The organism is Roseateles toxinivorans, assembly GCF_004362525.1.
Lineage (GTDB): Bacteria > Pseudomonadota > Gammaproteobacteria > Burkholderiales > Burkholderiaceae_C > Paucibacter > Paucibacter toxinivorans.
Window position 1 is genome coordinate 451,605 of record NZ_SNXS01000004.1, and the last position, 112,403, is coordinate 564,007.

The 112,403-nt window shown below is 67.6% G+C and carries 106 protein-coding genes, 1 tRNA gene and 2 pseudogenes (2 of these 109 cut by a window edge); 66 read left to right on the forward strand and 43 right to left on the reverse strand.

Translation table 11 applies throughout. The annotated features are described in order from the left end of the window. A protein-coding gene (gene ilvD / locus DES47_RS17155; RefSeq protein ID WP_133701946.1) for a dihydroxy-acid dehydratase crosses the window boundary here: on the reverse strand, window positions 1-297 show its start. 1,383 nt of this gene lie to the left of the window's left edge; only the first 297 of its 1,680 coding nucleotides appear in the window; it begins with the start codon at window positions 295-297; the stop codon falls past the left edge of the window. A 99-nt stretch (window positions 298-396) separates the two neighbouring features. On the opposite strand from ilvD, the gene DES47_RS17160 reads away from it, so the two are divergent. The 5 genes from DES47_RS17160 to DES47_RS17180 all read left to right on the forward strand — a co-directional run bounded on the left by DES47_RS17160 (window position 397) and on the right by DES47_RS17180 (window position 4,088). Beyond that, window positions 397-1,287, forward strand: a complete 891-nt coding sequence (locus tag DES47_RS17160) for a LysR family transcriptional regulator (RefSeq protein ID WP_133701947.1) — start codon at window positions 397-399, stop codon at window positions 1,285-1,287. A 66-nt stretch (window positions 1,288-1,353) separates the two neighbouring features. Further along, window positions 1,354-2,340 carry a tetratricopeptide repeat protein gene (locus tag DES47_RS17165; protein ID WP_133701948.1) on the forward strand — a complete coding sequence of 329 codons (987 nt, stop codon included), beginning with the start codon at window positions 1,354-1,356 and terminating at the stop codon, window positions 2,338-2,340. Between the two features lie 72 nt (window positions 2,341-2,412). Beyond that, window positions 2,413-3,216, forward strand: coding sequence for a prolipoprotein diacylglyceryl transferase (lgt, locus tag DES47_RS17170; protein WP_133701949.1), 804 nt, complete (start codon window positions 2,413-2,415; stop codon window positions 3,214-3,216). A 12-nt stretch (window positions 3,217-3,228) separates the two neighbouring features. Further along, window positions 3,229-3,942 carry a DNA polymerase III subunit epsilon gene (gene dnaQ / locus DES47_RS17175; RefSeq protein WP_133701950.1) on the forward strand — a complete coding sequence of 238 codons (714 nt, stop codon included), beginning with the start codon at window positions 3,229-3,231 and terminating at the stop codon, window positions 3,940-3,942. Between the two features lie 71 nt (window positions 3,943-4,013). Beyond that, window positions 4,014-4,088, forward strand: a tRNA-Val gene (locus tag DES47_RS17180). Window positions 4,089-4,626: 538 nt separating this feature from the next. Here DES47_RS17180 and DES47_RS29380 read toward each other — a convergent pair. Then, window positions 4,627-4,956, reverse strand: a complete 330-nt coding sequence (locus tag DES47_RS29380; RefSeq protein ID WP_243748373.1) for a HipA domain-containing protein — start codon at window positions 4,954-4,956, stop codon at window positions 4,627-4,629. Here DES47_RS29380 and DES47_RS29385 point away from each other — a divergent pair. The 3 genes from DES47_RS29385 to DES47_RS17195 all read left to right on the forward strand — a co-directional run bounded on the left by DES47_RS29385 (window position 4,846) and on the right by DES47_RS17195 (window position 5,873). Next, the gene (locus DES47_RS29385; RefSeq protein ID WP_243748377.1) at window positions 4,846-5,169 is read left to right on the forward strand and encodes a hypothetical protein; all 324 of its coding nucleotides are present in this window, start codon (window positions 4,846-4,848) and stop codon (window positions 5,167-5,169) included. The genes DES47_RS29380 and DES47_RS29385 overlap by 111 nt on opposite strands. Before the next feature lie 232 nt (window positions 5,170-5,401). After that, complete coding sequence (locus DES47_RS17190; RefSeq protein WP_133701952.1) at window positions 5,402-5,560, forward strand: universal stress protein; 159 nt, start codon at window positions 5,402-5,404, stop codon at window positions 5,558-5,560. 4 nt (window positions 5,561-5,564) lie between these two features. After that, complete coding sequence (locus tag DES47_RS17195) at window positions 5,565-5,873, forward strand: hypothetical protein (protein WP_133701953.1); 309 nt, start codon at window positions 5,565-5,567, stop codon at window positions 5,871-5,873. Window positions 5,874-5,888: 15 nt separating this feature from the next. Here the strand turns inward: DES47_RS17195 and DES47_RS17200 are convergent, their stop codons facing one another. The 6 genes from DES47_RS17200 to DES47_RS17220 all read right to left on the reverse strand — a co-directional run bounded on the left by DES47_RS17200 (window position 5,889) and on the right by DES47_RS17220 (window position 17,353). Further along, complete coding sequence (locus tag DES47_RS17200; protein ID WP_166652045.1) at window positions 5,889-6,419, reverse strand: CBS domain-containing protein; 531 nt, start codon at window positions 6,417-6,419, stop codon at window positions 5,889-5,891. A gap of 161 nt (window positions 6,420-6,580) precedes the next feature. Next, a complete protein-coding gene (locus DES47_RS17205; RefSeq protein WP_243748374.1) occupies window positions 6,581-11,182 on the reverse strand; it encodes a GH36-type glycosyl hydrolase domain-containing protein in 4,602 nt (1,533 codons plus the stop codon). Beyond that, window positions 11,068-14,781, reverse strand: a complete 3,714-nt coding sequence (locus DES47_RS29390) for a hypothetical protein (protein WP_243748347.1) — start codon at window positions 14,779-14,781, stop codon at window positions 11,068-11,070. Before DES47_RS29390 ends, DES47_RS17205 begins: the two co-directional genes overlap by 115 nt. A gap of 43 nt (window positions 14,782-14,824) precedes the next feature. After that, window positions 14,825-15,055 carry a hypothetical protein gene (locus DES47_RS17210; protein ID WP_133701956.1) on the reverse strand — a complete coding sequence of 77 codons (231 nt, stop codon included), beginning with the start codon at window positions 15,053-15,055 and terminating at the stop codon, window positions 14,825-14,827. A gap of 91 nt (window positions 15,056-15,146) precedes the next feature. Next, entirely contained in the window at window positions 15,147-15,848 is a 702-nt protein-coding gene (locus DES47_RS17215) for a response regulator (RefSeq protein WP_133701957.1), read from the reverse strand. Continuing rightward, complete coding sequence (locus DES47_RS17220) at window positions 15,845-17,353, reverse strand: PAS domain-containing sensor histidine kinase (RefSeq protein ID WP_133701958.1); 1,509 nt, start codon at window positions 17,351-17,353, stop codon at window positions 15,845-15,847. The genes DES47_RS17215 and DES47_RS17220 overlap by 4 nt, the downstream gene beginning before the upstream one ends. 275 nt (window positions 17,354-17,628) lie before the next feature. Between DES47_RS17220 and DES47_RS17225 the strand changes: the two genes are divergently transcribed. Both DES47_RS17225 and DES47_RS17230 read left to right on the forward strand, forming a co-directional pair. Further along, the gene (locus DES47_RS17225; protein WP_133701959.1) at window positions 17,629-18,540 is read left to right on the forward strand and encodes a Crp/Fnr family transcriptional regulator; all 912 of its coding nucleotides are present in this window, start codon (window positions 17,629-17,631) and stop codon (window positions 18,538-18,540) included. Window positions 18,541-18,564: 24 nt separating this feature from the next. Continuing rightward, window positions 18,565-19,058: pseudogene (locus DES47_RS17230) on the forward strand (class I SAM-dependent methyltransferase); the annotation flags it as partial. A 1-nt stretch (window position 19,059) separates the two neighbouring features. Here the strand turns inward: DES47_RS17230 and DES47_RS29615 are convergent. The 7 genes and pseudogenes from DES47_RS29615 to DES47_RS17265 all read right to left on the reverse strand — a co-directional run. Further along, window positions 19,060-19,383 (reverse strand): annotated as a pseudogene (locus DES47_RS29615) (hypothetical protein); the annotation flags it as partial. A 340-nt stretch (window positions 19,384-19,723) separates the two neighbouring features. Beyond that, the gene (locus DES47_RS17240) at window positions 19,724-19,960 is read right to left on the reverse strand and encodes an acyl carrier protein (RefSeq protein ID WP_133701961.1); all 237 of its coding nucleotides are present in this window, start codon (window positions 19,958-19,960) and stop codon (window positions 19,724-19,726) included. Window positions 19,961-20,005: 45 nt separating this feature from the next. Next, the gene (locus tag DES47_RS17245; protein ID WP_133701962.1) at window positions 20,006-21,172 is read right to left on the reverse strand and encodes a dihydrolipoamide acetyltransferase family protein; all 1,167 of its coding nucleotides are present in this window, start codon (window positions 21,170-21,172) and stop codon (window positions 20,006-20,008) included. A 7-nt stretch (window positions 21,173-21,179) separates the two neighbouring features. Next, a complete protein-coding gene (locus DES47_RS17250; RefSeq protein ID WP_243748348.1) occupies window positions 21,180-22,172 on the reverse strand; it encodes an alpha-ketoacid dehydrogenase subunit beta in 993 nt (330 codons plus the stop codon). Beyond that, a complete protein-coding gene (gene pdhA, locus DES47_RS17255; RefSeq protein ID WP_133701963.1) occupies window positions 22,169-23,167 on the reverse strand; it encodes a pyruvate dehydrogenase (acetyl-transferring) E1 component subunit alpha in 999 nt (332 codons plus the stop codon). The genes DES47_RS17250 and pdhA overlap by 4 nt, the downstream gene beginning before the upstream one ends. Before the next feature lie 10 nt (window positions 23,168-23,177). Continuing rightward, on the reverse strand, window positions 23,178-24,950 hold the full coding sequence (acsA, locus tag DES47_RS17260) for an acetate--CoA ligase (RefSeq protein ID WP_133702183.1): 1,773 nt from the start codon (window positions 24,948-24,950) through the stop codon (window positions 23,178-23,180). Window positions 24,951-25,120: 170 nt separating this feature from the next. Then, window positions 25,121-26,725 (reverse strand): sensor domain-containing diguanylate cyclase, encoded by a 1,605-nt coding sequence (locus tag DES47_RS17265; RefSeq protein ID WP_133701964.1) that lies wholly within the window; start codon window positions 26,723-26,725, stop codon window positions 25,121-25,123. 554 nt (window positions 26,726-27,279) lie between these two features. Between DES47_RS17265 and DES47_RS17270 the strand changes: the two genes are divergently transcribed. Next, window positions 27,280-27,636, forward strand: a complete 357-nt coding sequence (locus DES47_RS17270; RefSeq protein WP_133701965.1) for an ankyrin repeat domain-containing protein — start codon at window positions 27,280-27,282, stop codon at window positions 27,634-27,636. A gap of 17 nt (window positions 27,637-27,653) precedes the next feature. Here DES47_RS17270 and DES47_RS17275 read toward each other — a convergent pair whose 3' ends face one another. Beyond that, window positions 27,654-28,556: a LysR substrate-binding domain-containing protein gene (locus DES47_RS17275; RefSeq protein WP_133701966.1), complete on the reverse strand. Its 903-nt coding sequence runs from the start codon at window positions 28,554-28,556 to the stop codon at window positions 27,654-27,656. Between the two features lie 127 nt (window positions 28,557-28,683). Here DES47_RS17275 and gcvPA point away from each other — a divergent pair, with 127 nt between their 5' ends. The 29 genes from gcvPA (at window position 28,684) to DES47_RS17420 (ending at window position 61,135) form a co-directional block, all read left to right on the forward strand. Further along, window positions 28,684-30,087 carry an aminomethyl-transferring glycine dehydrogenase subunit GcvPA gene (gcvPA, locus tag DES47_RS17280; protein WP_133701967.1) on the forward strand — a complete coding sequence of 468 codons (1,404 nt, stop codon included), beginning with the start codon at window positions 28,684-28,686 and terminating at the stop codon, window positions 30,085-30,087. A gap of 5 nt (window positions 30,088-30,092) precedes the next feature. After that, window positions 30,093-31,685 carry an aminomethyl-transferring glycine dehydrogenase subunit GcvPB gene (gcvPB, locus tag DES47_RS17285; RefSeq protein WP_243748349.1) on the forward strand — a complete coding sequence of 531 codons (1,593 nt, stop codon included), beginning with the start codon at window positions 30,093-30,095 and terminating at the stop codon, window positions 31,683-31,685. Between the two features lie 11 nt (window positions 31,686-31,696). Continuing rightward, complete coding sequence (locus DES47_RS17290; RefSeq protein ID WP_133701969.1) at window positions 31,697-32,785, forward strand: ATP-NAD kinase family protein; 1,089 nt, start codon at window positions 31,697-31,699, stop codon at window positions 32,783-32,785. A gap of 25 nt (window positions 32,786-32,810) precedes the next feature. Next, window positions 32,811-33,596 (forward strand): SDR family NAD(P)-dependent oxidoreductase, encoded by a 786-nt coding sequence (locus tag DES47_RS17295; RefSeq protein ID WP_133701970.1) that lies wholly within the window; start codon window positions 32,811-32,813, stop codon window positions 33,594-33,596. Window positions 33,597-33,714: 118 nt separating this feature from the next. After that, window positions 33,715-35,757, forward strand: coding sequence for an aldo/keto reductase (locus tag DES47_RS17300; RefSeq protein ID WP_133701971.1), 2,043 nt, complete (start codon window positions 33,715-33,717; stop codon window positions 35,755-35,757). Next, entirely contained in the window at window positions 35,754-36,869 is a 1,116-nt protein-coding gene (locus tag DES47_RS17305; RefSeq protein ID WP_133701972.1) for a Gfo/Idh/MocA family protein, read from the forward strand. The genes DES47_RS17300 and DES47_RS17305 overlap by 4 nt, the downstream gene beginning before the upstream one ends. Further along, a complete protein-coding gene (locus DES47_RS17310; protein ID WP_133701973.1) occupies window positions 36,866-37,618 on the forward strand; it encodes a sugar phosphate isomerase/epimerase family protein in 753 nt (250 codons plus the stop codon). Before DES47_RS17305 ends, DES47_RS17310 begins: the two co-directional genes overlap by 4 nt. 5 nt (window positions 37,619-37,623) lie before the next feature. Continuing rightward, on the forward strand, window positions 37,624-38,676 hold the full coding sequence (locus DES47_RS17315) for an ABC transporter ATP-binding protein (RefSeq protein ID WP_133701974.1): 1,053 nt from the start codon (window positions 37,624-37,626) through the stop codon (window positions 38,674-38,676). Window positions 38,677-39,028: 352 nt separating this feature from the next. Further along, window positions 39,029-40,234, forward strand: a complete 1,206-nt coding sequence (locus tag DES47_RS17320; protein WP_133701975.1) for an ABC transporter substrate-binding protein — start codon at window positions 39,029-39,031, stop codon at window positions 40,232-40,234. Next, on the forward strand, window positions 40,231-41,196 hold the full coding sequence (locus DES47_RS17325) for a carbohydrate ABC transporter permease (RefSeq protein ID WP_208115036.1): 966 nt from the start codon (window positions 40,231-40,233) through the stop codon (window positions 41,194-41,196). Before DES47_RS17320 ends, DES47_RS17325 begins: the two co-directional genes overlap by 4 nt. Continuing rightward, a complete protein-coding gene (locus tag DES47_RS17330; protein WP_133701976.1) occupies window positions 41,193-42,032 on the forward strand; it encodes a carbohydrate ABC transporter permease in 840 nt (279 codons plus the stop codon). The genes DES47_RS17325 and DES47_RS17330 overlap by 4 nt, the downstream gene beginning before the upstream one ends. Next, window positions 42,029-43,732, forward strand: a complete 1,704-nt coding sequence (locus DES47_RS17335) for an amylo-alpha-1,6-glucosidase (RefSeq protein ID WP_133701977.1) — start codon at window positions 42,029-42,031, stop codon at window positions 43,730-43,732. Before DES47_RS17330 ends, DES47_RS17335 begins: the two co-directional genes overlap by 4 nt. After that, entirely contained in the window at window positions 43,729-44,766 is a 1,038-nt protein-coding gene (locus tag DES47_RS17340; protein ID WP_133701978.1) for a LacI family transcriptional regulator, read from the forward strand. Before DES47_RS17335 ends, DES47_RS17340 begins: the two co-directional genes overlap by 4 nt. Continuing rightward, complete coding sequence (locus DES47_RS17345; RefSeq protein WP_133701979.1) at window positions 44,763-45,827, forward strand: sugar phosphate isomerase/epimerase family protein; 1,065 nt, start codon at window positions 44,763-44,765, stop codon at window positions 45,825-45,827. The genes DES47_RS17340 and DES47_RS17345 overlap by 4 nt, the downstream gene beginning before the upstream one ends. Next, window positions 45,824-46,999, forward strand: coding sequence for a Gfo/Idh/MocA family protein (locus DES47_RS17350; RefSeq protein WP_243748350.1), 1,176 nt, complete (start codon window positions 45,824-45,826; stop codon window positions 46,997-46,999). The genes DES47_RS17345 and DES47_RS17350 overlap by 4 nt, the downstream gene beginning before the upstream one ends. Beyond that, on the forward strand, window positions 46,996-47,982 hold the full coding sequence (gene glk, locus DES47_RS17355; RefSeq protein WP_243748351.1) for a glucokinase: 987 nt from the start codon (window positions 46,996-46,998) through the stop codon (window positions 47,980-47,982). The genes DES47_RS17350 and glk overlap by 4 nt, the downstream gene beginning before the upstream one ends. Window positions 47,983-48,129: 147 nt before the next feature. Further along, the gene (locus DES47_RS17360; protein ID WP_166652046.1) at window positions 48,130-50,757 is read left to right on the forward strand and encodes a TonB-dependent siderophore receptor; all 2,628 of its coding nucleotides are present in this window, start codon (window positions 48,130-48,132) and stop codon (window positions 50,755-50,757) included. Between the two features lie 12 nt (window positions 50,758-50,769). Beyond that, a complete protein-coding gene (locus tag DES47_RS17365; RefSeq protein WP_133701981.1) occupies window positions 50,770-51,147 on the forward strand; it encodes a cupin domain-containing protein in 378 nt (125 codons plus the stop codon). A gap of 237 nt (window positions 51,148-51,384) precedes the next feature. Next, window positions 51,385-51,702 (forward strand): ArsR/SmtB family transcription factor, encoded by a 318-nt coding sequence (locus tag DES47_RS17370; RefSeq protein ID WP_166652047.1) that lies wholly within the window; start codon window positions 51,385-51,387, stop codon window positions 51,700-51,702. 37 nt (window positions 51,703-51,739) lie between these two features. Further along, window positions 51,740-53,116 (forward strand): sulfite dehydrogenase, encoded by a 1,377-nt coding sequence (soxC, locus tag DES47_RS17375; RefSeq protein WP_133701983.1) that lies wholly within the window; start codon window positions 51,740-51,742, stop codon window positions 53,114-53,116. Window positions 53,117-53,204: 88 nt separating this feature from the next. Further along, a complete protein-coding gene (locus DES47_RS17380; RefSeq protein ID WP_243748352.1) occupies window positions 53,205-54,272 on the forward strand; it encodes a c-type cytochrome in 1,068 nt (355 codons plus the stop codon). A gap of 78 nt (window positions 54,273-54,350) precedes the next feature. Then, complete coding sequence (gene soxY / locus DES47_RS17385) at window positions 54,351-54,821, forward strand: thiosulfate oxidation carrier protein SoxY (RefSeq protein ID WP_208115037.1); 471 nt, start codon at window positions 54,351-54,353, stop codon at window positions 54,819-54,821. A 73-nt stretch (window positions 54,822-54,894) separates the two neighbouring features. After that, the gene (soxZ, locus tag DES47_RS17390) at window positions 54,895-55,206 is read left to right on the forward strand and encodes a thiosulfate oxidation carrier complex protein SoxZ (RefSeq protein WP_208115038.1); all 312 of its coding nucleotides are present in this window, start codon (window positions 54,895-54,897) and stop codon (window positions 55,204-55,206) included. A 99-nt stretch (window positions 55,207-55,305) separates the two neighbouring features. Beyond that, window positions 55,306-56,106 (forward strand): sulfur oxidation c-type cytochrome SoxA, encoded by an 801-nt coding sequence (soxA, locus tag DES47_RS17395; protein ID WP_133701985.1) that lies wholly within the window; start codon window positions 55,306-55,308, stop codon window positions 56,104-56,106. 10 nt (window positions 56,107-56,116) lie between these two features. Beyond that, entirely contained in the window at window positions 56,117-56,761 is a 645-nt protein-coding gene (gene soxX, locus DES47_RS17400) for a sulfur oxidation c-type cytochrome SoxX (protein WP_133701986.1), read from the forward strand. 69 nt (window positions 56,762-56,830) lie between these two features. After that, window positions 56,831-58,564, forward strand: a complete 1,734-nt coding sequence (gene soxB / locus DES47_RS17405; protein ID WP_133701987.1) for a thiosulfohydrolase SoxB — start codon at window positions 56,831-56,833, stop codon at window positions 58,562-58,564. A gap of 223 nt (window positions 58,565-58,787) precedes the next feature. Beyond that, window positions 58,788-59,123: an ArsR/SmtB family transcription factor gene (locus tag DES47_RS17410; protein WP_133702189.1), complete on the forward strand. Its 336-nt coding sequence runs from the start codon at window positions 58,788-58,790 to the stop codon at window positions 59,121-59,123. A gap of 87 nt (window positions 59,124-59,210) precedes the next feature. Then, on the forward strand, window positions 59,211-60,518 hold the full coding sequence (locus DES47_RS17415; RefSeq protein ID WP_166652048.1) for an OmpP1/FadL family transporter: 1,308 nt from the start codon (window positions 59,211-59,213) through the stop codon (window positions 60,516-60,518). Between the two features lie 56 nt (window positions 60,519-60,574). Continuing rightward, window positions 60,575-61,135 (forward strand): DUF302 domain-containing protein, encoded by a 561-nt coding sequence (locus DES47_RS17420; RefSeq protein WP_243748353.1) that lies wholly within the window; start codon window positions 60,575-60,577, stop codon window positions 61,133-61,135. Between the two features lie 44 nt (window positions 61,136-61,179). On the opposite strand, the gene DES47_RS17425 is transcribed toward DES47_RS17420, so the two are convergent. Beyond that, entirely contained in the window at window positions 61,180-61,632 is a 453-nt protein-coding gene (locus DES47_RS17425; protein WP_133701989.1) for a DsrE family protein, read from the reverse strand. A 112-nt stretch (window positions 61,633-61,744) separates the two neighbouring features. Between DES47_RS17425 and DES47_RS17430 the strand changes: the two genes are divergently transcribed. From DES47_RS17430 to DES47_RS17465, 7 genes are read left to right on the forward strand one after another with little or no spacing between them, the layout of a single operon-like run. Beyond that, on the forward strand, window positions 61,745-62,866 hold the full coding sequence (locus DES47_RS17430; RefSeq protein WP_133701990.1) for a YeeE/YedE family protein: 1,122 nt from the start codon (window positions 61,745-61,747) through the stop codon (window positions 62,864-62,866). A gap of 8 nt (window positions 62,867-62,874) precedes the next feature. After that, entirely contained in the window at window positions 62,875-63,399 is a 525-nt protein-coding gene (locus DES47_RS17435; RefSeq protein WP_133701991.1) for a YeeE/YedE thiosulfate transporter family protein, read from the forward strand. 2 nt (window positions 63,400-63,401) lie between these two features. After that, entirely contained in the window at window positions 63,402-64,013 is a 612-nt protein-coding gene (locus DES47_RS17440; protein ID WP_133701992.1) for a DUF6691 family protein, read from the forward strand. A gap of 33 nt (window positions 64,014-64,046) precedes the next feature. After that, on the forward strand, window positions 64,047-64,313 hold the full coding sequence (locus DES47_RS17445; RefSeq protein ID WP_133701993.1) for a hypothetical protein: 267 nt from the start codon (window positions 64,047-64,049) through the stop codon (window positions 64,311-64,313). A gap of 8 nt (window positions 64,314-64,321) precedes the next feature. Further along, window positions 64,322-65,110 (forward strand): DUF6969 family protein, encoded by a 789-nt coding sequence (locus DES47_RS29400; protein ID WP_243748354.1) that lies wholly within the window; start codon window positions 64,322-64,324, stop codon window positions 65,108-65,110. 1 nt (window position 65,111) lies between these two features. Beyond that, on the forward strand, window positions 65,112-65,963 hold the full coding sequence (locus tag DES47_RS17460; RefSeq protein ID WP_243748375.1) for a sulfurtransferase: 852 nt from the start codon (window positions 65,112-65,114) through the stop codon (window positions 65,961-65,963). A gap of 6 nt (window positions 65,964-65,969) precedes the next feature. Continuing rightward, window positions 65,970-66,590, forward strand: coding sequence for a c-type cytochrome (locus DES47_RS17465; RefSeq protein WP_133701997.1), 621 nt, complete (start codon window positions 65,970-65,972; stop codon window positions 66,588-66,590). Window positions 66,591-66,669: 79 nt separating this feature from the next. Here the strand turns inward: DES47_RS17465 and DES47_RS17470 are convergent, their stop codons facing one another. Both DES47_RS17470 and DES47_RS17475 read right to left on the reverse strand, forming a co-directional pair. Then, complete coding sequence (locus DES47_RS17470) at window positions 66,670-67,962, reverse strand: NAD(P)/FAD-dependent oxidoreductase (protein ID WP_133701998.1); 1,293 nt, start codon at window positions 67,960-67,962, stop codon at window positions 66,670-66,672. Between the two features lie 10 nt (window positions 67,963-67,972). Further along, window positions 67,973-68,281, reverse strand: a complete 309-nt coding sequence (locus tag DES47_RS17475; RefSeq protein WP_208115040.1) for a c-type cytochrome — start codon at window positions 68,279-68,281, stop codon at window positions 67,973-67,975. 118 nt (window positions 68,282-68,399) lie between these two features. Here DES47_RS17475 and DES47_RS17480 point away from each other — a divergent pair, with 118 nt between their 5' ends. Further along, window positions 68,400-69,347 carry an MBL fold metallo-hydrolase gene (locus DES47_RS17480; protein WP_243748355.1) on the forward strand — a complete coding sequence of 316 codons (948 nt, stop codon included), beginning with the start codon at window positions 68,400-68,402 and terminating at the stop codon, window positions 69,345-69,347. A 7-nt stretch (window positions 69,348-69,354) separates the two neighbouring features. Here the strand turns inward: DES47_RS17480 and DES47_RS17485 are convergent, their stop codons facing one another. Then, entirely contained in the window at window positions 69,355-69,708 is a 354-nt protein-coding gene (locus DES47_RS17485; RefSeq protein WP_133702000.1) for a carboxymuconolactone decarboxylase family protein, read from the reverse strand. A gap of 308 nt (window positions 69,709-70,016) precedes the next feature. Between DES47_RS17485 and DES47_RS17490 the strand changes: the two genes are divergently transcribed. Then, the gene (locus DES47_RS17490) at window positions 70,017-70,928 is read left to right on the forward strand and encodes a diguanylate cyclase (protein ID WP_166652050.1); all 912 of its coding nucleotides are present in this window, start codon (window positions 70,017-70,019) and stop codon (window positions 70,926-70,928) included. 25 nt (window positions 70,929-70,953) lie between these two features. Here DES47_RS17490 and DES47_RS17495 read toward each other — a convergent pair whose 3' ends face one another. The 3 genes from DES47_RS17495 to DES47_RS17505 form a co-directional block, all read right to left on the reverse strand. Further along, complete coding sequence (locus tag DES47_RS17495) at window positions 70,954-71,889, reverse strand: MBL fold metallo-hydrolase (RefSeq protein WP_133702002.1); 936 nt, start codon at window positions 71,887-71,889, stop codon at window positions 70,954-70,956. 180 nt (window positions 71,890-72,069) lie between these two features. Next, window positions 72,070-72,882 (reverse strand): substrate-binding periplasmic protein, encoded by an 813-nt coding sequence (locus tag DES47_RS17500; protein ID WP_243748356.1) that lies wholly within the window; start codon window positions 72,880-72,882, stop codon window positions 72,070-72,072. 38 nt (window positions 72,883-72,920) lie between these two features. Further along, window positions 72,921-73,865 carry a LysR family transcriptional regulator gene (locus DES47_RS17505; RefSeq protein WP_133702003.1) on the reverse strand — a complete coding sequence of 315 codons (945 nt, stop codon included), beginning with the start codon at window positions 73,863-73,865 and terminating at the stop codon, window positions 72,921-72,923. Window positions 73,866-73,972: 107 nt separating this feature from the next. Between DES47_RS17505 and DES47_RS17510 the strand changes: the two genes are divergently transcribed. The 11 genes from DES47_RS17510 to DES47_RS17560 all read left to right on the forward strand — a co-directional run bounded on the left by DES47_RS17510 (window position 73,973) and on the right by DES47_RS17560 (window position 84,206). Next, window positions 73,973-75,439: a ribulose-bisphosphate carboxylase large subunit gene (locus DES47_RS17510; protein ID WP_133702004.1), complete on the forward strand. Its 1,467-nt coding sequence runs from the start codon at window positions 73,973-73,975 to the stop codon at window positions 75,437-75,439. A gap of 17 nt (window positions 75,440-75,456) precedes the next feature. Then, window positions 75,457-75,891: a ribulose bisphosphate carboxylase small subunit gene (locus DES47_RS17515; RefSeq protein ID WP_133702005.1), complete on the forward strand. Its 435-nt coding sequence runs from the start codon at window positions 75,457-75,459 to the stop codon at window positions 75,889-75,891. 10 nt (window positions 75,892-75,901) lie between these two features. Continuing rightward, the gene (gene cbbX, locus DES47_RS17520) at window positions 75,902-76,849 is read left to right on the forward strand and encodes a CbbX protein (RefSeq protein WP_133702006.1); all 948 of its coding nucleotides are present in this window, start codon (window positions 75,902-75,904) and stop codon (window positions 76,847-76,849) included. Then, window positions 76,846-77,580, forward strand: coding sequence for an HAD-IA family hydrolase (locus DES47_RS17525; protein WP_133702007.1), 735 nt, complete (start codon window positions 76,846-76,848; stop codon window positions 77,578-77,580). Before cbbX ends, DES47_RS17525 begins: the two co-directional genes overlap by 4 nt. After that, complete coding sequence (locus DES47_RS17530; RefSeq protein WP_133702008.1) at window positions 77,577-78,668, forward strand: class 1 fructose-bisphosphatase; 1,092 nt, start codon at window positions 77,577-77,579, stop codon at window positions 78,666-78,668. Before DES47_RS17525 ends, DES47_RS17530 begins: the two co-directional genes overlap by 4 nt. Before the next feature lie 10 nt (window positions 78,669-78,678). Beyond that, a complete protein-coding gene (locus tag DES47_RS17535) occupies window positions 78,679-79,560 on the forward strand; it encodes a phosphoribulokinase (RefSeq protein ID WP_133702009.1) in 882 nt (293 codons plus the stop codon). 15 nt (window positions 79,561-79,575) lie between these two features. Then, complete coding sequence (tkt, locus tag DES47_RS17540; RefSeq protein WP_133702010.1) at window positions 79,576-81,606, forward strand: transketolase; 2,031 nt, start codon at window positions 79,576-79,578, stop codon at window positions 81,604-81,606. Continuing rightward, window positions 81,588-82,280: an HAD-IA family hydrolase gene (locus DES47_RS17545; protein WP_133702011.1), complete on the forward strand. Its 693-nt coding sequence runs from the start codon at window positions 81,588-81,590 to the stop codon at window positions 82,278-82,280. Before tkt ends, DES47_RS17545 begins: the two co-directional genes overlap by 19 nt. A 12-nt stretch (window positions 82,281-82,292) precedes the next feature. Further along, entirely contained in the window at window positions 82,293-83,330 is a 1,038-nt protein-coding gene (gene fba, locus DES47_RS17550) for a class II fructose-bisphosphate aldolase (RefSeq protein ID WP_133702012.1), read from the forward strand. A 122-nt stretch (window positions 83,331-83,452) separates the two neighbouring features. Further along, the gene (locus DES47_RS17555) at window positions 83,453-83,773 is read left to right on the forward strand and encodes a hypothetical protein (RefSeq protein WP_133702013.1); all 321 of its coding nucleotides are present in this window, start codon (window positions 83,453-83,455) and stop codon (window positions 83,771-83,773) included. Window positions 83,774-83,849: 76 nt separating this feature from the next. After that, complete coding sequence (locus tag DES47_RS17560; protein WP_133702014.1) at window positions 83,850-84,206, forward strand: ArsR/SmtB family transcription factor; 357 nt, start codon at window positions 83,850-83,852, stop codon at window positions 84,204-84,206. A 6-nt stretch (window positions 84,207-84,212) separates the two neighbouring features. Here the strand turns inward: DES47_RS17560 and DES47_RS17565 are convergent, their stop codons facing one another. Genes DES47_RS17565 through DES47_RS17580 form a run of 4 tightly spaced genes read right to left on the reverse strand, consistent with a single transcriptional unit; the run spans window position 84,213 to window position 89,201 of the window. Next, the gene (locus DES47_RS17565) at window positions 84,213-84,662 is read right to left on the reverse strand and encodes an OsmC family protein (protein ID WP_133702015.1); all 450 of its coding nucleotides are present in this window, start codon (window positions 84,660-84,662) and stop codon (window positions 84,213-84,215) included. Window positions 84,663-84,673: 11 nt separating this feature from the next. After that, window positions 84,674-84,883 carry a YgaP family membrane protein gene (locus tag DES47_RS17570; RefSeq protein ID WP_133702016.1) on the reverse strand — a complete coding sequence of 70 codons (210 nt, stop codon included), beginning with the start codon at window positions 84,881-84,883 and terminating at the stop codon, window positions 84,674-84,676. Beyond that, on the reverse strand, window positions 84,880-88,125 hold the full coding sequence (locus DES47_RS17575; protein WP_243748357.1) for an efflux RND transporter permease subunit: 3,246 nt from the start codon (window positions 88,123-88,125) through the stop codon (window positions 84,880-84,882). Before DES47_RS17575 ends, DES47_RS17570 begins: the two co-directional genes overlap by 4 nt. 8 nt (window positions 88,126-88,133) lie before the next feature. Beyond that, the gene (locus DES47_RS17580) at window positions 88,134-89,201 is read right to left on the reverse strand and encodes an efflux RND transporter periplasmic adaptor subunit (protein WP_133702017.1); all 1,068 of its coding nucleotides are present in this window, start codon (window positions 89,199-89,201) and stop codon (window positions 88,134-88,136) included. 149 nt (window positions 89,202-89,350) lie between these two features. Here DES47_RS17580 and DES47_RS17585 point away from each other — a divergent pair, with 149 nt between their 5' ends. Both DES47_RS17585 and DES47_RS17590 read left to right on the forward strand, forming a co-directional pair. After that, on the forward strand, window positions 89,351-89,695 hold the full coding sequence (locus DES47_RS17585; RefSeq protein ID WP_133702194.1) for an ArsR/SmtB family transcription factor: 345 nt from the start codon (window positions 89,351-89,353) through the stop codon (window positions 89,693-89,695). Window positions 89,696-89,724: 29 nt separating this feature from the next. Then, the gene (locus DES47_RS17590; protein ID WP_133702018.1) at window positions 89,725-90,054 is read left to right on the forward strand and encodes a rhodanese-like domain-containing protein; all 330 of its coding nucleotides are present in this window, start codon (window positions 89,725-89,727) and stop codon (window positions 90,052-90,054) included. 20 nt (window positions 90,055-90,074) lie between these two features. On the opposite strand, the gene DES47_RS17595 is transcribed toward DES47_RS17590, so the two are convergent. Then, window positions 90,075-91,409 (reverse strand): DUF3422 family protein, encoded by a 1,335-nt coding sequence (locus DES47_RS17595; protein ID WP_133702019.1) that lies wholly within the window; start codon window positions 91,407-91,409, stop codon window positions 90,075-90,077. A 113-nt stretch (window positions 91,410-91,522) separates the two neighbouring features. Here DES47_RS17595 and DES47_RS17600 point away from each other — a divergent pair, with 113 nt between their 5' ends. Both DES47_RS17600 and petA read left to right on the forward strand, forming a co-directional pair. Then, window positions 91,523-92,836, forward strand: a complete 1,314-nt coding sequence (locus DES47_RS17600) for a sigma-54 interaction domain-containing protein (protein WP_133702020.1) — start codon at window positions 91,523-91,525, stop codon at window positions 92,834-92,836. Between the two features lie 199 nt (window positions 92,837-93,035). Further along, window positions 93,036-93,641 (forward strand): ubiquinol-cytochrome c reductase iron-sulfur subunit, encoded by a 606-nt coding sequence (gene petA / locus DES47_RS17605; RefSeq protein ID WP_133702021.1) that lies wholly within the window; start codon window positions 93,036-93,038, stop codon window positions 93,639-93,641. On the opposite strand, the gene DES47_RS17610 is transcribed toward petA, so the two are convergent. The 3 genes from DES47_RS17610 to DES47_RS17620 all read right to left on the reverse strand — a co-directional run bounded on the left by DES47_RS17610 (window position 93,638) and on the right by DES47_RS17620 (window position 95,366). After that, window positions 93,638-94,285, reverse strand: coding sequence for a hypothetical protein (locus tag DES47_RS17610; protein ID WP_133702022.1), 648 nt, complete (start codon window positions 94,283-94,285; stop codon window positions 93,638-93,640). The genes petA and DES47_RS17610 overlap by 4 nt on opposite strands. 14 nt (window positions 94,286-94,299) lie before the next feature. Then, window positions 94,300-94,452, reverse strand: coding sequence for a DUF3149 domain-containing protein (locus DES47_RS17615; protein ID WP_133702023.1), 153 nt, complete (start codon window positions 94,450-94,452; stop codon window positions 94,300-94,302). 107 nt (window positions 94,453-94,559) lie between these two features. Beyond that, window positions 94,560-95,366 (reverse strand): isocitrate lyase/PEP mutase family protein, encoded by an 807-nt coding sequence (locus DES47_RS17620; protein ID WP_133702024.1) that lies wholly within the window; start codon window positions 95,364-95,366, stop codon window positions 94,560-94,562. 152 nt (window positions 95,367-95,518) lie between these two features. Here DES47_RS17620 and DES47_RS17625 point away from each other — a divergent pair, with 152 nt between their 5' ends. Next, window positions 95,519-101,515, forward strand: coding sequence for a CHAT domain-containing protein (locus DES47_RS17625; protein WP_133702025.1), 5,997 nt, complete (start codon window positions 95,519-95,521; stop codon window positions 101,513-101,515). Window positions 101,516-101,780: 265 nt separating this feature from the next. After that, window positions 101,781-102,299 carry an FxDxF family PEP-CTERM protein gene (locus tag DES47_RS17630; RefSeq protein ID WP_166652051.1) on the forward strand — a complete coding sequence of 173 codons (519 nt, stop codon included), beginning with the start codon at window positions 101,781-101,783 and terminating at the stop codon, window positions 102,297-102,299. Window positions 102,300-102,339: 40 nt separating this feature from the next. Here DES47_RS17630 and DES47_RS17635 read toward each other — a convergent pair whose 3' ends face one another. The 12 genes from DES47_RS17635 to DES47_RS17690 all read right to left on the reverse strand — a co-directional run. Beyond that, entirely contained in the window at window positions 102,340-103,443 is a 1,104-nt protein-coding gene (locus DES47_RS17635) for a DsbA family protein (protein ID WP_133702027.1), read from the reverse strand. 26 nt (window positions 103,444-103,469) lie between these two features. Continuing rightward, window positions 103,470-103,844, reverse strand: coding sequence for a nuclear transport factor 2 family protein (locus tag DES47_RS17640; RefSeq protein WP_133702028.1), 375 nt, complete (start codon window positions 103,842-103,844; stop codon window positions 103,470-103,472). Between the two features lie 67 nt (window positions 103,845-103,911). Further along, window positions 103,912-104,559 carry a hypothetical protein gene (locus DES47_RS17645; protein WP_133702029.1) on the reverse strand — a complete coding sequence of 216 codons (648 nt, stop codon included), beginning with the start codon at window positions 104,557-104,559 and terminating at the stop codon, window positions 103,912-103,914. Further along, a complete protein-coding gene (locus DES47_RS17650) occupies window positions 104,556-105,542 on the reverse strand; it encodes an MlaD family protein (protein ID WP_133702030.1) in 987 nt (328 codons plus the stop codon). Before DES47_RS17650 ends, DES47_RS17645 begins: the two co-directional genes overlap by 4 nt. Before the next feature lie 3 nt (window positions 105,543-105,545). After that, a complete protein-coding gene (locus DES47_RS17655) occupies window positions 105,546-106,328 on the reverse strand; it encodes an ABC transporter permease (protein WP_133702031.1) in 783 nt (260 codons plus the stop codon). 39 nt (window positions 106,329-106,367) lie between these two features. Beyond that, entirely contained in the window at window positions 106,368-106,922 is a 555-nt protein-coding gene (locus tag DES47_RS17660; protein WP_133702032.1) for a YdeI/OmpD-associated family protein, read from the reverse strand. Between the two features lie 14 nt (window positions 106,923-106,936). Continuing rightward, a complete protein-coding gene (locus DES47_RS17665; RefSeq protein WP_133702033.1) occupies window positions 106,937-107,491 on the reverse strand; it encodes a GNAT family N-acetyltransferase in 555 nt (184 codons plus the stop codon). After that, window positions 107,470-108,846 carry an aldehyde dehydrogenase family protein gene (locus tag DES47_RS17670; RefSeq protein ID WP_133702034.1) on the reverse strand — a complete coding sequence of 459 codons (1,377 nt, stop codon included), beginning with the start codon at window positions 108,844-108,846 and terminating at the stop codon, window positions 107,470-107,472. Before DES47_RS17670 ends, DES47_RS17665 begins: the two co-directional genes overlap by 22 nt. Then, a complete protein-coding gene (locus DES47_RS17675) occupies window positions 108,843-109,655 on the reverse strand; it encodes a gamma-glutamyl-gamma-aminobutyrate hydrolase family protein (RefSeq protein WP_133702035.1) in 813 nt (270 codons plus the stop codon). The genes DES47_RS17670 and DES47_RS17675 overlap by 4 nt, the downstream gene beginning before the upstream one ends. Next, window positions 109,656-110,789 carry an iron-containing alcohol dehydrogenase gene (locus DES47_RS17680; RefSeq protein WP_133702036.1) on the reverse strand — a complete coding sequence of 378 codons (1,134 nt, stop codon included), beginning with the start codon at window positions 110,787-110,789 and terminating at the stop codon, window positions 109,656-109,658. A 29-nt stretch (window positions 110,790-110,818) separates the two neighbouring features. Then, window positions 110,819-111,925 (reverse strand): DUF2235 domain-containing protein, encoded by a 1,107-nt coding sequence (locus DES47_RS17685; protein ID WP_133702037.1) that lies wholly within the window; start codon window positions 111,923-111,925, stop codon window positions 110,819-110,821. A 13-nt stretch (window positions 111,926-111,938) separates the two neighbouring features. Continuing rightward, on the reverse strand, window positions 111,939-112,403 hold the 3' portion of the coding sequence (locus DES47_RS17690) for a glutamine synthetase family protein (RefSeq protein ID WP_133702038.1). 915 nt of this gene lie beyond the right edge of the window; only the last 465 of its 1,380 coding nucleotides appear in the window; its start codon lies beyond the right edge, outside the window; its stop codon occupies window positions 111,939-111,941.

Here is a 112,403-nt window from a genome sequence, read left to right on the forward strand (position 1 = left end):
CTCGCGCGAGACCAGGCTGTACTTCATGCCCTCGGTGCCCATGGCCATGCCGTCGCTGATCGTCGGCGTGCCGAAGATCTGCGGGTTGGCCCCAGCCTCCTTCAGGCCTATCACCGCCGCATCGGCCAGCCGCTGCAGACCGGAGTTGCAGGGCGTGATCGTCGAATGGCCATTGGCCACGCCAACCATCGGTTTGACGAAGTCCTCGCTCTGGTAGCCCAGCGCGTAATACATCGAGCGGTTCGGTGCGCGGGCCACGCCCTCGGTGATGTTCTTGGAGCGGCGGTTGTAGTTCATGTGGGGGTTCTCCGGCGGGTGAATGCTCGCGAGTATGCGTGGCCCCAAGCTTCTGTTCCAATATATGTTTAGGGGCTAACTGATACGCAAGGCATATCAATGATCGAGCTACGTCCGCTGCGCCAGTTTGTGGCCGTGGCCGAGGAACTGCACTTCGGTCGCGCCGCCACCCGCCTGCACATGACCCAGCCGCCGCTGACGCAGGCCATCCAGGGCCTGGAGCGCGAATTCGGCGCGCTGCTGTTCGAGCGCACCCGGCGCAGCGTGGCTTTGACTGCCGCCGGCCTGGCCCTGCTGCCGCAGGCCCAGCGTCTGCTGGCCGATGCCGAGCTGTTGGCGCCGCTGGTGCGTGCCGCCGCCGAGGGCAGGCGAGGGCGGCTGCGGCTGGGCTTCGTATCCACCGTCGGCTATGGCGAGATGCCGCGCTGGCTGCGCGGCTTCCGTGCCGCCCAGCCGGACATTGAGCTGCAGTTGCGCGAGGCCACCTGGGACGTGCAGTTGCAGGCCTTTGCCAGCGGCGATATGGACGCCGGCTTTGCCATCCATGCGCCCGGTGGCGTGCCACCCGGCTTCGAGGTGCTGCGTGTCAGCAGCGAACCTATGGTGCTGGCACTGAGCAGCGACCACCCGCTGGCCGCGCAGGACGACATCCCCTTGCAAGCCGCGCTGGCCCTGCCTTTGGTGATGTACCCACGAGAGATCGCGCCCTCGCTGTTCGACGCCATGCTGTCCTTCTACAGCGCCCACCGGGTCACGCCGCAGATCGAGCAGGAGGCGATACAGATGCAGACCATCGTCAACCTGGTCTCGGCCGGCATGGGCGCGGCCTGGGTGCCCGAAGCGGTGATGGGTCTGCAGCGCCCCGGCGTCAGCTATAAACGCCTGCGTGGCGACGTCCCTCTGTGCGAGACCAGCCTGCTCTGGGCCCGGAATGCGGCACCGACAGTGCAGCATTTCGCTGCTCATGTGCGGGCGCAGCTCTCCAAATAGCTTGACGGTCAACATCCGCTCGATGGCCGGCGTTGTGCCCGGACCCCATCCCCACGGAGACTCTCTTTGAAGAACAATATTCTCGCCGCCCTGCTGCTGTCCCTGGCTGCCCTGAGTGCCCAGGCAGGTCCGCTGAAGGATCCGCAATGGATGGCCTGGCTCGACGCCGGCAAGGCCGTGGAGCTGGACAAGGCGGGCCGCGCCCATGTGCAGAGCCAGCCCGATGATGCGCAGGGCTATCTGGCGGTGGCGTTGGCCGCCACCACGACCGCCGAACCGTCGGCACTGGAGGCGGCGCTGAAGACGGCCGAGGCCTGCGTCGCGCGCCTGCCTCAAGCGGCTCAATGCCATTACGCGCTGGGCAGCGTGGTCGGCCAGCAGGCGATGACGGCCAGCATGTTCAAGATGGTGGGTATGGCCAGCCGCATTCGGGAGGCCTTCTCCAAGGCGGTGGAGCTGGACCCGCTGTTCTTCGAGGCGCGCGACGGCCTGGTGCAGTACTACCTGATGGCACCATCGATTGCCGGCGGCAGCGTCTCCAAGGCCAGGGAGGCGGCCGAAGCGGTGCAAGCCAAACAGCCCGAACAGGCCAAGCTGCTGCGCGCGCGCATTGCCGCCAAGGAAGAAAAGTGGGCGGATGCCGAGCGGGAGCTGAACTCGATCAAGAGCGATGACAAGGGTCTGCGCGACGAGGCCCGCGGCGTCTGGGGCCAGATGGCCTTCAAGCTGATGAGCGACAAGCAGCCCGCCAAGGCCCGGCCGATGTTCGAACTGCTGGTGCGCGACTATCCCGGCCATGCCATCGGCCCCTATGGCCTGGGCCGCGTGCTGATCGATGGCGGCAAGGCCGATGAGGCCATCGTGTTGCTGGAGCGCGCCCGTGCGCTGGAGGGGGCGGCCGAGCTGCCTATCGACCACCGGTTGGGCATCGCGCTGCTGGCCAAGGGCGACAAGGCCGGTGCAAAGGCCGCGCTCGAGCGCTTTGTGAAGAACACCCGGGCCAATCCGCGCAATCTGGAGGACGCCAAGAAGCGCCTGGCCGAGCTGGCCTGATCCGCCAGCGGCGGAGTGCACCCACTATGATGCGCGGCTGCAAGCACGCCTGACGCGCAAGGAACGCCTCCCATGTGGGTACACCCCCAGTTCGACCCGATTGCCCTGAAGCTGGGCCCCCTGGCCATCCATTGGTATGGTCTGACCTATCTGGCCGCCTTCGGCCTGTTCCTGTGGCTGGCCAGCCTGCGCGTGAAGCAGACGCAGTACGCGTCCACCGGCTGGAAGCGCCAGGACGTTGACGACCTGCTCTTCTTCGGCGTGCTGGGCGTGGTGCTGGGCGGGCGCCTGGGCTATGTGCTGTTCTACAAGCCCGGCTACTACCTGAGCAATCTTGGCGAGGTGTTCGCGGTCTGGAAGGGCGGCATGGCCTTCCATGGGGGCCTGCTGGGCGTGATCGCGGCGATGGCCCTGTTCGCCTACCTGCGCAAGCGCAAGTTCTTCGAGGTCACCGACCTGATCGCGCCCTGCGTGCCGACCGGGCTGGCCATGGGCCGCATGGGCAACTTCATCAATGGCGAGCTGTGGGGCAGGGCGGCCGACCCCTCGCTGCCCTGGGCGATGGTGTTTCCGCAGTCGGAGTCGCTGCTGCCGCGCCACCCTTCGCAGCTCTACCAGTTCGCGATGGAGGGCATGCTGCTGTTCGTACTGCTGTGGCTGTATGCACGCAAGCCGCGCGCCACCGGCCAGGTCTCGGGCATGTTCCTGATCGGCTACGGGCTGTTCCGCTTTATCGCCGAGTACTTCCGGGAGCCCGACAGCTTCCTGGGCCCGCTGGCGCTGAACATGAGCATGGGCCAGTGGCTGAGCGTGCCGATGATCGCGCTGGGCGCCGTCATCTGGCTGGTTGCCACCAAATCAGCAGCAAAGACCTGAGAGGACCAAACCGTGCGTCAAATCTTCCTGGATACCGAAACCACCGGCCTGAGCCCCGAGTCGGGCGACCGCCTGGTCGAGGTCGGCTGCGTCGAGATGATCAACCGGCAGCTGACCGGCGAGAACAAGCACTTCTACGTCAACCCCGAGCGTCCCAGCCATGAGGAGGCTCTGAAGGTGCACGGCCTGACCGAGGAGTTCCTGGCCGACAAGCCGCTGTTCTCGGCCATCGCCGACGAGCTGATGGACTATCTGGCCGGCGCCGAGATCATCATCCACAACGCCAGCTTCGACGTTGGCTTCCTCAACGAGGAACTCAAGCGCCTGGGCCGTCCGCCATTTGCACAAAGCGTGGGCTCGATCAAGGACAGCCTCTTGATGGCGCGCGAGATGTTCCCCGGCAAGTCCAACTCGCTGGACGCGCTGTGCAAGCGCCTGGAGGTCGACAACTCGAACCGCACCTTGCACGGCGCGCTGCTCGATGCGGGCCTGCTGGCCGAGGTCTACATCCGCATGACCCGCGGCCAGGACGCGCTGCTGATCGATGCAGGCGGCAGCAGCGACGGCGAACTGGCCATTGCCGCGGTGGATTTTGCCACCTTCACGCTCAGCGTCATCGAGCCCAGCGCCGATGAGCTGGCCGCCCACGAAGTGGTGCTGGCCGATCTCGACAAGGCAAGCGGCGGCAAAACAATTTGGCGGGCACGCGAAAAAACTGTGGCATAATTTGAGGCTTCCCGCAAAGCAGCGATGCAATGTTGGATCCCGGTAGAGTAGCGATACTCACACAAGATACCGGGCGGTTAGCTCAGCGGTAGAGCACTGCCTTCACACGGCAGGGGTCGCAGGTTCGAACCCTGCACCGCCCACCAAGATCAAAAACCCCGTAAGTCATTGACTTCACGGGGTTTTTTCTTTCCCGCGTCGTTTCTTGTAACTCCCGATCACGCCCGATCGGCTGTCACATTCGCGGTTTTGCGCCAATTCTGCGCCACTGACAGCCGTACCTGCAACCGCCGCAAGGCGACAGATCGGTGCACAGATCATGGCAAGTATCAGCAAGCGGACTGGGAGGTCCTGGAAGGTCAGCGTCGAGCCTGGAGAGCTCGAGCGCATCTCGGCTCTGAAGGGCCGTGGGCTCGCATCGCAAGCCCTTCAAGCCCTTCAAGCGGGTCCCCAGCGACTCGATCGCACGTTCAGCGATCAACGCGACGCCGAGGGGTTGGCAGCGCACTACCGGAGCCTGGGTATCGAGGGCGTTACCGTCAGGCGCCGTTCGACGCTTGCCTGGCAGGTCCGAATCCGGATCATCGGCGCACCGTCGCTGACAGAGACCTTCCCGAACAAGGCCATGGCCGAGCAGTGGGCCAGGGAGCGCGAAGGCGAGATCGCCAAGCGGTCGTTCGTTGACTATCGAGAGGCGGAGCGCAAGAGCCTTGCCGACTTGCTGCTGCAGTACGACAGGGACAAGCGCGGCCGCCGTCCGAAGGACGATCCTGATCGTGTCCGCCTGCCCCCGTTGACGACAACGCGGTCAAACCGTTCGACAACCAGCACCGGCCTCGGTGTCCGGTAGATGCTCACCGCTGCCACCGGCAGCGCCATGCGCCCGGCCAAGGACATACAAAAGTGCTCGTCGACGACGAGATGAGGGGTCACCGGGCGGCAGGGCTCAGGCTGGAGGATGTGCGTCGAAGCCAACGGCGGTTCGACCAGGAACAGGCGACCGCTGTCGTCGATCGGGCGGTCGATGCAGACCATCAACTTATCCTGCACGCCCGCAATGGACAGGCGGACCTTGCCATCCCAGATTGCCAGTCGAATCTGGTCGCGCTCGGCCAGTCGTTGGTCGAGTTCCTCGCGGGTCTGGTCGAGCTCGTGGAGCGGGAACTTGTTGCCCTGATTGCCGCCTCGTCGCGCGCACGCTGCGTCGAGGCGGTGCGTCGGCCCTGAGCGGTCCGATGGCTCTGCGGCCAAGGCGACGCCCTTGCGCAGCATCATCGCCGCGGGACTTGGCCGCCGTGGCCATGCCATCTCCACGGCCCGTTGATCCCGCTCAACGGCTGCCGAGCCGACCTTGATAGCCTGCCCAGACACAGGCAGCGGAGCAGGACATGTTGAGACTCTTGATCGCCATGGATGGATCCGAGCACTCGCAGCGCGCCATCGAGGCGGTGTGACGGGCATGGTGGCGCCGGAGATCCTGCGCGCGGCCACCGAGGCGGGTGTGGATCAGATCGTCATGGGTACGCGCGGGATTGGCGCTCTGGGCAGCGTGCTGATCGGGTCCGTGGCGCAGCGTGTCGTGCATCTGGCCGCGGTGCCGGTGCTGCTGGTGAAATGAAGCCATGAAACCCGAGCGCCGAAGCCGCGCCAAGGGGCGCTTGAGAAAGCCAGCCTCGGGCGGCGGACACATGCCTATCGCTTCGCCCGTTGCCCAAGCCGAGGTCAGCGGCTGGCCCGCAGGGCAGGACAATCCCGTCCTCGAAACTGCCGTCGACATGGCAGAGAGCTTCGAGCTTGATCAGAGCATCCTCCGCGGTGACGAGGAGCGGGCCTTGACGACCACCGGCTCGGTCGAAGTAGGGGCCTGGACAGACGCCGAAGCCGAGACCGCTTCCAATGAGCGCTCAACCTCGGAGCCCTTCGAATTCTGAGCGGCTGCAGCGTCCCTAGACTCCCACCACGACGCTGGCCCAGGTCGCGCGTCCGATCGACGGAATCAGCAGCGGCTGGTCCGCCGGTGCGGCTGCAAGCTGGTTTGCCCGCGCCTCGCGGGCCATGCCGCTGCGGATGATGCGCACCAGGGTTTCCAGCTCGGCCGAGTAGGCCTCAATCAGATCATCCAGCGATAGGATGCCGATCAACTGATCATTGCTGCCTTTGACGAGCAGCCGGCGCACGCCGCTGTGCTCCATCGCCTGGACGGCCTCGCCGATGTCGGCGTGTTCGGAAACCAGCACGAGCGTGGTGTGCGCGATCGCACCCACCCGCAAATCCTCATCCTGGACCTCGCGCGCGAGGGCATCCAGCACCAGGTCTCGATCGGTGACGACGCCGCAGACATGCCTGCCCTGCGCGTCGCGGCTGGTCACCACCAGCGCCCCCACGTGATGCTGTCGCATCAGGCGGGCCGCTTCGACGAGGGTCGCCTGTTCCTCGATGCTGATGACCTGGCGTTTGCATAGATCTCCAACTTGCATGGCTCGCTCCATCAACCCAGGACGCCGCAGCATCCACAATGAGATCTTGCCCCGCGGCGGGGCGGCATTGTTGCGTCCGCTCAACGGAGTGAGGGAAGGGCGCGCGCCTGCGCCTGCTCAAGCCAGGCCCGCCGTCGACGGCGTGAGCTCGGAGGTCGGAGTCATGAATTGGGCGCTGACGGGGCCGATGGCTCCTCCCGGCCGGGGAGCGTGGGCAGCACCAGCAGAAGAAGCTGGTCCGGCGGCAAGTCGTCGTAGGCCATCCATTCACCGGCCCGTATCTGCCGGGTCGATGCCGGGGGGGCGGCCCGCTCCGGCCCCTGGCGACGCAGCAGCAGCTCGAACCGCGCCCCGCCGTGTCGTACCCTGATGCGCAGCTCGCGCCATTCGGGAGGGATGCAGGGCTGCAGCATGAAGCGCCGCGCTTCCAGTTGCAGCCCGAGCAGGCCTTCCAGCGCCGCCCGGTACATCCAGGCGGCCGAGCCGGTGTACCAGCTCCAGCCGCCGCGGCCCTGATAGGGCGCGGCGCTGTAGGTGTCGCCCGGCATCACATAGGGCTCGATGGCATAGCGACGCTGCCCTGCTAGGTCGGCGGCCCGGTGTGCGGGGCTGAGCATGCGGAAATACTCCCAGGCCAGCTCGGCATGCCCGAGCCTGGCCTGGGCCAGCACCGCCCATGCGGCGGCGTGCGAGTACTGCCCGCCGTTCTCGCGCACGCCGGGCGGATAGGCCTGGATGTAGCCGGCATGATCGGCCGCCAGCTGCAGCGGCGGATCGAGCAGCCGTATCAGCCCGACCTGCCGGTCGACCAGCAGGGCGTCGACGCTCCGCATGGCCTGTGCGGCGCGGGCATCGCCGGCCGGTGCGGCAAACACGCTCCAGGCCTGGGCGATCAGGTCGATGCGGCATTCGGCATTGGCGCTGCTGCCCAGCGCATGGCCGTTGTCGAAGTAGGCCCGGCGGTACCAGGCGCCGTCCCAACCATGCTCGGCCAGCGCCCGCCGCAGGGCGGTCGCCGCAGCCTCCCAGCGCTGCACGCGCGCGTCGTCCTGGCGCGCACGCGCCAGCGCGGGCCAGTCGGCCAGTATCACGAGCAGGAACCAGGCCAGCCAGACAGATTCACCGCGGCCGTGATGGCCGACGCGGTTCATGCCATCGTTCCAGTCGCCGCAGCCCATCAGCGGCAGGCCGTGCTCGCCCCAGCGCAGGGCATGGTCGATGGCCCGGGCCGCATGCTCGTAGAGGCTGGCCGAGGCTTCGGTGGCCTCGGGTGTGTAGTAGGCGTCCTCGGCATGCTCCGGTACCTCCGCGCCGGCCAGGAAGGGCAGCTGCTCGTCGAGCAGGGCGCTGTCATCGCTGACACGCAGGTAGTGCTGCAAGGCATAGGGCAGCCACAGCAGATCATCGCTGAAGCGCGTGCGCACGCCCGCGCCCCCGGGCTCATGCCACCAGTGCTGCACATCCCCCTGCGGGAACTGTCGCGCGGCATGCACCAGCAGCTGCTGGCGCAACAACGCCGGCCTGCACACCCCCAGGGCCATGGCGTCCTGCAGCTGGTCGCGAAAGCCGGTGGCACCGCTGGCCTGGTAGAAGCCGGCCTTGGCCCAGAGCCTGCAGGCCAGGGTCTGGTAGAGCAGCCAATGGTTGACGAGGGCATCGAAGCCGGCATCGGGCGTTTGCACCGTGACGGCCGAGAGCAGCTCCCGCCAGTGCCTGTCGACATCGCCCGCCCAGCCCTGCAGCGCCCCCGGCGCGCCCAGGGCCGCGGCCTGCACCAGCGCGGCCTCGCGACCGGGGCCATAGCCCAGTACCCAGCTGCAGCTGAACGTCTGGCCGGGCATCAGGGTCACGGAGGTGGCGAGTGCCGCGCAGGGGTCCAGGCCGAATCCCTGCTGGCGGCCCAGCGCCTGAGGCCATTGCATGGCGCCATGGTTGGCAAAGAATTCATCGCGCGCGCAGGTCCAGTCCAGCACCGGGGCGCCGGCCAGCATCAGGTAGGCACAGCCGGCGCCGAAGCCGCCGCTGTGATCGAGCTGCTGTGCCAGCAGCAGCTGCGGATCGGCGAGCGACTCGGTGAGCAGGCTCATGCGGTCGCGCGCCTGCGCGCCCATCACCCACTCGACCATGGCCAGCAGGCGCAGCCGCTTCGGTGCTTCGCCGGTGGACCTCATGTGCACCTGGATGCACTTGGCGGCAAGGGGCGGATGCACCATCACCTCGGTGCGGATCTCCAGTTCAGCGCGCCGCTGCATGAATTGGCTGTGGCCCGGGCCATGCTCGACCCGGTAGCCCGCGTCGCCATTGCGATCGATGCCGGGCATGAGGCCGAAGACCTGGCCGCTGGCCTCGTCGAGCACCAGCAGGTGCTCGCCGGGCGGATCGAGCAGGGCATCGTTGCTCCAGGGCGTGAGCTGGTGCAGGCGGCTGTTGCGCGCCCAGGTGTAGCCGCCGCCGGTCTCGCTGAGCACGCAACCCATGTCGGCATTGGCCAGCACATTGCACCAGGGGCGAGGCGGCAGCTGTCTGGCGTCCACCTCGAATTCGAACGCCCGGCCGTCTGCGCTGAAGCGGCCAGGCCGGCTCAGCACCGGCCAGCAAAGCGGCGGCCTCGGGAGCATCAGCACCGGCTGCGGGCTCCGGCCCGGGCTGTGTGCGTCGGCCAGCAGCCTGGCCAGGGACCGCCCGTCGGCGCGCAAGTCGATACGGGCGCAGGCGCGCAGCGCCGCCAGCTCGCCGGGCTCGAGCCGGTCCTGCTGCAGCAGGTGGATGGCGCCGCGCTCGGCCAGGGCATGGGGCTCGAGCCCGACGTTCTGGCGCAGCGCCAGGAGCTGGTGCTGCAGCGGCTGCAGATAGGACGGTGGCTCTGCGTTGATCAGCACCAGATCGCCGCACAGGCCGTGCATGTCCCAGAAACGGTGTGCCGTCATCAGCAGCCGGGCGACGCGCATGCCCTGCAGGCTGTCTATCCATATCAGGGCGATCGGGCGATCGCCCGAGATGGCGAGCCGCCACAGCGCGCGGCGATCCAGGGGGGCCTCGGGTGCCGGCCGCGGCCGCGCACAGCTCAGTGTCATCGGCGTGTTCAGGTCCTGCATCAGCTGCAACTCGGCGATGCTGAGGCGCAGCTCGCGTTGCCGTATGCGCGCCAGCGTGGCGCCCTTCAGGCGTGCCTGCGTCAGATGCACGGCCTGCCGGTATTCGTCGACGATGGCCAGCACGCCGGCGGCATCGGCCGCGGCCGCGGTGCCAAAGGTCAGCGTGCGGCGCGCATGGGCCGGCAGGCGCAAGCGCAGTCGCAGGCTGGCGGCCGGGTCCAGGCCGGTATCGACCTTGCCATCGGGCGCATCGTCGGCGCTGCCGAGTTGCTCCAGGCCGCCACAGCGCGGCAGCAGGCCGGCCCTGTCGCATGAAACCTGCAGCCCAGCGATGGAGGCATCACTCTCGCTGCCTGCGCCGGGCGATTCACCGCCGACCTCGGCGGCCAGGAAGTGCGCCATCCACATCCCGGATTCGGTCTCCAGGCGGGGGCGGCGCTCCAGCAGCAGGCATCCCGGGTCGGTGCCATGGGCGCGGACGAAGAGCTTGGCAAATGCGGGGTGCGATTCATCGGCGCGCTGCGCTGTCAGCGCGACCTCGAAGAAGCTCAGCAACTCGAACTCGGCCGCATCATCGCTGAGGTTGTGCAGGCTGAGGCTGCGCAACTCGACGTCATCGTCGGGGCTCACCCAGACATCGATGGAACTCTCCCACAGCGCCGACCTGGCCTCGAACTCGGCGTGGTCGGCGAAGAAGCGTGTCTGGTAGCGGGCTTGCGGATCGGCGCAGGGCGCCAGCGTCAGCGAATGAAAGGTCGGGGCCCCGGCCCTTCGCAGCAAAAGCCATTGACCCAGCGGGTCGCGCAGGGCATCGTCACGGCCGCGGTTGATGGCTTGACCGCGCCAGCGGCTCTGGCCGGCCCCGTTGGGTCGCAGGCACAGGTTGTAGCCACCATTGCCCAGCAGCAGCGTTGGCATCGCGGTGCTGGGCCCGGTGGCCGGATCGATGTTGCGCGCCGCCCCGGGTTCGGCTCCGGCCTGATGCTGATGCGGCATTCTTGGTATCGCCAGCGACTGGAACACGATCGCACGCGGCATGCGCTCGTGCAGCAGGATCTCGTGCGCCCGGGCCCTGGGAGAGCGTCCGAACCAGCCCTGCGGTGCGCCATCGCACAGCAGATTGCACAGGGCCAGCAGACCCATGCCCTGGTGGTGGCTCATGTGGGTGGCCACGCGCTGCGGCTTGGCGCCTTCGCTGCGCCTGGCGGCGCTGAAGTCCAGCGCTTCGATGAAGCCATAGGGGCCGCGGGCGCCCAGCCGTTCAAGCCCATGCAGATTGTTCAGCGCGGCCGCCATGTCCAGCGGCAGGGCCAGCAGGCTGGCGTAGGGCGCGATCACCCGCTCCTCCAGCGGCGTGCGCCGCATGGCCAGCTCGGGCACACCGAAGGGACCATACTGGAAGGCCAAGCTGGCATCCTGCTCGAAGTAGGCACATTCGGAAACGCCCCATGGCACCCGATGACGCTCGCCGAAGGCCCTCTGCGCCCGCAGTGCGGTCGCGCTGACGCGCTGCAGCAGCCCGCCCGCCGGCTCGTGCATCAGCAGGCCCGGCATCAGGTACTCGAACATAGAGCCCGACCAGGAGCGCAGCGTCGGTCGCCGCTGCACCGGCAGGAAGGGGCGACCCAGGGCCTGCCAGTGCGAGCGGGGCACATCGCCCTTGGCGATCGCCACAAAGCTGCCCAGCCGTGATTCCGAAGCCAGCAGATCGTAGTAGGCCGGATCCAGGCTGGCTTCGGCCGGCCGGAAGCCGATGCGGAACAGGCGCCGCCGCCGGTCATAGAGGAATCCGAAGTCCGTCGCCTCGCCGAATGCGTCCATGCGCGTGGCCAGGGCGCGAAGCCGCTCGGCCAGCCCGGCGGAGCCTGGGGCTGCAGGGTGTCAGCGCGCTCGCGGCAGGCCTGCGCGCAGGCCCACAGCAGGGCGACCAGATTGCCGCTGTCCACGGTGGAGATGTAGTGAGGCTGCAGTGATTGCAGATTGGCCGTGTCTATCCAGTTGTGGAAATGGCCGTGCAGGCGTGGCAGCCGGTCCAGGCTGTCCAGCGTGTCCTGCAGCCGCTGCGCGAGTTCGGGTGTGTCGATGAAGCCCAGCCGTTCCGCGCTGGAGCAACTGGCCAGGTAGAGCCCGATATTGGTGGGCGAGGTGCGCCGCGCCAGCATGGCATCGGGCTCGAGCTGCAGATTGTCGGGCGGCAGGTGATGGTCAGCGGCGGTGACGGTGACCTCGAAGAAGCGCCAGGTGTCCCGCGCCAGTTGCCAGAGGTAGCGATGCTGTCCGGGATCCAGTCCGGATGAGCCCGGTGTCGGCCGGGCATGCAGGGGCCGGCTGGCCATCCACAACCAGACCGGCACGCCGCACCAGAGCAGGCCAAGCCCCAGCAGATAGGCCGGATGGGCGCCCGGCCACAGGGCCGCGCTGCCGGCCCAGGCCATGGCCAGCAGGCTGATGCCGGCATGGCGCCGCCAGCAGCCGGCCCATCCGCTCCAGGCCTGGGCCTCGGCCTGGGCGGCGGTGGTCCACTGAAGCAGATGGCGCCGGCTCATATGGCTGCGCCATAGCGCGCGCGCAATGGCGTCGACCTGCAGGGCTGCGGCCTGCGGCAGCGTGGCGAACTGCCACAGCGTGCCGGCCAGCACCCGGGCCAGGTCGCGCAGCCCCTCGGCCATGAAGTGTCGCAGGGCCAGATCGCGCCGGCCCGGCAGCAGGCCCGCCAGCGCACCGAGCACGGGGCCCAGGCCGAGGCCGGCCAGCACAAGTCCCAAGGCCTGGGCCGGGGCCAGTACCGCGGGCCCGCAGGCCAGCCAGAGCAGCAGCAGACCGGCCGGGGCGAGCAGGCTGCGGCGCAGATTGTCGATCAGCTTCCACAGATTCAACAGGCCGACCCGGCCGCGCAGCACGGCACCGAAGAGCGGCAGCAGCTGCCAGTCGCCGCGGGTCCAGCGGTGTTGTCGCGACGCGGCGACTTCCGGATGCATGGGCTGGGCCTCGACCAGGCTCACGTCGCTGAGATGGGCCGCGCGCGCCCAGATGCCCTCGAACAGATCGTGGCTCAACAGCTGGTTCTCGGCCACCCGGCCCTGCAGCGCCCGGTGCATCGCCTGCACATGCAGCAGGCCCTTGCCGTTGAAGCTGCCGAGGCCGAACACATCCTGATGGATCTCCGAGCTGCCGGCGTTGTAGATGTCGACCCCCCAGGGCCCGGCCTGAAGCCAGCCGAACCGTGTCAGGGCGCCGGGCCTTGGCAGCGGGGCGACCAGACCCGGCTGCAGGATGCCGTAGCCTGCGACGACACGGCGGCTGCGCGGATCCAACTGCGGCTGGTTGAGCGGATGCGCGGCCACCGCCACCAGGTCGCGCAAGGTGCCGGGTGGCAGGCCGGTATCGCTGTCCAGCGTGATGAGGTAGCGCGTGTGGGGCGTGAGCTTGCTGAGCGGGCCCAGATCGAGAAACGGCGAGGCTGCGGTGTCGGCTTCACCCACGCCGGCCAGCGCGGCCAGCAATTGCTCCAGCTTGCCGCGCTTGCGCTCCCAGCCCATCCACACCCGATCGGCCGGATTCCAGCGCCGCTCGCGGTGCAGCAGGCCGAAGCGCGGTGGCTGGCCGGCGGCTGCCGGGTAGCGCCGGTTCAGCGCCTGCAGGGCGCTGCAAGCGGCTTCCAGCAGGGGCGCGTCATCGGGTTGGCGCTGCTGCAGCGCATCGGGCCAGTCGCTCAACAGGGCGAAGCGGGCATGCTGTTCGGGGTTGGCCAGATAGTGCAACTCCAGCTGCTGCGCCAGTGCCGCGACCGAACCGGCGCTTCCGAGCATGCAGGGAATCACCACCAGGCAGGCGTCCTCGCCACGCAAGCCCTCCTCGAGGGCCAGCCTCGGCAGCCTGTGCACCCGCACCGACTCGGCCAGACAGCGGTTCACCAGCGCCAGCACGGACTCGAAGCCGACGAAGGCGGCCAGGGCCCAGCCGAGCCAGACCAGCCAGGGCGGCCCTGGCCGGGCTTGCGGCAGGCCCAGCAGGCCCCAGGCCAGCAGCAGGCTGCCGCCCAGCAGCGTCACGCCATAGAGCGTGCCGCGCAGGCGCCAGGGCCATTGCAGCAGCGGGTTCTCCAGGGTGGCAAGGTTGCCGCCGAGTGCGCGCACCAGTTCGGCGCGGCCCTCGCCGATCAACCAGTGCGAGGGGCCGCGGGCCGGGGCTCCGGCCTCGCACAGGTCCAGCACCTGCCGGCTCACCTCGAGCTCGGTGCGCCGCAGACGCCGCGCCAGGCGTTCCACCTCATGGGTGCAGTGGTCGCGCGTGAGATCGCTGTCGGCGACGAAGCCGGGGTGCTGCTGCAGTTGCTGCAGCACCGGGCTGACACTGGTGATCAAGGCGCGCCAGTCCAGGCGGTTGATGGCATGCAGGGCGGACACGGCGTTGCTGACGCTGACGTTCTGGGCCGCGTGCAGGTCCTGGGCGCTGGCCAGCGCGGCATCGAAGTCGATGCCCGCCTGCTGCAGCCAGTTCTGGCAGGGCAGGGCGTCGAGTCCGGGGCGGCCCCGCACGTGCTGCACCAGCTGCGCGACAAAGCTGGCTTGCAGCCCGCGCGCCTGCAGCTGCGTGGCCAGCGATGGCAGTGTGTCGGAGGCCAGCTCGGATTGATGGTCGCAGAACCAGTCGGCCGCGTCTTGCGCGGCCTTGTGGCCGGCCACGCTTTCCGCCAGGCGGGCCAGGTTCTCCAGCAGCACCACCCGCAGCGTGGCCGGGATCGCCCACAGCTCGCCCAGCGTCAGCAGTTCGACCTGCTGATAGGCGCCAAGGAATTGCTCCAGCAGCTGGGCGTCGAAGCTGGCATCGGTGTGGGCCACGAAGGCCCAGGCAATGCCATAGACGCGCGGCAGGCCCAGCAACGGCGCCTCGCGCAGCTTGGGCAGCCTGCCATAGTAGGAGCGGGGCAGGCCGTTGCGGATCTCGGGTACCTGTGCCTCGATCAGGTGAAAGTTGTCGAGCAGCCACTCGGCCGCCGGGCTGAGGCCTTCGGTTTCACGGTCGAGCAGCTCCAGATAGGCGAGCGAGCGGTCGAGGTTGCGCAGATTGTCTGCAATGCGCGGGAAGAACTGCGGTGCGCGGGCACGCCGTCGCCAGCGTCGGCGCTCTATGCGCTGAGCCTGGGCCAGACTGATGCCGTGCTGGCGAAAGCGCTCGGCGCCGAACAGCTGGGCACGCACCGGGGGTTGCACGGACCCCTGCGACGCATCCAGCAGGGCCAGCGCTTCGGCTCGCAGGGCCGGCACGACGGGTCTGCGCCCGGCGCCAGCGCGCTGCCATGGCATAGGGTCAGACCGAGAGCTGGCCGCAGGCGCTCACGACCAGGGCCAGCAGCAGCAGGGAGACGGCCCGCCTTGCGACAAATGCCTGCGCGCGCTCGCAGCTCCCCAGCAATGTCCGCCAAGGGCTGCGGCGCGGGTGACAATGGCGCAGCTGCTCTGCCAGGGCCAGATGATCCAGTTCGATGCTGGCGCGCACGGTGTCCCAGGCCATGGTGGATGCGCTTGAATAAGGTGTCATGCGAACTCTCCCGAGTCAGGCGGCGATGCCGCGTCATGCCATCAAGGTAGCAGCGGCGGCGCATCCTGGATTGAGTGCGCTCAAGCGAGGCTCAGAAGCCTTGGTCAAGGGCACCCGGACGGCTGTCGACATCGTCCAGCTGATGCTCGATGCCATAGCGCACCAGGGCCGCCAGATTGGGCAGCTGCAGCTTCTCGAGGATGCGCGTCTTGTGGCTGCTGACCGTCTTGATCGACAGGTGGAGGTCGTCGGCAATATCGATCAGGCGCTGTCCGGCCACCAGGCGCCTCAGCACCTCGAGTTCACGGTTGCTGAGTTGATCGTGGCTGGGTGGCGACGCGCTGCCACTGAGCTGTCGGATGACCCGTTCGGCCAGGCTCTCTGAGGCGAAGCTGCCTCCTGCCGCCAGCTTGGCCACGGCGCGGGCCAGCTCGGTAGAGGCGCTGTCCTTGGTGAGGTAGCCATTGGCACCCGCCTTGAAGGCGCGCAGGGCGTACTGCTCCTCCGCGTGCATGGTGAGGACCAGCACGCGCGTCGCCGGATAGTTCAGCCGCACCCGGGAGACCAGGTCCAAACCGCTCATGCCCGGCATGGACAGGTCGGCAATCACCACGTCGGCCGACTGCTTGCGCAGCCATTCGAGCGCTTCGTGGCCCGAACTCGCCTCGTCCACCGACCACTGCGGATCGTGGGCCTGCAGGATGCGCTTGAGGCCGTCGCGAACCAGTGCGTGGTCGTCGACCAGCAGCAGACGCAGCGGCGCTGCGAGGCCGGCGGCAGGCACATGCGTCATGGCGTGGCCCTTCCGGTCGCGGCGGCCTCGGTACCACTCAGCGGCAGCTGGACGCGCACGCGTGCCCCCCCTTCCGGAGCATTGTCGAACACCAGTCGGCCGCCGAGGAGCGCGGCGCGCTCGCTCATGCCAAGCAGACCGAAGGCATCGTCGCGGGTCGGCATCGGATCCGGGAAACCCATCCCGTCGTCCCATACCGTGAGCTCGATCACCTCGCCCACCCGGTGCAGGGAGATCCAGACACGACGCGCCCCTGCATGGTTGCCGACGTTGGCCAGCGCCTCCTGGACCATGCGGTACAGCGCGGTGGCCATGCGGTGGTCGGCCGGAGGCTCGGTTTCGTCCAGATCGACACTCACCTCTAGCCCAAGACGGCGCGCCGACTCGTGTGCCAGCCATTCGATGGCCGCGTTCAGGCCGAGGTCATCGAGCATCAACGGTCGCAGGTCGGCGGCAATCCGGCGCATCGCCGCGACGATGCCATCCAGCGTCCCCAGCATCGCCTCCAGCTGCTTCTGGCTGGCCCGCCCGTGCAACTCGGTGCCCAGGCCGACCAAGCCCATCTTCAGCGCCGACAGCCGCTGCCCCAACTCATCATGAAGTTCGCGCGAGATTCGCCGCCGCTCTTCCTCCCGGGCGTCTATCAAGCTGCCGGACAGGCGCCGCAAGGCGTCGCCCGAGCGCAACAGCACTTCCAGCGATGTGCTGTGCGAGGTGACATCGGTGACCACCAGCTGTGCGGCCGCCCGCGCCGGGTGCTCGAAGGCTACCACCGCGATTTCCACCTTCAGGGTGCTGCCATCCAGGCAGCGTAGGGGCTGCTGCACGGTGCTGATCTCGCCGGCATGCAGAAGCGCGTGCTCAATAGCCTCGTTGAGGGCCCGATGCGCCTTGGGTTCGATGAATTCGAGTATGGAGCGGCCCAGCAACTCGGTCATGTGCCCGGCGCGCAACATGTCGACGCTGGCCTGATTGGCGAGCACCACACGTGTCTGCTCCACCACGATGATGGCGACCGGAGCGGCCTCGAAGAGGCTCTGGAACTGCTGACGCAGAGCGTCCAGCTCGGCCAGCAGACACTGCTCGCCGCTGAGATCGCTGAGCAGGGCGCTCAACAGCGTCGGCCCCGCTGGCGTGATGCCGACCGGCGAGGCGCTGCGCACAATCGTGGCCGCCAGCGGGAACTCCGTGCCATCGGCGCGCAGGCCGCGCAGGTCGGCGTTCTGCCCCATCTGCCTCGATGCCGTGCCGGACGCGCAAAACGTCTGAACCTGCTCGGCGTGGCCTGCCCGATAGCGCTCGGGCAGAAAGCGGCTCAGCTCGCTGCCCATCGCCTGCTCCTCGGTGCAGCCGAACATGCGCTGTGCGGCGGTATTGAACATCACCACCCGTTGCGCGTCGTCCACGGTGATGAGGGCCTGCTGCACGGCCTGCAGCACGCGGGCATTGCTGAGCCGAAGCGCCAGTGAGAGTGCTTCGCGATCCGCGGTGGTCTGGTGGTCCATTGCCTGCCCCTCGAAGTGGCTGATACGCCTGTGCTTCACTGAATGAACAGCTTGCGCCCGCCCTTGGTGCAGGGTCTTGACCTAGCGCAAGTGCGAATCGGGGCGGCCAGGGGGCTGTTGCGTGATCGGAATAGTCCGAATCGACAGCCAGAGTGCAGGAAGCCGGCGCGGAATGGTCGGAGGTCGCGCAGCGGCCCGCGCCGATGGCGCCGGGCACTACCGGCACGCATCCTTGACTGACTTGTTCAAGCTTCTAAGTTCGACGGGAGTGGCCCATGTATTCAATCGTGACTGATACCGTTGCCGATGCGATGCCAGGCAGGGCGAACGGCCTGCAGGATGTGAACATTCATCTGCCGTACAGCCTGTCGGATTTGCTGGGCTTGCTCGGAGCCGCGCCGCACGTCGACAGCGCCAGCAATGGATTCCCTTTGGCCATGCGCCAGCTGCGCACCGATGCCGCACTGTTTCATGAAGGCGAGATGGTCGAGTGCATCTACTTCGTCTACAGCGGATCGTTGAAGCGCGTGCGCACGGCGGAGGATGGCTATGAGCAGGTGCTGGGCTTCGCCGGTCGTGGTGACCTGCTGGGCTATGACGGCGTCTGCATGGGTCGCCATCCCAGTTCCGCGGTGGCCCTTGAGGATGCTCGCCTGCTCGCCGTCCAGACCCAGGATCTGCGGTCCCTGATGGGGTCTTTTCCAGCCTTCGGGCCGCTGCTGCAGAAGGCATCCAGCCTGGAGCTGCAGCGCCAGGGGGAGTCGCTGGGCCTGATGGCGGCGGTGTCGGCCGAGGTTCGGCTGGCGCGCTTCGTCCTGCAGATGTCCGAACGCATGCAGGCCATGGGGCAGTCGGCACGGCGCTTTCATCTGCGCATGTGTCGGCGCGACATCGCCAGCTACCTCGGCGTCGCCCACGAGACCGTCAGCCGCTCGTTCACGATGCTTGCCGATTGGGGTTGCCTGCAGGTGGACAACCGTGAGGTGGAGATTCTTGATGCCGCGCTGCTGCAACAGATTGCGTCCAATACGCGGGGCTTGCTGGATATGGCGCTTGATCGCGCACGGGCATCCGCCGTCGAACGTCCGCAGGGCCGGGTGTCGGACTCCCGGCCCGCGCGCAGACCTCGGACAGCTGGTCGCGAACAGATCTGGCGCGCGGCTGCTTCGCTGGGCAGCGTATCTTGATGCGCGCTGCCCGAGTCGGAGCGCTTTGATCGTATTGCCTCGATCGGAATGTTCGAGCACGTCGTCCATGGGTAATTGCCGGGCTATTTTGCCAAGCTGGCCGGCCTGCTGCGGCCCGGCGGGCTGATGCTAAACCATGGCATCACGGCCGGCGGAATCGACAACCGGCAGCTGGGCGCGGGCATTGGCGACTACATCGGAACCACATCTTCCCGGGCGGCGAGCTGAGCCATGTCTCGCATGTCTGCGCCAGCCTGGCCCGAGGTGGGCTGGAACTGCTGGATGCCGAGAACCTGCGTCTCCACCATGCCCGGACCCTGTGGGACTGGTCAGAGGCGCTGGAGCGCCAGCTCGAGCGGGCCCGTGAACTCACCGACGAATCCCGTGTGCGCGCCTACCGCATGTACCTGGCGGGCTCGGCGATGAGTTTCGAGCAGGGATGGCTGTCGCTCTATCAGCTGCTGGCGGCCCGTGCGGACGGCTCGGTGCAGGGGCGCAGCCCGCGCGGCGCCCAGTCCCTTACCAGCACAGCGACTGCTTCAGCGCCTTCAGATCGGGGCGCGGGGCCGATCCAAGCATTCTTCCTTCACTGGACCAATGCTGCCCGTGGACATGCTGCTCTCCGAGCAGCATGTCCACGGGCTTGTCGGCATAGGTCACCGGCCCGAGCGCCTCATCCATGCCAAAGCGCAAGACCAGGTCTCGCGCCAGGTCGCTGGCGCGGGCCAGATCGTCGGCCGCGCCGGTGGACGGTTCGCCGAAGACCAACAACTCGGCCGCCCGTCCTCCCAGCAGCAGGGCCATCCTGGCCTTCAGTTCGGATCGCCGCAGCACATGACGCTCCTCGCTGGGGCGCTGCCGGGGTGTATCAAGGCCTGGCCGCGCGTGAGTTGAGCTGCATCAATTCGAGGCTCGCATCGGCTGTCGCCTCTATGTCGATGGTGTGGGGGAAGGGGCCGATGCCGCCAGCTGGCTGTCCGAGAGGCGCCTGGCAACAAGGCCGGTCACCAGCGATCGGGCCAGGATCAGGGCGCGTTGAGAACCGTCAACGTACCCACCCTGCATCCGACCAAGAACCGTGCGTTAGTTCACGACGATTGACTGCTGCCTGCGCGGCCCCAGGCCGAGCACCCGCGATTCGAGCGCAGCGGTGAGGGCAGGGACGTCTCGCCATTCGCTGCGGCTACCGCACAAGGTAGTCCAGAAGTCCCTTGAGGGTGAAAATCCTGGGGTAGTCCGCCTCCTTGATGCTCACCCCGCTGCCCTTGCTGATGCCGATGATGAAGTTCAGAAAGTCCATCGAGTCCAGGTCCAGCGCCGAGCGCAGATCTTCGTCAGGCCCCACGCTGGCCAGATCGGCCTCCGGGGCGATGTCGGCCAGCACGGCCTGTACCAAGCTGCGGATGGCGGTCTCGTTCATGTTGGGTCCAATCGTGTCAGCGGCGGCGGTTGCGCCTGTCCATGATCAAAGGGTTGCGGGGCTTTGCAATGCCTGGTCAATGCTTCGCAGCAGCTTGCCGCCCAGATGGCCATCGCTGACCCGGTGATCGGCGGCCAGGCTGGCCTTCACCACATGCCGCGCGACGACCTGGCCGTCCACCACCCAGGGGCGCTGCAGGACACGCCCGAATCCAATGATGGCGACCTGTGGCGGGTAGATCACGCCCAGCACGCTTTCGGCCCCGCGCTCGCCCAGGCTGGTGACCGTGACGGTCGGGTCGCTCATTTCGGAGCTGCGCAGCCCGCCGGCGCGGGCGCGCTGCACCAGATCGCGCAGCGCGGCCATCAACTCGGGCAGCGTGAGCCGGTCGGCATCGTGGATGGCCGGCGCAATCAGCCCGCCGCCGCGCAGCGCGATGGCCCAGCCGATGTGTATGCCCGTGCCAGCGGAGAAACTCCCCTGCTCGTACAGGCCATTGAACTGCGGCACCCCGCGCAGGGCCAGGGCCGTGGCCTTCAGCAGCAGCGCCGCCTCGAGCAGGCGCTGCTCGGGCGCACGATCGCGGTTCCAGTCCTGCAGCCAGTCGTGGGCGGCCGAGAAGTCCATGGTGTCGGCGAGGTAGTAGTGCGGAATCTCCCGCTTGGAGCGGCTCATGGCGGCAGCAATGGCCTTGCGCATCTGGGCCGGATCGAAGGCCGCGCTCCGCTGCTGCGGCGCGCCGGCCTTCGCGCGCGCCGCTTCGATGTCGATCAGCGTCACTGCGCCGTCGGCGCCCGAGCCTTGCAGGCCCGACAGTTTCACACCCAGCTGTTGTGCGCGCTGTCGCGCTGCCGGGCTGACCCGCTGGCGGGACGGCCCCCCGGTGGCCTGAATCCGCGGGCCTTGATGCGTGACCGCGGGCACGGATTGGGCCGGCCTGGCGGGCGCCGGCGCGGTGGTGGTGCCGGCAGGCGCCCCGTCCGCCACTTGAACCTGCGCCAGCACCGCCCCCACCGGCAGGGCCGCGCCCAGCGCGGCCAGATGGTCGATCACCCCATCGAGAAAGATCTCGACATCGATGGCCCCCTTGTGGGTTTCGACCACGGCCACGACATCGCCGGGCTTGACGCGATCGCCGGGCTTCACCAGCCACTGGACGACCGTGCCGGTCTCCATGTCGGCGCCCAGGGCGGGCATCAGGAAATCGGCCATGGGCTGCCTATGCCGGCCGCAGCAGCGCGCGCGCCGCCGTCACGATGTCGGCCACCTGGGGCAGAGTGGCCTCCTCCAGGTGCGCGGCATAGGGCACCGGCACCTCCCGGCTGCAGATCCGGCGCACCGGCGCATCGAGTTCGTACAGCGAGTCCTCGGCCAGACGCGCCGCGATCTCGGCGGAGATGGATCCGCTCTTCCAGCCCTCGTCCACGATCAGCGCGCGATGGGTGCGTGCGACCGAGGCAGCGACCGTCGCCATGTCCAGCGGGCGCAGCACGCGCAGGTCGATCACTTCCGCGGAGATGCCTTCGGCGGCCAGCAGATCGGCCGCCGCCAGGCATTTGGGAAGACTGTTGCCGAAGGTCACCAGGCTGAGATCCGAGCCGCTGCGGCGCACGCGTGCGTGCTCGATGTCGACGTCGCTGACCGCCGGGTCCAGCTCGCCCTCGACGTTGTAAAGCACGATGTGTTCGAAGATCAGCACCGGGTTCGGGTCGGCGAGCGCGGCGGCCAGCATGTGGCGGGCGTCCTCTATCGTGCCGGGCACCAGCACCTTCAGGCCCGGGATGTGGGCGTACCAGCCCTCCAGGCTGTGCGAATGCTGGGCCGCCAGCTGCCGCCCGCCACCGGTGGCCATGCGTATCACCAGCGGCACCGCGAACTGTCCGCCCGACATATGCGCCAGGCTGGCCGCGTTGTTCATGATCTGGTCCAGGGCCAGCAGGCTGAAGTTGCAGGTCATGATCTCGACGATGGGTCGCAGGCCGGCCAGTGCCGCACCGACGCCAGCGCCGACAAAGCCGTTCTCGGCCAGCGGTGTGTCGCGGACGCGATCCGGTCCGAATTCCTCCAGCAGGCCCTTGGTGACCCCGTAGCAGCCGCCGTAGCGGCCGACGTCCTCGCCCATCACGAAGCAGCGCGGATCGGCTTGCAGCGCCGCGCGGATGGCCTGGCGGCAGGCTTCGCGGTAGCTCATCCTGGACGATTTATCACTCACGGCTGCGTCTCCTGGACAACGCGATCCATCAGGACGAACTGTTCCAGCGCTTCGACCGGCTCCAGCGTGCCGGCCTCGGCGAAGGCCACCGCCGCATCCAGTTCGGCGGCAATCTCCGCATCAATTGCGGCGGCTTCCGCCTCGCTGAGCTGGTGGTTGTCCTGCATCCAGGTGCGCAGCGCAACGATAGGGTCGTGCTGCTTCCACTGCTCGACCTCGTCGCGGCTGCGGTAGGCCTGAGTGTCGAACATCGAGTGCGCGCGGAAGCGGTAGGTCCGGCATTCCAGCAGGTAGGGCCCCTTGCCGGCGCGGACGAGATCCAGCGCCAGCCGCGCGGCGTTCTCCACGCGCACCGGGTCGATGGCGTCGACCTGGGACCCGGCCATGCGGTAGGCCTCGGCCTTGCGGTACAGCTCCGGCTGCGACTCCGCCTCGGCCAGCGGCATGCCCATGGCGTAGAGGTTGTTCTCGCAGACGAACAGCAGCGGCAGCTTCCAGAGCGCCGCCAGGTTCATGCTCTCATGGAAGGCGCCTTCTCCCACTGCGCCCTCGCCGAAGAAGCAGACCGTCACGGTCCCCGGCCGCAACTGCTGGTCGGCCATGGCGATGCCGACGGCCAGCGGCAGCCCGCCGCCGACGATGGCGTTGCCGCCAAAGAAGCGGCGCTCGCGGTCGAAGATGTGCATCGAGCCACCCCTGCCGCGGCAGCAGCCCTCCTGCTTTCCCAGCATTTCCGCCATCAGCGCGGTCATGGGCACACCGCGCGCCAGCGCCTGGCCGTGCTCGCGATAGGTCGCCAGCACGGCATCGCCCTCCTGCAGCGCTGCCATCACGCCCACCGCCACGGGCTCCTCGCCGTCATAGAGATGCAGGAAGCCCCTGATCTTCTGGGCCTGATAGAGCTCGACGCAGCGGGACTCGAAGCGCCGGATGCGCAGCATCTGCCGGTACAGGGTCTGCAGGTGCTGGCGGTCGAGATGAAGTTTTGCGCTCATGCGTCGGACCTCACTTCTCGTCGCTTTCCAGCGTCGACAGGTCCCCTTCCGGCAGGCCCAGCTCACGCGCCTTGAGCAGGCGGCGCATGATCTTGCCGCTGCGGGTCTTGGGCAGATTGGAGCGGAACTCGATCTGCTTTGGCGCCACGGCGGCGCCCAGGCGCTGACGTGCATGGCCCAACAGTTCGCGCCGCAGCGCCTCGTCGGGTTCCCGTCCCGGCTTGAGCGCGACGAAGGCCTTGACCACCTCACCGGCCATCGCGTCCGGGATGCCGATCACGCCGGCCTCGGCCACGGCCGGATGCTCCATCAGCGCGCTTTCCACCTCGAAGGGGCCGATAAGATGGCCGGAGGACTTGATCACGTCGTCGGCCCGTCCGACGAACCAGTAGTAGCCATCGGCATCGCGGCGGGCCAGGTCGCCGGTCAGGTACCAGCCGTCGACGAAGCACTTGCGGTAGCGCTCGTCCTCATGAAGATAGCCCCGCATCATCGACGGCCAGGGCGTCTTCAGGGCCAGTTCGCCGTCGACCATGGGCTCGGCGATGAAGCGCAGGTCGGCGCCGTCGCGCTCGACAATCGCGGCGCCGATGCCCGGCAGCGGCCTGCCCATCGAGCCCGGCTTGATGTCCAGTGCTGCGAAGTTGGAGATCATGATGCCCCCGGTTTCGGTCTGCCACCAGTTGTCGTGGATGGGCATGCCGAATGCCTCCTGGCCCCAGACCACCGCCTCCGGGTTCAGCGGCTCGCCGACGCTGGCCATGAAGCGCAGGGCGCTCAGGTCGAAACCCTTCACCGCCTCGGCGCCGAGCTTCATCATCATGCGAATGGCGGTCGGGGCCGTGTACCAGACGTTGACCCGTTCACGCTCCAGGATGCCGTACCAGGTCTGTGCATCGAACTCTGCCTCCAGCACCACGTTCGTCACGCCACAGACCAGGGGCGCGATGATGCCGTAACTGGTGCCGGTCACCCAACCCGGGTCGGCGGTGCACCAGAACACGTCATCGTCGTGCAGGTCCAGGGCGTACCGGCCGGTGACCAGGTGCGCCAGGACCGCTGCATGGACATGCATCGCACCCTTGGGCCGGCCGGTGGTGCCGCTGGTGAAATGCAGCAGGCTCATGGTTTCGGGATCGGTCGGGGCGATGGTGTACTCGGGGGAGGCTGTATCGACCAGCTCCGACCACGCGGACACGCCGGGCTCGTCCTGCTGCGCCTGACCCACCAGAATCACATGCCTGAGGCCCGGCAGGCGAGGGCGCAGACCCTGCACCTTTCGCTTGTAGAGCTCAGGCGTCGTCACGAGCACGCGGGCGTCGCCGATCTCCGCGCGGGTGGCGATCGGCTCGGGGCCGAAGGCGGAGAACAGCGGGGTGACGACGCAGCGGGCCTTGAGCGCACCCAGTACCGCCACATACAACTCGGGCAGGCGCCCCAGCAGAACGAAGACCCGCTCGCCGGCCGCCACGTTCAGGCCTTCCAGCGCGTTCGCGAACTGGTTCGTCACCCGCGCCAGGTCGGTGTAGCTGAACTCGCGCCGCTGACCTTCCCTGCCCAGCCAGCGCAGCGCCGTGCGGTCGCCGCGCCCATGATTCAGATGACGGTCCACCGCCTCATACGCCACGTTCAGTCCTGCGCCGCCGGGCAGGCCGTCGAGCAGCCGGGCCGCCTTGGTCCAATCGAATTCGGCGACGGTGCGCTCATAGTCGACCAGATTGGGCTCGAGCCGCTGGTGGGTGCGCTTGTGAATCACGCTGACCACGGGTCCTTGGGCATCCATCATCGTGCGCCTCATGGGAACGGGGCCTTGATACTCGCCCTGGGCGTGGCGGTCAGGCTTGCGAATGATCAAGCCTGCCCGCGATTGCCCAGGGGGGCGTCGTGCGCTGGGCCTGCTGCTGCTTCTGTTGGTACCCAGGGCTGCACCCAAGAGCGGCACCGGCGCATCGTTCAACGGTACACAATCACGCGCCGCTTGCCCGTGCGCTTGGCCTCGTAGAGCGCCTGGTCGGCATGAAGGCACAACTCCGCAACCGTGTGGCCGTCCTTCGGATGCAGGGCAATGCCCACGCTGCACGACACCTCGGGCACCACGCCAGGGTACGGCGCACTCAGGGCGGCGACCAGCTTGCCTCCCACATGCTCCGCTTCGCCCTGGCCCGCATCGCCGAGCAGCACGACGAACTCGTCGCCGCCCAGCCGCGCCACCACGTCCGACTCGCGCAGCAGTCCAGCGATGCGCGACGCCGCCGCGATCAGCACGGTGTCACCCGCTTCATGGCCGTGCGTGTCGTTCACGGCCTTGAATCGGTCGAGGTCGATGGCCAGCGTGGCCAGGCTGGTGCCATGGCGATGCGCCTCGGCAAGTCGATTGCTCGCCAGTTCGTCGAACAGCAGGCGGTTGGGCAGTCCGGTGAGCGGGTCGTGCCGCGCTTGACGTCGTGCATCGTTGAGCATGCGGCCTGCCTGTACGATCGCTCGGGACACGGCTTCGGTTTCCTTGAGGCGGCTTGGGGGCAGGTATTCCGTGGGGCTCCCGCTGCCCAGCGAGAGCGCCGGCTCGACCAGGGCGCGCATCGAACCGCTGATGCGGGCGCTCAGTGAAGCCGCGACCCACAGACCCACCGTAAAGGCGGCCGCTGCGCTGGCGAGCAGCCAGGCGATGGAGCGATAGAAACCGGCCTCCACGGCAGACCGGGGCGCCCCCACGACCACGCTCCAGTTCGACACCGACGAGCGTGCCAGGCCGGCATAGGTGGGAATGCCCTCCATGCTTCGTGAGCTGATGGTGATTTCCGCCGGCTCGGTGTCCAGGAGTTCCATCACGTCCGCGGTCGCCTTCTGCCCGACATACTTCTCCGGGTCCCGCGTCCGGGCCACGATCGTCCCCGTCCCGTCAAGCACGGCCGCAACCCAGTGCCCCGGCATGGCCAGGCGGTTCAGGACCTCGGCGATGCGCTCAAGCGACAGCCCTACATTGAGGCTGTAGACGACCTGACCCTGACGGAAGACCGGCACGCCGATGGCTATCACCGGCTTGCCGGTCACGGGGCCGATGAACATGTCGGTCACCACGGGTTTGCCCGTCTCGAACACGCGCTGCAACTCGGCCGGCGTTCCGGTCTCGGGCAGGGGCTCACCGAAGTCGCGCAGGGTGTTCACCCGCTGCCGACCCTGCCGGTCGGTCATCACGTAGTTGTCGACGATCTGGAAGGCCAGGGCGCCGCGCGCCCGCTCGTGGAAGCCGCGCAGGTCGTCGACTGCCAAGGCCGGGGAGGTGGACAGGACCCGCAGGCCCGACACCACCCCTGAGAACTCGCGGTCCAGGGCCGCGGCCAGGCCGCGCGCCTGCAGCAAAGCGTCGCGTTCAAGCCGCGCACGATGCTGGCCATAGTTCTCGTGGACGAGATAGCCGGACACCAGCAGCGCCGGTGCGAGGCAGGCGGCCACCAGCCCGGTCAGGCTCGCGCGGATGGAATAGCGGCCCGGCGTGGGCGCGCCCTGACCCGATGCTTCGCTGCTGGGGTCGGGCGCGACACCCAGCAGGCGGTTCATCCGCACCGGTGGGTCCTGGAGCTGTGTCATCCGAAGGGCCCTGTGGCCGGATGCTTTCCGACTGCAATTGCCCCGCGGTCGCAGCTGACGAAGTCGCAAGACGTTCCGGCCAGTACCTCGTCCGCCCCGACCGCAACGCCTGCGATTGCGTGACCCCCTGTATCCGGTGCTGCGAATGCGACCATGCCCCTGGAGAACTCCATCTTGATCAAGGCATTCTGAGTTCCGAGCGTCAGCCGGCGATTGATCCAACTCAAGGGTGGCCAAGCAAGTTCCGGGCTCCATGCGCCACGGCCACCCGCCATGTGCGCAGCTTCGGCTGCCTGCCGTCGACGCTGAAGCTGGTGCGCCCGACTGGAAGGACCGGGTCGTGTTCCAGACCGGCTTTGGCGCCGAGCCGGAGGTCCGATGCTGGCCGGCCCCTGCAACGCCGTGTGCCGGAGCACTTCCGCGCCACCGCGTCGGGTTGACGGCCAGGCCCCTGCATTTCTGGCATCCTTGGCCTGTCACGCGATGCGACCGCAGCGTGGCCACATCACAAGACCGGAGGCAGCATGTCGGGCGGAAACTGGAAAGAACTCTTCCTGGCGGCCTGCGAGGGGGACATCGAGCTGGTCAGATACCACGTCAAAGGCGGCGTCGATATCAACTATGCCCACCCGGAGTTTCTGGCCACGCCACTGGTGGCCTGCATTCTGGCGCGGCAGGAGCCCATCGCGCTCTTTTTGCTGGCCAGCGGCGCCAATCCGCACCTGCTGTCCGAGTTCGACGGACTCACGCCGATTCAGGCCGCGCGTCAGGTGGGCCTGCCTGCGGTGGAGCGGCGCCTGTGCGAGCTGGGCGTTGCCGAGCCCGCCGTCGAGGCGCAGCGCAAGAGCTGGTGGCGCTTCTGGGGGAAACGAGCCGCCTGAGCCTGACTTGTCTTGACTCAGCAGGCCGCGCCGGTCAGCGCCGACTGCTCCAGCATGAACGCCGCGATCGCCTTGAACCTGGGCTGCGTCGCCACCGCCTCGGTGGTGATCAGCCAGTAGGCGCCTTGAGCGGCAATGCACTGCTGGAAGGGCCGGATCAGACGGCCCAGGGCCAGCTCGTCCTTGATCAGGGCCAGCCGGCCCAGGGCCACGCCGCGGCCCGCCATGGCGGCCATCAGCAGCGCATTGCTGTCATCGATCAGCTGGCCCTGGCGGACCTGGGCGTCCGTGATCCCGGCGTGCTGCATCCAGCGCGCCCAGTCTTCGAAGCTGTCTTCGTGCAGCAACGGGTAGTGGCGCAGGGCGGCAGGGTTGTCCAGCGGCTGTGAGTCACGGGGCAGGCCGGGTGAGCAGACCGGCGTCAGCAGCGTGCCGAACAGCTGCTGCGCCCACAGACGCTGCGGCGGCTCCAGGGTCCAGATCACCGCGGCCTCCGCGGCGCCGCGGCTGACCGCATCGGCCTGTGCGGTGTGGTGCAGATGCAGCTCGATCTCAGGATGGGCATCCCAGAAGTGCGGCAGGCGCGGCATCAGCCAGCGACTGGAGAAACTGGGTGTCACCGCCAGCTGCAGGCTCTGCTTTTGCTGATCACTCTGCTTGAGCTGGCCCAGCAGCTCGTCGATGCGGTCGAAGCTGCTGGACAGCACACCCACCAGGCGCTCGCCGGCCGGTGTGAGCCGCACCTGGCGCGGGCGGCGCTCGAACAGCGGCTGGCCCAGCGCCTCTTCGAGTGCCCGCACCTGGTGGCTGATCGCCGCCTGCGTGACGTGCAGCTCGGCGGCGGCCTGGGTGAAGGACAGCAGGCGCGCCGCCGCCTCGAAGCAGCGCAGCGCGTTCAGATGGTGCAGATGGCGTCGCATGGGGCGATGCTAATGCTTCAATGGATTAGCTGGACTTATGCATCAGGCAAATATTTCTCGTTTGTGCAATCACAGCCTTACGGTTGAAATAGCGTCATCGAAACGTTTCAAATGACGTGTCAGTCTCATGAGAAAAACCCTGGTATACCCGTATATCCCGAACTCGGTGCCCGAGGTCAGGGCCGCGATGCTGGCAGCCACCGGTGCGGCCTCTGTCGAGGAGTTCTATGCCGACATCCCGGCCGCGCTGCGCCTGCCGCGCCCGCTCGATCTGCCGGCACCGATGCTGTCGGAGGCGCGCCTCAAGCGCCATGTGCAGGGCCTGCTGGCGCGCAACACCCATTGCGGCGAGGTGCTGAGCTTTCTGGGCGGCGGCTGCTACCAGCACCATGTGCCGGCCCTGTGCGACGAGATCAACGGCCGCAGCGAATTCCTCACCGCCTATGCCGGCGAGCCCTATGACGACCACGGCCGCTTCCAGGCGTTGTGGGAGTACTGCTCGATGATGGGTGAGCTGCTCAATCTCGATGTGGTGAGTGTGCCCACCTATGACGGCTACCAGGCTGCCGCCACCGCCTGCTGCATGGCCGCCCGTTATCAAGGTAAGGACACCGGTCGCCGCCAGGTGCTGGTGGCTGCCAATGTGAACCCCGACAAGCGCTCGCACATAGAAACCTACGGGCGCAGCGAGATCGACTTCATCGAGGTGGGCTTCGACGCCGCCACCGGCCTGGTGGACCGCGCCGATCTGCAAGCCAAGCTGGGCCCGCAGGTGGCGGCCTTCTATGTGGACGTGCCCAACTACTTCGGCGGCATCGACGAGGGCGCCGCGCTGGCGGCCCTGGTGCAGCAGGCCGGCGCGCTGCTGATCGTCGGTGTCGATCCCAGCTCGCTGGGCGTGCTGACACCGCCCGGCGACTATGGCGCGACTATCGTCTGCGGCGACATCCAGCCGCTGGGCATGCATATGAGCTACGGCGGCGGCCACGGCGGCTTCATCGCCAGCCGCGACGACGAGGCGCTGGTGCTGCAATACCCGTCGCGGCTGTTCGGCATCGCGCCGACCTCGGTGCCGGGCCAGTACGGCTTTGGCGATGTGGCCTACCACCGCACCTCGTTCGACCAGCGCGAGAACGGCAATGAGTTCGTCGGCACCGCGGCCGCGCTGTGGGGCATCACGGCAGGCGTCTATCTGGCCAGCCTCGGGCCGCAGGGCATGGTGGAGCTGGGCGAGGGCATCCTGCGCCGCGTGGCCTATGCTCGCCAGCAGCTGGCCGCGGTGCCTGGCCTGCGCTTGGCCCATGCCGGCACCGCGCACTTCAAGGAGTTCGTGCTGGACTTCAATGCCAGCGGCTTCACGGTGGCGCAAGTCAATGCGGCGCTGCGTGAACGCGGCATCTTCGGCGGCCACGATCTCTCGGCCGCCTTCCCCGGTCTGGGCCAGAGCGCCCTCTATGCCTTCACCGAGCTGCACAGCCAGGCCGACATCGACGCGCTGGTGACGGCCCTGCGCGAACTGCTGACGAAATGAGCACCATGGAAAACATCTCCGCCCACCGCTTCACCGACGGCAAGCCCAATCTGCGCCGCTACCAGCAGGCCCGCTGGGACGAGCCGGTGATCTTCGAGCTCAGCCAACCCGGCGAGCGCGCCATCCTCCCGCCCGAGCTGGAGCCTGGCATTGAGGTCGACACACACGATGCCTTGCAACAATTGCCTCCCGGCATGCGCCGCACGCAGGCGCCGGCCCTGCCCGAGCTGAGCCAGAACCGTGTGCTGCGCCACTATCTGCGGCTGTCTCAGGAGAACCTCGGCGCCGACATGAATGTCGATGTGGGGCAGGGCACCTGCACGATGAAATACAACCCCAAGATCAATGAGCAGCTGGCCCGCGACCCGCGGATGAGCGAGCTGCATCCGCTGCAGGACGAGTCCACCGTGCAGGGCATCCTGCACGTGATGCATCAGATGGAACAGGTGATCTGCGAGGTCTCGGGCATGGACGCGGTGAGCCTGCAGCCCCGATCGGGCTCGCAGGCAATCTACGCCAATATCGCGATGATGCGGGCCTGGTTCGAAGCACGCGGCGAGGCTGGGGACAGAGACGAGATCATCACGACGATCTTCTCCCACCCCTCGGACGCCGCCTGCGCCAAGGTGCTGGGCTACAAGGTCATCACGCTGTATCCCGATGCCGATGGCTACCCCGATCTGGCGGCGATGAAGGCCGCCGTGGGCCCGCGCACCGCCGCGCTGATCATCACCAACCCCGAAGACACCGGCATCTTCAATCCCAGGATCGCCGCCTTCGTGGCCGCGGCGCACGAGGTGGGTGCGCTGGCCTGCTACGACCAGGCCAATGCCAATGGCCTGCTGGGCATCACCCGGGCGCGCGAGGCCGGTTTCGATCTGTGCCACTTCAATCTGCACAAGACCTTTGCAACACCCCATGCCTGCGGTGGGCCCGCCGTGGGCGCCTGTGCGGTCACCGCAGAACTCGCACGTTTTCTGCCGCGGCCTCGCGTCGTCAAGGAGGGCGAGCGCTACCGCATCGACCAGGGCGAGGCGCAGTCCATCGGCAAGGTGGCGGCCTTCATGGGCACGGCCAGCATCGTGCTGCGCGCCTATGCCTGGGTGATGAATCTGGGCGCTGCAGGGTTGCGCGAGGTGGCCGAGATTGCGGTGCTGAACAACAACTACATCATGAGTCAGCTGCTCAAGATTCCGGGCCTGAGCGCGCCCTATGCGGCGGGCAAGCGCCGCATCGAGCAGGTGCGCTACAGCTTGGCCGCGTTGAGCGAAGCCACCGGTGTCAGCTCCGGCGATATCGGCCTGCGCGCCGCCGACTACGGCACCCACTACTGGACCAGCCACCACCCCTATGTGGTGCCCGAGCCGGCCACCATCGAACCGACCGAGGCCTATTCGCGCGCCGATCTGGACGAGTTCGTGCAGATCATGGCCCAGGTGGCTCACGAGGCCCGCACCGACCCGGCGATGGTGCTGAGTGCGCCGCACAACTGCCCCACGAAGCGCGTGCAGGACGAGTATCTGGAAGACCCCAAGCGCTGGGCGATCACCTGGCGGGCCTGGCAGCGCAAGCTGGCCGAGCACGGCACGGCTGCTTGAGGCGATTCGTCATGCGCGTCGGCCTGATCATCAACCCCATCGCCGGTGCCGGCGGGCCCCTGGCCCTGCATGGCAGCGATGCCTTCCGGCCCGGCGCCGAGGCGCCAGGCTGGGCGGCGGGGCGGGCCGCGGAGGCGCTGCGGGTGCTGCTGGCCGGCTGTGCGCCGCAGTGGGTTTGCGGGGCAGGGGCGATGGGCGAGGATCTGCTGCATGCCTTGGGCCAGACGCCCCACGTGCTGGGCGCGCGCTGCTGGCCCAGCAGTGCGGATGAGACTCGCGAGATCGCCTCGCAGATGATTCAGCAAGACCTGGCCCTCCTGCTCTTTGTCGGTGGTGACGGCACGGCCCGCGATGTGCTGGATGCTGTCGGCGAGGCGATGCCTGTGCTGGGCATTCCCGCGGGGGTGAAGCTGCAGTCGGCCTGCTTCGGCGTCAGTCCCCGGGCGGCTGGCAGACTCGCAGCGGCTTATCTGACGGGGCAGCGTCGCGTCACCGAAGCCCGCGAAGTGCTGGACCTGGACGAGGCCGCCTTGGGCCAGGGCCGCGTGCAGGCCAAGCTCTACGGCCAGCTGCGCACGCCGGTCGATGCGCGCCTGCTGCAGGGCCGCAAGGCACGCAGCGAGGCGGGTGATGCGGTCGATGCAGCGCACCTGGCGGCCAGCCTCAGACCGCAGTTGCAGAAGGGCCTGCACTTCATCGGCCCCGGCTCCACCACCTGGGCCCTGAAGCAGGCGTTGGGCCTGGACGGCAGCCTGATCGGTGTCGATGTGGTGGTCGATGGCGCTCTGTGGCTGCGCGATGCCACCGAGGCGCAGCTGTGGGAACTGGTGCAGCAACGCCCTCGGCTCTGGCTCACCGCCATCGGCGGCCAGGGACATGTGCTGGGGCGGGGCAACGCGCCGCTGAGCCCGCGTGTGCTGCAGGCATTGGGCCGCGAGGCGCTGACGGTGCTGATCACGCCGCGCAAGCTGCAGGCCTTGGCGCGCACGCAGCTGCGGGTGGACTGCGGCTCGGCTGAGGTGGACGCGCTGTATGCCGGCGCCGTGCGGGCGCTGACAGGGCCCAGAGATCAAGCGATGCTGCAACTCGTTGCGGACTGAATCAATGAAGACGATGGAGAACGAGATGAATGACAAGCAAAAAGGCGAGCTCGCCCGCAAGGTCGCGCTGATCACCGGCGCCGGCTCCGGCATAGGCCGGGCCACGGCCCTGCTGTTTGCCCGCGAGGGCGCCCAGGTGGCGGTCTGCGACCTGAACCGCGACGGCGCCGAGGCGACCGTGGCCGCCATTCAGGCCGCCGGTGGCCAAGCCATCGTGGTGCAGGCGAATGTCGCCCTGGCCGCCGACTGCGAGCGCTCGGTGCGCGAAACGCTCGCCGCCTTCGGCCGGCTTGACGTGCTGTTCAACAACGCCGGCATCACCCGCCGGGCCAATGTGGTGGACACCAGCGAGGCCGACTGGGACGCGGTGATGGCGGTCAACGTCAAGTCCATCTTCCTGATGAGCAAGTACGCGGTGCCGGTGATGGCCGAACAGGGTGGCGGCAGCATCATCAACGCCGGCTCGGGCTGGGGCCTGGTGGGCGGCAAGGACGCGGTGTCCTACTGCGCCGCCAAGGGCGCGGTGGTGAACATGACGCGGGCGATGGCGGTGGACCATGGCCCGCAGCAGATCCGCGTCAACAGCGTCTGCCCCGGCGACACCGACACCGCCATGCTGCGCAACGAGGCCGCCCAGCTGGGCCTGGCCGCGACAGCCCTGGTCGAGGCCGGCAATGCCCGCCCGCTGATGCGCGTGGGCCAGGCCGAGGAGATTGCCCAGGTCGTGCTTTTTCTGGCCAGTGACCGCGCCTCCTTCGTCACAGGTTCCGCTTATGTGGTTGACGGCGGGGGTCTCGCAGGCTCTGCCTGAAGGGCCTACGCCCTGGGCTGGCGCCCTGTGAGCGCTGCCCTAGGGTTAGCCTGAATTCGCATTCAGTATGGAATAAATATATTCCGTGCATTCTTAAATAGAAACGTTTCAAATCATCATGCTGAATTGGGGAATCATCGGCGCCGGGAACATCTCGGGCGCTTTTGCCAAGGGCCTTCAACAGACCGACAGCGGCGGCCTGGTGGCGGTCGCTAGCCGCGATGCGGCCAAGGCCCGCGCCTTTGCCGACGAGCATGCAGCGCCGGGCACGGCGGTGGTCGCCCACGCCGGTTCTGATGGCTATGCGGCCCTGCTGGCCGATCCGACCGTGGAGGCCGTCTACATAGGCCTGCCGCACACCGAGCACCTGCACTGGACCGTGCGGGCGCTGCGCGCCGGCAAGCATGTGCTGTGCGAAAAGCCGCTGGGGCTGAATCACGCCGAGGCGATGATCGCCTATGACGAGTCCGAGCGCGCCGGCCGCGTGCTGATGGAAGCCTTCATGTACCGCTGCATCCCGCAGACGGCCAAGCTGCTGGAGCTGCTGAAGAGCGGCGTGATCGGCGAGCTGCGCCATATACAGACCTCGTTCTGCTATGCCTCCACGCCGCGCGCCGGCTCGCGCACCTGGGAGCCGGCGCTGGCCGGCGGCGGCATCCTCGATGTGGGTTGCTATCCGATGTCGATGGCGCGGCTGCTGGCCGGCGTGGCCCGCGGCCAGGCCTTCGCCGAGCCCACCGAGCTGCAGGCCATGGGCCATTTGCACGAGATGGGCGTCGATGCCTGGGCGCTGGCCACGCTGCGCTTCCCGGGCGACATCACGGCCCAGATCGCCACCGCGGTGAGCCTGGAGCAGGAGGAGTCCCTGCGCCTGGGCGGAACGAAGGGTGCCCTGGTCGTGCCCAAGCCCTGGTATGGCGCCGGTGCAGAGGCCGGCGAAAGCCGCATTGAGCTGTGGGTGGATGAGGCCCTGGCCCAGACCTGGACCATCACCACCGACCGCGGCCTTTACGCCTACGAGGCCGACACCTTTGCCCAGGCCGTCAAGACCGGTGCCGTTGCGCACCCGGCAATGAGCCCGGCCGACTCGATCGCCAATCTGGCCGCGCTGGACCGCTGGCGCAAGGCCATCGGCCTGGTCTACCCGAAGGAGCAGGCCCCCGCGCTGACAGGCCGCAACACGCTTGCCGGCCTGCCCATAACGCGCCGCCCCGAAGCCAACATGCGCTACGGCCAGGTGCCGGGTCTTGCAAAACCGGTGTCGCGCCTGATCATGGGCGTCGATCACCAGGAGTCGCTGCCCTATGCCGCGGCCCTGTTCGACGACTATCTGGAGCGCGGCGGCAATGCCTTCGACACCGCCTGGGTCTATGACTTCGAGGGCGGCCACTGTGAAGCCATCCTCGGCGATTGGCTGAAGGCGCGCGGCATCCGCGATGACATCGTGCTGATTGCCAAGAGCGCCCACACGCCCAACTGCACGCCCGAGGGCATGCGAACCGAGCTGGCCGAGAGTCTGGAGCGCCTGCAGACCGATTACGCCGACCTCTACGTCCTGCACCGCGACAACCCCGAGGTGCCGGTGGGCGAGTTCATCGATGCGCTGAACGAGCAGCGCAGCCGTGGCCGCTTCCAGGCCTTCGGCGGCAGCAACTGGTCGCTGGCCCGTGTGGCCGAGGCCAATGCCTATGCGGCCAAGACCGGCCAGCAGGGCTTTTCGCTGGTCAACAACCAGCTGAGCCTGGCCCGCATGCAAAGCCCCATCTGGCGCGGCTGCGTCTCGGCCGGTGACGTGGAGTCGCGCCGCTGGCTCGCCGAGCAAGGCCTGGCACTGTTCGCCTGGTCCTCGCAGGCCCGTGGCTTCTTCGTCGATGGCCGTTCCGCACCCAATCAGCGCGACGACGAGGAACTGGTGCGCTGCTGGTACAGCGAGGCCAACTTCCTGCGCCTGGCCCGTGCCCGCGAGCTGGCCCAGCGCAAGGGCTGCGCCGCCATCAATATCGCGCTGGCCTGGGTGCTGGCTCAGGGCTTCCCTGCCTTCAGTCTGATAGGCCCGCGCAGCATTGCCGAGACCGCCAGCTCGATGCGGGGCCTGGACGTGCACTTGAGCGCCGACGAACTGGCCTGGCTGGACCTGACGGACCTGGGAGCGCCGGCATGAGCCTGACGCTGCGCGCTCCCACCAAGGTCGGCATCATCGGTGCCGGCGACATCTTCCCGGCCTATGCCAAGGGCCTGCAGGCCTTCGGCAATGTGCAGCTGATCGCGGTGGCCGATGCGCGCGCCGACGTGGCCGAGCAGCGCGCCAGCGAGTTCGACATCGAGGCCATGACGCCCGCCCAGCTGCTCGCCAGCGAGGCCCAGATCATCATCAATCTGACACCGCCCGCCGCGCATCTGGCGGTAGGCAAGCAGGTGCTGGAAGCGGGCAAGCATCTCTACACCGAGAAGCCGCTGGGCTCCAGCTTCGTCGAGGGCCAGGCGCTGATGGAGGCGGCGGCCCGCGCCGGCCGGCGCATCGGCTGCGCACCCGATACCTTCTTGGGTGGCGCGGGCCAGGCCGCACGTGCGCTGGTGGACTGTGGACGGCTGGGCCGCATCGTTGCCGGCCAGGCTTGCATGATGGAGCGGGGCCCGGACGACTGGCACCCGAACCCCGAGTTCTTCTACCGCCCCGGCGCCGGCCCGCTGATGGACATGGGCGTCTATTACCTGACCCAGCTGGTGCAGTTGCTGGGCCCGGTGCGTCGCGTCAGCGGCATGGCCCATACCAGCTGGCTGCGGCGCGAGGTGCCGCGCGGGCCGCGCCAGGGCCAGAGCATCGAGGTCGAGACTCCCACCCATGTGGTGGCGGGCCTGGAGTTCGAGGCCGGCGCCTTTGTCACGCTCAGCACCAGCTTCGATGTGTGGAAGCACAGGTCCAGCCATATCGAACTCTATGGCGAGCAGGGCTCGGTGGTGCTGCCCGACCCGAACCAGTTTGGCGGCGAGCTGAGCTTTAGCGAGCAGGACGGCGACTGGCAAGACATGGCCCCACGCGCCTTCACCGGCCGCCATCGCGGCCTGGGTGTGGCCGAGATGGCCTGGGCGATTTCCGCCGGCCAACCGCACCGCGCCAACGGAGAGCTGGCCCTGCATGTGCTGGAAGTCATGGACGCCACCCTGCGTGCCGCCGACAAGGCGACACCGGTGCTGCTGACCACGCGCTGTGCCCGGCCCGCGCCGCTGCCGCTGGGCTTTGCGCAGCAGATCGCCTGCGAGGTGGCCGCATGATGAACAGGATCGCCCTGCAGCTCTACACCGTGCGCAGCGCCGGTGGCCTGGCCTCGCGCCTGTCCGTGGCGCGCGAGGCCGGCTATGCCTGGGTGGAGACCGAAGGCCTGCACGGCCTGACCGCCGCCGACTTCATCAGCACCATGCAGGCCTCCGGCCTGGGCCTGGCCTCGATGCATGTCGAGATGAGCGACCTGGCGCAGCGCCTGCCCGACATACTGCAGGCGCTGGGTGAGCTGGATTGCCAACAGCTGGTGATGCCCTGGCTGGACGAGGAGGAGCGACCTTCCGATTCCGCCGGCTGGGCGGTTCTGGCCGCGCAGCTGCAAGCCTATGCGCAAGACCTGGCGCCTCAAGGCATCGGCCTGGCCTATCACAACCATGCGTTCGAGTTCGAACGTCTGGACGATGGTCGCACGGTGCTGGAAACGATCTTTGACGCCGCGCCGCGCTTGAGCTGGCAGCCCGATGTGGCCTGGGTGGCCCGTGCTGGCCAAGACCCGGCCGCCTGGCTGGAACGTTACGCCACCCGCCTGCAATCGGTGCATGTCAAGGACCTGGCCCACGAGGGCAGCGAGCCCGCCGAACAGGGCTGGGCCACGCTGGGTGAGGGCCGTCTGCCATGGGGCCAGTGGCTGCCGGGCCTGGCGACGAGGCTGCAGACCTTCATCGTCGAGCATGACCATCCGAGCCAGCCGGCGCGCACCGCGCGGGTCGGTTTCCAGTACCTGTCCCAACGCCTGGGCTGAGCAGCATGGCCCATCTGAGCATCCAGCATCTGCGCAAGACCTTCGGCCCGGTGGAGGTCCTGAAGGACATCAATCTCGAGATTGCCGACCGCGAGTTTGTCTGCTTCCTCGGGCCTTCGGGCTGCGGCAAGTCGACGCTGTTGCGCTGCATCGCCGGACTGGAGGAGGTGCAGGGCGGTGAGCTGCGCATCGACGGCCAGCGCATCAACGAGCTGCCGCCGGCCGAGCGCGATCTGGCCATGGTGTTCCAGAGCTATGCGTTGTATCCGCACATGTCGGTGCGCAAGAACCTGGCCTTTGGTCTGAGCCTGCGCGGCCGACCCAAGGGCGAGATCGAGGCGCGCATTCTTGAAGCGGCGCGCATGCTGCAGCTGGAAGAGCTGCTGGAGCGCAAGCCGCGCCAGCTCAGCGGCGGCCAGCGCCAGCGGGTGGCGATCGGCCGTGCCATCGTGCGCCAGCCGCGCATCTTTCTGTTCGACGAGCCGCTGTCGAATCTCGACGCTGCGCTGCGCGAGAACACCCGCATGGAGCTGGCGCGCCTGCACCAGAGCCTGCAGGCGACGATGGTCTATGTCACCCACGACCAGGTGGAGGCGATGACCCTGGCCACCAAGGTGGTGGTGCTGAACCAGGGCCGCATCGCCCAGGTCGGCCGGCCGCTGGAGCTCTATCACTCTCCAGCCGATCTGTTCGTGGCCGGCTTCATTGGCTCGCCGCGGATGAATCTGCTGCCTGCCGAAGCCTTGACTGGCGCTGCTGCGCGACCAGGGGCCAAAACACTGGGCATACGGCCCGAGCATCTGCGTTTGGGCGACACCGGCGCGCTGCGCGCCCAGGTGCTGATGATGGAGCGCCTGGGAGCTCAAAGCCTGGTGCATTTGCGTCTTGCCAATGGAAGCGCGCTCACGGCCAGTGTCGAAGGCGCCCGTGCGGTGCGCAATGGTGAGCAGGTGGGGCTGGACTTCCCTTGCGAGCACGTCCACGCCTTCGGAGTGGATGGGCGCGCGCTGCCGCGGGTCTTGAGCGAGGCGGTGCAGGATGCACTGGCGCTGGCATGAAGTTGCTCGACTCTTTCGTGGCGCGGCAGAGGGGGCGGGGGGCCGGCCACGACGGGCTGAAGCTTGGGTCGGTCCCTTCGGACCGACCTCCAGCTTCTTTATGCCCGCCATGGCCGGCCCCCCGCCCCCTCCGCGGATGTGCTGGTGGCCCGCAAGCCAAGTTCGTGCGCGCCGTGCACGCCGGTGCCAGCAGGGATGAGGGTGTGCCGGTCGCAGCGGGCATCAAGAAGCCGGAGTCCGGTCCGTGCAGGGCCGGGCAAGGCTTCAGCTCGCAGCGGCCGGCGCGCCCTCGTCCCTGCCGCTCCGCACGTCACGTGTCCTACTTCGCACAGAGCGCAGTGGAGCAACCGACATGACGAAACATTTCCTCGTTCTCATGGCCCTGCTGATGCCCATCTGGGCCACAGCCCAGGTGCTGCGCTTCGCCACCTGGGATGGCAGCGAGAACCTCGACATCCAGCGCCGCATTGCCGCGGCCTTCGAGCAGCGCCACCCCGGTGTACGCGTGCAGGTGGAGGCCTATGGCGGTGGCTTCAACCAGAAGCTCTCGGCCTCGTTCGGCGCGCACAACCCGCCCGATGTGACGATGATGTGGAACTTCCCGCTCTATCACCGCGTGCTGGAGCCCCTGGATGTCTGGCAGGCGCGCGACCCCGCATTCGACGCGGCCGATATGGTGCCGGGCCTGCTGCGTTTCGCCACGGTGGAAAGCCGGCTCTACGGCGTGCCGGCCGGCTTCACCAGCCAGGTCATCTACTACAACAAGGACATGTTCGACCGCGCCGGCCTGGCCTATCCGCGGGCCGACTGGCGTTGGGAAGATTTGCGTGCGCTGTCGCAAAAGCTCAGCAGCCCCTCCGCCAAGGTCTATGGCTATGGCCTTGACGTGGCCCCCGATCCCTATGACTTCCAGGGCTATCTGTGGAGCGCCGGCGGCCGCATGCTGGGCGCCGATGGCCACCGGGTGCAGGGCGAGCTCGACAGCGCCTCGTCGCAAGCGATGTTCACGATGCTGCTGGGCCTGCTGGACCAGGGCCTGGCCGCAACGCTGGGCGTGGGCGACGGCAAGAACCAGCGCCAGCTGTTCGTGGCCGACCGGGTGGCGATGCTGATGGACGGTGCGGCCTTCCGGCTGGAACTGGCCCAGGACGGCAAGCGTTATGGCATCGCGCCGCTGCCCAGCTTCCAGGGCCGGCCGGCGCAGAGCGTGGTCAGCGTCTCGTCGCTGGCGATTGCACGGGACTCGAAGCAGAAGGACCTGGCCTGGCAATTCATCAAGTTCTACAGCAGTGCCGAGGCGGTGCGCATGCGTCAGGGCGATCTGCCGGTGCTCCTGAGCGTGGCGCGTGAACTGAAGCTGCAGTACGACCCGCTGGTGCAGCCGTTTTACGCGATGGCCCTGAGCATGCAGGAGGTGCCGGCCTTTCTGCTGAACCCGCGCTGGACCCGTGCCTCGGGCGTGGTGCGCGATGCCATTCAGGAGGTGTTTCTGAAAAAGGGCGATGTGCAGCAGGTCCTCTCCCGTGCGGCACTCAAGGCCGAAAGGAAACTCCAATGAGCGTCCGCCTGATGGAGCCTGTTGCGGTGGCCGTGACGCCACGGGCGACCCAACGCCGCCGTCTGCGCTGGCCCCGTGGCCTCACACCCTGGCTCTTCGTCGCGCCCTGGGTGCTGGGCTTCGCGGCCTTCACGCTCGGGCCACTGCTGTACTCGCTCTACACCAGTTTCTTCGACTGGCCGCTGATGGGCGGCGAGCGCTTCATCGGCCTGGAGAACTACCGCCGCATCCTGACGACGGACGACGACTTCTGGGAGGCGCTGTGGGTCACCTGCCGCTTCGCCGGCCTGTACGTGCCCCTCCATCTGGCCGCCGCGCTGGGCCTGGCCCTGCTGCTGAACCGGCGCGGCTGGGGCCAGGGGCTGTTCCGCACGCTGTTCTATCTGCCCAGCATGCTGTCGGGCGTGGCCCTGGTGACGATCTGGACCTGGATCTACAGCCAGGAATACGGCCTGCTCAACTACCTGCTGAGCCTGGTGGGTCTGGCGCCGGTCAACTGGCTGGGCAGCCCGCGCTGGGCGATGTGGTCGGTGGTGATCGCCAGCCTGTGGAGCCTGGGCGGCACGATGCTGGTGTTCCTGGCCGGGCTCAAGGGCATATCGGTTGATCTGTACGAGGCGGCGGCGCTGTCGGGCGTGTCCAGGCTCAAGCAGTTCACCCACATCACCTTGCCGCTGCTGTCGCCGGTGCTGCTGTTCAATCTGGTCACGACCTTGATCGCGGCCTTCCAGCAACTGACCCTGGCCCTGCTGCTGACCGAGGGCGGCCCGCTGAAGTCCACCTATATGCTGGCCATGTACATCTATGACACCGCCTTCAAGTTCTTCGACATGGGCTATGCCTCGGCCCTGTCCTGGCTGCTGTTCCTGCTGATACTGGTGCTGTCCATGAGCGTGATGCGCTTCTCCAGCCTGTGGGTGTTCTACGAGAACGAAGTGAAGCGTGACGGAGGCAAGGCATGACCCCCTTCGATTCGGCACGCCACGCCCGCAGGCTGGCCTACTACACCGTCATGCTGGCCCTGGCCCTGGCCTTCGCCCTGCCGCTGTACTGGACGCTGGTGACGGCGCTGAAGGCCAAGAGCGAGCTCTACACCTGGCCTCCGGTCTGGTGGCCAGCCCTGCCGCGCTGGCAGAACTTCGTGGAAGCTTGGGCAGCCCAGCCCTTTGGCCAGTTCCTGTGGAACTCGCTGCTGGTGGGCGGGCTGTCGACCATAGGCCAGCTGTTCTCGTCCAGCCTGGTGGCCTATGGCTTCGCCCGCTTCGAGTTCCGCGGCCGCGACACGCTGTTCATGGTGATGCTGGGTTCGATGATGATTCCCTGGGATGTGACCATGATCCCGCTGTACATGCAGTTCAACGCTTTAGGCTGGATCAACACCCTGAAGCCGCTGATCGTGCCCAATTTCTTCGGCGCGGCCTTCTACATCTTTCTGCTGCGCCAGTTCATCATGAGCATCCCGCGCGAGCTCGACGAGGCTGCGCGCATGGACGGGGCGAACGCCTGGCAGATCTACTGGCGCATCCACCTGCCCTTGATGGCGCCGGCCCTGGTGCTGGTGGGCACCTTCCAGTTCCTGGGCAGCTGGAACGACTATCTGGGCCCGCTGATCTTTCTGAACGACCAGAGCAGCTACACGCTTCCGCTGGGCCTGGCCCAGTTCCGCGGCCTGCACGCCAACAACCTGACCGCCATTGCCGCGATGACCGTGCTGCTGTGCCTGCCGCCGCTGCTGCTGTTCTTCATGGCCCAGCGCCACATCATGGAGGGCGCCAGTGCCGGCGCGGTGAAGGGATGACCCGCTTGAATCTGTTCGATCCTCGGTCCGTGCCGCTCTCAAGGCGCGGCAGCTGGCTGTGCGTGTCATGGATTCCCGAGGACGCTGCTTTCTGGCTGCGCAATCTGCGCGGCGGCGACGAGCACACCGATCTGGGCCGGCTGTTCAAGCTGCTGCCGATCGATGGCGAGGGCAGGGAGGTGCATGGCACATGGTCGCTGCGGCCCGACTCGCTGAGCTTTCATTCCGAGGCCGGCGAGCTGCACCTGGCCTTTGCCGATGCCGACACCTTGGCCCTGCAAGGCCGCGGCCTGAGCCTGCGTCTCACGCTGCAGAGCAAGCGCTACGACTATGCCCAACGCCTGAGTGAAGAGTCCATACATGTCAGCTGCGCCAGCCAGGATCTGTCGGCCCGCGTGGCCTTGAACGGAGGTGCATTGCAGCTCGACGCCCCCTGGCAGGGCCAGCGCGCCGAGCACATCGCGCTGGATCTGCGGCCCGATGCGGCCGGCGTGGTGGCAGCTTCCATCCATCTCTATCGCGTGATGCCGGCACGCAGCGATGTGGCCTTGTTCGAGACCGCGCGCGCCGATGCCGCCGCCGACTTCGAAGTCTGGCTGGGCCAGACGCTGGCGGTCGATGAAGGTCTGCAGCCCCTGCGCCAGCTGGCCGCCTACATCACCTGGTCCTGCATCGTCCCGGCCGAAGGCCGGCTGCACTACCCGGCGATGTATATGTCCAAGAACTGGATGACGAACATCTGGAGCTGGGACCATTGCTTCAACGCGCGGGCCCTGGCTGCGCAGCAGCCCGAGCTGGCCTGGCAGCAGATGGCGGTGCTGTTCGAGCTGCAGCACGAGAGCGGCCGCCTTCCCGATTTCGCCAACGACCTGCAGGCCTACTGGCGCTTCACCAAGCCGCCGGTGCATGGCTGGACGGTGGCTCAGCTGCGTAGCCAGGCGCCCTGGTCGCCAGAGCGCAGCGCCCAGATGCACGACTGGCTGGCCGCACAAGCACGCAGCTGGCTGGCCACGGCGCCCGCGAATGGCCTGCCGGCCTACGACCATGGCAACGACGCCGGCTGGGACAACGCCACCGTGTTCCTGCAGGGCACACCGCTGCAGAGCCCCGATCTCAGCAGCTTTTTGATACTGCAGCTGGAAGAGCTGGCCGCCCTGGCCGAGGGCTTGAGCCGGCCCGAGCAGGCGCGCGACTGGCGCAACCAGGCCGACGCCCTGTTCGAGCGGCTGATGGCCCAGCTCTGGACCGGCGAGCGCTTCGTCGCTCGCCTCGCCGACGGCGCCGTGGTGAACGATGGCGACAGCCTGATCGCCTACACCCCGCTGCTGCTGGGTTCACGCCTGCCTGCGGCCATTAGCGAGCAACTGCTGGCCGAGCTGTTCGAGACCGGCCGCTTCCTGAGCCCCCATGGCCTGGCCACCGAGTCACAGCGCAGCCCGCACTACCGCGCCGATGGCTACTGGCGCGGCCCGATCTGGGCGCCGACGACGATGCTGTTCGTTGACGCGATGGACCGCTGCGGCCGCCGCGATCTGGGCGACGAGCTGGCGCGACGTTTTACCGCGATGTGCGCCGCCTCCGGCCTGGCCGAGAACTTCGATGCGCAAAGCGGTGCGCCGCTGCGCGATCCCGCCTTCACCTGGACCTCCAGCGTGGCCCTGTTGCTGGGGCACCGCCTGCTGAAGAAGAACACCGTATGAGCGAACCCAAAGTCACGCTGAAGACCCTGATGCGCCACACCGGCCTGTCGCTGGGCACGGTGTCGCGCGCGCTGCAGGACGGCCCCGAGGTCAGGCGCGAGACGCGCGAGTTGGTCAAGGCCGCTGCCCGCGAGCTGGGCTACACGCCCAATCTGGCCGGCGTGAAGCTGCGCACCGGCAAGACCTACACGCTGTCCATCGTGCTGCCGGTCGAGAACAGCGAGCAGGACTTCACCGACAGCGGCTTCATGGCCCTGGTCTCGGGCCTGCACGCGGCCCTGGCCGGCACCTTCTACAGCCTGGTGGTGCAGCCCGAGCTGCCCGATGAGGACCCGGTCGCGGCGCTGCGCAAGCTGGTGGAAGCCCGCCGCGTCGACGGCCTGGTGCTGACGCAGACCCGGCCGCAGGACGAGCGCATCCGCTATCTCTTGGCCCAGGACTTTCCCTTCGTCAGCTATGGCCGCAGCGCGCTGGAGCAGGCCCATCCCTGGTACGACACCGACCATGAAGACATGGCCTACCGCGCCACCCAGCGGCTGATCGCCTGCGGCCACCGCCAGATCGCCATGCTCAACCCGCCGGCCGAGCTGATGTACAGCCAGCACCGCGACGCAGGCCACCGCCGCGCGCTGCGCGAGGCGGGGCTGCCGCATGAGCCGGCGCTGACCCAGTGCTCGGGCCTCTCGGCCGCCGATGGCCGCCGCCTGGTGCTGGAGCTGGCCAAGCGCCAGCCCCGGCCCACGGCGTTTGTCTGCGCGAACGAATACGCCGCGCTGGGCGCCCTGTCGGCCTTTGCCGAGCTGGGCTGGCAGGCCGGCCGCGAGGCCGCCGTGGTGGCCACCGACGACAGCAATGTCAGTGCCTATTTCGTGCCGCCGCTGTCCACCTACTACGCCTCGCTGCATGGCGCCGGCCGCCAGCTGGGCCAGCTGCTGCTGCGCCGGCTGGACGGCAAGCCGGTGGAGCAGCTGTGCGTGCTGGAGCAGGCACAGCTGATCGAACGCCAAAGTGATCGACTGGGAGGCCAAGCATGAAAACGATCCAAGGCCCCGGCCTCTTCCTGGCCCAGTTCGCCGGTGACCTGGCGCCGTTCGACACGCTGGACCATCTGGCCGAGTGGTCGGCCGGCCTGGGCTTCGCCGCGCTGCAAATCCCCAGCTGGGACGCACGCCTGTTCGATCTGGCCTTGGCCGCCGAGAGCCAGACCTATTGCGACGATCTGCGTGGCCGGCTGGCCGCCAAGGGCTTGCAGATCAGCGAGCTGTCCACCCATCTGCAAGGCCAGCTGCTGGCCGTGCACCCGGCCTACGACAGGCAGTTCGATGGCTTTGCCGCACCGGCCGTGCGAGGCGACGCAGCCGAACGCAGTGCCTGGGCCGCCGGGCAGCTGAAGCTCGCCGCGCGGGCCTCGGCCCGGCTGGGGCTGAAGGCCCACGCTACCTTCTCCGGCGCGCTGGCTTGGCCCTACCTCTACCCCTGGCCGCAGCGGCCGGCCGGACTGATCGAGGAGGCCTTTGCCGAACTGGCGCGGCGCTGGCGGCCCGTGCTCGATGCCTTCGACGAGGCCGGCGTCGATGTCTGCTACGAGCTGCACCCGGGCGAGGACCTGTTCGACGGCCTGACCTTCGAGCGCTTTCTCGACGCCGTGGGCCAGCACCCCCGCGCCAACATCCTCTACGACCCCAGCCACTTCCTGCTGCAGCAGCTGGACTACCTGGCCTTCATCGACATCTACCACGCACGCATCCGCGCCTTCCACGTCAAGGACGCGGAGTTCCGTCCGAATGGCCGGCAGGGCGTCTATGGTGGCTATGCGCCTTGGCTGGAGCGGGCCGGGCGCTTCCGCTCGCTGGGCGACGGGCAGATAGCCTTCGGCGCGATCTTCTCGAAGCTTGCGCAGCACGACTACCCGGGCTGGGCGGTGCTGGAGTGGGAATGCTGCCTGAAGCATCCCGTGGACGGTGCGCGCGAAGGCGCCGAGTTCATCAAGCGGCACATCATCCGCGTGGCCGATCGCGCCTTCGATGATTTTGCCGATGGGCAGACGCCGCGCGCGGAGTTGCGCCAGCTGCTGGGCTTGGAGGGCGACGCATGAACGCACCGCTCCGTCTAGGAATGGTGGGAGGCGGGCAGGGCGCCTTCATCGGTGGCGTGCACCGCATGGCCGCGCGGCTGGACGGGCAATGGCAGCTGGTGGCCGGTGCGCTGGCCAGCGACCCGCTGCGTGCGCTGGCCAGCGCCGACGAACTGGGCCTGGACTCGTCGCGCAGCTACGCCAGCTGGGAGGAGATGGCGAGGCGCGAGGCGGCGCGGCCCGATGGCATTGATGCGGTCGCCATCGTTACGCCGAATCATCTGCATGCCCCGGTGGCTACGGCGTTCCTTGAGGCGGGCATTGATGTGATCTGCGACAAGCCGCTGGCCACCTCGCTGGCCGATGCACGCGCGCTGCAGGCGCTGGCCCGGCGCCGCGAGCGCCTGCTGTGCCTGACCCATACCTACAGCGGCTACGCCATGGTGCGGCAGGCCCGCGCGATGGTGGAGGCCGGTGAGCTGGGCGCGTTGCGCCTGATACAGGTCGAGTACGCGCAGGATTGGCTCGCCGAGCCAATCGAACAGACGGGGCATGAACGAGGCAACAAGCAGGCCGCATGGCGCTGCGACCCGGCGCTGGCCGGCCCGGCCGGCGCGCTGGGCGATATCGGCACCCATGCCTACCATCTGACCAGCTTTGTCAGCGGTCTGCAGGCTGAAAGTGTCTGCGCCGAGCTGAGCAGCCTGGTGCCCGGGCGCCGGCTGGACGACCATGTGCAGGCCATGCTGCGCTTTCCCGATGGCGTGCGCGGCCTGCTGTGGGCCAGCCAGGTGGCCACCGGTTGCGAGAACGCCCTGAGGCTGCGCGTCTATGGCAGCCGTGCCAGCCTGGAGTTTGCGCAGGAGCAACCGAACGAGCTGCTCTTCACCCCGCTGGGTGGCGCCACGCAGCGCCTCACCAGGGGCCGGGTGGGCAGCGCCGAGGCGCAGGCCGCCACGCGCCTTCCAGCCGGCCATCCCGAGGGCTATCTGGAGGCCTTTGCCCAGCTCTACCGCGATGCGGCCGAGCACATTCGCGCGCGACGCGAGGGCAGGGCCGTAGCCCCGGCAAGCCGTTGGCTCACCACCGCCGCCGATGGCGTGGCCGGCCTGGCCTTTGTCGAGGCGGTGCTGGCCAGCCACCGGGCCGGCAGCGCCTGGACCCCCTTGCAGCAAGAAGGAGCAATACCGTGATCGCGATAGGCGAACGAAACCCGGCCGGCGCCCGCCTGCTGGCCGATGTGGGCGGCACCCATGTGCGCCTGGGCTGGCAGGGCGCAAACGGCGCAGCCATCGAGCATGTGCAGACGCTGGCCTGCGATGCCCACCGTGACCTGGGCGAATGCTTGCAGCGCTATCTGCAGACCCTGGACGCGGCCGGTGCAGCCCGCCCCATCCAGGCGGCCCTTGGCGTGGCCAGTGCCGTGCTGGACGATCAGATCCGCCTGACCAACCGCGACTGGGGCTTCTCGGTCCAAGCCCTGCACAGGCAGCTGGAGCTGCAGCGCCTGGTGGTGCTGAACGATTTCACCGCGCTGGCGCTGGCGATACCGGCGCTGCCGGAGCCGGATTTCTGGCATGTTGGTGGCCCCGCGACGGGTGCACCAGGACCACTGGCCGTGATCGGGCCTGGTACCGGCCTTGGCGTCTCCGGTCTGGTGCCGCAAGCGGACCGACAGTGGGTCGCGCTCCAGACCGAGGGCGGTCATGTCAGCCTCGCGCCGCAGAACGATCGAGAAGCCGCGCTGTTGGCAAACCTGCGTCAGCGTTTCGGCCGCGTCTCCGCCGAGCGGGTGCTGTCGGGGCCAGGTCTTGCCAACCTGCTGAAGGCGATTGCCGAGGTGGATGGCCGGCCTCTCACCACCGTGCCCAGCCCGGCCCAGGTGCTCGGCCAGGCCCTCGCCGGCGAGCTGCAGAGCGCCGAGGCGCTGGCCCTGTTCTGCGCCTTCCTGGGCGATGTGGCAGGCGACCTGGTGCTGTCGCTGGGCGCCCGTGGCGGTGTGTACATCGGCGGCGGCATCGTGCCGCGCCTGGGAGCCGCGCGCTTCCGGCGCTCGGACTTCCGCCAACGCTTTGAAGCCAAGGGGCGGCTCGCCGGCTATATGCACGAGGTGCCTTCCTATGTGATTGCGAGCCAGGAGCCACCGGCCCTGCTTGGAGCGAGTCGAGCGCTATGAACCGAAGCCCGCCGACATAACCCGACAACGGCGTGCCTGGGGCAGGCGCGACCGTCCTCTACCGAAGTTGCCATGCAGGGCCGTTCAGGGCCGGCAGGGGCTTCCCTTTGCCCGCGTTTCGTACTGACCATCAACGGAGACATCAACATGAGAAGAGCTGGACAGCCGCACTGCGGCCAGGAATCGAATCGTTTCAAGCCTCGCGCCACCTGGCTGGCCGCGGCCCTGCTGATGCAGCTGGCGACGCCCCATGCGCTGGCCCAGAGCACGGCGGCTACCGATGAAAAATCTGCCGAAAAGAGCAAAAGCAAGGACGAAGCCACCAACCAGCTGGACCGCGTCGTCGTCACCGGCAGCACGGGCCTCGCCCGCACCGTGCGCGAAAGCTCGGTGGCCGTGACCGTGGCCGACCGCGAGGCGCTGGACCGCAAGGCGCCGTACTCGGCGGCCGAGGCCATGGAGCTGGTGCCCGGCATGTATATCGAGGCCTCGGCCGGCGAGATGTCCAACAACTACTCGGTGCGCGGCATGTCCGGCGGCAACCAGCGCTGGGTGCAGGTGCAGGAGGATGGCCTGCCGATCTTCTACTACCCGAGCTGGTCGGCCGACGGCCTGGTCAAGTCGGAACTGGGCATCGACCGCATGGAGGCGGTGCGCGGCGGTACCTCGGCCATCCTGACCGCCAATGGCGCCGGCGCCACGATCAACTTCCTCACCTTCCGCAATCAGGGCAAGCCCGAGGGCGCGCTGCGCCTGACCACCTCCGACTACAACCAGAAGCGCGTGGACCTGCGTTATGCCGGCGGCCTGGGTGACGGCTGGTTCGGCGGCGTGTCGGGCTACTACCGGGTGGACGATGGCGTGCGCTATCCCGAATTCACCGGCAACAAGGGTGGCACGGTGCGCGCGCACATCGGGCGCAAGATCGAGGGCGGCGAATGGAGCGTGAACCTCAAGGGCATGCACGACCACACCATGTTCTATCTGCCCATTCCGGTGATCGGCAAAGACAATCCGCGCAGCCTGCCCGGCATGGATGCCCGCTACGGCACGATGATAGGGCTTGACTCGGGCGTGCAGACGGTGCGCACATCGCTGGTGCCCGGCAGCTTCATGCAGACCGTGGACTCGCGCGATGGCTATGACCACAAGGCCTTTGCGCTGGGCTACAACTACGAGAAGGCCCTGTCCCCGGCCTGGAAGCTCTCGTCCAAAGGCCGCTACACCGATTCCGACGTGACCGCCAGCGTGGTGTTCTCGTCCAGCAACAACAGCCTGCGCCCGGCCGTCGACCGCCTGGACCCGGCCAAGTTCGGCTATGTGAAGGAGATGCTGGACCGCTTCGGCCCGGCCTGTGGCGGCACGTGCAAGCCCGCGGTCCGCATCGTCTCGACCGGCGAGATCCTCTCCACCCCTGAGCAGCTCAATGCGCTGAACGGCAACGGCCTGCTGTCCGACAACGTGCTGCAGGCCGACAAGCAGGTCAATCGCGAGTTCGTCAACGATATGCGCCTGACCTGGAACACCGAGCGCAACAGCCTCGGTCTGGGCCTGCTGACCTTCAACTCGCTGAGCGAGGGCGGCAGCCCGGTGTCGGCGCGCTTCGTCACCGATGTGCGCAATCACGCCAGGCGGGTGGACCTGGTGGCGCTCGATCCGGCCGGCAAGGTGGTGGGTTCCTACACCGAGAACGGTGTGCGCGAGCATTCCACCTGGGGCGATGGCAACGACAGAAGCCACAACAAATCGATGTCCGTCTATCTGAACGACGAGTACAAGGTCAACGACGCGCTGCGCATCGACGCCGGCCTGCGCATCGAACGCTTCCGCTATCTGCAGGGACGCGGCGGCTTTGGCGAGTACGAGCCGATCCCGGGCGCCTTCAAGCCGGGCTGCGATCGCTCAGCCCTGGGCGACGCGGCCTGCGATGTGGACAACATCATCGCCAACAACTACTGGGCCTACCCGACCAACGGGCAGTACGAGATGGTGCGCAACCGATGGACCGAACCCTCCTGGACGATTGGCGGCAACTATCTGCTGAATAACAACATCGCCCTCTACGGACGCTTCGCCAAGAGCTACCAGACCACCGGCGATTTGCCGGTGACCAAGATCCAGTTCGGCGAGCTGGGTGCGCGCGTACAGGCCAAGAACATCGCGGCCACCCTGACCTTCTACAAGGCCAACTTCAAGGGCGACCCGAACAGTGCCGAGGTGGACAACGCGCAGATCGAGATGCTGCAGGGCGTGAAGTCGCAGGGCCTGGAGTTCGAGGTCAGCTGGCGGCCGCTGCGGTGGTTCGAGTTCGCTGCCACCGGCGTGGTGCAGCGCTCGCGCTTCAGCGTCAACAACCTGCGAGTGCTGCGTGGCACCGGCACCGATCTGGAGGCACTGCTGAAGGAGGCCACCAGTTGGTCCGGCAACCGCCCGGAGCGCACGCCCGACCGCAACTTCACGCTCGCGCCTAGCGTCTTCTTCAACGACGGCAAGGGCGAGTTCACCGTGGCCTGGCACTACGTCGGTGACCGCTTTGCCGATGTGTCGAACTCGGTGCGCCTGCCGGCCTACAAGACCATCAACCTGAGCCTGCGCTACGAGCTGACACCCAGCCTCACCCTGAACGCGGCGGTGCGCAATCTGACCAACACCATAGGCTTGACCGAGGGCAATCCGCGCTCGGGCTTTGTGCAGGCGCCGGCCGGCAGCGACTACTACTATGCTCGCCCCATCCTGGGCCGCAATGCCCAGCTATCGGTGACGATGAACTTCTGAAAGGGCCAAACCATGCAATCAACATACAGCCCGATCTGGGACCACCATGTGGTCGTGCCCGACGCGCCGCCGGGCTTCACCGTGCGCACCTGCGTGCCCGCCAATCCTGACGGGGTGGAGGTGATGCTGGAGCGCTGGGAGGCCGGCAGCTGCGAGCCGCCGCACAGCCACCCGGGCCACGACATGACCGTGGTGGTGGAGGGGTCCATGCGCATCCAGTTCTTCAAGCGCGAGGGCGGGGCGCTGGTGGCGGATGGCGCACCGGTCACTCTTGATGCCGGCCAGACCGGTTATGTGGCGGCCGGGCGCATCCACGATGCGCAGTATCTGCAGGACTGCAAGCTGGTCTATGTGCACGAAAGGGCCTTCGGCTTCAAGGCTGAAGTCTGAGAACAAGGAACTCGGGAGAGTTCCAGGGGCGGGCGCCAGGCTCGCCCCCCGTCATCCGGCACAGCCGGCACCGAAGTCCGTTTGGCCGTGAGCCATTGCTCGCAGGGGCTGCCCTGGCTTCGGGCGCGGCCCAGCCCTGCGCTTTCCTTCGCACCAACCTAGTAAAAACCCTAGATTGCATTAATTCGTTTGTGATTAATATTCGGGCATAGTGATATACGAATGATGAGATTGAGGATGCAAGCGGTCGGCGAACAGGTGTTTGCAGCGGCGGCCGACCTGTTCGGGCTGCTGTCCACGCCCTGTCGGGTGCGCATCTTGTGTGAGCTGTGCAAGTCGGAGCGCAATGTCGGTGAGCTTCTGGCGTTGGTCGGCGGCAGCCAGCCGAATATGTCGCATCACCTCAACGCGCTCTATCGCGGCGGGGTGGTGCGCAGGCGCCGGGTCGGGGCCAAGGTCTTCTACCAGCTGGTGCCCGGCAAGGTCGATCTGCTGTGTGACGCGCTGCGTCAGCAGCGCCAGGCGGCTTGCCTGGACCAGGGCGGTCAGCCCTGACGCGGATTGGGGTTCTACCTGTGGAAGGAAACTTTTTGTGAGTTCGGACAACAAGCCAGCAGGCCGGCTGATCAAGGCGCCTGAGAACTTCCTGGATCCGGCCGGTGTGCGCCAGGTCTTTGCAGAGGCCAAGGCAGGGCGCCGCGGCTTCATCCGCAGTGCCTTCATGGCGGCCAGCGCGGCAGCGGTCGCGCCCGTGGCCATGGCCACATCGAACCCGGTGGGCAGCGGCGAAGGGGATCCCAATATCCTATCTCTGCCCGAGCACAGCAAGGGCCTTGGCCAGCCGGTGGTGACCGATGGCTATGGCAAGCCGTCCAAGTACGAGGTCAATGTGCAGCGCCGCCAGAGCCCGGGTCTGACCCAGACGGCTCAGGCCTCGGTGTCGTTTGCGCCCCTGCAGTCGCTGTTCGGCATCGTCACGCCCAGTGGCCTGCACTTCGAGCGCCACCACCAGGGTTGGTGGGACATCGATCCGTCCAAGCACCGCCTGATGCTCAACGGCTCCGAGCCGGCGATGCTCAAGCGGGCCATGGTGTTCACGATGGACGAGCTGATGCGTCTGCCCTCGGTGTCTCGCTTTCACTTCATCGAGTGTGGCGCCAACACCGGTATGGAGTGGGGCAATGTGGCCGTGCCCACGGTGCAGTACTCGCACGGCATGCTCAGCTGCAGCGAGTTCACAGGCGTGCCGCTGCGTGTGCTGCTGGACATGGCCGGCGTGGATTACAAGAAGGCCCGCTTCGTGCTCGCCGAGGGGGCCGATGGCTCGTCGATGACGCGCACCATCCCGATGGAAATGGTCGAGAACGGCGAGGTACTGGTGGCCTATGGCCAGAACGGCGAAATGCTGCGCCCGGAGCAGGGCTATCCGCTGCGCCTGGTCGTGCCTGGCGTGCAGGGTGTCAGCTGGGTCAAGTACCTGCGCCGCATCGAGGTGGGCGACAAGCCCTATGGCGCCAAGGACGAGGCGATCCACTATATGGACCTGATGCCCGGTGGTCAGCACCGTCAGTACAGCAGCATCCAGGAGTGCAAGAGCGTGGTCACCACCCCCTCGGGCGGCCAGGTGCTGCTGGACAAGGGCTTCTACAACATCTCGGGCCTGGCCTGGTCGGGCCGGGGCAGGGTCAAGCGGGTGGACGTGTCGGTGGACGGCGGGCGCAACTGGCGCACGGCGCGGCTCGAAGGCGCGGTGCTGCCCAAGTGCCTGACCCGCTTCAATATCGACTGGGTGTGGGATGGCAAGCCCGGCCTGATCCAGAGCCGCGCCACGGACGACAGCGGATTCGTGCAGCCGACCTATGGCCAGTTGCGCACCGCCCGCGGCACGCGCTCGATCTATCACAACAACGCCATCCAGACCTGGCTGGTGCAAGAAGACGGTGAGGTTAAGAATGTCCAGCTCTCGTGAGAAACAAACGCCGGGCCGTCCCAAGTGTTTCTCCTCCCCCTCGGGGGGGCGGACGACGCAAGGCGGCGGCCTCGGGGGCGCTTTTAAGTTGAAGCGCGCTCTGCTGGGTCTGCTGCTGGTGGCTGCGGTGCCGGCGGCCTGGGCGCAGTCCTCGGCCTACACCGGTGTCGGCCGCTCGGCCACGCCCAAGGAGGTGGCGGCCTGGGACATCGATGTGCGCCCCGACTTCAAGGGCCTGCCCAAGGGCGCCGGTTCGGTGGCCAAGGGTCAGGACGTGTGGGAGGGCAAATGCGCCCAGTGCCACGGCATCTTCGGCGAGAGCGGCGAGGTGTTCTCGCCGCTGGTGGGCGGCACCACCGCCGACGATATCAAGACCGGCCACGTGGCGCGGCTCAACGATCGCGCCTATCCAGGCCGCACAACCTTGATGAAGGTGGCCACCGTCTCGACGCTGTGGGACTACATCAACCGCGCCATGCCCTGGACCGCACCGAAATCGCTGAGCACCGAGGAAGTGTATGCGGTGACGGCCTTCCTGCTCAATCTGGGCGGTGTGGTGCCCGAGAACTTCACGCTGTCGGACCAGAACATCGCCGAAGTGCAGAAGCGCATGCCCAACCGCAATGGCATGACCCTGGACCACAATCTGTGGCCCGGCAAGGGCCTGACCACCGGCGCAAAGGCCGACACGCGCAACATCGCCTGCATGAAGGACTGTGTCACCGAGGCCAGCATCGCCTCGGCCCTGCCCGAGCATGCACGCAATGCGCACGGCAATCTGGCCGAGCAGAACCGCGCCGTCGGGGCGCAGCATGGCGCTGACACGACCAAACCGGCCGGTGCCCCGGTGCCGCGCGAACTGGCGCCAAAACCGGTTGAACCCGCCAAGTCAGGTACATCAGGCGCTCCAATGGCGCTGCTGAACAAGAACAGTTGCACCGCCTGCCACGGGATGGACAGCAAGCTGGTTGGCCCCTCGTTCAAGGATATTGCCAAGAAATACGGCAGCGGCGCCGATGCCGAGGCCTATCTCGCTGGCAAGATACGCAGTGGTGGCGTGGGCGTGTGGGGGCAGATCCCGATGCCGGCGCAGACGCTCAGCGAGGCGGACGCCAGGGCTGTTGCCCAATGGCTGAAGAGCGGCGCCCCGAAGTAAATTTCTTCCCCCTAGGGGATGGCACGGATGCTGAGCCATCATCCCTTTATTAGCATGCAACGATCTAGGAGACCGAAGATGATCGCAAATCGCCGAGAGGTACTTTCGACGAGCGCCAAGGTGGCATCTCTGATGCTGGCTTCGGGCTTGTTTGGCCAGATGGCGCACGCCAGCGGCCCGGCTGCCGGCAAGGGCGCCTTTGACGCCAAGACCATGGCCGACATGGCCAAGGCCCTGGGCTATGGCGCACCCGCCGAGAGCAAGGACGTCAGCATCACGGCGCCCGACATCGCCGAGAACGGCGCCGTCGTGCCCTTGGGCGCCGCCACCACCCTGGCCGGTGTCAAGCAGATGATGCTGCTGGTGGAGAAGAACCCGTCCGTGCTGGCCGCGCTGTTCAATGTCAGCCCCGAGATCGAGGCCAATTTCTCGACCCGCGTGAAGATGGGCCAGTCGTCCAATGTGTTCGCTGTGGCGATCACCAATGACAACAAGGTTCTGTTCGCGCAGAAAGAAGTCAAGGTCACGCTGGGTGGATGTGGCGGTTGACGCCTCGGCTCCTCCGGCAATACGGTTCAATTGATTTCGTCCTCGCAGTGCGCGGACTTTGAAGGAGACAGACATGGCAGATCCAATGCGCATTCGCGCCCAGGCCGCTGGCGACAAGGCCACCGTGCGCGTACTGATGGCCCACGAGATGGAGAGCGGACAACGCAAGGACTCGGCGGGCAAGACCATTCCGGCCTGGTTCATCAACGAGGTCACCGCCTCGCTGAACGGCAAGCAGGTGCTGAGCGCGGAATGGGGCCCTTCGGTGTCGAAGAATCCGTTCCTGCAGTTCAGCATCAAGGGCGCCAAGGCCGGTGACAAGGTTTCGGTGACCTGGACGGACAACAAGGGCGACAAACGCACCGACGAAGCCGCAGTGTCCTGATCCGGCGCTCCAAAAGTAGCCAGGCCCGCTTGCGGGTCTGTACATTCCAGTAGGCGCCAGCCGGGCATTCATGACATAGGCGCCACAACGGAGACAAACATGCGACATCACAACAAACTCCTGCTGGCCGGCCTGCTGCTGGCCGCTGGCGCTGCCCAGGCGCAGAAGACCGCGGCCGACGGCATTGCCGAGTACCGCGCCCTGCTCGCCGACGGCAATCCTGCCGAGTTGTTCGAGGCCAAGGGCGAGGACATCTGGAAGACCAAGCGTGGCCCCAAGAATGCGTCGCTGGAGCGTTGTGATCTGGGCAAGGGGCCAGGTGTTGTGAAGGGCGCGTTTGTCGAATTGCCCCGCTGGTTTGCGGACACCCAGAAGGTGCAGGACCTGGAGTCGCGGCTGCTGACCTGCATGAGCAGCCTGCAGGGCCTGGACGCAGCGGCGATCGCCAAGACACCGTTCGGCAAGGGCGAGCAGGTCGCCATGGAGGCGCTGGCGGCCTGGATTTCCGGGGAGTCGCGCGGCCAGCGCATGAACCTGCCCCAGGCCCACCTCGAAGAACAGCGCATGTACCAACTGGGCAAGCGCGCGTTCTTCTTCCGGGGCGGGCCGATGGACTTCTCCTGCGCGTCCTGTCATGGTGAGGAGGGCAAGCGCATTCGCATGCAGGACCTGCCCAACCTGACCAAGAACCCGGGGGATGGCGTGGGCTTCGCGGCATGGCCTGCCTACCGAGTCTCCAGCGGTGAAATGTGGAGCATGCAGCGGCGGCTGAATGACTGCTACCGTCAGCAGCGCTTTCCCTATCCCGGTTATGCGTCCGACGTGACCGTGGCGCTGGGCGTCTATATGGGCGTCAACGCCAAGGGTGCCGAGTCCGTTGCGCCCGCCCTGAAGCGCTGAAGGAGACGAGATGAACAAGAAGATCACCCTGCTGGCCGTTGCTGCCGTGACCCTGGTCGTGGCCGGTTGTGCCAGCCTCCCCAGCCCGGCCGAACTGGACGCGCAAGCGCTGGCCATGCTGAAGACCTCGTTCCGCGACGAGGGCATTGCCACCAACAAGCGCCTGGATCAGGACCTGGGCCAGCGCGCCTGTTCGTCGGAGCAGCCGCCCGCGGAGAGTGTCGTCAAGCAGATCGAGGCCGAGGCCCTGGCCACGGTCAAGTTGCCAGCCAACGGACAATACCTGGGCGACTGGCGCGAGGGCGAGAAGCTGGCCCAGAATGGGCGCGGCATGACCTGGACGGACAAGTCCGCCGCGCCGAGCGCCAATGGCGGCAGCTGCTACAACTGTCACCAGATCGGCAAGCAGGAGCTCTCCTTCGGCAATATCGGCCCCAGCCTCTACAACTACGGCAAGATCCGCGGCGTCAAGGAACCTGGCGATCCAGCCAGCGCCGCCATCGTGCAATACACCTGGGGCAAGCTGTGGAACTCCAAGGCCTACAGCGCCTGTTCCAATATGCCCCGTTTCGGCCATGCCGGCCTGCTCGACGAAACCCAGCTGCGCCATGTGATGGCCCTGCTGCTGGATCCGCGCTCGCCGGTCAATCAATAGGCCCCAAGGCAAGATGAAGCCCGCATGCCGCGGGCTTTTTTCGATTCAATACATAAGCGAGTACTTATCATGAGCCTGAGCAAACGCGACTTTCTGCAGGTAATGGCGGCGGCCTCGGCTGCCGGCATGGGCCTGACCCGTTATGCCGATGCTGACGCGGCCACGGCCGAGCAGGGCCTGTATGAGCTGCCACGCTTCGGTCAGGTGTCCTTCCTGCACATGACCGACTGCCACGCGCAGCTCAAGCCGATCTACTTCCGTGAGCCGAGTGTGAACCTCGGCCTGGCCGGCATGGCAGGTCAAAGCCCGCATGTGGTGGGCGAGCGCCTGCTCAAGAGCGTGGGTGTGCGGCCCGGCACGGCGCTGGCCCATGCCTTCACCTATCTGGACTTCGAGCGCGCCGCGCGTCGCTACGGCAAGGTCGGCGGCTTTGCCCACCTGAGCACCCTGGTCAAGCGCATGAAGGCCAGCCGCCCCGGGGCGCTGCTGCTGGACGGCGGTGACACCTGGCAGGGCTCGGCCACCTCGCTGTGGACCAATGCACAAGACATGGTCGATGCCTGCAAGCTGCTGGGCGTTGACGTGATGACCGGCCACTGGGAGTTCACCTACGGCATGGAGCGTGTCAAGGAGATTCTGGAGAAGGACTTCAAGGGCAAGCTCGACTTCGTGGCCCAGAACGTCAAGACCAATGACTTCGGCGACGCCGTGTTCCCGCCCTATGTGATGCGCGAGATGAATGGCATCAAGTGCGCCATCATTGGCCAGGCCTTCCCCTACACGCCGATTGCCAACCCGCGCTATATGGTGGCCGACTGGGCCTTCGGCATCCAGGACGAGAACATGCAGGCCATGGTCAATGAGGCGCGCGGCAAGGGCGCCCAGGTGGTGGTCGTGCTGTCGCACAACGGCATGGATGTGGACCTGAAGATGGCCTCGCGCGTTCGTGGCATCGACGCCATCCTCGGCGGCCACACGCACGACGGCGTGCCGGTGCCGGTGCAGGTGAAGAATGCCGGCGGCATCACCCTGGTCACCAACGCCGGCAGCAACAGCAAGTTCCTGGGCGTGCTCGACTTCGAGGTCAAGGACGGCCGGGTGGCCGACTTCCGCTACAAGCTGCTGCCGGTCTTTTCAAATATGCTGAAGGCCGATCCGGAAATGGATGCGCTGATCAGCAAGGTGCGCGCACCCTATGAAGGCAAGCTGGCGGAGAAGCTGGCGATCAGCGACGGCCTGCTCTACCGCCGCGGCAATTTCAACGGCAGCTGGGACCAGCTGATCGTCGATGCGCTGATCGAGGTGCAGGGCGCCGAGATCGCCTTCTCGCCGGGCTTTCGCTGGGGCACGAGTCTGCTGCCCGGTGACGTCATCACACGTGAGCTGATGATGGACCAGCTGGCCACCACCTACAGCTATGCGACCGTCACCGAGATGACGGGCGAGACCATCAAGACGGTGCTGGAAGACGTCTGCGACAACCTGTTCAATCCTGACCCCTACTATCAGCAGGGCGGTGACATGGTGCGTGTCGGCGGGCTCAGCTATGCCTGCGAGCCGGGGGCGGCGATGGGCAGGCGCATTCAGGACATGCGTCTGCACGGCAAGCCTATCCTGGCCGACAAGAAGTACAAGGTGGCCGGCTGGGCCCCGGTGGCCGAAGAGGCCGCCAGCCAGCCGGGCAACCGCATGGTCTGGGATGTGGTCGAGCAGTGGCTCAAATCCAAGGGGAGGGTCAGCGCCCGCAAGCTCAACACACCGCGCCTGATCGGTGTGCAAGGCAATCCCGGCCTGGTGCTCTGACAGCAGGGCGCAACGCGCCACTATTTGGCTGGATTCAAGGGAAAGTCCCCGCCTGCACCCGCTTGTGGGGCGCTCCCCGGGGCCCTAATATTGCTCAACAGTTATGAAAGTTTGATATCAATCTTTCGAAAGCTTCATGAGCAACAAGCCGGCCAAGTCAGATCCTGTCGAGGTGCCCGCAGTGGCCGCCAGCGCGGCCACCGCCCCTGGCGACGTCGAACAGATGCGCCAGCATGCCCGCGAGGCCACCGCGCTGCTCAAGGCCATGGGCAACGAGGACCGCCTGCTGATCCTGTGCACTCTGAGTCAGGGCGAGCTGTCGGTGGGCGAGCTCGAGGCGCGTACCCAGATTCATCAGCCGACGTTGTCTCAGCAGCTCACCGTGCTGCGTGCCCAGGGCATGGTCAGCTGCCGCCGCGACGGACGCTTTGTCTACTATGCCGTCTGCAGCCATGCGGCTCTGGCCACCATAGAAACTCTTTACGGACTGTTCTGTGCCCGCAGCGCCAGCTGCGTGCCGCCCCCTGCCGCCAAGCGCGCGAGGAGGCCACCCTCTTGAGTCACTAGCACCCAAGCCCGTCGCCCGACGGGAGCCAAAAGCGGGCCGCGCATGGGGCGTGGGTCTCGCAACACATCTGGAGACAACATGACGAAACGCGCAACTCGCGTCGCGGGGGCCCTGCTCGCCCTGCCGATGCTGGCGCATGCCACCAACGGCATGCTTCTCGAGGGCTATGGCCCGATTGCCGGTGGCATGGGCGGTGTGGCCAATGCCATTGACAACGGCATGGCGGCAGCCGCCAACAACCCCGCGACGATGGGCCTGATGAGCGCCGAGGCGAGACTCGATCTGGCCATCGGCCACCTGGGTCCCAAGGTCAGCAGCGCAGCAGGTCCGATGGCGGCCCACTCGAGCGCCAGGGCCTACCAGATGCCGGCCTTCGGCTACGGCCGGCGCAATGGCAGCCTGACCTACGGCCTGGCGGTCTTTGCCCAGGGCGGCATGGGCACCGAGTATGCGGCCGACAGCTTCCTGGCCATGGGCTCAGCTCAGCCCGTGCGCGCAGAGCTGGGGGTCGGTCGCCTGATCGCTCCCGTGGCCTGGCAGGTCAGCCCGGCACTGACGCTGGGTGGTTCGATCGACCTGGTCTGGTCCACGCTTGACATTCGCATGGCGGCCTCCGGTGCTCAGCTGGGCCAGATGGTGACCGGTGCCTCCGGCAATCTGGCCATGGCGCTGCCGGCCCTCGGTGGCGCGCCCTGGGCGCGCATTGATTTCAGCGATGGCAGCAAGTTCTCCGGCGAGGCCATCTCCACCGGCTGGGCCGCCAAGCTGGGTTTTGTCTACAAGATGTCGGACGCGCTGACGATGGGTGGCAGCTGGCACAGCAAGACGGCGCTGAAGGACATGAGAACGAGCCAGGGCGGGGCGAGCCTCAGCGGCTTTGGTGGCTTCAGTGATAGCGGCCGCCTCAGCGTTGACAATTTCCAGATGCCCAGCCAGTGGGCCCTGGGTCTGGCCTGGCGCGCCAGACCCGGCCTGACACTGGCCGCGGACCTCAAGCACATCGGCTGGGCTGACGTGATGCAGTCGCTGCGCATGCGCTACGTGAGCGCCGGCATGGGCGGCGAGGTCAGCTTCGCGCTGCCGCAGCACTGGCGCAACCAGACCGTCACAGCGCTCGGCGCGGCCTGGCAGGCCACACCGGCCTTGATACTGCGGGCGGGCTACAACAGGGCGCCAAACCCGATCCCTGACCTGTACGTCAACCCGCTGTTCCCGGCGACCGTGCGCAGCCATCTGAGTGCCGGCTTCAGCTACGAGCTCGGCGAGCGCTCGGCTATCAGCGCCGTCATCACCAAGGCGCCGGACACCACCGTGCAGGCCGGCACCGGCGTGAGCATCAGTCACAGCCAGCTGAATGCGCAGCTGATGTACAGCCTGCGCTTCTGACCCTCGTTTTTTTTGGAACCAAATATCAGGAAATGATCATGCAAGGATTTATGAAAATGGCTGCCCGGCTGGCCGGTCTGGTACTGCTGGGTGCGGCGCTGACCGGCTGCGGCACCGTGGCGACCCTGGGCAAGCTGGAAGATGGCGCCGGCGCCGAGGCCAGCAAGATGTGGGACCGCTGGGTCGACAGCGGTGGGGACATTGCCGTGGCGACGACCTGGGAACGCAAGGTCAAGCCCGGCGTCACCTTGGACCAGATCGAACAGGCGCTGGCCAGCGTGGCGACGGAGACGAACATCCGGCCTGTCGGCGAACTGCCGCTGTCCAAGGAGCTCGAGGCGCGCAGCGGCAAGCCCCAGAAGCTGCTGAAGGTCTACAACTACTGCAACCCGCAGACGGCGCGCAAGATGGTGGACTTCTCGCCGCACATGTCGGCCTATCTGCCTTGCCGCATCAGCATCGTCGAGCAGAACGACGGCCTGTGGATGTACACGCTCAATATGGACATGATGATACGGATGGGGCGCAAGCTGCCGCCGGACCTGAAGGCCGATGCGCTGAAGGTGCGCGAGGCTATCTGGCTGATGATGGAGAAGGGCTCCAAGGGGGAGTTTTAAGAGGAATCGGGCCACCGCGAGGTGGCCCGTGCTGCACTTGAATCTCAGGGCCTCAGGTAGACGAAACCTTCCTTGGCCTGCAGCTTGGCGACCTCGGCCACGCCCGAGGGCACGACCTTGGCTTCCATCGCCAGCTTGTCGGCGCTGATCTTGCGCGAGACCAAGGTGTTGTTGCAGACGCGGAACTCCACGCCCCGACCGGCCAGTTCGCCGATGCTGCCGGCAAAGGGCTTGCCCGGGGCGGACTCGGCGCCGTCGAGCAGGAAGTCGATGCCCGCGCCGTGGGTCACGACGACGATCTTGGCGCCCGGATCGGCGGCCAGGTGGTTGCGGATGTTTCCGATGGCCCGCGCGGCCTGGGGTATGCCGTCGCTGAGGTGATAGACCACCTTGACGCCGGCATCGGTGGCGTGCGAAGGCAGGGCGACCAGTCCGATGCCCAGGGCAACGCCGCCGGCCAACAGGCTGCGGAAGAGATTTCTGCGCGGAATTGACATGGATCGTTCCTTGGGGTTGATGCGGGCTATACATTAGCAACTGCGCATATTAGGATTTAACGTCATTTCGATGTTTGCCACCCCCGGACAAACGCCGATACCAGGCATGCTTATGGAAAACCTCATCGAATCGCTGGGCCAGGCCAAGGCGCTCGCGCTGGGTGGCGTGCTGATCGGCTTCGTCTTCGGCTTCTTTGCCCAGCGCTCACGCTTTTGCCTGCGCTCGGCCACGATCGAGTTTTCACGCGGCGTGCATGGCGGCAAGCTGACCGTTTGGCTGTTTGCCTTCGCCACCGCCTTGCTGGCCACCCAGGCCCTCATCGCCCTGGGTCAGGCCGACGTCAGCACGGCCCGCCAACTGGCCGCGCGCGGCAGCCTGTCGGGCGCAGCCATCGGCGGGGCCCTGTTCGGTGTCGGCATGATTCTGGCGCGAGGCTGCTCCAGCCGTCTGCTGGTGCTGGCCGCACAGGGCAATTTGCGCTCGGTTCTGTCTGGCCTGGTGTTCGCCGTCACCGCCCAGGCCGCCTGGTCGGGCGTGCTGGCGCCGTGGCGCGAGCAGATCTCTGCCTGGTGGACGGTGGAGGGCGGCCCGGCGCGCGACCTGATCGCCCTCACCGGCATCGGCCGCGCCGGCGCACTGGCCTTCGGCGCCGTCTGGCTGCTGGCGGCGGTGCGCTGGGCCTGGCATCAGCGTGTGCCGGTGTGGGGCTGGGCCGGCGCGGTGATGGTCGGGCTGGCGATCACGGCGGCCTGGTGGTTCACCGCCTTTGTGGCGATGCTGGGTCTGGACGCCCAGGCCGCGCCGGTGCAATCGCTGAGTTTCACCGGCCCGTCGGCCGAGGTGCTGACGCGTGTGCTGTTTGCGCCTGACAAGGCGCCGACCTTCGACCTCGGCCTGGTGCCCGGGGTGTTCCTCGGGTCCTTCGTCGCGGCCGCGCTGTTCGGCGAGCTCAAGCTCGAAGGCTTCTCAGGCGGCGCCAGCATGCGCCGCTATCTGGTTGGCGCCGTGCTGATGGGTTTCGGCGGCATGCTGGCCGGGGGCTGCGCGGTGGGCGCCGGACTGTCGGGCGCGGCCGTGTTCACGATCACCTCCTGGGTCACGCTGTCGGCGATGTGGGCCGCGGCGGCGCTAACCGATCACTACATCGACCGCCGCGCCGAGCGCGCGGCCGAGTCACCCGCGGCGGCGCTGGATCAGCCGGTGCCGGTGCTGTCTCGTTCCTTTCCCCGTTGAGCGCTGCGATGCAAAAACCGATCGAATCGTGTGAACCCCGCCCTTTCTGGCCCAACTGGCTGGCCGGCGTGGTGCTGGGCCTGGTGCTGCTGCTGACCTTTGTCTGGACCGGCCACGGCCTTGGCGCCACCGGCGCCAGCACCCGTCTGACCGCCGCGTTGGCCCATGGTGTCGCCCCGGCGGCAACCGAGGCCAACGGCTACCTCGGACCGATGGTCAAGGATGGCAATCCGCTGCCCTCGTGGATCAGCTGGCAGGTGCTGGGTGTGGCGATTGGCGCCTTGCTCGCCGCCTGGCAGGCCGGGCGGCTTCGGGTGCAGTTGGACGGCGAGCGCAGCGTCGGCCGCGGCCGGCGTCTGCTGCTGGCCCTGGGTGGTGGCATCGTCGCGGGCTTTGGCGCGCGGGTCGCGGCCGGCTGCACCAGCGGCCTCGGACTGTCCGGCGCCGCCTCTCTGGGCGTGTCGGCCTTTGTGTTCCTCGGCACCTTCTTTGCGGTCGGCATCGTCGCCAGCCGCCTGTTGAGAGGGGTGTGAGCATGCAACTGCCTTTCAATGATGGCGGGGCCGTTTCCGGCCTGATCTGCGGCCTGCTGTTCGGCTTTGTGCTGGAGCGTGCAGGCTTTGGCAGCCCCTGCAAGCTGACGGCGCAATTCCGCTTCACCGACTGGTCGGTGCTGAAGGTCATGTTCACCGCCATCGTCGTGGCCGCCGCCGGCCTGGCCCTGCTGCGCGGCATCGGCTGGATGGCGGCCGACGCGGTGTTCGTGCCCTCGGCCTATCTGGGCGCGGCCGCCATTGGCGGCGCCCTGGTGGGGGCAGGTTTTGCCGTCGGCGGCTATTGCCCCGGCACCTCGGTGGTGGCGCTGATGTCTGGGCGGCTGGACGCTCTCGTATTTCTGATCGGCCTGCTGCTGGGCACCAGCGTGTTTGCCTGGGCCTGGAGCAGCGGCCTGGAGGCCTTGACGATGGCCGGCGAACTGGAGGCTGGAGACAACCTGCTCGATGCCTTCGGCATCCCGGACCTCTGGGCCGTGGCCGGGCTGTGCCTGGCCCTGGCCTTCGTCTATTGGCTGGGCGGACGCATGGAGCGCAACAGCCGTGGCCCGGTCACGGCGGCCGAAGCGCTGCGCGGTGCGCAGTCTGATTAAGTCCTTCCATTACAACCTGAGGTGATCACCGCGATGAGCAAGACCCGACCCCAGGCCACCCACCGCGCCGCGCAGGCCCTGCCGGCACTTGCCATGGCGCTGGCGCTGCTGCAGCCAGCGCTTGCGGCTGAACCGGCCAAACCGGCCAAGGGGGCAGCCTCGGCGGCTAGCGCAGCGCCGGCCGCGGCCAAGGCCGCCAACCCCTGTGGCCCGGACAATCCCTGCGGCCCGGCCAAGAAGAAGCGCAAGAAGAGTGACAACTCCTGCGGTCCGGCCAATCCCTGCGCGGCCAGGAAATAGGACGCCCCATGTCGGCCCTGCTGCAGCCCGAGCTACTGGCGCAGGCCGCGCTGGACGCGGTGCAGATACCGCTGCTGGCGGCGCAGCGCGGGCGCAGCATGGCCCAGCTGGCGCTCGGCGGGGCGGCGCGCTTCGAGCCCTGGCGGCACTATCCCGCCCATGATGCGCGCGACCTGGCACACGGCACACAGTTCTACTTCCATGCGCATGAAGACCCGCGCGGCCCCGGCGAGCTCGGGCACTTCCATCTGTTCCTGCGCGATCTGGAGCCAGGCGGTTTTCACCACCTGATCGCGCTCGCGCTCGATCCGGTGGGGCGCCCGCTGCGTTGGTTCAGCACCAATGGCTGGGTGACCGGCGAGCGGCTGCTGCCTGCGCAGGCTCTGCTGCCGGCCCTGCGGGGCTTCGCGCTTGGCCAGCGGGGGCGCCTGGCCCCGGTGGCTCGCTGGCTGCAGGCGCTGGTGCGCCTGCACGCCGACGATATCGAGCGGCTGCTTCTGGCGCGCGACGCCAGGCTGGCGCAGGAGTCCGCACAGCGCCCGCTGGAACAGGTGCTGGAAGACCGCGGCCTGGCGCTGCTGAGTCACAGCGAGATCGATTTGATGCGGCGCATTTATGCGTTGCAGGCCGAGCATTCAAACCCCGAAGGAGACAAGCATGAGACTGACGATAAAGACTTGGTTGCTGCCCGCGCTGGCCCTGCTCTGGGCCGGCCTGGCCCAGGCCGCCGGACTGCCCGGCCCGGTGGTGGACAGCGCCTGGCTGGCCGCCAATCTGGGCGAGGTGCAGGTCTTTGAGGTGCGCAGCAACCCCAAGAGCTTCACCGCCGCGCCCGAGTTCGAGACAGATGCCAAGACCGGCAAGAAGACCCTGGTCGAGGTCGGGGGCCACATACCCGGCGCGCGGCTGATGGACACCAAGCCGCTGCGCACCGACAAGAAGGTCGGTGAGCTGACGGTCAAGTACATGCTGCCGGAGATGGCCGCGTTCGAGACCATCATGCAGGCCGTCGGCGTCGATGCGGACCGCCCCATCGTGCTGGTGCCGGTGGGCACCGATGTGGTTGATCTCGACGATGCGCTGCGCGCCTACTGGCAGCTCAAGGTCTATGGCGAAGACAATATCGCGGTGCTCGACGGTGGCATGGCCGCCTGGCTGCTCGAAGGCCGTGCCCACAGCAGCGACGCAGCGCCTGCCAAGACCGGTAGCTGGCGCGCCAAGGCCGACCGCAGCGCCCGCTACGGGGCCGACTCCGAGGCGGTGGCCGCCGCGGTCGCCAGCAAGTCGGCAACGCTGATCGACGGTCGCGATCTGCGCTCGTACCACGGCCTGGCCCGGCGCGACTATGTGCATGCCGCCGGGCATATCCCCGGCGCCAAGGTGTTGCCGCCGGAACTGCTGACCCGGCCGGTCAGCGGAGGTGCGGTCAAGCTGCACAGCCTGGCCACCTACCGCGGCATTGCGGCCGTTACCGGCGTCGATGCCGACAAGCCCAGCATCGCCTATTGCAACAGCGGCCATCTGGCCTCCGGGCCTTGGTTCGTGATGTCCGAACTGCTGGGCCACAAGAACGCCCGGCTCTATGACGGCTCGATGCACCAGTGGACCTTGGAGAAGCGCCCGGTCGAGGGCGCGATTCCTCTACAGTAGGCGGCCATGAAGACGCCATCCATCATCCGCGGTCTGCTGCAGGCCCTTGTCGCGCTGAGCCCTCTGCTGAGCCAGGCGCAGACGCCGGCCGCCGAGCTGGCGCGCGCCGAGGAAATCGTCCAGGGCAAGTGCTTCATCTGCCACGGCGCCGACGGCGAAAGCTCCAGCCCGGTGTTTCCACGGCTGGCAGGCCAGCATGGCGCCTATATGGCCCGGCAGTTGGCCGACTACCAGAGCGGCAAGCGCAGGAGCACGACCATGCAGCCGATGGTGGAAGGGCTTACCGCCACCGACTTTGCCGCGCTGGGCAAGTACTTTGAGAGCCGCAAGCCGGTGGCCCATCAGGTCGAGGATGCCGATCTGGCCCAGGTCGGTCGCTTCGTCTTCATGCGCGGCAACCCGTTCAGCGGTGTGGCGGCCTGCGCGTCCTGCCACGGGGAGAAGGCCTATGGCACGCCACAGTTGCCGCGCCTGGCCGGTCAGCATGCGCAGTACACGGAGAACCAGTTGAAGCTGTTCAACAAGCGCGAGCGCACCAATGACAATGCGGTGATGCACGCCATTGCCAGCAAGCTCAGCGAGCTGGAACTGAAGGCCGTGGCCGCCTATCTCAGTGGGTTGAACTGACCCCCGGCCAGGCCGCTTGCAAGCGGCCTGGCGTTCGCAGGGCGTCGAACCGGCCGCAGGGCCGGTCCTCGGTCCCTGCTTACCCCAGCATGTCCGTCCAGATGTTGTCGGCCCAGGACAGGGCATAACGACCCTCGATCTGGTTCGCTCCGGCTGACACCCCACCCGAGCCGGGCACCGGCTTGAAGGTCTTGTCGGCGGCGTCGTACTGGTGCACCGAGGCCACATGGACCACGTCCTTGGCGGTCACGAAGCTGTAGCAGGTGTTCATCACCACCGGCGTGGCATTGACCGCCTCGCCCTTGAGCAACTGGATGATGGCCGCCGCGGCCACCTTGGCCTGCTGGTTGGCCATATGACCGGACTTGGGCATTCCCGGCCCGGGGAAGGTGGCGTCGCCCAGCACATGCACAAACGGCGTCGCGGTGGACTCCATTGTCAGCCAGTTCACGCCGCTCCAGCGCTGGTTGACATTGACCAGGCCGGCCTTCAGGGCCAGATCGGACGCGCGCTGCGGTGGGATCACATTGAGCACGTCGGCCCTGACGTCCTCGAACTCCAGCTTGGCCAGCTTGCCGCCATTGGCCACCTCCTTCAGCTCGGCATTGGCCCGGTATTCCAGCAGGCCGTCGTAGTGCTGCTTGAAGGCCCGCTCGAACAGGGCCTTCTTGGAGGTGATCTCGGGGTTGGCGTCGAGCACCAGCAGCTTGGACTTGGGCTTGTACTGCTTCAGGTAGCTGGCCACCATGCAGGCCCGCTCGTAGGGGCCGGGGGGACAGCGGTAGGGGGCCTTGGGGATGCTCATCGCGAACACGCCGCCATCGGGCATGGCCTCCAGCTGCTTGCGCAGGGCCATGGTCTGCGGGCCGGCCTTCCAGGCGTGCATGACCTGACCCGCGTCGAGCGCCGCTTTCAGGCCGCCGATACCGTCGAGCATGAAGTCGATGCCGGGTGAGAGTATCAGCCGGTCATAGGCCACGCTGCTGCCGTCGGCCAGGCGCACCGTCTTGGCCGCGGCATCGATGGCCGTGACCTCGCCCTGCAGCATCTTGACACCCATGGCTTTCAGCCCGTCATAGCCGCGCGTGATGTCGGCCATCCGCTTGTGGCCGCCGAGCACCAGATTGGAGATGGGGCAGGAGACGAAGCTGGCCTGGCGCTCGATCAGCGTCACGTCCACATTGCCGCCCCACAGCTTCAGGTATCGCGCCGCGGTGGCTCCGCCGAAGCCCCCGCCGATCACGACCACACGGCCGATCGAGGGGCCGCCGCCCAGGCTGGCGCAGCCGCTCAGGCTCAGGCCGGTGGCGGCAAGGCCGCCCAGCAGCAGGTGGCGTCGGTTCAGCGCCGGTTTGATCGATGCTTTGTACATGGCGCGTTCCTCAGGGTTTTGCCGGCAGGGCGGCGAAGTGCTTGACCACCAGCTTGAGCTGGTCCTCGGTATAGCCCTTGACGATCTGGTGCATGATCGTGGCTGGCTGGGCGCCACTGCGGTAGTCCGCCAGCAGCTTCAGCAATTCGTCTTCCTTGCGGCCGGCCAGCGTCTTCATCTCGCCCTTGGCAATGCCTGCAGTGCCGTGGCAGTTGGCGCAGGTGGCGGCGAGATTGCGGGCGAGGTTGGCGTCCTGGGCCTGGCAAATGCCGGCCAGGGTCGCCAGGGCCAGGGGCGCCAGTGTTTTCAAGCTGATCATCGATGTCTCCTTTTGGGTCGGGCTGCCTAGCAGCATCTTTACATTGCGCGCGGGCTCCTATCGGGACTAACCACTAGCTTGCAGTGGGGCAAATAGGTCTTAATATCTGTGTATGCTGATGAACAGTATTTTCTCGTGGGTGCGGGTCGCTGTCCTGCTCGGTCTTGCCGGTCTATTGCCGCTTCGGGCCGGCGCCCAGGCCCTGCACGCCCAGCAGGTGGCGCCACAGACCTGGATGGTGCAGGGCGAGTCGGCGCTGGGTTCCTCGGCCAACCGGAACTTCATCTCGAATGCCGCCTTCGTCGTCACAAGCGAGGGCGTGCTGGTGCTGGATGCGCTGGGCTCGCCGGCCCTGGCCCAGGCGCTGCTGGACGAGATCCGGCGCATCACGCCCAAGCCGGTGCGCTATCTGGTGGTGACGCATTACCACGCCGACCACATCTATGGCCTGCAGGTCTTCAAGGCCGCCGGTGCGCAGATCATTGCCCAGCGCGACGGCCAGGTCTATCTGCACTCCGAAACGGCGGCACTGCGCCTGCAGGCAAGCCGCGAGGAACTGTTTCCCTGGATCGACGAGAAGACAATGCTGGTGCCGGCCGACCGCTGGCTGGCCGGCCCGACCACGTTGCGTCTGGGCGGGCTGGACTTCCTGCTGCAGCCAGCCGGTCCGGCGCACACGCCGGAGGATCTGGTGGTCTATGTGCCACAGCTGAAGGTGCTGCTGGCCGGTGATCTGGTGTTCCGTGGCCGCGTGCCCTATGTCGGGCAGGCCGACAGCGGCAAGTGGATAGGGGCGCTGGACAAGCTGCTGGGCTTCGACACCACCGTCATCATCCCCGGCCATGGTCCGGTATCGAACACCGCCCGCGAGGACCTGCAGATGACCCGGGACTATCTGGCCTATCTGCGCCAGACTATGGGTGCGGCCGCGCGCGACATGCTGCCGTTCGAGGAGGCCTATGCCGCCACCGACTGGTCGCGTTTCGCCAAGCTGCCGCTGTTCGGCGTGGCCAATCGCATCAATGCCTACAACACCTATCTGCTGATGGAGCAGGAGGGGCGCTGAGCGCCGCTCAGGCTTTTGTCTCGCCGCCAAACTCCTCGAACGCGTCGAGGGCGTGAGCGGCATACATCAGCGCCGGCCCGCCGCCCATATAAAGGCACATGCCCAGCATGTCCTCGAACTCGGCGCGGCTGCAGCCGAGCTTGACCAGGGCCTCGGCGTGAAAGCCCAGGCAGGGGTCGCAGCGCGCGGCCACCGACAGCGCCATCGCGATCAGCTCCTTGGTCTTCTTGTCAAGCGCGCCGTCCTTGGTGGCGGCCTGTGCCAGCGCAGAGAAGCCGCGGGTCGTGTCGGGCATGTCGGCCCGCAGCTTGACCAGCGAGGCCGAGACTTCGGCGGTGATGGCGCGGTACTGCTTGCTCATGAGGAATCCTTGAATAAGTTGTGGCGAATATATTTACCCGACGAGGGCGCTCAGGCCTTGATGTCGAGCAAGGCCCATCAAGGTGGGACAGGCACAATTGAATGAATGATGCAATCTGCTTGCAGTCAGGTGACGGTCGCGACTGCACTCTCGCGGCGCTTCAACCTGAGTCCCCTTTGCTCAACAGCTTCCACCTCCCACCGTGCTTGGTCGCCGCTGCGGCGACCTTCCGGGCGGCCGTCTCGCCGTTGGCAGGGGCCGGCCGCCGGGCGGCCTGATCGTCCATGATGCGGGCGTCGGCAGCAGGGATGGACCTCGTCAACGGCTCGGTCGAATCGCTGAGCCGCCTGCTTGACGGCATCGATGCAGCGGTGCAGGACCACCTGAGCTGGAATCAGGGCCTGTTCCGCAGCGTGCTTCTGGGCGAAGCTCCTGCCGAGGGCCTTCTGCGCCCTGGCGCCCACGAGCGCTGCCATCTTGGTCTGTGGTTGCAGCGCGAGCATGCTCAGCTGAGCGCTATCGACGCCGAATTGACCCAGGCCGTTGCCGAGTCGCATGGGCGCATGCATGACGGCGCACGCGAGCTCGGTTCGGCCCGGCTCGAAGGCCGTTCGGATCTGAGGGCGGCCTTGACGGCCTACGAAGAGGGCCAGCGGCAGATGATTTCGAGTCTGGCCGAACTCAAACATGCGATCGAGAGCGTGACCGGGAGCATCGACGTGCTGACCGGCTTGCCGCTGCGGCACGGACTTGACGCCGTTTTCGTCCAATGCCGGCGCGATGCCCGACGCGAGGGTCGTCGCTGCTATCTCGCCATGATCGATGTCGACCATTTCAAGAGCGTCAATGATCGGTTTGGGCATCCCGCGGGCGACGAGGTTCTGGTCCACGTGGCGCGGACGCTGCGCGTCGCCTTGCGCGAGAATGACCCGCTGATCCGCTATGGCGGCGAGGAGTTCCTGGCCCTGCTGCGCTGCGACGATGTGGCCGCCGCCGAGCTGGCGGCCAGTCGCCTGCTTGAGGCGCTGCGTGGCGCGAGCATCGAACTCGGGCTCGGACGGGGCTTGCGCCTGACGGCAACGATAGGCCTGGCGGAGGCACTCAACGAGGACTCGCTGCAGACCACCCTGATGCGGGCCGACCGTGCCCTGCTGCAGGGCAAGCTGAACGGACGTGACCGCCATGTCATGGCGCTGGCCCGGGAGGCCACATCGACCTGAGCCCGCCCTGGACCGAGGCCTGCGTTCACTCGCGTTCCAGTTCCAGGTAGGTCCTGCTGGCATTGCCCGGCCCCAGCTCGGCGGCATTGAGCAGTCGTGCAAACGGCTTGGCATCGAAGGACTTCACGGCGGCGCCGATGTCCTGACCCTCGTCGACGGCCCGCTTCATGTGCGCGCGCAGCGCCTGCAGGTAGGCGCGGGTATCGGCCTGTGCGGTGGCCAGATCGGTCACGCGGCCATGGCCGGGCACGATGCGCGCAGGGGCGAGCCGCTCGATTTCGGCAAAGGTCTCCAGCCAGGGCTTGCTCAGGCTGACCGGAATCACACCGAGCATGCGCTCGACATAGACCACATCGCCGCTGAACAGCAGGCGCTGTTGCGGCAGCCAGACCAGCATGTCGCCCGGCGTATGGGCGCCGCCGCGGTGCCTGAACTCGAACAGCACTCCGCCCAGCTCCAGGCGCTCGTCCGGATTCCGGAGCCAGCGCTCCGGCAGCAGTGGCTCGGTCCCATCCGCCTGCGCGCCCAGCGCCGCTCGGAGCGCGCTCAGATGATCATTGCCGCGGTTCCTCATATCGGCTTCGCCGGCGGCATGGGCGATCAGCTGCGCACCCAGAGCCTTGAAGTAGGCGTTGCCCAGCCAGCGGTGGTCCTGCCCGCCGGTGTTGATGACCCAACGCACCGGCTGCGGCGTGACGCGGCGGATCGCCGCATGGATCTGCTGCGCACCCTGCAGCGTTGCGCCGCTGTCGATCAGCACCGCCCCCGCCGGCGTCAGCACCAGGCCGAGATTGGCGTTCAGCCCTTCGTTGGACGGCGTGCGCGCGCCCAGCTCGCCGATGAAGGCATAGATGCCCGGCGCGACCGGATCAAAGCGCACCTCGACGGCCAGTGCTGACCGGATCGGCAGCAGGTTCAGCACCAGGGCCAGCAGCAAAGGCCAGCGTTGCAGATTCGGCATGGCCGTCTTCCTCAGGGCTTGGACAGGCACTCGGTCGGATGGCCGACGACGCCCTCCAGGCTGCCGCCGCTGCAGTTGCCCTCCCACGGGTCCCTGAATATAAGCGATTGCGGATTTATGGTGCCACCGGTTGCGGGGAACTCAGTCTTTCGGGTAGACGAAGCGGCGGCTCAGGGGCGCTCAGAACGTGAGGTAGGCCTTGGCCTCCTCGGCTGGAAAGTAGCGCCGCATGATTTTCAGCAGCGTGCCGTCGGCGCGCATGCCGTCGACCAGCAAGCGCCATTTGCGCTGCTCGGCTTCGGGCAGGGCAGCCTTGGACATGATCAGGCCGTGCAGCACGGCGGGGTCCCCGCTGTCCAGCGTGCGGGTCAGCGCTAGCAGCGCGCGGTTCTCGACCTGCGAGTAGTTGAAGGGCTCGATGATCATGGCCTGGATACGGTCGCGCTTGAGCATGGCCAGCAACTGCTCGTGGTCGGCCACCTCGATATAGCGGCCCTGGGAAGTCAGCTGATCAACGAGCGCGTTGAGATTGCTGCTGTAACGGAAGCTGCGGATGCCGCCGATGCGCATCTGCGGATTGCTGCTGAACTCCGCGATGCTGGCAACGCCGCTGTCCTTGCGCACCAGCAGCTCGTACTTGTTGAACAGATACCAGGCAAAGCCCGCGTACTTGTCGCGCGCTTCATTGGTGATGCCGGACATGCTGAAGTCCAGTTCGCCCGATTCGATCGAGCGCCAGATGCGGGCGCGCGGCATCACGCTGAGGCTGAATCGGCAGCCGCTGCGCTTGATCAGTTCATCGGCCACATCCTTGTCGATGCCGCTTTGCGTGACCTTGGAATAGAGCATCCCATGGTCATGGAAGGCCAGGCTGAAAGTTCGCGAGCAGGCCGGCAACTCGGTGGCCCAGGCCGGGTTGGCGAGCACCAGGCAGAGTTGCGCGGCGAGGCGCATCCGGCGCGACAGCGCCACCGCGGGGGACCGTGACTTCATCGTCGGGCTTTGATTGGTTTTGAACAGCCGGACGGCGTTCAGGGCAGAGGATCGTGGTTTAGTGCGATTTTATCATTTTTCAGCAGATACGGCTCCGCATGCTCGAGCATGAAGTAGCGGAAGGCCTCGGCGGCCGGTGACAGCAGCTTGCTCTGCATGCGCACCAGATTCCAGGTGCGCATCACCGGCGTCTGCTCCACGTCGAGCAGTTTGAGCACACCTGTGCGCAGCTCCAGCCCGAGCGTGTGCAGCGACAGAAAGCTCACCCCCATGCCGGCGATCACCGCCTGCTTGATGGTCTCGTTGCTGGGCATTTCCATCGTGATGCGCGGGGCCAGCTGGTGCTCGCGCAGAAACACGTCCATCACCTTGCGCGTGCCCGAGCCGGCCTCGCGGGCGATGAAGCGCTGGTTGGCCAGGGCCTCCAGCGGTACATGGTCCAGTGCCGACAGCGGGTGCGTCGGTGCCGCGACAAAGACCTGAGGATGGGCGGCAAAGGGCTCGGCGCGGGTGGCCAGTTCCTTGGGAGGGCGCCCCATCACGGCCAGGTCCACGTCGCCGGACTGCAGCAGGGCGACAAGCTGCTCGCGGTTCTGGCAGACCGATAGCTTGACCTCGACGCCGGGGTGCTCGTCGTGGAAGCGGGCCAGCAGATGGGGCACGAAGTACTTGGCCGTACTGACGAGACCCACCGACAGCAGGCCGCTCTCGGCGCCCTTGAAACGGGCCATCGCGTCGTCGGCCTCCTTCAGCGTGGCCAGCAGGCGCCGGGCGTAGACCAAGAAGTACTCGCCGGCCGTGGTCAACGAGACCTGGCGGCCCTGGCGTTCGAACAGCGGCAGGCCCAGCTGAGACTCCAGTTCCTTGACCTGCATGGTGACCGCGGGGGGCGACAGGTGCAGCGCTTCCGCGGCACGGGCGAAGCTGAGGATCTTGGCGACCTCGCAGAACACGCGCAGCTGACGGAAGGTGGCGTTGAGCACGGTTTGATTAAGTAAAAGCTGAATTGAATTCAAATGATATCTGAATTCTCTTTATTTAAGTGAAGACTTAAATTTGCGTCACCGAAATGCAATTGACGGAGTCGCAAATGAACAAGCCGGTCGAAGAGGGTGTCATCACCGACGCCAAGAAGCGCTACAGCGCCGGGGTGCTGAAGTACCGCCAGATGGGCTACTGGGACGCCGACTACATCCCGAAGGACACCGATGTGCTGTGCCTGTTCCGCATCACGCCGCAGGACGGCGTGGACGCCATCGAGGCAGCGGCGGCGGTGGCCGGCGAATCCAGCACGGCCACCTGGACCGTGGTCTGGACCGACCGCCTGACGGCATGCGACAGCTACCGTGCCAAGGCCTACAAGGTCGACCCGGTGCCCGGCATCCCCGGCCAGTACTTCGCCTGGGTGGCCTACGACATCATCCTGTTCGAAGAGGGCTCGATCGCCAACATCACGGCCAGCCTGATCGGCAATGTGTTCAGCTTCAAGCCCTTGAAGGCGGCGCGGCTGGAAGACATCCGCATGCCGGTGGCCCTGGTCAAGACCTTCAAGGGCCCGCCCTGCGGCCTGGTGGTCGAGCGCGAGCGGCTCGACAAGTTCGGCCGCCCGCTGCTGGGCGCCACCACCAAGCCCAAGCTGGGACTGTCGGGCCGCAACTACGGCCGCGTGATCTACGAAGGGCTGAAGGGCGGCCTGGACTTCATGAAGGACGACGAGAACATCAACTCGCAGCCCTTCATGCACTGGCGCGACCGCTTCCTCTATGTGATGGACGGCGTCAACAAGGCCGCTGCCGCCACCGGCGAGGTCAAGGGCAGCTACCTCAATGTGACCGGCGCGACGATGGAAGACATCTATGAGCGGGCCGAGTTCGCCAAGGAGCTGGGCTCGGTGGTGATCATGGTGGACCTGATCATCGGCTGGAGCGCCATCCAGAGCATTGCCAACTGGGCGCGCAAGCACGACATGATCGTGCACATGCACCGTGCCGGCCACGGCACCTACACGCGGCAGAAGAACCACGGCGTGAGCTTCCGTGTGATGGCCAAGTGGCTGCGCCTGGCCGGTGTGGACCACCTGCACACCGGCACGGCGGTCGGCAAGCTCGAGGGCGACCCGATGACGGTGCAGGGCTACTACAACGTCTGCCGCGACAGCTACACCAGGCAAGACCTGGCCCGCGGCCTGTTCTACGAGCAGGACTGGTGCGATATGCGCAAGGTCATGCCGGTGGCCTCGGGCGGCATCCACGCCGGCCAGATGCACCAGCTGCTGGACCTGTTCGGCGACGACGTGATCCTGCAGTTCGGCGGCGGCACCATCGGCCACCCCGATGGCATCCAGGCCGGCGCCGTGGCCAACCGTGTGGCGCTGGAGGCCATGGTCAAGGCGCGCAACGAGGGCCGTGACATCAAGCAGGAGGGCCCGCGGATCCTGCAGCAGGCGGCCCAGTTCTGCGGCCCGCTGCGCCAGGCGCTGGAGACCTGGAAGGACGTGTCCTTCAACTACGCGTCCACCGACACCAGCGATTTCGCCACCACCCCGTCCGTTGCCTGAGCCAGGAGCACAGCACCATGATGAGCAATCCCACCGGCCGCATTACCCAGGGCCAGTTCAGCTTCCTGCCCGATCTGACCGATGACGAGATCCGCGCGCAGATCGACTACGGCCTGGCCAAGGGCTATGCCTGGAGCGTCGAGTACACCGATGACCCGCATCCGCGCAACACCTACTGGGAGATGTATGGCATGCCCATGTTCGACCTGCGCGATGCGGCGGGCGTGATGCTGGAGCTGAAGGGCTGCCGTGAGGCCTTTCCGCGTCACTACATCCGATTGATGGCCTTCGATTCGACGCGAGGCATCGAGTCGATCGTGATGAGCTTCATTGTCAACCGCCCGCCCAACGAGCCCGGCTTCATGCTGCAGCGCCAGGAAATCAATGGCCGCACGATGCGCTACACCATCAGCGGCTACGCGGCATCGAAGCCCGAAGGCCAGCGCTACTGAGCCAGCGGCCATGAGCACCCCGCTGTACGCCATCCCCGGCATTGCCAGCCCTGCGCCGATTCCAGTGACGGCGGCTCCGGTCGCCCCGCGCACCGTCGCCGAGGTGCTGGCGCAGAGCCAGGTCGAGGCGGTGCTGGCCGAGCTCGACAGCGAGCTGGTCGGTCTGGCGCCGGTCAAGCAGCGCATCCGCGACATCGCCGCCTTGCTCGTCATCGATCGCCTGCGGGCCGCCCATGGTCTGGCGGCCAGCAGCCCGTCGCTGCATATGTGCTTCACCGGCAACCCCGGCACCGGCAAGACCACGGTGGCGTTGCGCATGGCCGAGATCCTGCATCGGCTGGGCTATGTGCGCAAAGGCCATCTGGTGGCCGTGACGCGCGATGATCTGGTCGGCCAGTACATCGGCCATACCGCGCCCAAGACCAAGGAGGTGCTGAAAAAGGCGATGGGCGGCGTGCTCTTCATCGATGAGGCCTACTACCTCTACCGGCCCGAGAACGAGCGCGACTATGGCCAGGAGGCGATCGAGATCCTGCTGCAGGTGATGGAAAACCAGCGTGACGATCTGGTGGTGATATTGGCCGGCTACGCGGACCGGATGAACACCTTCTTCCAGTCCAACCCGGGCCTGAGTTCGCGCATCGCGCACCACATCGAGTTCCCCGACTACGGCGGCGAAGAGCTGCTGCAGATCGCCGACAAGATGCTGGCGGCCAGCCACTACCGCTTTGGTGTCGGCACCCGCGAGGCCTTCGAGTCCTATCTGGGCAGGCGCCTGCAGCAACCGCATTTCGCCAACGCGCGCAGCGTGCGCAACGCGTTGGAACGTGCCCGCCTGCGCCAGGCCAGCCGGCTCTACCTTGACCGCGAGCGCGTGCTCGACGCGGTGGCGCTGTCCACGCTGGAGCCGGCCGACATCCTGGCCAGCCGCGTGTTCTCCCAGGAGCTGCGGCCATGAGACTTTCCGCCTTGATCTTCGATGTCGATGGCACGCTGGCCGATACCGAGGAACTGCATCGCCAGGCCTTCAACGAGGCCTTTGCCGAGGAAGGGCTGGGCTGGGACTGGGGCCCGGCGCTGTACACCGAGCTGCTGCAGATCTCGGGCGGTCGGGAGCGCATCCGCGCTTTCCGGCAGCGCATGCAGCCGGACCTGCGCGCCCTTGATGCACTGGCGCTGGACGCGACGATAGACCGCCTGCACGAGCTCAAGACCGCCGCTTACGAGCGGCGGGTGGCGGCCGGCGCGCTGCAGCTGCGCCCGGGAGTGCAGGCCCTGATCGAAGCCGCACCGGCCGCCGGCCTGCGGCTGGCCATCGCCACCACCACCTCGCCGGTCAATATCGGCGCCTTGCTGCGCCGTACGCTGGGACCGGACTGGTCGTACCGATTCGCGGTCGTCGAGGACGCCTCGACCGCCCCGCTGAAGAAGCCGCACCCGCAGGTCTATCGCCAGACGCTGGCCCGGCTGGGCATGGACGCCCGCGCCTGTCTGGCGTTCGAGGACTCGGGTAATGGCCTGGCCGCCGCCAGAGGGGCAGGTCTTGCTACTGTCATCACCCCCACCGCCTTCACGGCGCACCACGACTTCGCCTCCGCCCTGCGGGTATGCGAGTCGCTGCAGGGCCTGACGCCAGAGCGCCTGCGCGAATGGCATGCCGAATCCCTGACTTGCCTGGAATTACCATGACCGACAACAAGCCCGACATCCCGCGCTGGACCCTGACCCGCTACCTGATCGAGCAGCGCCGCCGCTTCCCCGGCGCCAGCGGCGACCTGAACGCCCTGTTACTGGACATCGCCCTGGCCTGCAAGGCCATCGCCCGCATCGTCGCGCGCGGCGCGCTGGCCGAGGGCGGCCCGGCGGCAGGCGACACCAACGTTCAGGGCGAGGAGCAAAAGCCGCTGGATGTGCTGTCCAACCAGCTGTTCCTGCGCATGAACGAGTGGAGCGGCCATCTGGCCGGCCTGGCCTCCGAGGAAATGGAGCTGCCGCAGCCTATTCCCGAGGCCTATCCCCGCGGCAAGTACCTGCTCGTGTTCGACCCGCTCGACGGTTCCTCCAATATCGATGTCAATGTGGCGGTGGGCAGCATCTTCTCGATCCTGCGCGCGCCGGCCGAGCTGATCGCGGGCGAGCACGAGCTCTGTGAGGCCGACTTCCTGCAGCCCGGCGCCGCCCAGGTGGCCGCCGGCTATGCGATCTACGGTCCGGCGACGATGCTGGTGCTGACGGTGGGCGAGGGCACGGTGGGCTTCACGCTGGACCCCGAGCTGGGCGAGTTCCTGCTCACCCATCCGGCGCTGCGGGTGCCCGAGCAGACGCGCGAGTTCGCCATCAACAGCTCCAACAGCCGCTTCTGGGAGCCGCCCGTCAAGCGCTATGTGGACGAATGCCTGGCCGGCAAGGTAGGCGCCCGCGGCAAGGACTTCAATATGCGTTGGATCGCGTCGATGGTGGCCGAGGCGCACCGCATCCTGATGCGCGGCGGCGTGTTTCTCTACCCGCGCGACAGCAAGGACGTGAGCAAGCCCGGCCGCCTGCGCCTGCTCTACGAGGCCAACCCCATCGCCCTGCTGATGGAGCAGGCCGGCGGCCGCGCCAGCACCGGCCGCCAGCCGATGCTGGGCGTCGTGCCGAGCAGCCTGCACCAGCGAATTCCGCTGGTGTTCGGCTCGCGCGACGAGGTCGAGCGCATCGAGCGCTACCACCACGAGCCAGCCCCCGATGTCGCCCCGGCGCCGCTGTTCGCGCCCCGCAGCCTGTTCAGAGACTAGAGAGCCCGCCATGTCAGAACGCCACCCCATCATCGCCATCACCGGCAGCTCCGGTGCCGGCACCTCGTCGGTGACCCGCACCTTCGAGAACATCTTTCGCCGCGAGAACGTCAAGGCCGCCGTCATCGAGGGTGACAGCTTCCACCGCTACGACCGCAAGGAAATGCGCGCCCGCCAGGCCGAGGCCGAGGCTTCCGGCAACGAGCACTTCAGCCACTTCGGGCCGGAGAACAATCTCTTCCCCGAACTGGAGAACCTGTTCCGCAGCTACAGCGAATGCGGCTCGGGCCGGCGCCGACGCTATCTGCACGATCCGGTCGAGGCCGCGCCCTATGCCCAGGAGCCCGGCACCTTCACCGCCTGGGAAGACCTCAAGCCCGATACCGACATGCTGTTCTACGAGGGCCTGCACGGCGCCGTGGTCACCGAGCAGGTGGACATCGCCCGCTATCCCGACCTGCTGATCGGCGTGGTGCCGGTGATCAACCTGGAGTGGATTCAAAAACTCTGGCGCGACAAGAACGTGCGCGGCTACTCGGCCGAGGCGGTGACCGACACCATCCTGCGCCGCATGCCCGACTACGTGCACTACATCTGCCCGCAGTTCGCCCATACCCATGTGAACTTCCAGCGCGTGCCGATGGTGGACACCTCCAACCCCTTCATCTCGCGCGACATTCCGTCGCCCGACGAGAGCATGGTGGTGATCCGCTTCGCCCAGCCCAAGGGCATCGACTTCCAGTACCTGCTGAGCATGATCCACGACTCCTTCATGTCGCGCGCCAACACCATCGTGGTGCCCGGCGGCAAGATGGAACTGGCCATGCAGCTGATCTTCACGCCCTTCATCTGGCGCATGATGGAGCGGCGTCAGCGCGCGCTCTCACTCTGATACGGGAGCACGCACATGACGACCACGACGATTCAGAAGACCCAAGCCAACGCCCTGCGCGCGCTGGCCATGGACGCGGTGCAGGCCGCCAACTCCGGCCACCCTGGCGCACCGATGGGCATGGCCGAGATGGCCGTCGCGCTGTGGGGCGGGGCGCTTCGCCACAACCCGGCCGACCCGCAATGGCCGGACCGCGACCGCTTCGTGCTGTCCAACGGCCACGCCTCGATGCTGCTTTACGCGCTGCTGCACCTGAGCGGCTACGACCTGTCCATCGAGGAGTTGAAGGCCTTCCGCCAGCTGCACAGCAAGACGCCCGGTCACCCCGAGCATGGCCTGACCCCCGGCGTCGAAACGACCACCGGCCCGCTGGGCCAGGGGCTGGCCAATGCGGTGGGGTTCGCCCTGGCCGAGCGGCTGCTGGCCGAGCAGTTCAATCGGCCGGGACATGCCGTCGTCGACCACCACAGCTATGTCTTCCTCGGCGATGGTTGCCTGATGGAGGGCATCAGCCACGAGGCCTGTTCGCTGGCCGGCACCCTCAAGCTGGGCAAGCTGATCGCGCTCTACGACGCCAACGGCATCTCCATCGACGGCAAGATCGAAGGCTGGTTCGCCGACGACACGGCCGCCCGCTTCGAGGCCTACGGCTGGCAGGTGCTGGGGCCGCTGGATGGGCACGATGTCGAGGCGGTGGCGCAGGCACTGGCCCATGCGAGGGCCCATGCCGAGCGGCCCACGTTGATCATCTGCCGCACCACCATCGGCGCCGGCTCGCCGGGCCGCGCCGGCACGGCCAAGGCCCATGGCGAGCCGTTGGGCGCGGCCGAGATCGCCGCCACCCGCGCCGTTATCGGCTGGCCCCATGGCCCGTTCGAGATTCCCGAAGGTGTGCGCCAGGCCTGGGATGCGCGCGAGCGCGGCGCGGCCCTGCAGCGCGACTGGCAGCGGCGCTTCGCCGCCTACCGCGACGCCCACCCGCAGCTGGCGGCCGAGTTCGAGCGGCGGGTGATCAGGCGCGAGCTGCCGCCCGGCTTCGAGATGCTGGCCTTCAAGACCCTGGCCGCCACCGCGCAGCGGCAGGAGGCCGTTGCCACGCGCAAGGCCTCGCAGCAGCTGCTGGCCGCGCTGGCACCGCAGATGCCCGAGCTGCTGGGCGGCAGTGCCGACCTGACCGGCTCCAACCTGACCGACTTCCCCGGGTGCGGCAGCGTCATGCCGGATGACTTCGCAGGCCGCCACCTCAGCTACGGCGTGCGCGAGTTCGGCATGGCCGCCTTGATGAACGGCATGGCCCTGCACGGCGGGCTGATTCCCTACGGCGGCACCTTCCTGACCTTCAGCGACTACAGCCGCAATGCGATCCGCATGGCCGCGCTGATGAAGCAGCAGGTGATCCATGTGTTCACCCATGACTCGATAGGCCTGGGCGAGGACGGCCCCACGCATCAGCCGGTCGAGCATGCCGAGAGCCTGCGCCTGATCCCGGGCCTGGACGTGTGGCGCCCCGGCGACGCGGCCGAGACCGCCACCGCCTGGATCGCCGCGCTGCAGCAGCGTGAGCGCCCCTGCGCCCTGCTGCTGACCCGCCAGGCCCTGCCGGCGCAGCCGCGCACGCCGGAGCAGGTGGTGGCCATCGCCCGCGGTGGCTATGTGCTGTCGGACCGGCCGCAGCCCCGTGCCGTGCTGATCGCCAGCGGCTCGGAGCTGCAGCTGGCCATGGCCGCGCAACGCCTGCTGGACGAGCAGGGCCTGCCGGTGCGTGTGGTCTCGCTGCCATCGAGCTCGCTGTTCGACCGCCAGGAGCGGGCCTACCGAGAGGCGGTGCTCGGGCCGAGGGCCGTGCCGCGCATCGGCGTCGAGGCCGGCAGCACCCGGGGCTGGGGGCACTACGGCTGCGTGGCGGCGCTGGGGCTGGACCGCTTCGGCGAGTCCGCACCGGCCGGCGCGCTGTTCGAGCTGTTCGGCTTCAGTGCCGCGAAGCTGGTCGCGCTGGTGCGGCAGACCCTGGCCCAGGAGGAGGCGGCATGCACGACTACCAACTGATCAGCTTCGACCTGGACGGCACCCTGGTCGACACGGCCGGCGAGATTGCCGAGGCGGTGAACCGGGCCCTGGAGGAGCATGGCCTGGCGCGGCGCCCGACGGCCGAGATCACCCTGCTGATAGGCGCCGGCACGCGCGAGCTGATGCTCAAGCTGCTGGCCCGCATCTTCCACGAGAACCCCTCGCTCAGCGAGCGCCTGGACATCGATGCGTTGCTGGTCAGTCTGGACCGCCACTACGCCCTCACCAGCGGCAGCGCGGCCGTGGTCTATGAGGGCGCCCGCGAGGCGCTGGCCCGGCTGCGGATCGCCGGCATCAAGACGGCCTGCGTGACCAACAAGGAGCTGCGACATGCACGGCGCGTGCTGCAGGCGACCCGGCTGGAGCCTATGTTCGACCTGCTGATCGGCGGCGACAGCCTGGCGCAGAAGAAGCCCCACGCCAGCGTGCTGCGACATGTGGCCCGGGAGCTGGGCGTATGCACCACGCGCAGCGCCCATGTCGGGGACTCGCGCACCGATATCGACGCCGCCCGCAATGCCGGGCTGGCCGCCTGGGCCGTGCCCTATGGCTACAACGCCGGCGAGCCGATCGCCAACGCGCGCCCGCAACGGATTTTCGCCAGCCTCAGCGAGCTTGCCGCTCATGTGCTGGCGCCGCCATCCACCCATTGAAAGGAGGCCGTCATGGCCCTGGTATCGCTGAGACAAGTGCTGGACCACGCCGCCGAGCAGGGCTATGGCGTGCCGGCCTTCAACGTCAACAATATGGAGCAGGTGCAGGCCATCATGGAGGCCGCGCAGGCGACCCGGTCGCCGGTGATACTGCAGGCGTCGGCGGGGGCGCGCAAGTACGCCGGCGAGGCCTATCTGCGGCATCTGGTGCTGGCCGCCGTCGAGGCCCACCCGGACATTCCGGTGGTGCTGCACCAGGACCATGGCGCCTCGGTGGCGGTGTGCGTGCAGGCCATACGCTCGGGCTTCACCAGCGTGATGATGGACGGTTCGCTGCGCGAGGATGCCAAGACACCGGCCAGCTACGAGTACAACGTCGAGGTCACGCGGCGTGCGTGCGCGCTGGCCCATGCGGTGGGTGTGTCGGTGGAGGGCGAACTGGGCTGTCTCGGTTCGCTGGAGAGCGGCGAGGCAGGGGAGGAGGATGGCGTCGGCGCTGCTGGCAAGCTCAGCCACGAGCAGCTGCTGACCGATCCGGCCCAGGCCCGCGAATTCGTGGCCGCCACCGGCGTTGACGCGCTGGCCATCGCCATCGGCACCAGCCATGGTGCCTACAAGTTCAGTCGCGCGCCCACCGGCGACATCCTGGCCATGGCCCGCATCGCAGAGATTCACGCGGCCGTGCCTGACACCCATCTGGTCATGCACGGCTCGTCCAGCGTGCCGCAGGAGTGGCTGGCCATCATCCGGCAGTTCGGCGGCGAGATCCGCGAGACCTTCGGCGTGCCGGTGGAAGAGATACAGCGTGGCATCAGGAGCGGCGTGCGCAAGATCAATATCGACACCGATATCCGGCTGGTGATGTTCGGTGCGATGCGCAGGCTGATGAGCGAGCAGCCGGCCGAGTTCGACCCGCGCAAGGCCTTTGCCGCCGCCCGCCTGGCGGCCAGGGAGTTGTGCGTGCAGCGCTTCGAGGCCTTTGGCTGCGCCGGTCAGGCGCCCAGGATCAGGCCCTTGCCGCTGGAGGCGATGCTGCCTCGCTACCGCTGAAACCGGCTGTCGGCAGCCGGCCCCGAGGCCCTGGCCGGCTGGGTTTTGTCGGGTGCCAAAGAGGCCTGGTCCGACGTAGTATCGTTGGTCCGGGCCCGAGGGGGCTTGCAAGCGGAGGTGCCATGCGTCAGGTCTACGGATTCTTGTTGGCCAGCCTGTTGGGCGCACCGGCACTCGCCCAGGAGGGCGCAGATATTTTCAAGGGCGCCGACCTGGCCCTGGGCCAGCGCCTGATCAAGGAGCATCGCTGTGCGGAGTGCCACGCGCGCAAGTTCGGCGGCGATGGTTCCGGTGTCTACCGGCCGATGGAGCGCGTCAAGACGGCCGGTGCCTTGCGCGGCATGGTCGAGCAATGCAATAGCGAGCTGAATCTGGGCATGTTCCCGGAGGAATCCACGGCGGTGGCCGCGGTGCTGAACAAGGAGCACTACAAGTTCAAGTGACTTGACATGAACGGGCGTGCCTGGCTATATCGTTGAATGCGAATACAATGAGGACACGCCACCACGCCACGGAATCATGGAAGCTCGCAACACCGAAGACAAAGTCTTTGAATCGGTCGCCGAACTGTTCTCGCTGCTGTCCACGCCGATACGGCTGAAGATCATCAGCGCCGTCTGCCATGGCGAGAAGAATGTGTCCGAGCTGCTGGGCGAGATCGACACCACCCAGCCCAATATGTCGCAGCACCTGTCCACGCTGTACCGCAGCGGCGTGCTGTCCAAGCGTCGCGAGGGCACGCAGATCTACTACAAGCTGCAGAGCGACCGCGTCGCCGCGCTGTGCCGGGCCGTCTGCACCCAGGTGGCCATCGAGATGGACCCCGACACCGAGATCGACGCCAAGGAGCGTTTGATGCCGGCCGGGGCGCGCTGACAGGGCTTACTTGAGCTGGGTGCCCGTGGCATCCCACACCTGCACCGTGATGGCAATGCCCTGGCCCACGCTCTGGGTGACTGTGCAATAGCTTTCGAACTGGCTCAGCACCCGCTCCAGGTGCAGCAGCTCGGCGGCCGCGACGCCCAGTTGCAGTCGCGCCGTCATCGCCAGCACGCGAACCCGGCCCTCGGCATTGCGGCCCACCTCGGCCGTGACCTTGCAACTCAAGGGCTCCGGCGCCTGCTTGAATTTGCGTAGCGCGAACAGCAGCGAGTCGCTGAGGCAGTTGGCCACGGCGGCACACAGCAGCTCTACCGGCGAAGGGCCGGCGGCGGCGCCCAGCGGAGGCGGCTCGTCGCAGACCAGGGGCGCCACCGGCGCACCGAAGCGCGCCTCGAAACGGTAGTCCTGCTGCTGGTGCAGCTCGATGCTGATGAAGCTGTTGTCACTCATGCGGATGTCCTTCAGTTTCCGGGCTTGATGCCCAGCTTGCGCAGTATCGACTCCATCAGGCACCAGCGGGTTAAGCCGCTTTGCAGCAGATTGATGCCGACAAAGGCAGTGAACGCCAGCCACCAGCTGTTGACGAACAGCGGGCTGCCGGGCACGCCCAGCGCCAGCGACAAGAGAATGAAAATGCCGGCGACGATGCGCACGATTTGCCAGGTGGTCATGAAGGCTCTCCTTGAGTTGAAATGCCGGTGAGGGCGTGCAGACGATGGCGGTAGGCCATGTAGTACAGGGTTGGTATCACCACCAGGGTCAGGATGGTGGAGACGAAGATGCCGAAGATCAGCGAGATCGCCAGACCGTTGAAGATGGGGTCGTCGAGGATGAAGAAGGCGCCCATCATCGCGGCCATGCCGGTCAGCATGATGGGCTGGGCCCGGGTGATGGCCGAGCGCACGATGGCCCGCTCGAAAGGCATGCCGGCGCGCACCTGCAGATTGATGAAGTCCACCAGCAGGATGGAGTTGCGCACGATGATGCCGGCCAGCGCGATCATGCCTATCATCGACGTGGCGGTGTACTGGGCACCCAGCAGCGCATGGCCCGGCATCACGCCGATGATGGTCAGCGGGATCGGCGCCATGATGATCAGCGGCGTCAGATACGAGCCGAACTGCGCCACCACCAGCAGATAGATCAGCACCAGGCCCACCGCATAGGCCGCGCCCATGTCGCGGAAGGTCTCGAACGTGATCTGCCACTCGCCGTCCCACTTGATCGCGTAGTCGCGATAGCCATCGTCGGGCTGGCTGATGAAGAACTCTTGCAGCGTGCCGCCGCCCGGCGTCTTGATGTCCAACAGCCCGCCGCGCATCGCGAACATGCCGTACAGCGGGCTGTCGAGCTTGCCCGCCATGTCGGCCAGCACATAGTTCACCGGCAGCAGGTCCTTGTGATGGATGGGCTGCTCGCGCAGCGTGTCGCTGACCGTGACCAGCTCGCGTATGGGCACCAGCTTGCCCGCGGTGCTGCGCACGCTCAGCGACAGCAACAGGTCCAGATTGCCCTGTGCCTCGGGCGGCAGCTGCAGCACAGCGGCGGCCGGGTACTTGCTCTGGTCATGCAGATAGGTGACCGCCTCGCCCGACTGCGCCGCGCGCAGCGTGGTGACGATGGCCTGCTGCGGCACACCCAGCAGCGCGGCCTTGCGCCGGTCCACCAGCAGCAGCTTGCGCGGTGCGCTGGCGATGCTGCTGTCGTCCACATCGACCAGGCCGTCGGAGCGTTCCATCAGCGCGCGCACCGCCTTGGCCACCTGCTGGCGGCCCTCGGCCTCGGGGCCGTAGATCTCGGCCACGATGGGCGAGAGCACCGGCGGGCCGGGCGGCACCTCGACGATCTTCACATTCGCGCCATGGCGGCGGGCGATCTTCTGCAGCTCGGGCCGCACGCGGGTGGCGATCTGGTGGCTCTTGTCGGCGCGATCGTGCTTGTCGACCAGATTGACCTGGATGTCGCCCTGCTCGGCACCCGAGCGCAGATAGTACTGGCGCACCAGGCCGTTGAAATTGATCGGCGAGGCGGTGCCGGCATAGGCCTGGTAGTGGGTGACCTCGGGCACGGTGGCGAGATACGCGCCCAGCTCGTGCATCACCGCGGCGGTCTGCTCCAGCGGCGTGCCGGCGGGCATATCGACGACGACCTGGAACTCCGACTTGTTGTCGAAGGGCAGCATCTTCAGCAGCACCAGGCCGGTGGCCGGCAGCAGCAGCGACAGTGCGATCAGCACGGCCACGCCCAGACCCAGCAGCTTGCGGTTGCGCGAGCCGCGCTGAAGATCCAGCAGCGGCTTGAAGACGCGCTCGAAGGTCGGCGCCAGCTTGGCCGACAGGCCATGCAAGGCCTCCGGATCGCCGGCATGATCGGCCGGCAGCGCCTTCATCCACAGCCGCGCCAGCCAGGGCGTGACGACGAAGGCGATAGCCAGCGACAGCAGCATGCCCATCGAGGCATTGATGGGGATCGGGCTCATGTACGGGCCCATCAGTCCGCTGACAAAGGCCATCGGCAGCAGCGCGGCAATCACCGTCAGGGTGGCCAATATGGTCGGGCCGCCGACCTCATCCACCGCGCCGGGGATGATCTGGGCCAGCGTGCGGCCCGGGAACAGCTGCTGGTGGCGGTGGATGTTCTCGACCACCACGATGGCGTCGTCCACCAGGATGCCGATAGAGAAGATCAACGCGAACAGCGACACCCGGTTCAGGGTGAAGCCCCAGGCCCAGGAGGCGAACAGGGTCACCGTCAAGGTCAGTATCACCGCCGTGCCGACGATGGCCGCCTCGCGCCGGCCCAGCGCGATGAAGACCAGGGCCACCACCGAGGCGGTGGCGAACAGCAGCTTCTGGATCAGCTTCTGTGCCTTGTCATTGGCGCTGGCGCCGTAGTTGCGCGTCTCGCTGACCTGCACCTCGGCCGGTATCACGGTGTTGCGGAGCGTGTCGACGCGCTTCATCACCGCATTGGCCACATCGATGGCGTTCTCGCCGGCCTTCTTGGTGATGGCAATCGTCACCGCCGGGTACTCCTTGCCCTGCTCGCCATGCCAGACATAGCGCGAGGGCGTGAGCGGGCCGTCCTGCACCCGTGCCACATCGCGCAGGAACACCGGCTTGCCCTCACGCACGCCGACGACCAGCTCCTCGACATCGCGGGCCGAGGCCAGGAAGGGGCCGGCCTCCAGCGCGATGGCCTGATTGGCGCCGAGCAGATCGCCCAGCGGCAGGCCGGCATTGGCCGACTGCAGCGCCTGGCGCAGCTCGGGCAGGGTCAGGCCGGCGCTGCTCATGCGGCCGGGGTCGATCTCGACGCGCACGGCGCGGCCGGGGCCGCCAAGGGTCGTGACCTCGCGCGTGCCAGGTACCCGCTTGAGCTCGATCTCCATGCTGTGGGCGACACGCTCCAGATCAAACGCGCCGGTGTCGGTACTCTTGCCGAACAGGGTCAGGCTGACGATGGGCACGTCATCGATGCCCTTGGGCTTGATGAGGGGCGCCGAGACGCCCAGGCCCTGGGGCAGCCAGTCGGCATTGGAGTTGACCGTGTCGTACAGGCGCACCAGCGCCTCGGTGCGCGGCACGCCGACCTTGTACTGCACCGTGATCACGGCCAGGCCCGGGCGCGACATCGACATCACGTGCTCGACGCCGGCAATCTGTGACAGCACCTGCTCGGCCGGCGTGGCCACCATCTGCTCCACATCCCGGGCGCTGGCGCCAGGGAAGGGGATCAGCACATTGGCCATCGTCACATTGATCTGCGGCTCTTCCTCGCGCGGCGTGACCATCACCGCGAAGATGCCCAGCAGCAGGGCTACCAGGGCCAGCAGCGGGGTGATCTGCGCGCTCTGGAAGAAGGCGGCGATGCGGCCAGAAGCGCCCATCGGGTTTGGAGTGTTGTCGCTCATGGCTGGCCTCAACGAATGCGGGCAGCGGCGGCGCTGTCCACCACCACCTGCTCGCCGGCGGTCAGGCCGCTCAAGACCTCGACCGATTCACCCTGCGCGGCGCCCAGGCGCACCTGGCGCAGCAGGGGGGCGCCCTTGGCGTCCAGCACGTAGAGTCCCGTCAACTCGGCGCGGCGCACGATGGCGCTGCGTGGCACGCGCAGCGCCGGGGCCGCCCCTGGAACACCCGGTACCAGCACCCGGGCAAACATGCCGGGCACGACGCCGGTGAGCTTGGCCGGCAGGTTCAGGCGCAGCTGCAGGGTGTGCGAGGAGGCGTCCACCAGGGGCAGCAGCTGCGCGCCGGTCGGGACGATGGGCGTGTCGGCAGTGTTGATGCCGGGAATCTCGATCAGCCACCGGGATGGGCCGGCCAGGCTGGCGCCGAGGCTTTGCGGCACATTGGCCGTCACGCGCAGGGCGCTGGGGTCGTAGACGGTGGCCAGCGCGCGGCCGGGCATGGCCATATCGCCCAGGTTCACCGGCAGCTCGGCGATCACGCCGTCGTAAGGGCTGCGCACGATGTTGAAGCCGCTCTGCGTGCGCGCCAGGCCCAGCTGGGCCACCTGCGCATTGACCTGTGCCTGCGTGGCCTTGAACTGGGCCTCGGCCTGGTCCAATGCCGCCTGGCTGATGTAGTGCTGCTTGAACAGCTGCTGCTGGCGCTCGAACTCGCGGCTGGCCAGTTGCAGGGCGGCGCGGGCCGACTGCGCCTGGGCCTCGCTGGCCGTGGCGGCCTGCTCGGCGGCGCGGGCATCGATGCGCATCAGCACCTGACCGGCCTTGACGCGGTCCCCGGCCTTGACGTCCAGTTGCACGATGGCGCCAGCCACCTGGGCCGCGATGACCGTCTGGCGAAGGGCTTCGACCACGCCGTCGTGGCTGGCCATGGTGCCGTTGGCCTGGCTGCGGATCATCAGCGTTTGCAGACCACCCGGGCGCGGCGCATCGGCCGCATGAGCGGCTGCACCGAACCCGCTCAACAGCGTGAGCAGGGTGAAGGCGAGGGCGCGATGACGGGCTTGCATGGGTTTCATGATGTTTCGTGGCATTGCTGCTGGACAGGGTTGCATCGTTGTCGTATTATTTAGCTATTAACGCAAATAGTCAAACGCTGAATGAAACAACACACCCAAAACAGGTGAACCCCATGCCGGAACTCACGAAGCCAGCCGCAAGCTCAATGATGGAAGCGCTGCCCGAGCCCGCACTGCTGCAGGTGGCGGGCTATTTTCAGGCGCTGTCCGAACCTACCCGCTTGCGAATTCTCAATCTGCTGCGCGAGCGGGAACGCAATGTCGGCGATCTCGCCACGCTGTGCGGCTACAGCGCGGCCAATGTGTCGCGCCACCTGAGCCAGCTGCAGCAGCATGGGCTGGTGGAGCGGGAGAGCCGCGGCACCAGTGTCTACTACCGCATTGCCGACCCGGCCGTCTATGCGCTTTGCGATCTGGTCTGCGGCCAGCTGGCGCGCCAGGCCGAGCGCGAAGCCAGCATGCGAGCCGCGTTTCTGCCCAAGACCTCCAGCTGACCCCGAACCTCAACCGAAAGCTCACCACCATGACCCATGCCCTGCTCCAACTCGACCCCGTCCAGGCCAGCCAGATCCTGGCTCAGGGCAATTGCTGGCTGATCGACGTGCGCGAGCCGCATGAGGTCGCCCGCGCCGCCTATGACCTGCCGCAGGTGATCACGCTGCCGCTCAGCGAGCTCGAACGCCGCCACCCCGAGCTGCCCCGCGATGCCGACCTGATCATGGCCTGCGCCGCCGGCGGCCGCAGCATGCAGGCGATGCAGTTCCTGCTCCATCACGGCCACACCCGGGTGCGCAATCTGAGTGGCGGCATGGGCGCCTGGCGCGCCCATGGCCTGCCGGTGCGGCTGGGTTGACCGGCCGCTGATTGCCCGCTTCAGTGCGGCAGCTGCAGCCGCGCGTGGATGCGCCGGGTGGCCTGCCAGACGACCCACAGCACCAGCGGGATCGAGGCGCCGGCGCACAGCTCCGGGTTGATGTTCAGGCCCGTGGACTTCAGCGCCTTGCCCAGGTACAGCAGCAGGCTGACGACGTAGTAGGAGATCGCCGCGATCGACAGGCCTTCCACCGTGGCCTGCATATTCAGCTGCAGCGCCTGGCCGCGCGTCAGCTTGGCCAGCAGCTGCTGGTTCTGCGCCTCGGTGGCAATGTCCACACGGGTGCGCAGCAGGGCACTGGCGCGTTCGATGCGCTGCGACAGTGAGGTGAGGCGTTGGGCCGTGGCCGCCACTGTCGCAATCGCCGGCGAGAGCCGGCGCTGCATGAACTCGCCCAGCGTCTGCGTGCCGGGAATGGGCTTCTCACGCAGCTCGGCGATGCGCTGGCGCACCAGCGCGTCATAGGCCTGGGTGGCCGAGAAGCGGTAGAGGTGCTCGGCGGTGGCCCGCTCGACGCGGGCCGCGACATGGATCAGCCGGTCCAGCAGCTCGGTCTCCGAGACCTGGCGGCTCTCCAGGCTGGCCGTCACTTCGGCCAGCGCGGCCTCCGACTCGGCCAGCGTGCTGCCCAGCACCTTGGCCACGGGCAGGCCGCGCAGCGCCATCAGGCGGTAGATTTCCAGCTCCAGCAGGCGCTGCGAGATGCGGCCGGCGCGGGTTTCGCTGGTGCCCGGCGCGGCGATCACCAGCATGCGTTCGAAGCCGCTGTCACGCAGGCGGAAATTGGTCACCGCCATCGAGTGACCATTGCCCATCAACGAGGCCACCACGCCGCCGCCGCCAAGCCATTGCTGACCCAGCGCCAGCGCGGCATGCGGATCGCTCAGATCATGCTCGACCATGGCCAGCTTGACCGCCGCGACGGTGCGGCCCGGAATGCCACGCAGCCAGTCGGGGTCCACCCGCAGCGAGGCCAGCAGCTCGGGCTCGCTGGCGCCCAGCAGGGCGCCGGGCGGCAGCGGCTGCACGATGGCATAGCGGGTGAACTCGCTGTGGCGCTCCCATTTGACCGTATGGTCGGCAAAACGCAGCCGCAGAAAATTGTGTTGCAGGTCGTCCACGGTGAGGTGCTGCTGCCGCGACAGGCGGCGCAGGTGCTCGCACTCCTGCTGCCGCGTGACGTCCTTGTTCAGCACCGCCACGAACACCACCAGGGCCGGCAGCCTTATGCGGGCCGAGGGCCGCGCGTGGACCTCGTTGTGGAGCTCATGGCGCAGGGCGTCATCGCTCGGCAGTGCGGAGGCAGTAGTCGTTGCGGGGGATGGGCTTGTCATGCCGTGCCTGTTGCTGTGTTGACCGTGGGCCGATTGTCGACCATGCGGTCTGCGCTGGCGCAAGGCCGGCGCCGCCCGGGCGAACCACAATCGTCGGGCAACGACAGGGGCCGATGAAAAAGGTAGACATGAATGCCGATCCGGCGCTGGCCGCGCTGCAGGCCTTGATCGCCTATCTCGCCCATGAAGGCGAGCCGATGATCGTGCTCGACCCCGCCTACAACATCCTGGGCGCCAACCCGGCCTACCGTCGCCAGTTCGGTCGTGCCGGCGAGCCCGTGCTGGGCCAGAAGTGCTATCGCGTCTCCCACCATTACGATGTGCCCTGCGACCAGGCCGGCGAGCATTGCCCGATGCGCCGCTCGCTCGAACTGGGCGGGCCGGATCGCGTGCTGCACATCCACCACACGCCGCGCGGGCCCGAGCATGTGAATGTCGAGTTGCGGCCAATCCTGGACCCGCAGGGCAGGGTGCTGGCCTATGTGGAGCGCCTGTGCACGGTGCGGCATGCCTCGGCCGAGCCCAGCGCCGAGGGGCTGGTGGGCCGCTCCGCCGTCTTCATGGCGGCGCTGGAGTCGCTGCAGCGCGTCGCGCCCTCGATGCTGCCGGTCCTGCTGCTGGGTGAGTCGGGTACCGGCAAGGAACTGTTCGCTCGCGCGCTGCACGAGGCCAGCCCGCGCGCCGGCGGGCCTTTCGTGGTGGTGGACTGCTCGGGCCTGAGCGAGGCGCTATTCGAGAGCGAGCTGTTCGGCTACGAGAAAGGCGCCTTCACCGGGGCCCATGCGCGCAAGCCGGGCCTGGTCGAGACCGCCCAGGGCGGCACCCTGTTCCTCGATGAGATGGGCGATGTGCCGCTGGCCATGCAGGTCAAGCTGCTGCGACTGATCGAGACCGGCGGCTACCGCCGTGTCGGCGGCCTGGAAACCCGCCAGGCTGACTTCCGGCTCGTCGCCGCCACCCATCAACCCTTGGCGCGCATGGTGGCCGAGGGTCGCTTCCGCGAGGACCTGTACTACCGCATCAACGCCTTCCCGATCGAGCTGCCGGCGCTGCGCGAGCGCCCGGAGGACATTGCCCTGCTGGTGGACTCCATCCTGAAACGCGAGGCGCCCGCCGGCGTGCCATTGAGCCTGACCCCTGCCGCGCTGGCCCGCTTGCAGGCCCATGCCTGGCCGGGCAATGTGCGCGAGCTGCGCAATGTGCTGGAGCGAGCCCGCCTGTTTGCCGACGACGGCCTGATACGGGTCGAACATCTACCGTCCGGGCTGGCGCGAACGCCGGTGCTGCCCGCCGCCAAGCAAGCGTGTGACGAGGCACTGCTGCACGCCGTGCAGGGCTTCACCGGCACGCGCCGGACCCTGGCCGCCCGCCTGGGGCTCAGCGAACGCACGCTCTACCGCCGGCTCAAGGCGCTGGGGCCGGACTGACGACCGGTCTGCCATCTGCCATCGCAGTACTGCCAGTGGCAGTGCGGCGGTGGCAGCGTGCTGCCGCCCGCCGCGGTCAAGTGCTTGATGTGATTGAGGTTCTTGGCTGCCTGGTAGCTGGCATGGATCTTGAGTTCACCTGGCTGGCGAGCCAAGGTCCGGGCCTCCTGTCTGGATCGGGTCTCGCTGGAGATTCGTCATGAACACCCGCACCCTGCCGCTTGCCGCAAGTCCTGACCCCGAGCGCCGAGTTTGGCTGCTGGCCACCGGCGCGGCCGGCGGCATGGCCGTGGCGGCCACGGCCATCCCCTTCGTGTCCTCTCTGGCGCCCAGCCAGCGCGCGCGGGCGCAGGGCGCCGCGGTCGAGGTGGACATCTCCGACCTGCCCCCCGGCGGCTCGAAGACGGTCGAGTGGCGGGGCAAGCCGGTCTGGATCATGCGGCGCACGCCCGAGATGCTGGCCGCCTTGCCGGCCCTGGACGGGCAGCTCGCCGATCCGAAGTCGCTTCGCGAGCAGCAGCCGGCCTATGCGCAGAACGCCTGGCGCTCGGTCAAGCCCGATATTTTCGTGGCCGTGGGCATCTGCACCCACCTGGGCTGCTCGCCCAGCGCGGTGCCGGCGGGCAGCGCCAATCCCAGCGTCGGCGCCGACTGGCCCGGTGGCTTTTTCTGCCCCTGCCACGGCTCCACCTTCGATGCTGCCGGCCGCGTGTTCAGGAACAAGCCCGCGCCCAGCAATCTGGAGATTCCGCCGCACCGCTTCGCCAGCGAGACACGCCTGCTGATCGGCGACGAGGAGGCCTAGCTGCTCTTGGCGGGCAGGTAGAGCCGGTCCGAGTAGGTCGCCAGCCACTGCGGCCGGTAGGCCACGGCAATGGCCACGCACATGCCGGTCAGGAAGGCCTCGGCGAAGGCGTTCAGCACGCGGGCAATCATCAGATCGGCCGGCAGCGTGCCCTGCAGCGCCGCATGCAGGCCGATGTCGGCGGCGCTGGTCAATGCATAGGCGGCAAAGGTGCCGAAGAAGCCCCGGCCGAGGATGTAGATGAACAGATGGTGGGGCAGGTAGCGGCGCAGCAGGGCGCCGATGGCCAGCGTCAGGCTGGCCGGCACGATACCGAGCCAGATAAGCCGGTGCAGCGCCTCCGCCACGCTCAGGTCCCCGGCCAGGCAGGTGATCAGCGCGGCCGGCAGCATGGCCAGCACCGCCAGCGGCCAGCCGGCAAACAGCACCAATAGCGCCGCGCCCGATAGCGGCTGAGCCACCGGCACCGCATAGCGATCCACGCCCCAGAACAGCGGCAGCAGTGCCGCCAGGAACAGCCAGGGCCAGGGCGGGCCGTCACCGCCGAGCGCCGCCCAGGGCCGCAGGCCCAGGGCGACTGCAAGGGCGGACACAGCGAGTATCAGATGAGCGACGAAAGGGCCGTCGAATACAGAAGCGGGCATGGCCCGCTAGGTTCTCACAGTTTCCCGGACTTGGCCCGCGCAGTGTCTTCGGCAATGTGCCTGCGGAAGTAGCGCATGAAGAACACCCCCATGCCCAGCATGAAGATGATGCCTGCCGCGCTCATCAGGCCGGCGTCGGTGGTGAGCAGTTCCTTGAGTAGGGGCATCGCGTTTCCTTGTTCGGGACGATGGTTTGTTGTAGACCCGTCCGAGGCTGATCCTGTTGACGAGGGTCAACCATGCAGCCCAATGACGCCGAAACTCAGGATGTGCGTCAGTGCATCAGCCCGTTCAGCTCGCTCCAGCTCATTGCCTGGGCGGCAAAAGCGGTGCCATCGCCCGTCTGCAGAAAGCCGCGTGTCAATTCGGCCATGCGTGCATAGAGGGCCTCGGCGATACCCGAGCCGGCGCTCAGGCGGCGCACGCCCAGGCGTGCCAGCTCGGGCGCCAAGGGCAGGCCGGGCAGGGCCAGCAGATTGACCGGCAGCTTCGTTCCGGCGCAGATCGCGGCGATGTCGGCGGGCGCCCGCGCACCGGCGGCAAACAGGCCATCGGCGCCGGCCTCGGCGTAGAGCCGGGCGCGGCGCAGGGTCTCCTCGACGCGCAGCTCGGGCGCCACCAGGCCTTTCAGATATACATCGCAGCGGGCGTTGATGAACAGGCGCAGGCCCTGGCGCTCGGCGGCGGCGCGGGCCTGCTCGATCTTGCGGCACAGCAGTTCGGGGGTGTCGCGGCCGTCCTCGATATTGATGCCCACGGCGCCCGCGCCAACGATGGCCGCAACGTTGTCGCCCACCGTCTGCGGATCGTCCGAGTAGCCGCCCTCCATGTCCACCGTCAGCGGCACCTTGAGCTTGGCGGTGATTTCGCTCACCGTGGCCAGCAGCTGCGCCACCGGCAGGTGGTGGCCATCGCCCTCGCCATGGGCCCAGGCCACGGCGGCGCTGCTGGTGGCCAGGGCGGGCACACCCAGCGACTGCATCACGAGGGCGCTGCCGGCGTCCCAGGCATTGGCCAGGAGCAGGATCGTGTCGGCATGGTGCAGCGCGTGGAAGGCGGTGGCGCGGGTGTTGTGGTCCATGAAGTCCTCCTGAAAAGGGCAAATCCTCGCATGCAAGCTATTTGCTGTCCGGTGCTTTTCGGACATCTTCCCCTCAGGGTCTCCCTAGGCTGCAGACTTGCCGGCGCCGACCTGCACTCCTAGACTGCGGCACGACTCTGCGGGAGAGCATGATGGCAGCAGGCAAGGCAGACAGCACGGTGCAGGTCAAGCTCATAGGCCGCGCCGACAAGCCGCGGCTGCCCACGCTGCTGCTGCCCACGGCGCGCAGCGGCCAGGCGCAGGAAGACCCCTTTCTGCCCGCGGGCTATCTTCAGCCCCGCCTGACCCTTGATGTTGGCGCGGCCGCACGCAGCGGTGGCGAAGGAGCGGCCGAGCAGCAGCATGGCCTGGCCGCCGACGAGGTGCTGGTGCTGGAGCTGGCCGATGGCTCCAGCCTGATCACCAGCGCCCAGCGCCTGCGCGCGAGCCTGGAGCAAACGCGCCCGACCCTGCTCGGTACCGACGGCATGGTGCTGCTGGAGCAACTGCGCGCCCAGGGAGCGGCACCCGGCCGGGGCCTTGGCGAGGCGGTGGGTGGGTTGATCAGCAAGGTATTCAGCGTCGGCGTGGGCCAGTTGCCGGACGCCATCATCGGTGAAGCCGTGGCGCGCCTGGGCGGAAAGGCCGGCCTGGGTGTCAGCTGGGCCGGCACCAAGGCCCTGATGTGGGCGATAGAAAAACGCCTGGAGCAGGAGCCGGGCCTCTACCACTGGGCCAGCGGGGCGGGCAGTGCGGCCGACTTCGAGGCGCCGAAGTTCAACGCCGCACTGCAGGCCGATCCGGCGCTGTACCCGATGCTGGTGTTCGTTCACGGCACCGCCTCCAGTACGCTGGGCAGCTTCGGCGATCTGCGCTCCGGCGACCGCGATCTGTGGACCGCACTGGAGCGCCAGTTCAGCGGCGGCATCTATGCCTTCGAGCACCGCACCCTGTCAGAGAGCCCGATCGACAATGCGATCCAGCTCGTCAAGGCGCTCCCGGTGGGCGCCAACATCTGCCTGGTCTCGCACTCGCGCGGCGGCCTGGTCGCCGATCTGCTGTGCCTCGGTGACTTCGACGCGCTGATCGAAGGCTATGTGTTCCCGTTCGAGGGCACCGGCGACGCCGACGCCGCCGAGGCCCAGCGCGTACTCAAGGAGCTCGAGATCGCTCACGCCGAGCATAGAGCCCGGCTGCGCGAGCTGGCCGCCCTGCTGCGCGAGAGAAAGCCGGTGGTGCGCCGCTATGTGCGTGCCGCCAGCCCGGCCAATGGCACCAAGCTGGCCAGCGGCAATTTCGATGTGTTCCTGTCGGGCCTGCTGACCCTGATCGGTCAGGTGCCGTTCTTCTTCGGCAGCCCCCTGTACTCGGCCTTCAAGCGGGTGGTGATAGAGATTGCCCGCAACCGCACCAATCCGCACCTGGTGCCCGGCATCGAGGCGATGCTGCCCGACTCGCCGATGGCCCAGCTCTTGCGCGACGCGCCGGTGCGCGCCGGCACGCAGATGGCGGTGATAGCCGGCGACATCCAGGGCGGCCATATGCTGCGCCGCCTGGGCGTGCTGCTCACCGACTTCCTGCTGTTCGACAGCGAGGACAACGATCTCGTCGTCAACACCTCGGCGATGCTGGCAGGCATTGCGCCGCGTGTCGGCTCCAAGGTGCTGTTCGATCGCGGCTCGGACGTTTCGCATTTCCGTTACTTCACCAACACCGATACGCGCGCCGCGCTGCGCGACTGGCTGGTCGCCCCTGACCCGCTGGCCCTGGGGGCCTTTCGCGCACTGCCGGCGCCGGCCGACTTTGCCCAGGCGCTGGCCGAATCCGCCAGCCGCGATGCGCTCAGTGCCAAGCTGCCGGTGGTCGTGGTGCTGCCGGGCGTGATGGGCTCGCATCTGGCCGTGGCGGCCAAGGACCGGGTCTGGTTCGACCCGCTGGACATTGCCGCCGGGGGCTTGAGCAAAATCGCCTGGGGTCAGGGCGGCGTCGAGGCCAGCGAGCTGTTTGCGATGTTCTACGGCAATCTGTGCAAGCACCTGGCCGGCAGCCACCGGGTCGAGGCCTTCCCCTACGATTGGCGCCAGCCGCTGGACGTGCTGGCCGAGCGCCTGGGCCAGTTTCTCGACCGCTTGATGAAGGAGACCGACAAGCCGATACGCCTGCTGGCCCACAGCATGGGCGGCCTGGTGGTGCGGGCCACCATCCACAAGCGCCGTGCGGTGATGGACGCGCTGATGCAGCGTGAGGGCGCACGCATCGTCATGCTGGGCACGCCCAACCAGGGCGCCCACTCGATGGTCGAGAACCTGATCGGCAAGGGCGACACCTTGCGCACCCTGGTGCGGCTGGACGTCGAACACGATATGCAGGAGGTGCTTGACATCGTGGCCGGCTTCCGCGGCGCCCTGAGCCTCTTGCCCAAGCCCGGCTTCAAGGACATCTTCCAGGGCCAGCCCGAGGGCGGCGGCATCTACGCCTTCCAGACGGCAGAGACCTGGACCGGCTTCAGCGCCAAGGTCGGCGATCTGTGGTTTGGCGACGGCCGGGTCGGCCGGCCCGACCAGGCCACGCTGGACGCCGCCGCCTGGCTGTGGCGCCAGGACGATGCGGCCAATGCCGGCAATGCTGAACACGGCGACGCCGCCCGGCCGCGGCTGCCGGCCGACTACGAGGCCAAGAGCTGCTATGTATTCGGCGTGGCACGCAACACCCCCTGCGGCGTGCGCGAGCAGGGCGGGCGGCTGAAGATGGTGGGCACGACCCGTGGCGACGGCACGGTGACCTGGGAGTCGGGCCGCATCGGCGGCATCGGCAGCTTCTACTACATGCCGGCCGAGCATGGCGACCTGCCGGCCACCAAGGAATACTTCCCGGCCATCGCCGAGCTGCTGGCCTCGGGCGCCACCGCCAAGTTGTCCGTCACGCCGCCGGCGGTGCGGGCGATCGAACAGCCGGAGCCGGTGGGCTACGACGCCGGCCCGCCGGTGGCCGACGACCCCGACGCGCTGGAGCGCGGCCTGATGGGCGGCTCGCTGCGCAACCGCGTGCCGCCGCGCCCGCGCCGCCGGCTCGAGGTCTCGGTCAAGGCAATGGACCTGCGCTTCCTGTCCGAACCGATTCTGGTCGGCACCTACGAGCAGGACCCGATTGCCGGCCCTCAGGGCCTGATCGACCGCGAGCTGCTGGCCGGCGATCTGAGCGAGCGCCATACGCTGGGCCTGTATGCCGGCCCGCGCGGCACGGCCACCGTGGTGCTGCGCGTGCCCAGCGAGGTCGAGCGGCGGCGCGGCATGCTCAGCGGCGCCGTGGTCACCGGTCTGGGCCAGTACGAGGGCGCGCTGAGCCTGGCCGACCTGACCGAATCGGTGCGCACCGGGGCCTTGCGCTATCTGCTGCAGGTCATCGACGTGCTGGGCAAGGCGGAGCGAGAGGTCTCGCTGGCCAGCCTGCTCCTGGGCTACAACTCCTCGGCCAATCTGTCGGTCGACGCCTCGGTCGAGGCCCTGGTGCGCGGCGTGATGGAGGCCAATGCCAAGTTCTACGAGACCACGCGGCTGAACATCCGCATCGCGCGGCTGAGCATCGTCGAGCTGTATCTGGACACCGCCATCAGCGCCGCTTACGCGCTGCGCCACCTCACTCCGCGGCTCAGCGCCCAGGCCAGCAAGCAGGGCACCTTGCTGATCTGCCGCAGCGAGCTGGACCAGGGCGAGGGCGTGCGCCAGCGCCTGTTCGACAGCCGCAGCTCCAGCTACTGGCCGCGGCTGATCGTCACCGATGCCGATCGCACCGAGGAGACCTGTCCGCCCGACTGCCAGCTGCCGGGTGCGGTGGCCAGCGCGCCGACCTTGATCGCCGACCGGCTGCGCTTTCTGTATGTCGGCCAGCGCGCCCGCGCGGAGTCGGTGGTGCAGCAGCGCCAGCCAGGGCTGATCGAGAAGCTGGTGCGCCAGCAGATACATGACAAGACCTGGAACCCCGACTTTGGCCGCATGCTGTTCCAGCTGATGGTGCCCCATGACTTCAAGGACGCCGCACGGCAGTTCGACCGCGTCGTGCTGGTGGTCGATGCGGCCACCGCCAATCTGCCCTGGGAGCTGATGCTGGCCGACGACCCCAGCCGCGCCGATGACGACAAGCGCCCGCTGGCGCTGCGCACGGCCCTGGTGAGGCAGCTGTCGTCGCTGCGCTTCCGCCGCCATGTGCGGCAGAGCATGGAGCGCACGGCCCTGGTCATCGGCAATCCGTCGGTGCAGGGGTTTGCGGCGGCGTTCGGCAGTGTGGGCAATGCATTGAGCGTCGAGCGGGACCCGCCGGATCTGGCCGGCGCGCAGGCCGAGGCCGAGGCCGTGGTCAGCGTGCTGGGCAGCATGGGCTACACCGTCGAGCGCGTCATCGGCAGCCATAACAGCGCCAGCGAGGTGCTGGCGGCGCTGTACCGCAGGCCCTGGCGCATCCTGCACATTTCGGCCCATGGCATCTTCAATCTGCGCCACGGCGACGGGCGGGCGCGCAGCGGCGTGGTGCTGTCCGATGGCCTGCTGATCACCGCCGCCGAGATCGCTGCGATGGAGCTGGTGCCCGAGCTGGTGTTCCTGAACTGCTGCCATCTGGGCCAGGTGGACATGGGCCGCGACGGCAACAAGCTGGCGGCCAGCGTGGCGCGCGAGTTGATCGACGTTGGCGTGCGCTGCGTCGTCGTCGCCGGCTGGGCGGTCGATGACGATCTGGCAAGGCTGTTCGGTCAGACGCTCTATGCCCAGCTCTTGCTGCGCCGCCGCAGCTTTGGGGACGCCGTGTTTCAGGCCCGCCAGGCGACCTGGGAGGCGAATCGCGATGACATCACCTGGGGCGCCTTCCAGGCCTATGGCGACCCCGGCTGGCTGGCCGAGCCGCGCGCCGATGGCGGCGACGGCAGCGGCCGGGGCGGGCTGTATGTATCGCCCGAGGAGGTGCTGGACGAGCTGGCCCGCGTGCGTGCCGATCTGTCACGCCAGCGTGAACGTCTCACCGAGCGCGAGATCCGCGCCCGCGCCGATGCGGTGGAGGCCTGTTTGACGCTGCGCTGCCCGCCGGGCTGGCGTGGCCTGCCGCAGCTGCAATCGGCGCTGGGTGCGACCTGGCGCGACCTCGGCCAGTGGGAGAAGGCGCGCGATGCCTATGTGGCCGCGATCCAGGCCGATGACCGCATCGGCCAGGTGCCGATACGCGATATCGAGCAGCTCGCCAAGGTCGAGGCCTATCTCGGCGAGCAGCGTGCCGAGGCCGAACTGAGTGGCGGCCCTCACTCGCCCGCGGGCGAGAGCGGCATGCAGCTGCTGGACCTGGCGCTGCGCCGGCTCAAAGGCCTGGACGCCCTGGTCTCGGCCAGCATCAACGAACCCAGCGAGGCCGAGGTGATTGCCACCATCGCCCGGGCCGCGCTGCGAGGCGGTGTCTACAAGCGCAAGGCCAGCGTGGCGGCGCGCCGCATCCTGCTCGGCGGCCTGAGCCCGGTCCAGCAGGACCAGGCCCGCGATGCGATGGCCAGGGCCCTGGACGATGGCGTGGCCGCCTATGCCAGCGCCGAGGGCCACCCGGGCGCCGGCCGCTTCTCGCCCTATCTGGCGCTGAACCGCCTGGCCCTCGATGCGCTGACCGACTGGCCCAGCCCCGGAGACAAGGATGCCTCGATCGCCCTGGCCCAGCAATGCCAGCAACGGGCGGTGCAGGGTTTTGCCCGCAACCCGAATCTGTGGGATGCGGTGATGCAGGCCGATGCGCTGCTGATCGAACGCCTGCTCGATGGGAGCCTCGGCCTGCCCGGCGAGGCCGGCCATGCCCGCTTCGACGAACTCGCCCGCGCCTACGATGCGGTGCTGAGCAATATCAGCGTCAAGGCGATACAGATCGACGCCATGGTCACGCAGATGGAGCTGCTGTCGCGGCTGTGCGATGCCATGTCCGTCACGCAGCAGGGCAACGCCACGCTGAGCCTGATGGCCGACCGGCTGCTGGCCCTGCTGCAGCGGCTGCAGCCGGGGCACGCGCCCAGGGATGACAGGCCGGTGAGAGCAGTGGCCGAGCAGCCGGCAACTGCCGCCACGGCGGTGCGCAAGCCGGTGCGGCGGCCAGCCGCGAAGACCCCCGCGGCCAAGCGCCGACGCTGATCGCGGCGGGCTCGGCCGTCCGCCGCGGTCGGCGACCTGTCTCCGGCTGCAACGGCTCACCCCTTCAAAGAGGGGATGCCCGGTCACTTTGTCGGGCCCCGTTGATCGCCATCAACGGGGCTGCGCTGCCGCTGTCGTCCACTGAATGAGGTGCTGGGCCCGGCCGTCTGGCGGGGCTCCATTGGACTGCAATGGCGGGATCGGCAACGGTCTCGCCCGTGCGGCGGCGCCGCATATCAACGTGTCAAACACCGAGGAACCGGGAATGAAAAAGAAACACTTTGCCTTGGCCGGCCTGGCCATGCTCGCCTGTGGCAGCGTCTTTGCCGAAGACGACACCGTCAACTATCTGGGTTCGCTGAACCCGGGCTTGGTGAATCAGTTCGTCAATTTTGGTACCGACAAGTCGGTGTCGGGACTGTTTCACGACGTGTTCAACTTCTCGTTCAGCGGAGTGACACCACCGAGCATCGGTGCCGCCACCGGGGTGCAGATCCAGTTCAACCTGAGCACGCCCAATGTCGACTTCAGCAATGTGGCGCTCAACGGCGTCGGCGGCACCGTCAGCAACCTCGGCGTCAGCTCCTTCTTCTTCACGGCACCGGTGATGGGGGCCGCGGGACCGGTCACCTATGTGCTGGAGGTCTGGGGCACGGCCGAGCAGACGGCCAAGTACGGCGGCTCGCTGAACGTCGCCACCGTGCCCGAGCCCGAGAGCTATGCGCTGATGCTGGCCGGCCTTGGTGCGCTGGGCTTCATGGTGCGTCGGCGCAAGCAGTCCTAGTCAGAGCCGGTGGCCGCTCCCCGGTGGCCGCCTGACCCGTTCAGCTGGACCCCAGCGGCTGCTCGAAGGCAATCAGATTGCCGTCCGGGTCTTGTGCCACGAACCAGCGCGTGCCCCAGTGCGTGGGTTCCGGGGCGAACAGCGCGGCGCCGCGCTTGTGCAACTGGGTGTAGCGCCGGTCGAGATCGTCCACCTGTAGATGCAGGGTCGGGCGGGTGCCGTTGATGCCGTGCGACTTGGATTTGTCCGTCGCGTCATGGGCGCCCCCAGACCTGCCGCTTTGCGTCAGGCCCCCCGAGGGGGATGAGAAAACTCGGGAGCGGCCCGTCGTTTCCTCATGGGCCTCGGCCAGCACGATGCGCACCGCGCCGGTGCCCAGCGAGGCGCCGCGCGGCTGGCCGTCAGCGCCCCAGGCATACTGCAGCGGCCAGCCGAGCGCGTCGCGGTAGAAGGCCAGCGAGGCATCGAAGCTGGCGGGCTGGACAAACACATGGTCGAAGCGATCGTAGGGCGCCACGACCACCGGGTTGACGGGCGCTTCGTCGGCCGGCCGGTGCGACTTGCACCAGGCAAGGGCCTCTTCCAGCCGGTCGTCGCCCCAGAAGACTTCGCCATCGGCCACAAAGCTGGGCGAGCCAAACAGGCCCAGCGAACGGGCGGTGTCGGTCTCGGCGGCATAGCGGGCGCGCACCGCGTCGCTGTTGGCTCGGGCCAGGACAGCCTCGGCGTCATGGCCCAGATCGGTGAGCAGATCGCTGAGCGTGGCCACGTCACCGGGGTTTTGCTTGCGCGTGAACCACAGGCGGTACGCCGCCTGGCTGAACTCGGCGCACCAGCCTTCGATGGCCGCCAGCGTGGCCACGCGGTTAGCCAGTTCGTCGGCGTCGATGGGGTAGGGCGGCGCGCCGCTGAAGGGCAGGCGAAGCTGCTCGGCGCGGCGCTCGATGTCACGCCACATATAGGCCATCTTGGCCGGCTTACCGACGAAGGGGCTGTTGTTCTGCTCGCGCATCAGCGTGCGCACGCTGAAGGGCCGCCAGTTCAGTACGACGCCCTCGCGTTCGGCCAGCGCCTCGGCCCGCTGCACGCTCAGGTAGCTGTAGGTGCTGCCAATGAAGAAAAAGAAGTCGAGCTGTGCGGGCATCTGTCCTCCTGTTCGTGCGGGGCGCCTCAGTAGCGTTGCACCACCGGACTGGCGCGCGCCGGCGGTTCATAGTCGCTGGGCCAGTATTCGGTGAGCCGGGTGATTGTGCCCTCGCTCAGTTCGAAAAAGGTGATGCCCGTCATCTGCTCGGTGGGGGTCACGAAGTTGATCACCGTCACCGCCGAGTGTGCGTCGGCTACGGCCCTCACGACCTCGGCCCACCAGGCGCCGGGCCAGGTGCGGAAGAACTCGACAAAGTCTTCGCGGCCGCTGACGCGCTCGCGGGTCTGCGGCACCTCGTAGACCAGATCGGGGCTCAGCAGCGCCGCAAAGGCGTCCCAGTTGGCGGCGTTGGCGGTGCTCCAGAAACGCCGGACGATCGCATGGTTGGCTGGGGTCATCGTGAATGGCCTCTGATTGAAAGCGGGCGATGGTACTGTATGAATAAACAGTTTTCAATCCAGTTGCTCAGGGCTTGACGGGATTCAGCACCAACTCGATCCGCCGCCGCAGGCGCGCGGCCAGCTCGGCGTCTGCGGCTGCCTCGGCGCGCTGCGCCTGCAGATGCAGCCAGGCCAATAGCGGCCGACTCCAACCCTGGGCCGAGGCAGTGTCGGCGGCCATCGCATACAGCGCAGGCTCGGCACGGCTGCTGCGCAGTAGCACGCCGGCGGCGACCAGGCGCGACAGCGGCTCGGGCATGGCCGCGATAGCCGCCGTGCCACCGCTGACGAGCTGGCGCTGCGCGTTCGGCAGCAGCGTCGCATCGGTTGCCGTGGCCCTGCCGGCCAGGTAGTTGGCATAGGCGCGCTCGGCCGGTTGCGCGTCCTGGGCCAGCGCGGCGAAGGCCGGGCAGTCGTCGAACTCCAGACTGGCCACGCGGACGGCACAGCGCGTCAGCTCGGCGCGGGCCAGCAGATCGGCGCGGCCGGTGCGTGCCAACTCGGCACGGGCGCGCGCGAACTCGGCCACTTCAACGCGGGTATTGCCACTCAGATAGGCCTCGGTGGCCCGCTCCAGCGACGCCTTTGCATTCATCTGCCAGTCGGGTGGGGGCGGGCCGCTGGCGCAGCCGGCCAGGATGAGGACGGAAAACAGGGCTGGCAGTTTGATCATGGCAGCTTGATCTCGGTGTCTCTGGCGAAGGGCCAACGGCGGTTCACCTCGTTGACCAGGTGCTCGACCTTGCGCAGGCTGGACTCGACCTCGGCCCGCAGCGTGCCCAGGTCGGCCGTGGCGGCTCGGGTGTTGCTGGCAATGCCCTGGGCCTCGACCAGCACGGCATCGACCTTCTTCAGGCTCATGCGCGCGTCGGCCAGCAGGGCATTGAGCTGCTGCACGCTGACCTGGCCGTCACGCAGCAGGCCGCGCTCGCCGAAGACCTGGGTGTCGGCCTTGCTCACCAGGCCATCAGTTTTCAGCACCAGGCCATCCAGCCGGGCGAGCAGGGTGTTGGTGCGTTCCAGGGTGGTGATGATCTTGCTGGCGTCCTTGTCGCTGCCCAGCAGCGCACCGAGCGCACCGCTGGGGCCGTTGAGCCGGGCGGTGGTGGCCTGCAGGTTTTGCAGACTCTGGTTCAACGGCGAGTCGTCGGCCGTCATCGTGCCCAGGTGGGTGAGCAGGTCGCGCATGCTGGCCATCAGGCGCGGAATCTCGGCCGCCGCGTCGCCGCTCAGGACCTTACGTACCGCGCCATCGGCCAGCGGCGGGTCGGTCAGGATGCCGCTGAAGGCGCGCAGCTTCGGCCCGCCGACCAGGCCGCTCTCCATCGTGAACACGCTGCTCTCGCGCAACCAGCGGGCGTCCTTGACCGGCACATAGACGACGATGCGCGCATTGCCCTCATTCGACAGCTCGATGCGGTTGACCCGGCCGACGGGGAAGCCGGCAAAGCTCAGGTCCATGCCGACGACTACGCCCTCGGCATGGTCGGCCACCAGCACCAGGGTCTGGGTGCGCTCGAAGGCGCCCCGGGCATAGAGCACGAAGACCATCGCCGCCGCGATCAGCAGCAGCACGCCGGCCATCAACAGCCGCGCCTTCAGGTCGAGATGGGCGACCGCCGGGGCTTCAACAACAGGTTCAGATTCGATGGGCATGGCTCAATAGTAGTTGCCGACCAGGGACAGCAGCTCGATCAGCAGCACCACGGCCAGCAGCCGCGCGAGGTGGTTCAGGTCGGCGCCGGGTGCGCCGTCGCGGGCGCCGGGCCGCATCGGAATCACCGCCACGGCCAGGCTCAACAGCAGCGCCTTCAGGGCGAAGATCAGCACGATCACCGGCCCGAAGACCTGGCCGACGCCGCGCACGAAACCGGTCAGCCCCCAGGTCGAGAAGCCGTAGAGATTCAGATAGGTCAGCAGCAGCGTGATCGTGGCGGCCAGCAGGGTCAGCGTGATGGCCGCAAACACCCCGGCAAGCGCGCGGGGCAGTACGGTGTCACGCAGCGGGTCCAGCCCCTGGGCCAGCTGGGCCTTGTGCAGGCCCCGGGCGCGCATCGCCCGCACCTGCTCGGCGGCCGGCATGGTGTAGCGCACGGCGGTGTACAGGGCCGCCGACAGCGGAATCAGCTCCAGCACCAACGTGCGTACCAGCACGTTCAATGCGTAGCCGGTCAGGCCGTAGCTCTGTGCCGTGGCCAGGACGATGCGGATGATCACCTGCGCCATGATCGCCGAGCCCAGACCGAAACCCAGCAGCAGCGGCATTGTCGCGGCATAGGCCTGGTGCAGCATCAGCCGCCGTTGCGAGCGCCGCCAGCTCGACGGCGACAGCGCCAACACGGCCAGCCGAGCGCCGAAAAGCAGCAGCCCCCACCAGCCGGTCAGCCATTGCCGCAGCGTGTGCAGCAGGGGCTGGGCGGGGGCGCGTGACGGTTGGGGCATGCGGCAGTATGGAGCAAGTGGCTGCCCCGGGTGGCCAGCTCAGAGTCGCCTGCCCTGCGCTGACGCCTCGATCAGCTTGACTAGGCGCGATTGCCTTGTCTCGGCCCGCTTGGCGCTGATCACCCGCCAGACGTGCTGATGGCGGTAGCCGGGTGGTTGTGCCGTAAAGAATGCCCAGGCGGCCTTGTTCTTGCAGAACAGCGCCTCATCCTCGGCGCCCAGCTCGGCGTGCTCGGCCTGCTCGTAGGCATAGATCTTCGATTTGGCTTCGCGCCGGTGAGCGAATGCCTTCAACCCGAGTTCGGTCATCCGGCCCTGTTGCTGCAACACGGACACCCGTTCGATATTGATGGCGCTCCAGGTCGAGGTGGGCTTGCGCGGCGTGAAGCGGATCTTGTAGCTGCTCTCGTCGATGCGGGTGCGCACGCCGTCGATCCAGCCCACGCACAGGGCCTCGTCGACGGACTCGGGCCAGGTCATGCTGGGCCTGCCGGAATCGCGCTTGTGGAAGCCGACGATCAGCTCGGTCTCGGTGGCGGCGTGTTCGCGAAGCCAGGTGGCGAACTCGGCGGGGGTGGCGAAGAAGGTGGGCATGCAGTGGCCAGAGGCTATATGCCAGCGGTCAAGGCCTTGGCAAACACCCGGTTCTCGTAGGCGCTGCCCTGTATCGTGTAGCTGGTGAGGCCGATGTCCCGGTAGCCCTGGGTCGGATAAAAGGCGCGGGCGGCCGTGTTGCCGGACCAGGTCGTCAGCCACAGGTTGCTCGCGCCTTGCGAGCACGCCAGCGCCTCGGCACGGTTCAGCAGCTCGCGCCCCAGGCCCATGCGCTTGAAGTAGCGCTGTACATAGAGGCGAACCAGCTCGGCGGCACCGGGCCGAGCCTCGTGGGGTGGCACGCGGTCCAGCGTGAGTTCGGCAAAGGCGATCAGATGGCCGGCGCGCTCGGCCAGGATAAAGGTCGTGGCCGGGTCTTGCTGGCGCCGGGCAAAGGCTTCCGGCGCATAGATTTCCAGCGTCTCCCGGGCCAGGTCGGGGCGCATGCCGTTGACGGTGTAGGTGTCGAGAAACACCTGCATGGCCAGCACGGCGATGCACAGCGCATCGTCGGGGCCGGCCAGGCGGTACTCGATGGCTGCTTCGCTCAGGCTTGCCTCAGATGCCATGCTTTAGGTCGGGTGAAGGTGCTGATGCCGTAGGTGGACAGGGTCAGGCCGACGCCGGAGTCGCCATGGCCCGACCAGGGCAGGCGGGGGCTGACGCGGTCGCAGCAGTTCCAGTAGACCGTGCCGGCGTTGACCTGGGCCAGCAGCGCCTTGGCCGCAAGCTCGTCGCGGCTGAACACGCCGGCGGTGAGGCCGTAGCGGGTGTCGTTCATCAGTTGCAGTGCCTCGGCGTCGCTGGACACCTTCTGGATGCCGATGATGGGGCCGAAACTCTCCTCGCGCATCAGCTCCATCTCGTGGCTGACCTCCGTGAACACGGTCGGTGCGAACCAGTTGCCGGGGCCTGGCAAGATGTGGCCCCCGGTGCGCAGGGTGGCGCCGCGGGCCTTGGCATCGGCCACCTGACGCTCCAGCAGGGCCAGCTGCGGCGCGCGGGTGATGGCGCCGATATAGGTGGTGGCGTCCAGCGGATCGCCCTGCTTGAAGGTGGTCACAGTGGCCAGGAAGTGCTCGACGAAGTCATCGTGCAGGCTCTCGTGCACATAGATGCGCTCCACCGAGCAGCAGCTCTGGCCGGTGTTGTACATCGCGCCATCGGCCAGCGACTCGGCGGCGACCTTGGGGTCGGCGTCATGGCGCACATAGGTCGGGTCCTTGCCGCCCAGCTCCAGCTGCAGCTTGATGTTGAAGCGGCCGGCGACCGCCTGCGAGATGCGCGCACCGGTGCCGTAGGAGCCGGTGAAGAACACGCCGTCGATGTCTTGCGCGAGCAGCGCCTCGCCCACCGGTCCTGCTCCGACCAGTGGCACGAACACATCCTCGGGCACGCCAGCCGCATGTAGCAGGCGGGCGATGTGAAGACCCGTCAGCGCGGCGAACTCGGACGGCTTGTAGAGCACCACATTGCCGGTCAGCAGGGCCGGCACGAACACATTGGCGCCGACGAAGAAGGGGTAGTTCCAGGCCGAAATATTGGCGATCACGCCCAGCGGCGCGTGGCTGATCTGCTCGGTCATTCCGGCGTCGGCGAAGACCTGTTCGGTCTGCAGCGCCTGGTCCACCTGGGCCAGGAAGAAGTCTATGCGCGGCAGCAGGCCGTTCAGCTCGTTGCGGGCCTGGGAGATGGGCTTGCCGACCTCGCTGGTCAAGGTGGTGGCCAACTGATCAATCTCGGCCACCAGGCCGGCACGGAAGCGGGTGATCGCGGCGACCCGTTCGCTCAGCGGCCTGGCGGCCCAGGCGGGTTGAGCGGCACGAGCCGCTGCGGCCTTGCGGGCCACGCTGGCGGCGTCGTCGGCCGGGATCTCGGTGATCAGCGCACCGGTGGCGGGGTTGTGGATGGCGAGTGTGCTCATGCTTGTTCCAGTTGAGCCGGATCGCGCTTGCGGGCGACGGCGGCCAGATAGTCTTGCAGCAGCGCGTCGTCATTCAACACGCTGGCATCTTTGGGGTCATGGAATTCGGGGTGCCACTGCACGGCGGCCACAAACGAGGGGCCGGTCCAGCGCACGGCCTCAATCATGCCGTCCGCAGGGGCCGTGGCCTCGACGATGAAGTCGGGCGCCAGGTCCTTGATGCCCTGGTGGTGCACGCTGTTGACCCTGGCCTCTTGCTGATCGGCGTACAAGCTCGACAACCGGGTACCGGGCCAGAAGGCGATCTGATGGAAGTTCTGGTCATATAGAGCGGCGTCGCGGTGGGTCAACGCGCCGGGCTTTTGCGTTGGGATGTCCTGCAGCAGCGTCCCGCCAAACGCGACGTTCAGCAGTTGCAGGCCTCGGCAGACGCCCAGCACCGGTTTGCCGGCGGCAACAAAGGCCTTGGCCAGCGCGATCTCGTATTCATCGCGGATGCGGTCGCCGCTCCACTGCGGCTTCAGAGGCTCCTCGCCATAGCTGCCGGGCCAGACATCCGAGCCACCCATCAGCACCAGGCCATCCAGCCACTGGGCGTAGTCGGCCAGGCTCACGTCCGAACGCTGGGTCGGCCCCTCGGGCGAGGGAATCATCACCGGCAGCGCGCCTCCGCCCATCAACCAGTGCGCGACCGATTGCTCGATATATTGCAAGGTCTTGCCGGTGAAGATGGGCCGCACCGGATCGGCATGGAAGAAGCAGGCGGAGATGCCTATCTTCGGCCGCCCTAAATTGGAGTCTGACCCCATTTACATCGCCTCCTGGAAGAGTTTCTGGAAGTCGGCGGCGGTGCAGGGGCGGGGGTTGGTCTGGTGGCAGATGTCGGCGGTGGCGATCTCGACCAGGCGGGGCAGGTGTTCGGAGGTGACGCCGTGGTCGGCCAGTCGGGTGGTGATGCCTATGCTTTGCTTCAGCTGTTTCAGCCAAGGTACGAAGGCCGAGGCGCCGCCAGTGACGCCGGCCACATGGGCCAGTTCGGCGAACTTGGCTTCTACGGCCTCGAAGTTCCAGGCCAGCACGGTGTCCAGCATCAGCGCATTGGCCAGGCCGTGGTGCAGATTGTTGACGGCGCCCAGCGCATGGGCGCAGGAGTGCACGGCGCCCAGGTCCTTCTGGAAGGCGATGGCGCCCATCATCGAGCTCATCATCATGTCGCTGCGGGCGGACAGATTGCCGGGTTCCTTGACGGCCGTCAGCAGGGCGCGTGCGGCGATGCGCGTGCCCTCCAGCGCGATGCCATCGCACAAGGGGTGATAGGCCGGCGACAGATAGCTCTCGACGTTGTGCGTCAGCGCATCGATACCGGTGGCGGCGGTGATGGCGGGCGGCAGGGCCAGCGTCAGTTCGGGGTCGGCGAACACGGCGCGGGCGAGTATCTTGGGGCTGAACACGGTGCGCTTGATATGGGTGTCATCTTCGGACACGACGCTGGAGCGCCCGACCTCGGAGCCGGTGCCGGAGGTGGTGGGCAGGGCCACAAAATAGGGCAGTTCGCCGCTGATCGGGCGCACCTGCGGATGGTCCCAGACGTATTCGATGATGTTGCCCTCGTGCGTGGCGGCCAGGCCGACGATCTTGGCCACGTCCAGTGCCGCGCCGCCGCCGAAGCCGATCACGCAATCGGCCTGATGGGCGCGATAGGCGGCGGCACCCGCCATCACCTGCGAGGCGGTCGGATTGCCCATCACGCCATCGAACACGGCGACCTCCAGGCCACCCAGATGGCTGCGGAACTCGGCCAGCACCGGCAGCGCGGCCAAGGCCTTGTCGGTGACGATCAGCGGACGCTTCAGCCCTTGGGCCAGCAGATGCTCGGCCACCCCCTTGCGCGCGCCGGCGCCGAACAGGATGGCGGTGGGAAAGGAGAAACGGGTGATGCTCATGGCTTTGGCTTGGGTTGCGAAAACGGTGGTCACTGAGCCACGAAATGGGGCTCGGCGGGCAGATTCGGTGGGTTGTAGCTGGCGCGCAGCTGCTGGTGCTGCTGCACGCTGATGTGGATCTTGCTCTCGGGCGCGATGGCCCGCGGCTGGCCCAGCAGGCTCCAGTTCAGCAGCGGCCAGCGGGTGCCCTGGTTGCGGCCCAGGCGGTCAATCTGGCGGCGTGGCAGCAGCGCTTCGGCCAGCCACCAGGCGCCGGTCAGCGACTGGTGCTGGGCGGCTCCGGGGTTCGGTGCCACATAGCGTCCGCCGCCGCCCAGCAACCGGCTCACCCGTGCTTCGTCCAGCGGCAGGCCGAGGGCGCGGGACTGCTCCAGCATCCAGTGCAGGCTGATCTTGGACAGCCCGCTCTCGGCCTCGGGGTAGCCACCGCCGACATCGGAGTGCACCCCGGCGAACCAGACCTCGCGCACATCGCTGCGGCCCGGCGTACCCCACAGATTGGTGCGGAAGAAGCAGCGCCGCTCGTCGATGGACACCGCATGGCGCACATGGGCCACGCTGTCATTGCTGGCCGTCCAGGGCAGCACGGTCCAGCGCCTGAACCAGCCTACCGACTTGACGGTGTCGAACAGGCCCAGGCAGTGGACGGGGCAGGGCCGGCAGAACTGCTTGCCAAAGCGCTTCAGCGTGGCAAAGCCGGCATCGTCAGCGTCGCTGCGTTTCATGCTGCGTTCGTAGAGGCGAAAGGCGTAGTCGAACAGATGCAGATTGTGCCGCTCCAGCAGACCTATGCCCTTGAGCATGCCGGCCACCACCCGGGCGATATAGGCACCACGGCTGAAGCCGAACAGCCAGACCCGATCGCCGGGCCGGTAGTGCTCGGCGATGCAGCGGTAGGCACGCTCCACCATGTGCCGGTAACCCCAGCCGAAGGCAAGACCTGCCACCCGCGGAATCAGCTGCTGCCACTGGAACAGCACCTCGCGCAGGCCGAAGGTGCCCACGCCGGCGTCATAGAAGGCGATCACGTTCGCGTTGCCGCTGACCAGGCAGTCATGCAGCTTGACGATGTTGCTGTTGCGGTCACCGAACTGGTTGCCGGTGCCGTCGCAGCAGATGATGAGGTCACGGGTCAAGGTTGACTACGTCCTAGATGATCTCGAAATAGCGCTTCAGCTCCCAGTCGGTCACGCCATCCTGCCACTGCCGGTACTCCCACTCGCGGGTGGCGGCGAAGTGATCGACAAAGGTGTCGCCCAGGAAGTCTCGCGCGACCTCGGAGCGCTTGAAGATCTGCGTCGTGTCCATCAGCGAGCGCGGCGCGCGGGGGATGTGTTCGGCCCCCTGGTTGGTGCCGGTGATCGGTGGCGCGGTCAGCTTCAGCTCCTTCTCGACGCCATGCAGGCCGGCGGCAATCACCGCCGCCATGGCCAGATAGGGGTTCACATCGGCGCCGGGGCAGCGGGTCTCCAGCCGGGTGGACTTCGGTGAGCCCGAGATGACGCGAAAGCTCGCCGTGCGGTTGTCAAAGCCCCAGGTCGGCTTGACGGGAGCCCAGAAGCCATCGACCAGGCGCTTGTAGCTGTTGATGGTCGGCCAGAACATCGGCGCGAA

Excerpts from the sequence above, each read along its gene's own strand:
- DES47_RS17160 (WP_133701947.1), top strand. The coding sequence starts at position 397 with ATGATCGAGCTACGTCCGCTGCGCCAGTTTGTGGCCGTGGCCGAGGAA.
- lgt (WP_133701949.1), top strand. The coding sequence starts at position 2,413 with ATGTGGGTACACCCCCAGTTCGACCCGATTGCCCTGAAGCTGGGCCCC.
- DES47_RS17190 (WP_133701952.1), top strand. The coding sequence starts at position 5,402 with ATGGTGGCGCCGGAGATCCTGCGCGCGGCCACCGAGGCGGGTGTGGAT.
- DES47_RS17195 (WP_133701953.1), top strand. The coding sequence starts at position 5,565 with ATGAAACCCGAGCGCCGAAGCCGCGCCAAGGGGCGCTTGAGAAAGCCA.
- DES47_RS17200 (WP_166652045.1), bottom strand. The coding sequence starts at position 6,419 with ATGCAAGTTGGAGATCTATGCAAACGCCAGGTCATCAGCATCGAGGAA.
- DES47_RS17210 (WP_133701956.1), bottom strand. The coding sequence starts at position 15,055 with ATGACACCTTATTCAAGCGCATCCACCATGGCCTGGGACACCGTGCGC.
- DES47_RS17215 (WP_133701957.1), bottom strand. The coding sequence starts at position 15,848 with ATGACGCATGTGCCTGCCGCCGGCCTCGCAGCGCCGCTGCGTCTGCTG.
- DES47_RS17220 (WP_133701958.1), bottom strand. The coding sequence starts at position 17,353 with ATGGACCACCAGACCACCGCGGATCGCGAAGCACTCTCACTGGCGCTT.
- DES47_RS17225 (WP_133701959.1), top strand. The coding sequence starts at position 17,629 with ATGTATTCAATCGTGACTGATACCGTTGCCGATGCGATGCCAGGCAGG.
- DES47_RS17240 (WP_133701961.1), bottom strand. The coding sequence starts at position 19,960 with ATGAACGAGACCGCCATCCGCAGCTTGGTACAGGCCGTGCTGGCCGAC.
- DES47_RS17245 (WP_133701962.1), bottom strand. The coding sequence starts at position 21,172 with ATGGCCGATTTCCTGATGCCCGCCCTGGGCGCCGACATGGAGACCGGC.
- pdhA (WP_133701963.1), bottom strand. The coding sequence starts at position 23,167 with ATGAGCGCAAAACTTCATCTCGACCGCCAGCACCTGCAGACCCTGTAC.
- acsA (WP_133702183.1), bottom strand. The coding sequence starts at position 24,950 with ATGGATGCCCAAGGACCCGTGGTCAGCGTGATTCACAAGCGCACCCAC.
- DES47_RS17265 (WP_133701964.1), bottom strand. The coding sequence starts at position 26,725 with ATGAACCGCCTGCTGGGTGTCGCGCCCGACCCCAGCAGCGAAGCATCG.
- DES47_RS17270 (WP_133701965.1), top strand. The coding sequence starts at position 27,280 with ATGTCGGGCGGAAACTGGAAAGAACTCTTCCTGGCGGCCTGCGAGGGG.
- DES47_RS17275 (WP_133701966.1), bottom strand. The coding sequence starts at position 28,556 with ATGCGACGCCATCTGCACCATCTGAACGCGCTGCGCTGCTTCGAGGCG.
- gcvPA (WP_133701967.1), top strand. The coding sequence starts at position 28,684 with ATGAGAAAAACCCTGGTATACCCGTATATCCCGAACTCGGTGCCCGAG.
- gcvPB (WP_243748349.1), top strand. The coding sequence starts at position 30,093 with ATGGAAAACATCTCCGCCCACCGCTTCACCGACGGCAAGCCCAATCTG.
- DES47_RS17290 (WP_133701969.1), top strand. The coding sequence starts at position 31,697 with ATGCGCGTCGGCCTGATCATCAACCCCATCGCCGGTGCCGGCGGGCCC.
- DES47_RS17295 (WP_133701970.1), top strand. The coding sequence starts at position 32,811 with ATGAATGACAAGCAAAAAGGCGAGCTCGCCCGCAAGGTCGCGCTGATC.
- DES47_RS17300 (WP_133701971.1), top strand. The coding sequence starts at position 33,715 with ATGCTGAATTGGGGAATCATCGGCGCCGGGAACATCTCGGGCGCTTTT.
- DES47_RS17305 (WP_133701972.1), top strand. The coding sequence starts at position 35,754 with ATGAGCCTGACGCTGCGCGCTCCCACCAAGGTCGGCATCATCGGTGCC.
- DES47_RS17310 (WP_133701973.1), top strand. The coding sequence starts at position 36,866 with ATGATGAACAGGATCGCCCTGCAGCTCTACACCGTGCGCAGCGCCGGT.
- DES47_RS17315 (WP_133701974.1), top strand. The coding sequence starts at position 37,624 with ATGGCCCATCTGAGCATCCAGCATCTGCGCAAGACCTTCGGCCCGGTG.
- DES47_RS17320 (WP_133701975.1), top strand. The coding sequence starts at position 39,029 with ATGACGAAACATTTCCTCGTTCTCATGGCCCTGCTGATGCCCATCTGG.
- DES47_RS17325 (WP_208115036.1), top strand. The coding sequence starts at position 40,231 with ATGAGCGTCCGCCTGATGGAGCCTGTTGCGGTGGCCGTGACGCCACGG.
- DES47_RS17330 (WP_133701976.1), top strand. The coding sequence starts at position 41,193 with ATGACCCCCTTCGATTCGGCACGCCACGCCCGCAGGCTGGCCTACTAC.
- DES47_RS17335 (WP_133701977.1), top strand. The coding sequence starts at position 42,029 with ATGACCCGCTTGAATCTGTTCGATCCTCGGTCCGTGCCGCTCTCAAGG.
- DES47_RS17340 (WP_133701978.1), top strand. The coding sequence starts at position 43,729 with ATGAGCGAACCCAAAGTCACGCTGAAGACCCTGATGCGCCACACCGGC.
- DES47_RS17345 (WP_133701979.1), top strand. The coding sequence starts at position 44,763 with ATGAAAACGATCCAAGGCCCCGGCCTCTTCCTGGCCCAGTTCGCCGGT.
- DES47_RS17350 (WP_243748350.1), top strand. The coding sequence starts at position 45,824 with ATGAACGCACCGCTCCGTCTAGGAATGGTGGGAGGCGGGCAGGGCGCC.
- DES47_RS17360 (WP_166652046.1), top strand. The coding sequence starts at position 48,130 with ATGAGAAGAGCTGGACAGCCGCACTGCGGCCAGGAATCGAATCGTTTC.
- DES47_RS17365 (WP_133701981.1), top strand. The coding sequence starts at position 50,770 with ATGCAATCAACATACAGCCCGATCTGGGACCACCATGTGGTCGTGCCC.
- DES47_RS17370 (WP_166652047.1), top strand. The coding sequence starts at position 51,385 with ATGCAAGCGGTCGGCGAACAGGTGTTTGCAGCGGCGGCCGACCTGTTC.
- soxY (WP_208115037.1), top strand. The coding sequence starts at position 54,351 with ATGATCGCAAATCGCCGAGAGGTACTTTCGACGAGCGCCAAGGTGGCA.
- soxZ (WP_208115038.1), top strand. The coding sequence starts at position 54,895 with ATGGCAGATCCAATGCGCATTCGCGCCCAGGCCGCTGGCGACAAGGCC.
- soxA (WP_133701985.1), top strand. The coding sequence starts at position 55,306 with ATGCGACATCACAACAAACTCCTGCTGGCCGGCCTGCTGCTGGCCGCT.
- soxX (WP_133701986.1), top strand. The coding sequence starts at position 56,117 with ATGAACAAGAAGATCACCCTGCTGGCCGTTGCTGCCGTGACCCTGGTC.
- soxB (WP_133701987.1), top strand. The coding sequence starts at position 56,831 with ATGAGCCTGAGCAAACGCGACTTTCTGCAGGTAATGGCGGCGGCCTCG.
- DES47_RS17410 (WP_133702189.1), top strand. The coding sequence starts at position 58,788 with ATGCGCCAGCATGCCCGCGAGGCCACCGCGCTGCTCAAGGCCATGGGC.
- DES47_RS17415 (WP_166652048.1), top strand. The coding sequence starts at position 59,211 with ATGACGAAACGCGCAACTCGCGTCGCGGGGGCCCTGCTCGCCCTGCCG.
- DES47_RS17420 (WP_243748353.1), top strand. The coding sequence starts at position 60,575 with ATGGCTGCCCGGCTGGCCGGTCTGGTACTGCTGGGTGCGGCGCTGACC.
- DES47_RS17425 (WP_133701989.1), bottom strand. The coding sequence starts at position 61,632 with ATGTCAATTCCGCGCAGAAATCTCTTCCGCAGCCTGTTGGCCGGCGGC.
- DES47_RS17430 (WP_133701990.1), top strand. The coding sequence starts at position 61,745 with ATGGAAAACCTCATCGAATCGCTGGGCCAGGCCAAGGCGCTCGCGCTG.
- DES47_RS17435 (WP_133701991.1), top strand. The coding sequence starts at position 62,875 with ATGCAAAAACCGATCGAATCGTGTGAACCCCGCCCTTTCTGGCCCAAC.
- DES47_RS17440 (WP_133701992.1), top strand. The coding sequence starts at position 63,402 with ATGCAACTGCCTTTCAATGATGGCGGGGCCGTTTCCGGCCTGATCTGC.
- DES47_RS17445 (WP_133701993.1), top strand. The coding sequence starts at position 64,047 with ATGAGCAAGACCCGACCCCAGGCCACCCACCGCGCCGCGCAGGCCCTG.
- DES47_RS29400 (WP_243748354.1), top strand. The coding sequence starts at position 64,322 with ATGTCGGCCCTGCTGCAGCCCGAGCTACTGGCGCAGGCCGCGCTGGAC.
- DES47_RS17465 (WP_133701997.1), top strand. The coding sequence starts at position 65,970 with ATGAAGACGCCATCCATCATCCGCGGTCTGCTGCAGGCCCTTGTCGCG.
- DES47_RS17470 (WP_133701998.1), bottom strand. The coding sequence starts at position 67,962 with ATGTACAAAGCATCGATCAAACCGGCGCTGAACCGACGCCACCTGCTG.
- DES47_RS17475 (WP_208115040.1), bottom strand. The coding sequence starts at position 68,281 with ATGATCAGCTTGAAAACACTGGCGCCCCTGGCCCTGGCGACCCTGGCC.
- DES47_RS17480 (WP_243748355.1), top strand. The coding sequence starts at position 68,400 with ATGAACAGTATTTTCTCGTGGGTGCGGGTCGCTGTCCTGCTCGGTCTT.
- DES47_RS17485 (WP_133702000.1), bottom strand. The coding sequence starts at position 69,708 with ATGAGCAAGCAGTACCGCGCCATCACCGCCGAAGTCTCGGCCTCGCTG.
- DES47_RS17490 (WP_166652050.1), top strand. The coding sequence starts at position 70,017 with ATGGACCTCGTCAACGGCTCGGTCGAATCGCTGAGCCGCCTGCTTGAC.
- DES47_RS17495 (WP_133702002.1), bottom strand. The coding sequence starts at position 71,889 with ATGCCGAATCTGCAACGCTGGCCTTTGCTGCTGGCCCTGGTGCTGAAC.
- DES47_RS17500 (WP_243748356.1), bottom strand. The coding sequence starts at position 72,882 with ATGAAGTCACGGTCCCCCGCGGTGGCGCTGTCGCGCCGGATGCGCCTC.
- DES47_RS17510 (WP_133702004.1), top strand. The coding sequence starts at position 73,973 with ATGAACAAGCCGGTCGAAGAGGGTGTCATCACCGACGCCAAGAAGCGC.
- DES47_RS17515 (WP_133702005.1), top strand. The coding sequence starts at position 75,457 with ATGATGAGCAATCCCACCGGCCGCATTACCCAGGGCCAGTTCAGCTTC.
- cbbX (WP_133702006.1), top strand. The coding sequence starts at position 75,902 with ATGAGCACCCCGCTGTACGCCATCCCCGGCATTGCCAGCCCTGCGCCG.
- DES47_RS17525 (WP_133702007.1), top strand. The coding sequence starts at position 76,846 with ATGAGACTTTCCGCCTTGATCTTCGATGTCGATGGCACGCTGGCCGAT.
- DES47_RS17530 (WP_133702008.1), top strand. The coding sequence starts at position 77,577 with ATGACCGACAACAAGCCCGACATCCCGCGCTGGACCCTGACCCGCTAC.
- DES47_RS17535 (WP_133702009.1), top strand. The coding sequence starts at position 78,679 with ATGTCAGAACGCCACCCCATCATCGCCATCACCGGCAGCTCCGGTGCC.
- tkt (WP_133702010.1), top strand. The coding sequence starts at position 79,576 with ATGACGACCACGACGATTCAGAAGACCCAAGCCAACGCCCTGCGCGCG.
- DES47_RS17545 (WP_133702011.1), top strand. The coding sequence starts at position 81,588 with ATGCACGACTACCAACTGATCAGCTTCGACCTGGACGGCACCCTGGTC.
- fba (WP_133702012.1), top strand. The coding sequence starts at position 82,293 with ATGGCCCTGGTATCGCTGAGACAAGTGCTGGACCACGCCGCCGAGCAG.
- DES47_RS17555 (WP_133702013.1), top strand. The coding sequence starts at position 83,453 with ATGCGTCAGGTCTACGGATTCTTGTTGGCCAGCCTGTTGGGCGCACCG.
- DES47_RS17560 (WP_133702014.1), top strand. The coding sequence starts at position 83,850 with ATGGAAGCTCGCAACACCGAAGACAAAGTCTTTGAATCGGTCGCCGAA.
- DES47_RS17565 (WP_133702015.1), bottom strand. The coding sequence starts at position 84,662 with ATGAGTGACAACAGCTTCATCAGCATCGAGCTGCACCAGCAGCAGGAC.
- DES47_RS17570 (WP_133702016.1), bottom strand. The coding sequence starts at position 84,883 with ATGACCACCTGGCAAATCGTGCGCATCGTCGCCGGCATTTTCATTCTC.
- DES47_RS17575 (WP_243748357.1), bottom strand. The coding sequence starts at position 88,125 with ATGAGCGACAACACTCCAAACCCGATGGGCGCTTCTGGCCGCATCGCC.
- DES47_RS17580 (WP_133702017.1), bottom strand. The coding sequence starts at position 89,201 with ATGAAACCCATGCAAGCCCGTCATCGCGCCCTCGCCTTCACCCTGCTC.
- DES47_RS17585 (WP_133702194.1), top strand. The coding sequence starts at position 89,351 with ATGGAAGCGCTGCCCGAGCCCGCACTGCTGCAGGTGGCGGGCTATTTT.
- DES47_RS17590 (WP_133702018.1), top strand. The coding sequence starts at position 89,725 with ATGACCCATGCCCTGCTCCAACTCGACCCCGTCCAGGCCAGCCAGATC.
- DES47_RS17595 (WP_133702019.1), bottom strand. The coding sequence starts at position 91,409 with ATGACAAGCCCATCCCCCGCAACGACTACTGCCTCCGCACTGCCGAGC.
- DES47_RS17600 (WP_133702020.1), top strand. The coding sequence starts at position 91,523 with ATGAAAAAGGTAGACATGAATGCCGATCCGGCGCTGGCCGCGCTGCAG.
- petA (WP_133702021.1), top strand. The coding sequence starts at position 93,036 with ATGAACACCCGCACCCTGCCGCTTGCCGCAAGTCCTGACCCCGAGCGC.
- DES47_RS17610 (WP_133702022.1), bottom strand. The coding sequence starts at position 94,285 with ATGCCCGCTTCTGTATTCGACGGCCCTTTCGTCGCTCATCTGATACTC.
- DES47_RS17615 (WP_133702023.1), bottom strand. The coding sequence starts at position 94,452 with ATGCCCCTACTCAAGGAACTGCTCACCACCGACGCCGGCCTGATGAGC.
- DES47_RS17620 (WP_133702024.1), bottom strand. The coding sequence starts at position 95,366 with ATGGACCACAACACCCGCGCCACCGCCTTCCACGCGCTGCACCATGCC.
- DES47_RS17625 (WP_133702025.1), top strand. The coding sequence starts at position 95,519 with ATGGCAGCAGGCAAGGCAGACAGCACGGTGCAGGTCAAGCTCATAGGC.
- DES47_RS17630 (WP_166652051.1), top strand. The coding sequence starts at position 101,781 with ATGAAAAAGAAACACTTTGCCTTGGCCGGCCTGGCCATGCTCGCCTGT.
- DES47_RS17635 (WP_133702027.1), bottom strand. The coding sequence starts at position 103,443 with ATGCCCGCACAGCTCGACTTCTTTTTCTTCATTGGCAGCACCTACAGC.
- DES47_RS17640 (WP_133702028.1), bottom strand. The coding sequence starts at position 103,844 with ATGACCCCAGCCAACCATGCGATCGTCCGGCGTTTCTGGAGCACCGCC.
- DES47_RS17645 (WP_133702029.1), bottom strand. The coding sequence starts at position 104,559 with ATGATCAAACTGCCAGCCCTGTTTTCCGTCCTCATCCTGGCCGGCTGC.
- DES47_RS17650 (WP_133702030.1), bottom strand. The coding sequence starts at position 105,542 with ATGCCCATCGAATCTGAACCTGTTGTTGAAGCCCCGGCGGTCGCCCAT.
- DES47_RS17655 (WP_133702031.1), bottom strand. The coding sequence starts at position 106,328 with ATGCCCCAACCGTCACGCGCCCCCGCCCAGCCCCTGCTGCACACGCTG.
- DES47_RS17660 (WP_133702032.1), bottom strand. The coding sequence starts at position 106,922 with ATGCCCACCTTCTTCGCCACCCCCGCCGAGTTCGCCACCTGGCTTCGC.
- DES47_RS17665 (WP_133702033.1), bottom strand. The coding sequence starts at position 107,491 with ATGGCATCTGAGGCAAGCCTGAGCGAAGCAGCCATCGAGTACCGCCTG.
- DES47_RS17670 (WP_133702034.1), bottom strand. The coding sequence starts at position 108,846 with ATGAGCACACTCGCCATCCACAACCCCGCCACCGGTGCGCTGATCACC.
- DES47_RS17675 (WP_133702035.1), bottom strand. The coding sequence starts at position 109,655 with ATGGGGTCAGACTCCAATTTAGGGCGGCCGAAGATAGGCATCTCCGCC.
- DES47_RS17680 (WP_133702036.1), bottom strand. The coding sequence starts at position 110,789 with ATGAGCATCACCCGTTTCTCCTTTCCCACCGCCATCCTGTTCGGCGCC.